The organism is Bradyrhizobium sp. HKCCYLRH3059, assembly GCF_051168035.1.
Classification (GTDB): domain Bacteria; phylum Pseudomonadota; class Alphaproteobacteria; order Rhizobiales; family Xanthobacteraceae; genus Bradyrhizobium.
On the sequence record NZ_JBNPUF010000004.1, the window covers coordinates 446,843 to 561,246 of the forward strand.

103 protein-coding genes, 1 tRNA gene and 1 pseudogene (2 of these 105 running past the window's edge) are annotated in these 114,404 nt (G+C 65.4%); 30 read left to right on the forward strand and 75 right to left on the reverse strand.

Annotation, left to right across the window (positions count from 1 at the left end):
- Both ACQR13_RS15985 and ACQR13_RS15990 read left to right on the forward strand, forming a co-directional pair.
- On the forward strand, positions 1–1,235 hold the 3' portion of the coding sequence (locus tag ACQR13_RS15985; protein ID WP_315749895.1) for a tyrosinase family protein. It extends 394 nt beyond the left edge of the window; 1,235 of the gene's 1,629 nt are visible here — the last part of the coding sequence; the start codon falls outside the window, past its left edge; its stop codon occupies positions 1,233–1,235.
- On the forward strand, positions 1,232–1,636 hold the full coding sequence (locus ACQR13_RS15990) for a hypothetical protein (protein ID WP_315749893.1): 405 nt from the start codon (positions 1,232–1,234) through the stop codon (positions 1,634–1,636). Before ACQR13_RS15985 ends, ACQR13_RS15990 begins: the two co-directional genes overlap by 4 nt.
- 30 nt (positions 1,637–1,666) lie before the next feature.
- On the opposite strand, the gene ACQR13_RS15995 is transcribed toward ACQR13_RS15990, so the two are convergent.
- Positions 1,667–2,647: an oxygenase MpaB family protein gene (locus ACQR13_RS15995; protein ID WP_315749891.1), complete on the reverse strand. Its 981-nt coding sequence runs from the start codon at positions 2,645–2,647 to the stop codon at positions 1,667–1,669.
- Positions 2,644–3,348, reverse strand: coding sequence for a glutathione S-transferase family protein (locus tag ACQR13_RS16000; RefSeq protein WP_315749889.1), 705 nt, complete (start codon positions 3,346–3,348; stop codon positions 2,644–2,646). The genes ACQR13_RS15995 and ACQR13_RS16000 overlap by 4 nt, the downstream gene beginning before the upstream one ends.
- Positions 3,349–3,427: 79 nt before the next feature.
- Between ACQR13_RS16000 and ACQR13_RS16005 the strand changes: the two genes are divergently transcribed.
- Positions 3,428–3,847, forward strand: coding sequence for a hypothetical protein (locus ACQR13_RS16005; protein WP_315749887.1), 420 nt, complete (start codon positions 3,428–3,430; stop codon positions 3,845–3,847).
- A 2-nt stretch (positions 3,848–3,849) separates the two neighbouring features.
- On the opposite strand, the gene ACQR13_RS16010 is transcribed toward ACQR13_RS16005, so the two are convergent.
- Both ACQR13_RS16010 and ACQR13_RS16015 read right to left on the reverse strand, forming a co-directional pair.
- On the reverse strand, positions 3,850–4,077 hold the full coding sequence (locus ACQR13_RS16010) for a hypothetical protein (protein WP_315712510.1): 228 nt from the start codon (positions 4,075–4,077) through the stop codon (positions 3,850–3,852).
- A gap of 79 nt (positions 4,078–4,156) precedes the next feature.
- On the reverse strand, positions 4,157–5,236 hold the full coding sequence (locus ACQR13_RS16015; protein WP_315749886.1) for an Acg family FMN-binding oxidoreductase: 1,080 nt from the start codon (positions 5,234–5,236) through the stop codon (positions 4,157–4,159).
- Between the two features lie 1,143 nt (positions 5,237–6,379).
- On the opposite strand from ACQR13_RS16015, the gene ACQR13_RS16020 reads away from it, so the two are divergent.
- Positions 6,380–6,454, forward strand: a tRNA-OTHER gene (locus ACQR13_RS16020).
- Positions 6,455–6,630: 176 nt separating this feature from the next.
- Positions 6,631–7,971, forward strand: a complete 1,341-nt coding sequence (locus ACQR13_RS16025) for a TROVE domain-containing protein (protein ID WP_315749884.1) — start codon at positions 6,631–6,633, stop codon at positions 7,969–7,971.
- 83 nt (positions 7,972–8,054) lie between these two features.
- Here the strand turns inward: ACQR13_RS16025 and ACQR13_RS16030 are convergent, their stop codons facing one another.
- A complete protein-coding gene (locus ACQR13_RS16030; RefSeq protein ID WP_316172350.1) occupies positions 8,055–9,035 on the reverse strand; it encodes a glycerophosphodiester phosphodiesterase family protein in 981 nt (326 codons plus the stop codon).
- Positions 9,036–9,230: 195 nt separating this feature from the next.
- Between ACQR13_RS16030 and ACQR13_RS16035 the strand changes: the two genes are divergently transcribed.
- The 5 genes from ACQR13_RS16035 (at position 9,231) to ACQR13_RS16055 (ending at position 14,271) form a co-directional block, all read left to right on the forward strand.
- A complete protein-coding gene (locus ACQR13_RS16035) occupies positions 9,231–10,610 on the forward strand; it encodes a 3' terminal RNA ribose 2'-O-methyltransferase Hen1 (RefSeq protein WP_316202120.1) in 1,380 nt (459 codons plus the stop codon).
- Positions 10,611–10,618: 8 nt separating this feature from the next.
- The gene (locus ACQR13_RS16040) at positions 10,619–13,180 is read left to right on the forward strand and encodes a polynucleotide kinase-phosphatase (RefSeq protein WP_316194101.1); all 2,562 of its coding nucleotides are present in this window, start codon (positions 10,619–10,621) and stop codon (positions 13,178–13,180) included.
- A 124-nt stretch (positions 13,181–13,304) separates the two neighbouring features.
- Positions 13,305–13,628, forward strand: coding sequence for a hypothetical protein (locus ACQR13_RS16045; RefSeq protein ID WP_434862974.1), 324 nt, complete (start codon positions 13,305–13,307; stop codon positions 13,626–13,628).
- A gap of 55 nt (positions 13,629–13,683) precedes the next feature.
- Positions 13,684–13,959: a hypothetical protein gene (locus ACQR13_RS16050; RefSeq protein WP_315749876.1), complete on the forward strand. Its 276-nt coding sequence runs from the start codon at positions 13,684–13,686 to the stop codon at positions 13,957–13,959.
- Between the two features lie 66 nt (positions 13,960–14,025).
- Complete coding sequence (locus tag ACQR13_RS16055) at positions 14,026–14,271, forward strand: cysteine rich repeat-containing protein (protein WP_315749875.1); 246 nt, start codon at positions 14,026–14,028, stop codon at positions 14,269–14,271.
- Between the two features lie 800 nt (positions 14,272–15,071).
- Here the strand turns inward: ACQR13_RS16055 and ACQR13_RS16060 are convergent.
- Positions 15,072–15,416 carry a Lin0512 family protein gene (locus ACQR13_RS16060; protein ID WP_434862975.1) on the reverse strand — a complete coding sequence of 115 codons (345 nt, stop codon included), beginning with the start codon at positions 15,414–15,416 and terminating at the stop codon, positions 15,072–15,074.
- A gap of 264 nt (positions 15,417–15,680) precedes the next feature.
- On the opposite strand from ACQR13_RS16060, the gene ACQR13_RS16065 reads away from it, so the two are divergent.
- Together ACQR13_RS16065 and eutC are read left to right on the forward strand one after the other, a co-directional pair.
- Positions 15,681–17,066 (forward strand): ethanolamine ammonia-lyase subunit EutB, encoded by a 1,386-nt coding sequence (locus tag ACQR13_RS16065; RefSeq protein WP_316184827.1) that lies wholly within the window; start codon positions 15,681–15,683, stop codon positions 17,064–17,066.
- The gene (eutC, locus tag ACQR13_RS16070) at positions 17,066–17,857 is read left to right on the forward strand and encodes an ethanolamine ammonia-lyase subunit EutC (RefSeq protein WP_434862976.1); all 792 of its coding nucleotides are present in this window, start codon (positions 17,066–17,068) and stop codon (positions 17,855–17,857) included. The genes ACQR13_RS16065 and eutC overlap by 1 nt, the downstream gene beginning before the upstream one ends.
- A 20-nt stretch (positions 17,858–17,877) precedes the next feature.
- On the opposite strand, the gene ACQR13_RS16075 is transcribed toward eutC, so the two are convergent.
- Genes ACQR13_RS16075 through ACQR13_RS16110 form a run of 8 tightly spaced genes read right to left on the reverse strand, consistent with a single transcriptional unit; the run spans position 17,878 to position 26,263 of the window.
- Positions 17,878–18,597 (reverse strand): ABC transporter ATP-binding protein, encoded by a 720-nt coding sequence (locus ACQR13_RS16075; protein WP_315712527.1) that lies wholly within the window; start codon positions 18,595–18,597, stop codon positions 17,878–17,880.
- A complete protein-coding gene (locus tag ACQR13_RS16080; RefSeq protein WP_315749871.1) occupies positions 18,590–19,345 on the reverse strand; it encodes an ABC transporter ATP-binding protein in 756 nt (251 codons plus the stop codon). The genes ACQR13_RS16075 and ACQR13_RS16080 overlap by 8 nt, the downstream gene beginning before the upstream one ends.
- Complete coding sequence (locus tag ACQR13_RS16085) at positions 19,342–20,343, reverse strand: branched-chain amino acid ABC transporter permease (protein ID WP_315749870.1); 1,002 nt, start codon at positions 20,341–20,343, stop codon at positions 19,342–19,344. Before ACQR13_RS16085 ends, ACQR13_RS16080 begins: the two co-directional genes overlap by 4 nt.
- Positions 20,343–21,215, reverse strand: a complete 873-nt coding sequence (locus ACQR13_RS16090; protein WP_315712531.1) for a branched-chain amino acid ABC transporter permease — start codon at positions 21,213–21,215, stop codon at positions 20,343–20,345. Before ACQR13_RS16090 ends, ACQR13_RS16085 begins: the two co-directional genes overlap by 1 nt.
- A 10-nt stretch (positions 21,216–21,225) precedes the next feature.
- A complete protein-coding gene (locus ACQR13_RS16095) occupies positions 21,226–22,476 on the reverse strand; it encodes an ABC transporter substrate-binding protein (RefSeq protein ID WP_315712532.1) in 1,251 nt (416 codons plus the stop codon).
- 24 nt (positions 22,477–22,500) lie between these two features.
- The gene (locus ACQR13_RS16100) at positions 22,501–24,876 is read right to left on the reverse strand and encodes a xanthine dehydrogenase family protein molybdopterin-binding subunit (RefSeq protein WP_315749868.1); all 2,376 of its coding nucleotides are present in this window, start codon (positions 24,874–24,876) and stop codon (positions 22,501–22,503) included.
- On the reverse strand, positions 24,873–25,406 hold the full coding sequence (locus ACQR13_RS16105) for a (2Fe-2S)-binding protein (RefSeq protein ID WP_315749867.1): 534 nt from the start codon (positions 25,404–25,406) through the stop codon (positions 24,873–24,875). The genes ACQR13_RS16100 and ACQR13_RS16105 overlap by 4 nt, the downstream gene beginning before the upstream one ends.
- Positions 25,403–26,263 carry an FAD binding domain-containing protein gene (locus ACQR13_RS16110; protein WP_316202201.1) on the reverse strand — a complete coding sequence of 287 codons (861 nt, stop codon included), beginning with the start codon at positions 26,261–26,263 and terminating at the stop codon, positions 25,403–25,405. Before ACQR13_RS16110 ends, ACQR13_RS16105 begins: the two co-directional genes overlap by 4 nt.
- A 264-nt stretch (positions 26,264–26,527) precedes the next feature.
- Between ACQR13_RS16110 and ACQR13_RS16115 the strand changes: the two genes are divergently transcribed.
- Entirely contained in the window at positions 26,528–27,166 is a 639-nt protein-coding gene (locus ACQR13_RS16115) for a TetR/AcrR family transcriptional regulator (RefSeq protein WP_316173880.1), read from the forward strand.
- Between the two features lie 22 nt (positions 27,167–27,188).
- Here the strand turns inward: ACQR13_RS16115 and ACQR13_RS16120 are convergent, their stop codons facing one another.
- The 5 genes from ACQR13_RS16120 to ACQR13_RS16140 form a co-directional block, all read right to left on the reverse strand.
- The gene (locus ACQR13_RS16120; RefSeq protein WP_315712536.1) at positions 27,189–27,395 is read right to left on the reverse strand and encodes a hypothetical protein; all 207 of its coding nucleotides are present in this window, start codon (positions 27,393–27,395) and stop codon (positions 27,189–27,191) included.
- 193 nt (positions 27,396–27,588) lie between these two features.
- On the reverse strand, positions 27,589–29,034 hold the full coding sequence (gene ccoG / locus ACQR13_RS16125) for a cytochrome c oxidase accessory protein CcoG (RefSeq protein ID WP_316173881.1): 1,446 nt from the start codon (positions 29,032–29,034) through the stop codon (positions 27,589–27,591).
- A gap of 37 nt (positions 29,035–29,071) precedes the next feature.
- Positions 29,072–29,275 carry a YgaP family membrane protein gene (locus tag ACQR13_RS16130; protein WP_409998615.1) on the reverse strand — a complete coding sequence of 68 codons (204 nt, stop codon included), beginning with the start codon at positions 29,273–29,275 and terminating at the stop codon, positions 29,072–29,074.
- A 61-nt stretch (positions 29,276–29,336) separates the two neighbouring features.
- The gene (gene trxC, locus ACQR13_RS16135) at positions 29,337–29,777 is read right to left on the reverse strand and encodes a thioredoxin TrxC (protein ID WP_315749863.1); all 441 of its coding nucleotides are present in this window, start codon (positions 29,775–29,777) and stop codon (positions 29,337–29,339) included.
- A complete protein-coding gene (locus ACQR13_RS16140) occupies positions 29,774–31,060 on the reverse strand; it encodes an NAD(P)/FAD-dependent oxidoreductase (RefSeq protein WP_315712541.1) in 1,287 nt (428 codons plus the stop codon). Before ACQR13_RS16140 ends, trxC begins: the two co-directional genes overlap by 4 nt.
- 120 nt (positions 31,061–31,180) lie before the next feature.
- Between ACQR13_RS16140 and ACQR13_RS16145 the strand changes: the two genes are divergently transcribed.
- From ACQR13_RS16145 to ACQR13_RS16160, 4 genes are all read left to right on the forward strand, one after another.
- Positions 31,181–31,480, forward strand: coding sequence for an ArsR/SmtB family transcription factor (locus ACQR13_RS16145; RefSeq protein WP_315712653.1), 300 nt, complete (start codon positions 31,181–31,183; stop codon positions 31,478–31,480).
- A gap of 126 nt (positions 31,481–31,606) precedes the next feature.
- Complete coding sequence (locus ACQR13_RS16150; RefSeq protein WP_315712542.1) at positions 31,607–32,596, forward strand: efflux RND transporter periplasmic adaptor subunit; 990 nt, start codon at positions 31,607–31,609, stop codon at positions 32,594–32,596.
- Entirely contained in the window at positions 32,593–35,814 is a 3,222-nt protein-coding gene (locus tag ACQR13_RS16155; protein ID WP_315712544.1) for an efflux RND transporter permease subunit, read from the forward strand. The genes ACQR13_RS16150 and ACQR13_RS16155 overlap by 4 nt, the downstream gene beginning before the upstream one ends.
- A gap of 8 nt (positions 35,815–35,822) precedes the next feature.
- The gene (locus ACQR13_RS16160; RefSeq protein ID WP_315712545.1) at positions 35,823–36,179 is read left to right on the forward strand and encodes a carboxymuconolactone decarboxylase family protein; all 357 of its coding nucleotides are present in this window, start codon (positions 35,823–35,825) and stop codon (positions 36,177–36,179) included.
- Positions 36,180–36,187: 8 nt separating this feature from the next.
- On the opposite strand, the gene ACQR13_RS16165 is transcribed toward ACQR13_RS16160, so the two are convergent.
- Genes ACQR13_RS16165 through ACQR13_RS16190 form a run of 6 tightly spaced genes read right to left on the reverse strand, consistent with a single transcriptional unit; the run spans position 36,188 to position 43,646 of the window.
- Entirely contained in the window at positions 36,188–37,402 is a 1,215-nt protein-coding gene (locus tag ACQR13_RS16165; protein ID WP_315712547.1) for a M20 family metallopeptidase, read from the reverse strand.
- A gap of 17 nt (positions 37,403–37,419) precedes the next feature.
- Positions 37,420–38,994, reverse strand: coding sequence for an ABC transporter ATP-binding protein (gene nikE, locus ACQR13_RS16170; protein ID WP_315712548.1), 1,575 nt, complete (start codon positions 38,992–38,994; stop codon positions 37,420–37,422).
- Complete coding sequence (locus ACQR13_RS16175) at positions 38,991–39,821, reverse strand: ABC transporter permease (protein WP_315712549.1); 831 nt, start codon at positions 39,819–39,821, stop codon at positions 38,991–38,993. The genes nikE and ACQR13_RS16175 overlap by 4 nt, the downstream gene beginning before the upstream one ends.
- Positions 39,814–40,761 carry an ABC transporter permease gene (locus tag ACQR13_RS16180; protein ID WP_316170371.1) on the reverse strand — a complete coding sequence of 316 codons (948 nt, stop codon included), beginning with the start codon at positions 40,759–40,761 and terminating at the stop codon, positions 39,814–39,816. The genes ACQR13_RS16175 and ACQR13_RS16180 overlap by 8 nt, the downstream gene beginning before the upstream one ends.
- A 15-nt stretch (positions 40,762–40,776) precedes the next feature.
- Complete coding sequence (locus ACQR13_RS16185; protein WP_316170370.1) at positions 40,777–42,327, reverse strand: ABC transporter substrate-binding protein; 1,551 nt, start codon at positions 42,325–42,327, stop codon at positions 40,777–40,779.
- Complete coding sequence (locus tag ACQR13_RS16190; RefSeq protein WP_316170369.1) at positions 42,327–43,646, reverse strand: M20 family metallopeptidase; 1,320 nt, start codon at positions 43,644–43,646, stop codon at positions 42,327–42,329. Before ACQR13_RS16190 ends, ACQR13_RS16185 begins: the two co-directional genes overlap by 1 nt.
- A 66-nt stretch (positions 43,647–43,712) precedes the next feature.
- Here ACQR13_RS16190 and ACQR13_RS16195 point away from each other — a divergent pair, with 66 nt between their 5' ends.
- A complete protein-coding gene (locus ACQR13_RS16195; protein ID WP_316170368.1) occupies positions 43,713–44,489 on the forward strand; it encodes a GntR family transcriptional regulator in 777 nt (258 codons plus the stop codon).
- Positions 44,490–44,501: 12 nt separating this feature from the next.
- Here ACQR13_RS16195 and dhaK read toward each other — a convergent pair whose 3' ends face one another.
- The 13 genes from dhaK to ACQR13_RS16260 form a co-directional block, all read right to left on the reverse strand.
- The gene (gene dhaK, locus ACQR13_RS16200) at positions 44,502–45,491 is read right to left on the reverse strand and encodes a dihydroxyacetone kinase subunit DhaK (protein WP_315749856.1); all 990 of its coding nucleotides are present in this window, start codon (positions 45,489–45,491) and stop codon (positions 44,502–44,504) included.
- A complete protein-coding gene (locus tag ACQR13_RS16205; RefSeq protein WP_315712557.1) occupies positions 45,488–45,940 on the reverse strand; it encodes a hypothetical protein in 453 nt (150 codons plus the stop codon). The genes dhaK and ACQR13_RS16205 overlap by 4 nt, the downstream gene beginning before the upstream one ends.
- The gene (gene ptsP, locus ACQR13_RS16210; protein ID WP_315749855.1) at positions 45,937–47,556 is read right to left on the reverse strand and encodes a phosphoenolpyruvate--protein phosphotransferase; all 1,620 of its coding nucleotides are present in this window, start codon (positions 47,554–47,556) and stop codon (positions 45,937–45,939) included. The genes ACQR13_RS16205 and ptsP overlap by 4 nt, the downstream gene beginning before the upstream one ends.
- Before the next feature lie 2 nt (positions 47,557–47,558).
- Positions 47,559–47,861 carry an HPr family phosphocarrier protein gene (locus ACQR13_RS16215; RefSeq protein ID WP_315749853.1) on the reverse strand — a complete coding sequence of 101 codons (303 nt, stop codon included), beginning with the start codon at positions 47,859–47,861 and terminating at the stop codon, positions 47,559–47,561.
- A 12-nt stretch (positions 47,862–47,873) separates the two neighbouring features.
- Positions 47,874–48,272: a dihydroxyacetone kinase phosphoryl donor subunit DhaM gene (dhaM, locus tag ACQR13_RS16220; protein WP_284416623.1), complete on the reverse strand. Its 399-nt coding sequence runs from the start codon at positions 48,270–48,272 to the stop codon at positions 47,874–47,876.
- Positions 48,269–48,880, reverse strand: coding sequence for a dihydroxyacetone kinase subunit DhaL (gene dhaL, locus ACQR13_RS16225; protein ID WP_434862977.1), 612 nt, complete (start codon positions 48,878–48,880; stop codon positions 48,269–48,271). The genes dhaM and dhaL overlap by 4 nt, the downstream gene beginning before the upstream one ends.
- 3 nt (positions 48,881–48,883) lie before the next feature.
- Positions 48,884–49,894, reverse strand: a complete 1,011-nt coding sequence (locus ACQR13_RS16230) for an ABC transporter ATP-binding protein (protein ID WP_315712562.1) — start codon at positions 49,892–49,894, stop codon at positions 48,884–48,886.
- Positions 49,887–50,999 (reverse strand): ABC transporter ATP-binding protein, encoded by a 1,113-nt coding sequence (locus ACQR13_RS16235; protein WP_434862978.1) that lies wholly within the window; start codon positions 50,997–50,999, stop codon positions 49,887–49,889. The genes ACQR13_RS16230 and ACQR13_RS16235 overlap by 8 nt, the downstream gene beginning before the upstream one ends.
- Before the next feature lie 4 nt (positions 51,000–51,003).
- Positions 51,004–51,222 carry a hypothetical protein gene (locus ACQR13_RS16240; protein ID WP_434840964.1) on the reverse strand — a complete coding sequence of 73 codons (219 nt, stop codon included), beginning with the start codon at positions 51,220–51,222 and terminating at the stop codon, positions 51,004–51,006.
- Positions 51,219–52,172 carry a carbohydrate ABC transporter permease gene (locus tag ACQR13_RS16245; protein WP_434862979.1) on the reverse strand — a complete coding sequence of 318 codons (954 nt, stop codon included), beginning with the start codon at positions 52,170–52,172 and terminating at the stop codon, positions 51,219–51,221. Before ACQR13_RS16245 ends, ACQR13_RS16240 begins: the two co-directional genes overlap by 4 nt.
- Complete coding sequence (locus tag ACQR13_RS16250) at positions 52,169–53,131, reverse strand: carbohydrate ABC transporter permease (RefSeq protein WP_315712570.1); 963 nt, start codon at positions 53,129–53,131, stop codon at positions 52,169–52,171. Before ACQR13_RS16250 ends, ACQR13_RS16245 begins: the two co-directional genes overlap by 4 nt.
- Positions 53,132–53,255: 124 nt before the next feature.
- Positions 53,256–54,587 (reverse strand): ABC transporter substrate-binding protein, encoded by a 1,332-nt coding sequence (locus ACQR13_RS16255; protein ID WP_315749849.1) that lies wholly within the window; start codon positions 54,585–54,587, stop codon positions 53,256–53,258.
- Between the two features lie 331 nt (positions 54,588–54,918).
- Positions 54,919–55,566 carry a 4'-phosphopantetheinyl transferase family protein gene (locus ACQR13_RS16260; protein WP_316164646.1) on the reverse strand — a complete coding sequence of 216 codons (648 nt, stop codon included), beginning with the start codon at positions 55,564–55,566 and terminating at the stop codon, positions 54,919–54,921.
- A 462-nt stretch (positions 55,567–56,028) separates the two neighbouring features.
- Between ACQR13_RS16260 and recQ the strand changes: the two genes are divergently transcribed.
- The gene (gene recQ / locus ACQR13_RS16265; RefSeq protein WP_434844393.1) at positions 56,029–57,834 is read left to right on the forward strand and encodes a DNA helicase RecQ; all 1,806 of its coding nucleotides are present in this window, start codon (positions 56,029–56,031) and stop codon (positions 57,832–57,834) included.
- 737 nt (positions 57,835–58,571) lie between these two features.
- On the opposite strand, the pseudogene ACQR13_RS16270 reads toward recQ, so the two are convergent.
- Positions 58,572–58,942, reverse strand: a pseudogene (locus ACQR13_RS16270) (hypothetical protein).
- A gap of 217 nt (positions 58,943–59,159) precedes the next feature.
- Positions 59,160–59,810, reverse strand: coding sequence for a hypothetical protein (locus ACQR13_RS16275; protein ID WP_315749844.1), 651 nt, complete (start codon positions 59,808–59,810; stop codon positions 59,160–59,162).
- A gap of 171 nt (positions 59,811–59,981) precedes the next feature.
- Here ACQR13_RS16275 and ACQR13_RS16280 point away from each other — a divergent pair, with 171 nt between their 5' ends.
- Both ACQR13_RS16280 and ACQR13_RS16285 read left to right on the forward strand, forming a co-directional pair.
- Positions 59,982–60,719, forward strand: a complete 738-nt coding sequence (locus ACQR13_RS16280) for a hypothetical protein (protein WP_315749842.1) — start codon at positions 59,982–59,984, stop codon at positions 60,717–60,719.
- A gap of 24 nt (positions 60,720–60,743) precedes the next feature.
- Positions 60,744–62,324, forward strand: coding sequence for an endonuclease/exonuclease/phosphatase family protein (locus ACQR13_RS16285; protein WP_315749839.1), 1,581 nt, complete (start codon positions 60,744–60,746; stop codon positions 62,322–62,324).
- 926 nt (positions 62,325–63,250) lie between these two features.
- On the opposite strand, the gene ACQR13_RS16290 is transcribed toward ACQR13_RS16285, so the two are convergent.
- The 6 genes from ACQR13_RS16290 to ACQR13_RS16315 all read right to left on the reverse strand — a co-directional run bounded on the left by ACQR13_RS16290 (position 63,251) and on the right by ACQR13_RS16315 (position 67,880).
- Positions 63,251–64,069 carry an HlyD family efflux transporter periplasmic adaptor subunit gene (locus ACQR13_RS16290; protein WP_315749838.1) on the reverse strand — a complete coding sequence of 273 codons (819 nt, stop codon included), beginning with the start codon at positions 64,067–64,069 and terminating at the stop codon, positions 63,251–63,253.
- A gap of 255 nt (positions 64,070–64,324) precedes the next feature.
- A complete protein-coding gene (locus tag ACQR13_RS16295) occupies positions 64,325–65,026 on the reverse strand; it encodes a VIT1/CCC1 transporter family protein (RefSeq protein WP_315749836.1) in 702 nt (233 codons plus the stop codon).
- Entirely contained in the window at positions 65,023–65,427 is a 405-nt protein-coding gene (locus ACQR13_RS16300; protein WP_315750037.1) for an OsmC family protein, read from the reverse strand. The genes ACQR13_RS16295 and ACQR13_RS16300 overlap by 4 nt, the downstream gene beginning before the upstream one ends.
- 141 nt (positions 65,428–65,568) lie before the next feature.
- Entirely contained in the window at positions 65,569–66,135 is a 567-nt protein-coding gene (locus ACQR13_RS16305) for a cytochrome b (protein ID WP_315718501.1), read from the reverse strand.
- An 81-nt stretch (positions 66,136–66,216) separates the two neighbouring features.
- Positions 66,217–67,125 (reverse strand): sigma-70 family RNA polymerase sigma factor, encoded by a 909-nt coding sequence (locus ACQR13_RS16310; protein ID WP_315749835.1) that lies wholly within the window; start codon positions 67,123–67,125, stop codon positions 66,217–66,219.
- Positions 67,122–67,880 carry an SDR family oxidoreductase gene (locus ACQR13_RS16315; RefSeq protein WP_315749833.1) on the reverse strand — a complete coding sequence of 253 codons (759 nt, stop codon included), beginning with the start codon at positions 67,878–67,880 and terminating at the stop codon, positions 67,122–67,124. The genes ACQR13_RS16310 and ACQR13_RS16315 overlap by 4 nt, the downstream gene beginning before the upstream one ends.
- A gap of 143 nt (positions 67,881–68,023) precedes the next feature.
- Here ACQR13_RS16315 and ACQR13_RS16320 point away from each other — a divergent pair, with 143 nt between their 5' ends.
- Positions 68,024–69,229: a M20/M25/M40 family metallo-hydrolase gene (locus ACQR13_RS16320; RefSeq protein WP_315749831.1), complete on the forward strand. Its 1,206-nt coding sequence runs from the start codon at positions 68,024–68,026 to the stop codon at positions 69,227–69,229.
- A gap of 578 nt (positions 69,230–69,807) precedes the next feature.
- Entirely contained in the window at positions 69,808–70,188 is a 381-nt protein-coding gene (locus ACQR13_RS16325; protein WP_315718505.1) for a hypothetical protein, read from the forward strand.
- 266 nt (positions 70,189–70,454) lie between these two features.
- Here the strand turns inward: ACQR13_RS16325 and ACQR13_RS16330 are convergent, their stop codons facing one another.
- The 11 genes from ACQR13_RS16330 to ACQR13_RS16380 form a co-directional block, all read right to left on the reverse strand.
- Positions 70,455–70,919 (reverse strand): RbsD/FucU family protein, encoded by a 465-nt coding sequence (locus ACQR13_RS16330; protein WP_316202124.1) that lies wholly within the window; start codon positions 70,917–70,919, stop codon positions 70,455–70,457.
- A gap of 106 nt (positions 70,920–71,025) precedes the next feature.
- Entirely contained in the window at positions 71,026–71,370 is a 345-nt protein-coding gene (locus ACQR13_RS16335) for a hypothetical protein (RefSeq protein WP_315718526.1), read from the reverse strand.
- A gap of 831 nt (positions 71,371–72,201) precedes the next feature.
- Positions 72,202–73,899 (reverse strand): FAD-dependent oxidoreductase, encoded by a 1,698-nt coding sequence (locus ACQR13_RS16340; protein WP_316170522.1) that lies wholly within the window; start codon positions 73,897–73,899, stop codon positions 72,202–72,204.
- A 2-nt stretch (positions 73,900–73,901) separates the two neighbouring features.
- Positions 73,902–74,612: an SDR family oxidoreductase gene (locus ACQR13_RS16345; protein WP_315827432.1), complete on the reverse strand. Its 711-nt coding sequence runs from the start codon at positions 74,610–74,612 to the stop codon at positions 73,902–73,904.
- Positions 74,609–75,598: an NAD-dependent epimerase/dehydratase family protein gene (locus ACQR13_RS16350; protein WP_316170359.1), complete on the reverse strand. Its 990-nt coding sequence runs from the start codon at positions 75,596–75,598 to the stop codon at positions 74,609–74,611. The genes ACQR13_RS16345 and ACQR13_RS16350 overlap by 4 nt, the downstream gene beginning before the upstream one ends.
- Before the next feature lie 10 nt (positions 75,599–75,608).
- Complete coding sequence (locus tag ACQR13_RS16355) at positions 75,609–76,031, reverse strand: cupin domain-containing protein (RefSeq protein WP_315718509.1); 423 nt, start codon at positions 76,029–76,031, stop codon at positions 75,609–75,611.
- A gap of 70 nt (positions 76,032–76,101) precedes the next feature.
- Positions 76,102–78,681 carry a branched-chain amino acid ABC transporter ATP-binding protein/permease gene (locus tag ACQR13_RS16360; RefSeq protein ID WP_316170358.1) on the reverse strand — a complete coding sequence of 860 codons (2,580 nt, stop codon included), beginning with the start codon at positions 78,679–78,681 and terminating at the stop codon, positions 76,102–76,104.
- Positions 78,678–79,547, reverse strand: a complete 870-nt coding sequence (locus ACQR13_RS16365; protein ID WP_315739227.1) for a branched-chain amino acid ABC transporter permease — start codon at positions 79,545–79,547, stop codon at positions 78,678–78,680. The genes ACQR13_RS16360 and ACQR13_RS16365 overlap by 4 nt, the downstream gene beginning before the upstream one ends.
- 46 nt (positions 79,548–79,593) lie before the next feature.
- Positions 79,594–80,832, reverse strand: coding sequence for an ABC transporter substrate-binding protein (locus tag ACQR13_RS16370; protein WP_316170357.1), 1,239 nt, complete (start codon positions 80,830–80,832; stop codon positions 79,594–79,596).
- 42 nt (positions 80,833–80,874) lie between these two features.
- Positions 80,875–82,665 (reverse strand): thiamine pyrophosphate-binding protein, encoded by a 1,791-nt coding sequence (locus ACQR13_RS16375; RefSeq protein ID WP_316202125.1) that lies wholly within the window; start codon positions 82,663–82,665, stop codon positions 80,875–80,877.
- Between the two features lie 30 nt (positions 82,666–82,695).
- The gene (locus ACQR13_RS16380; RefSeq protein WP_316202126.1) at positions 82,696–84,150 is read right to left on the reverse strand and encodes an aldehyde dehydrogenase family protein; all 1,455 of its coding nucleotides are present in this window, start codon (positions 84,148–84,150) and stop codon (positions 82,696–82,698) included.
- Positions 84,151–84,306: 156 nt separating this feature from the next.
- Here ACQR13_RS16380 and ACQR13_RS16385 point away from each other — a divergent pair, with 156 nt between their 5' ends.
- A complete protein-coding gene (locus ACQR13_RS16385) occupies positions 84,307–85,278 on the forward strand; it encodes a LysR substrate-binding domain-containing protein (RefSeq protein ID WP_315718515.1) in 972 nt (323 codons plus the stop codon).
- A 66-nt stretch (positions 85,279–85,344) separates the two neighbouring features.
- On the opposite strand, the gene ACQR13_RS16390 is transcribed toward ACQR13_RS16385, so the two are convergent.
- The 7 genes from ACQR13_RS16390 to ACQR13_RS16420 form a co-directional block, all read right to left on the reverse strand.
- Positions 85,345–85,725 carry a GlcG/HbpS family heme-binding protein gene (locus tag ACQR13_RS16390; protein ID WP_434862980.1) on the reverse strand — a complete coding sequence of 127 codons (381 nt, stop codon included), beginning with the start codon at positions 85,723–85,725 and terminating at the stop codon, positions 85,345–85,347.
- A 246-nt stretch (positions 85,726–85,971) separates the two neighbouring features.
- The gene (locus ACQR13_RS16395) at positions 85,972–87,270 is read right to left on the reverse strand and encodes an MFS transporter (protein WP_316202128.1); all 1,299 of its coding nucleotides are present in this window, start codon (positions 87,268–87,270) and stop codon (positions 85,972–85,974) included.
- Between the two features lie 265 nt (positions 87,271–87,535).
- The gene (locus ACQR13_RS16400; RefSeq protein WP_316202129.1) at positions 87,536–88,405 is read right to left on the reverse strand and encodes a transporter substrate-binding domain-containing protein; all 870 of its coding nucleotides are present in this window, start codon (positions 88,403–88,405) and stop codon (positions 87,536–87,538) included.
- 276 nt (positions 88,406–88,681) lie between these two features.
- Positions 88,682–90,133, reverse strand: coding sequence for an MmgE/PrpD family protein (locus ACQR13_RS16405; protein WP_316202130.1), 1,452 nt, complete (start codon positions 90,131–90,133; stop codon positions 88,682–88,684).
- Positions 90,134–90,135: 2 nt separating this feature from the next.
- On the reverse strand, positions 90,136–91,593 hold the full coding sequence (locus ACQR13_RS16410; RefSeq protein WP_434862981.1) for an MmgE/PrpD family protein: 1,458 nt from the start codon (positions 91,591–91,593) through the stop codon (positions 90,136–90,138).
- Positions 91,583–92,614, reverse strand: a complete 1,032-nt coding sequence (locus ACQR13_RS16415; RefSeq protein ID WP_315827424.1) for a PdxA family dehydrogenase — start codon at positions 92,612–92,614, stop codon at positions 91,583–91,585. The genes ACQR13_RS16410 and ACQR13_RS16415 overlap by 11 nt, the downstream gene beginning before the upstream one ends.
- 5 nt (positions 92,615–92,619) lie before the next feature.
- Positions 92,620–93,930 (reverse strand): cation:dicarboxylate symporter family transporter, encoded by a 1,311-nt coding sequence (locus ACQR13_RS16420; protein ID WP_434862982.1) that lies wholly within the window; start codon positions 93,928–93,930, stop codon positions 92,620–92,622.
- Positions 93,931–94,066: 136 nt separating this feature from the next.
- Between ACQR13_RS16420 and ACQR13_RS16425 the strand changes: the two genes are divergently transcribed.
- A complete protein-coding gene (locus tag ACQR13_RS16425) occupies positions 94,067–95,002 on the forward strand; it encodes a LysR family transcriptional regulator (protein WP_315749806.1) in 936 nt (311 codons plus the stop codon).
- A 272-nt stretch (positions 95,003–95,274) separates the two neighbouring features.
- Positions 95,275–96,810: a PLP-dependent aminotransferase family protein gene (locus ACQR13_RS16430; protein ID WP_434862983.1), complete on the forward strand. Its 1,536-nt coding sequence runs from the start codon at positions 95,275–95,277 to the stop codon at positions 96,808–96,810.
- A gap of 128 nt (positions 96,811–96,938) precedes the next feature.
- On the opposite strand, the gene ACQR13_RS16435 is transcribed toward ACQR13_RS16430, so the two are convergent.
- On the reverse strand, positions 96,939–97,583 hold the full coding sequence (locus ACQR13_RS16435; RefSeq protein WP_315827421.1) for an FMN-binding negative transcriptional regulator: 645 nt from the start codon (positions 97,581–97,583) through the stop codon (positions 96,939–96,941).
- A 70-nt stretch (positions 97,584–97,653) separates the two neighbouring features.
- Positions 97,654–97,872 carry a rubredoxin gene (locus ACQR13_RS16440; RefSeq protein WP_315827420.1) on the reverse strand — a complete coding sequence of 73 codons (219 nt, stop codon included), beginning with the start codon at positions 97,870–97,872 and terminating at the stop codon, positions 97,654–97,656.
- A 1,574-nt stretch (positions 97,873–99,446) separates the two neighbouring features.
- Between ACQR13_RS16440 and ACQR13_RS16445 the strand changes: the two genes are divergently transcribed.
- Positions 99,447–99,695 (forward strand): hypothetical protein, encoded by a 249-nt coding sequence (locus tag ACQR13_RS16445; protein ID WP_316158434.1) that lies wholly within the window; start codon positions 99,447–99,449, stop codon positions 99,693–99,695.
- Positions 99,696–99,704: 9 nt separating this feature from the next.
- A complete protein-coding gene (locus ACQR13_RS16450; protein ID WP_316158435.1) occupies positions 99,705–101,513 on the forward strand; it encodes an ATP-binding protein in 1,809 nt (602 codons plus the stop codon).
- Positions 101,514–101,970: 457 nt separating this feature from the next.
- Here the strand turns inward: ACQR13_RS16450 and ACQR13_RS16455 are convergent, their stop codons facing one another.
- The 8 genes from ACQR13_RS16455 to ACQR13_RS16490 form a co-directional block, all read right to left on the reverse strand.
- Positions 101,971–102,489 carry a hypothetical protein gene (locus tag ACQR13_RS16455; protein ID WP_434862984.1) on the reverse strand — a complete coding sequence of 173 codons (519 nt, stop codon included), beginning with the start codon at positions 102,487–102,489 and terminating at the stop codon, positions 101,971–101,973.
- An 8-nt stretch (positions 102,490–102,497) separates the two neighbouring features.
- Positions 102,498–103,535 carry a YaaC family protein gene (locus tag ACQR13_RS16460; RefSeq protein ID WP_434862985.1) on the reverse strand — a complete coding sequence of 346 codons (1,038 nt, stop codon included), beginning with the start codon at positions 103,533–103,535 and terminating at the stop codon, positions 102,498–102,500.
- A gap of 104 nt (positions 103,536–103,639) precedes the next feature.
- Complete coding sequence (guaA, locus tag ACQR13_RS16465; protein WP_434862986.1) at positions 103,640–105,244, reverse strand: glutamine-hydrolyzing GMP synthase; 1,605 nt, start codon at positions 105,242–105,244, stop codon at positions 103,640–103,642.
- A gap of 402 nt (positions 105,245–105,646) precedes the next feature.
- The gene (locus ACQR13_RS16470; RefSeq protein WP_434862987.1) at positions 105,647–106,948 is read right to left on the reverse strand and encodes an RsmB/NOP family class I SAM-dependent RNA methyltransferase; all 1,302 of its coding nucleotides are present in this window, start codon (positions 106,946–106,948) and stop codon (positions 105,647–105,649) included.
- A gap of 15 nt (positions 106,949–106,963) precedes the next feature.
- Positions 106,964–107,305 carry an MAPEG family protein gene (locus ACQR13_RS16475; protein WP_315827416.1) on the reverse strand — a complete coding sequence of 114 codons (342 nt, stop codon included), beginning with the start codon at positions 107,303–107,305 and terminating at the stop codon, positions 106,964–106,966.
- A gap of 136 nt (positions 107,306–107,441) precedes the next feature.
- Positions 107,442–108,464: an NADP-dependent oxidoreductase gene (locus ACQR13_RS16480; protein WP_434844407.1), complete on the reverse strand. Its 1,023-nt coding sequence runs from the start codon at positions 108,462–108,464 to the stop codon at positions 107,442–107,444.
- 152 nt (positions 108,465–108,616) lie between these two features.
- Positions 108,617–110,104 carry an IMP dehydrogenase gene (gene guaB, locus ACQR13_RS16485; protein WP_434844408.1) on the reverse strand — a complete coding sequence of 496 codons (1,488 nt, stop codon included), beginning with the start codon at positions 110,102–110,104 and terminating at the stop codon, positions 108,617–108,619.
- A 263-nt stretch (positions 110,105–110,367) separates the two neighbouring features.
- On the reverse strand, positions 110,368–110,616 hold the full coding sequence (locus tag ACQR13_RS16490; protein WP_315749790.1) for a hypothetical protein: 249 nt from the start codon (positions 110,614–110,616) through the stop codon (positions 110,368–110,370).
- A 136-nt stretch (positions 110,617–110,752) separates the two neighbouring features.
- Between ACQR13_RS16490 and ACQR13_RS16495 the strand changes: the two genes are divergently transcribed.
- Complete coding sequence (locus tag ACQR13_RS16495) at positions 110,753–112,240, forward strand: MDR family MFS transporter (RefSeq protein ID WP_316192689.1); 1,488 nt, start codon at positions 110,753–110,755, stop codon at positions 112,238–112,240.
- Between the two features lie 16 nt (positions 112,241–112,256).
- Here ACQR13_RS16495 and ACQR13_RS16500 read toward each other — a convergent pair whose 3' ends face one another.
- Positions 112,257–113,450 (reverse strand): sialate O-acetylesterase, encoded by a 1,194-nt coding sequence (locus ACQR13_RS16500; RefSeq protein WP_316202145.1) that lies wholly within the window; start codon positions 113,448–113,450, stop codon positions 112,257–112,259.
- Between the two features lie 113 nt (positions 113,451–113,563).
- On the opposite strand from ACQR13_RS16500, the gene ACQR13_RS16505 reads away from it, so the two are divergent.
- A protein-coding gene (locus ACQR13_RS16505; RefSeq protein WP_316192691.1) for an O-antigen ligase family protein crosses the window boundary here: on the forward strand, positions 113,564–114,404 show its 5' portion. Its footprint extends 584 nt past the window's final position; 841 of the gene's 1,425 nt are visible here — the first part of the coding sequence; the start codon lies at positions 113,564–113,566; the stop codon falls past the right edge of the window.

A 114,404-nucleotide genomic window follows, 5' to 3' on the forward strand; every position in this document is an offset into this window, starting at 1 on the left:
ACGCCGTACTGACACCGACCGACCGGGCGTATCAGCCGTTCACCGGGACTCTCGCGGTCTTCACCGCGTTCATCAAGCCGGCGCTGACGGATTACTGGAACAGCCTGTCGAAGGATCAGCGCGGCCAGCTCGAGATCCGCGGCTACAAGTCGATCGACGATCTCTGGAACGACGTCACCGGCTTCTCGCCGTCCGCCAATGCCGGCATCTCCGGCAATGAGGCCTTCGCGACCACCTGCGCCTCACGCTATCTGTCACGCGACAATCCGAAGCTCGACGCCAAGACCACCTACGACGTCTCGCCCTTCGTGATCATGGCGGGCCTGCTGCCGACCGACTTCTACAACCCCGACAACTATCTGAGCTTCACCAGCTCGAAGACCGCCTCGCACAACACCCAGCCGAATGGCGCGACCAAGTTCTCGACCCTGGAAGGCCTGCCGCACAACAAGGTCCACAACTACATCGGCGGCGTCGGCCCGCTCGATCCCGGCCCCTACGGCAACATGACCAACTTCCTGTCGCCGGTCGATCCGATCTTCTTCCTGCACCATTCGAACATGGACCGGCTCTGGGATGTCTGGACGCGCAAGCAGCAGCGGCTCAAGCTGCCCTATCTGCCGCGGGGCGCTGACCTGAAGACGTTCTCCGACGAGCCGTTCCTGTTCTATGCCGACGGCAAGGGCGGCTATGTCGGCCCCAGCAAGGCCGGCGACTACATCTCGACCGACCGCTTCGACTACGACTATGCGCCAGGCTTCGGCGAGGACATCGTCAATCCGCCCGCGGTCGCCGCGGCACCGCAGGCCAAGCCGCAGCAGGGCTCGGTCAAGGCCAATGTGGGCACGGTGAGGATCCCTGGCGATGCGCTCGAAGCGCATCTGGCGGCAGCGCGGCCGCAGCCGCTGATGGCGCAGATCACGCTGCCTCGCCCGAGCGGCTATTCGACCGTGCGCGAATTCGACGTCCTGGTCAACGCGCCCGCCAACGTCAGCAAGGTCACGGCTGACAGCCCCTATTATGCAGGCACCATCGCCTTTTTCGGATCGATGATGCCGGGCATGGCCATGACCACCGATGCGAGTTTCGCGGTGCCGCTGCCGACGAAGCAGGAGGCCTTCTCCGCCCTGCGGGCCGCACCCAACCAGCCGCTGAGCATCCGCGTCGTGCCCTCGGGCGGCGTCGGCACCGCGCCGACGCTGAAAGCGCTCTCGGTCGGACCGCTGCGCCGATGAACGGCAGGCGCGCCGCGCTGCGGACCTGCGCCGTGCTGCTCTGTGCCGTGCTGCGGCCGACCTCGTCCTTGGCCGCGGAGCCGTTCAGAGCCGTCGATCTGGTCGTGCCGCGGCCACTGGATGCGAGCGAGGCTCCCGTCGTCGAGATCAGCCTGGGCGCACTGGGGCGAGGCCAGGAGGTGACGGTGACGACGGCGTCCGGGATGCCGCTCGGGACCATCTCGCCATTCGGCCTTCGCACTGGCGCGGAGGCCGGCACCTACGCGCTTCCGGTGCCGAAGGAGGCGATCAAGAGTGGACGCCTGTCGATCCGTCTCAGCATCAGCCAACCCGGCGGCAGCCGCGCGCCGACGCCGCAGGAGGTTCGCGGCATCACGCTCAGGCTTGCTCCGCGGCCATGATCCGTCGTCTGCGCCGCAAGCGCGCCGGACTCAGACCGTCCCGCTCCGTGCACGTTCTCCGCGCTGCTCGAACGGGCTCGCCATGCTGGGCTGTCCGATCCAGACGCGGTTGAGCAGCCGCGTGAACGGCGGACACGTCGTCCCCTCGATACGCGCCATCGCCTCCTGATAGGGGCCGACGGTACGCAATCTCTCCGGCAGCATCGCATAGGCGCGCGGCAGAAACCGCCTGGTGCGCGCCGCGCTGCGGCGTTCGCGCTCGCCATAGGGCAGCGCGAACGCAAGCCGCAGCCGCTCCGGCAGCATCTCGGCCGTCAACGCCGTGAACCAGCGCGGCGGTCCGATAAGGGTCGCCTCGCCGGAGAAGATACGCTGCGCGATCTCGCGCGCCGCCGGGCCGACCGTGAGCGTCTCCGACGCCATCATCTCGGCCGTATAGGCCTTGAACGACGCCCAGTCCGGCGGCATGGCCTCGTGTGGAATTCCGAACAGGCCCGCGAACCGCGTCGCCTCGCGCCAATATTGCTCGCGCTCGGCATCGTCGAGCGGGCGGCACAGCAAGCCGTAGGACATCATCGCAGTCTCGACCAGCGTGGCATGGACCCAGCGCAGCGCGTCGACTTCATTGGCGCGATAGCGCGAGCCGGCCGTAAACGGTCCAACCGTCTCTGGCATCACGCCGTCGACCGCGGCGTGCCGCCGATACAGCCGCCGCGCCACAGCGACCGCCTGCGCGCGCGTGCCGAACACCATGGTGTAGACGATGCTGAAGGTGCGGTGGAAACGGCCGAGCGGATCGGCGAACACCTTGGACTGCTCGGCAATGCCCGCCGCCACCCAGGGATGGGCGAGCTGCAACAGCAGCGCGCGGCCGGCGCCGAGAAACAGCGCGGCCTCGCGATGCACGCGCCACATCACGCTGTCGGACGGCAGCACGGCATCGCCCGGCGTGGCCGGCGCGGACAGCACCTCGGCCAAGCACCGTTCGAAATCGGCATCGCTGACGATCACGGCCGCTGCGGGATCTCCAGCCCGCGCTGTACCGCCGGCCGCGCCAGCCCGCGTTCGAGCCAGGCCGGCACGTGCTTGAGCTCATCAAAGGCGACGATGTCGCGCGCGCCGTAGAACCCGATCAGGTTGCGCACCCAGCCAAGCGTCGCGATGTCGGCAATCGTGTAGTCGGCGTCCATGATCCACTGCCGGCCATCGAGCCGCGCCTCGAGCACGCCGAGCAGCCGCCTGCTCTCCGCGACATAGCGCTGCAACGGCCGCTTGTCCTCGTACTCGCGGCCGGCGAATTTGTGGAAGAAGCCGAGCTGCCCGAACATGGGACCGATGCCGCCCATCTGGAAATGCACCCACTGGATCGTCTGCCAGCGCCGCGCCGGATCGTTCGGCAGGAATTTTCCGGTCTTCTCGGCAAGGTACTGCAGGATCGCGCCGGATTCGAACAGGCCGAGCGGCTGGCCGCCGGGACCGTCGGGATCGATGATCGCGGGAATCTTGCCGTTCGGATTGAGCGAGAGGAATTCAGGGGTCTTCTGGTCGTCCTTGCCGAAATCGATCGTGTGCGGCTCGTAGGCCAGGCCGGTCTCCTCCAGCATGATCGAGACCTTCACGCCGTTCGGGGTCGGCAGTGAATAGAGCTGGATGCGGTCGGGATGCTGCGCCGGCCAGCGCGTGGTGATCGGAAAGCTGGAGAGATCGGACATCGTGGCTCTGGCTCGCTTTGTCGCTGAGGCCTCAATCTAAGCCCGTGAGCCGCCGCTGCAAGGTTCGATGCGGAACCGCATGCGGCCGACGGTCTTATGTTGCTGCATCGTGCAGAAAGCCAGCATGCCGAGCCCGACCTACCAGTTGATCATGCAGGCGATGATCACGCGCCAGCCGGTGCTGTGCCTGTATGGCGGCTTCGCCCGCGCGATCTGCCCGATCATCCTCGGCCACACCGTCGGCCGCGAGCGCGTGCTCGCGTTCCAGTTCGCGGGCGGCGCGAGCAGCGGCCTGCCGCCGGGCGGCCAATGGAAGTGCTTCGATGTCGCTGACATCAGCGAGGTCGAGCTGCGCCAGGGGCGCTGGCATTCCGGGGGCAGCCATCGCCAGCCGCAACACTGCGTCGCCGACGTCGACCTAGACGTCAATCCGGACAGCCCCTACGACCCGAAACGACCGATTACGCCGCAGCGCGGTGAGCTTCGGCGGAAGCGCTGACGCTATTGCGGCTCGCGCAGGCGCACGCGCAGCAGCGCCGGCAGTTTCGAGGTGGCATCATGCTGCGCGAGCTTCGCCGCGACCCTGCGCATCAGCGACGACGCGCCCTGCCTGGCAAACAGCTTCATGCCGCGATAGCTGAAATCCACCACCACCTCGTGATGGCGCATGCCCTTGCCGCCCTTGACCAGGCCAAGGTCGCGCACCAGGCAATAATGCCCGTCGCTCATGCGTGCCAATCGGGTGTTCTCGAACATGCAGCGAAGCAATGCACCGAGTCGCAAATCCGTCAAGATTGACAGGAACGACTCATGAACCGAGCACGTCTGCGACCGGCCGCCGCGGCGCGAACGGCAGCGTAGGACCATAGCCGAAACGCAACACGAGATCCGGCCGCCGTGTCGTTCCGATCACGCGCGCCAGTTCGGGACGCAGCGCAGCCACCTCTACCGGCTGGTTGATGAAGGCGAGCTTGAGGCCTAGGCGCGTCGCTTCGAGCGCAAAGCGCTGGCACGCCTGCCCGACCCTGATCCAGTGCGAGGGATCGGCGTTCTCGGCTGCGAACACGGCAAGACCGGCAGATGAGCCGATCTGGCGCGCATATTTGTCGTTCTCTGCCGCCGCATCGAAGAGGTGGTCGAACGCAATGCCGCCGAGCGCGGTCGGCAACGACGGATTGCCGCTCGCGGGTGCAAACAGGCCGTCACCCGTTGCCATCGCGCTGCGCGGATTGAAGCGCAGCCAGGACTTCAGCTCGCGCATGAACGCGACGTCGCGCATCTGGGCGTCGTTGCCGGCGACGACGAGGTCGCGGATGGCCGCAATCACAGTACGATCCGTAATGAGTATGAGATCGACGCCTCGCGTGGCTGCTGCCACCTGCAACGCCGCAAGATCGCCTGACGGCACGGCGCGTCCGTCGTAGTCGGCACGTGTCGACTGTCTGCGGACGATCGCAGGCAATAGCGGATCGTCATGCGGCTCGGCGTTCATAAAGCTGTAGCGCACCGTCTGCCCGTCGATGGCAACCTCGCCTCTTCGGCCGCTTGCAGCCGCCGCGATCGCGAGATTGGCGGCCGCGCAGCCCAGGCTGACGAACAGATGATGGTCGTCCGGATCGACCACCGGCGTGCGGCGTGACGGATCGGGCATGATCTCGATCGCATCCTGCGTCACGCGAAAGCGCCATGGCTGCGTGTTGTGACTGTTGGCTGCGAGTGTCGCGTAACGGATGACATCGGTGATCTCGGGCGACAGCGGTGCGCGCAACCGGGCGATATAGTCGTCATACGCGCGCATCGTGCCGGTCGCGGCGCGCCAGGTGCCGGCGCCGAGCGCGGCCACCGCAAGCGCGCTGCCGCCTCCTATCAGGACCTGCCGTCGGTTCATGACTCTGCGCCCGCAATTCTCGCCGCGACCTCGATATCCTCACGATAAGCATGTTCCGCATCGGCGCGTTGTTGCAGATCAAGGCCGCGGCAGCCGGCAAGAACATCGACTCCATGCTGTTGACAGCACCAACAAAGCGGCGTATGTCCCGCGGCCTCGCGAGCGACTGCGCCCGCGACAAACATGAGCGAGACGATGTCCTTCGGCTACGAACACTTCATCCGCACGTCCAACGGCGTCATGCCGGTGGATGGCGCACGCCATGCTCGGGGGAGCGATCTTGCTTGAGGCAAGATCAACAGTCCGCATCACACGGACCCTCCCGAGCCAGCCGCTCCGGAGGGTTTTTTGTTGCCCTCAGGCGAACCGGCTGCACGGCGAAACCAACGGAAGTCCCGGCCTTGGGCCGGAACGGGAGACCCGGATCCCGGGGCTCGCGCAGGTGATGCGCGCGGCCCGAGCGCGCGGGGCCTGTCGGAGGGAACGAGGCGGCAACGCCGGACACCGATGACAGAGCGAGCTTCGAGGAGCTCGCAACATGCGGCGCCGAAGAGCGCCGCAGACAAGCTATTTGAATTCCCGGCCGCTTGCGGCCGGGAGCTGCTGGTGGTGAAGGTGTCGGCTCCTTCGTACCATTGGTGATGCGGGTTCGAATCCCGCCTATGGCGTCACGTACCGTGGAGGCGGCCATGCGAGGGCCGTCGAGTCGCGGGTTGCGGTTGTTCTTCTTTCGGATGACCTGCGTTGGCGTCATTGATCGCCGAGACCGCATGTTCCCCAGCATGCCATCAACGCCACTCGGTGACCGCCGGGCGGCCAAGGCGGTGGTGAAGATGTCTGTTACTTCGTTGAAACCGAGCGCCCCATTGGGGCAGCGACAGCATCGCTTATTCCCCGCCGAACGTATCCACGAGCCGTGGTGAAGACGACTGTTACTTCGCCTTGCACGCCAGAGGTCGCGGGTTCGACTCCCGCCCGGTGTCCTGCCGGTAGCTCAGAGGTCAGAGCGCTGTCCGGTCTCTCAGCGACCGGGTCTCAGTCGTCGCCTGTTCCCGGCTCGTGATCCATCTCAACCGCTGACCCTCATCGAACAGGCGGTCACGTCGTTACGGCGCAGCTACCTGCTGCGCCGCCTTCTTCCACGCGCCGTGGTGAAGAGTGCTGATACTTCGATTGCGGATCGAGAGGTCGTGGGTTCGACTCCCATCCGGCGTTCCATGCGCCGGTAGCTCAGCGGCAGAGCACTATCCGCTCCATGCCAGTGGAGCGGAACTCAGCATTCGCCCGTTCCCGGCGCGTGGTCCCCTGCCGCGCATGGTCTCCGAGACGAGATCATGCGTGACGGCCGGTGCTCCGGCCATTCCATCCATCATCAACCCAGAGAGGAGGCCATCATGGTCAGGCTCAACAAGTTCCTGCGCGCCTTCACCCATGAGGGTGCGCCGTCCCGGCAGCTCGCGCCCGAGCAGGCGCTGCAGCGCACGCTGATGAGCTGCCTGCTGTGGGAGGACCAGTTCTACGAGGACGGGATCGCGATCGCCGAGCGCATCAAGGCGCTGGTGCCGCTGGTCGAGCCGCGCGAGGTGGCTCAGCTCGCGGTCCGTGCACGCGAGGAGATGAAGCTGCGGCATGCGCCGCTGCTCGTCGCCCGCGAGATGGCGCGGCTGCCCACGCACCGTGCGCTGGTCGCCGAGACGCTGTCGCGCATCATCCAGCGGCCGGACGAGATGACCGAGCTGCTGGCGATCTACTGGGCGGATTCTCTGGGTCCGCAGCAGCAGCGCAAGCGGCAGCCGGTCTCGGCGCAGGTCAAGAAGGGGCTGGCGAAGGCGTTCGCCAAGTTCGACGCCTATCAGCTCGCGAAGTATGACCGCGAGGGACCGGTGCGGCTTCGCGACGTGCTGTTCCTGGTGCACGCTCGGCCCAGGGACGCCGCGCAGGAGGCGGTGTGGAAGCAGCTCGCCGATGGCGGGCTGCCGTCGCCCGACACCTGGGAGGTCGCGCTTTCGGCCGGTGCGGACAAGCGCGCGAGCTTCGAGCGGCTGCTCTCAGAGAAGCGGCTCGGAGCGCTGGCGTTGCTGCGCAACCTGCGCCTGATGCAACAGGCCGGGGTGTCGCGGGCGATTATCGCGGCCGCGATCGAGACGATGCGGACGGACAGGATCCTGCCGTATCGGTTCATCACGGCGGCCCGGCACGCGCCGGACTTCGAGCCCGAGCTCGAGGCCGCGATGCTCCGGTCGATCAAGGGCTACGCGCGGCTTCCGGGCCGCACGCGGCTGCTGATCGACGTCTCCGGCTCGATGTTCGCATCGCTGTCGGCGAAGTCGGAGATGACGCGCGCGGACGCGGCGTGCGGGCTGGCGATCCTGGCCCGCGAGGTCTGCGACGAGGTGGAGATCTTCACGTTCAGCGACAAGGTCGTGAAGGTGCCGCCGCGGCGTGGCTTTGCGCTGCGCGACGCGATCCTCGGATCGCAGCCGCATTCCGGGACCTATCTCGGGCGTGCGGTGGGCGAGGTCGACCGCAAGGGAGACCGCCTGATCGTCTTCACCGACGAGCAGAGCCACGATGCGGTGCCGGCGCCCAAGGCGCGCGGGACCATGGTCAACGTGGCGTCGTACCAGCACGGGGTCGGCTACGGACCCTGGACGCGGGTCGACGGCTTCTCCGAGGCCGTGATCGCCTGGATCGCGGCGCATGAGGAGACTCTGCGCGGCGCGACCCTGCACTGACGACAACCGACCCGGACGCGTCACAGACGCGCCCGGGTCTTCCGTTTACCAGGCACATTCGGCGGCGAGTTGCGCTGCTTGCTTCAATGCGTCTGCTTCAGCAGCGGCGCCACGGTTTCGATCTCGTCGGTCATGACGCCGCCGGTAAAGTTCTTGGGCAACCTGGCGATGTCGTCCGGTGTGTCCAGCCCGGCCGAGAACGCCTCACCACTATAGGAGCCGAGGACGAAGACGCTGCTTTCGGCGCGCGTCATGCGCGCGAGGAATCGGTCCGGCCAGCCCCACAGCCACGGCGCGACATTGATCGGGACCAGCACCATCATGTTGTGGCACGCGGACGGCACCAGGCCGGTCCAGCCATAACCGAGATAACGGACCAGGCAGCTCTTCAGCATGCCGCGCGACATGACCTTGAGATCCGGCAGAGACGCCCTGAGCGTCGCGATCGGCGCGTCGCCGCCATAGACCATCAGTCGCGCCCGTCGCGCGCCAGGCAAGCGCGCCAGAGCATCCGCCAGCAGTCGGCCTTCCGCCGGATCATTGCTCTTGACGTTGATCAGGAAAGGCTTGTCCGGAAAGGCTGCGAGCACCTCGTCCAGCGACGGCATCAGGCCGACGCCCTTTCCGCGGAATGGAAACGTGCGCCCGCCATCGGCGGTGTAGCCATAACCGATGTCGAGCTGCCGCAACGCCGTCATCGCATGCTCGCGCGTGACGCCCTTGCCATCGGTGCGACAGTCGAGCGTCCAGTCATGGAACACCGCGAACTGGCCGTCGGTGGTTGGGTGCACGTCGAATTCCACGATATCGGCGCCGGCCAGAAAGCTGGCGCGCATCGAGGCGATGGTGTTCTCGAGATACTCATGCGTCGGCGGCAGCATCCGCGCCGCGGTGCAGGTTTCGCTCGTCAGGCCGGTGCGATCGAACTGCTGCGACACACCTCGATGAGCCAGGAGATGCAGCCGCCCAGCCTCCTTTGTCACCTGCAGATTGGCGTTGTTGAAAAACATGAAGCCGGCGCAGATCAGCACCAGCAGCCCGGCGATTTTCAGGACTCTGCTCATGCGATGTCAATTTCATGATGATTCGAGCCGAATTGCGTCCCTGCCCTCGTTCCCCGAAAGAGTTGTCCTGCGGAGATGGCGCACCTTTTGTCCAGCGCTCCCAGAGCCGATGCGAAAGCGAATGCGAGAAGGGCCACCGCCAAACTTTGGCTTCGAAGCACTGGATCGCTGTTTCTTCATCCGGTATCTGACCTCATGTTTCTGTCCATCGCCACCACCCATCAGCCTGCCACCGATCTCGGCTACCTGCTCAACAAGCATCCGGAGCGGCTGCACGAGCTCGAGCTCACCTATGGCAAGGCGCTGATCTTTTATCCCGAGGCCAGCGAGAGCCGCTGCGAGGCGGCGCTGGTGCTCGACGTCGACCCGATCGGCCTCGTCCGCGGCAAAGGCCAAAGCGACGGGCTGCTCGACCAATATGTCAACGACAGGCCCTATGCCGCGTCGTCGTTCCTGTCGGTCGCGCTGAACAAGGCGTTCCGGACCGCGATGAACGGCGTCAGCAGCGCGCGCCAGGAGCTCGCCGACAGCGCCATTGCACTCGAAGCGGTTGTGACACCCCTGCCCCTGCGCGGCGGCGAAGCCGTGCTGCGGCATTTGTTCGAGCCGCTCGGCTGGCAGGTCGATCTCACCGCGATCCCGGGACCGCAAGGCGATCCGTCGAGCCGCTACGTCCGGCTCACCTTGCGCGGCACCGCGCGGCTCAGCGCGCTCCTCAATCATCTCTACGTGCTGATTTCCGTCATGGACGACGCCAAGCATTATTGGGTCGGCGACGAGGAGATCGACAAGCTTCTCAAACGCGGCGAAGGCTGGCTCGACGCCCACCCCGCCAAGGAGCTGATCGTGCGCCGCTATCTGCGCCATCGCGGCGTGCTCGCGCGCGCGGCGCTGGCCCGGCTCGCGCCGGAGACGCAGGACGAGGCCATCGAGCCCGAGGCGCGCAGCGAGTCAGAAGAGACACTGGAGGCGCCGACCCGCCTCAACGACCTGCGCATGGCCGCCGTGGTCGAGGCGTTGCGGGCGAGCGGCGCCAAAATTGTCGCCGACCTCGGCTGCGGCGAAGGCAGGCTGCTGCAGCTCCTGGTCCGCGAGCGCTGGGTCGACAGGCTGATCGGGCTTGATCCCGCCGTCCGCGAGCTGGAGCGCGCGGCCAAGCGACTGAAGCTGGGCGCGCCCGGCGCACCGCCCGAGGGTCGCGTCATGCTGTTGCACGGTTCGCTCACCTATCGCGATGCGCGCTGGGCCGAGGCCGATGCGGCGGCACTGGTCGAGGTGATCGAGCACCTCGATCCCGACCGACTGCCGATGCTCGAGCGCGTGGTGTTCGGCGCAGCGCGGCCGCGCGCGGTGATCGTTACCACGCCGAACGCCGAATACAACGCACTGTTTCCGAGCCTGCCCGCCGGGCAGTTCCGCCACCGCGACCATCGCTTCGAATGGTCGCGCGCCGAGTTTGCGGACTGGGCGCAGCGGATCTGCGCAACCTTCAACTATCAGGCCGCCTTCTCCGGCATCGGTCATCACGACGAGAGCCATGGCGCGCCGACGCAGATGGCCATCTTCACCCGCTGAGCAATTCCATGAACATCGACATCCCCGATTTCGCGCTGATCGTGCTGATCGGCTCGACCGGCTCCGGCAAGTCGACCTTTGCTGCGAAGCATTTCCTGCCGACCGAGGTGATCTCCTCGGATCATTGCCGCGCGCTCGTCGCCGACGACGAGACCGACCAGGGCGTCTCCGCCGACGCGTTCGACATCGTCCGCGAGATCGCCGGCAAGCGGCTGAAGCACCGCCGGCTCGCGGTGATCGACGCCACCAATGTGCGCCCCGCCGACCGCAAGGGCTGGGTCGAGCTGGCGCGAAAATGGCATGCGCTGCCGGTCGCGATCGTGTTCGATCCCGGCATCGACGTCTGCATCGACAGAAACAAGTCGCGGCCTGAGCGCAGCTTCGGCGGCCCGGTCGTGCAGCGCATGGTCTCGGAGGTCCGCCGTGGCTTCGGTGGCCTGCAGCGCGAAGGCTTTCGTCAGGTGTGGAAGCTCGACAGCGTCGCGCGCATCGAGGCCGCCACCATCGCGCGGCAGCCGCTGTGGACCGACAAGCGGCACGACACCGGGCCGTTCGACATCATCGGTGACGTCCATGGCTGCGCTGATGAGTTGCAGGCGCTGCTGGCGAAGCTCGGCTATCAGGTCAGATGGCGCGATGACGACGGCCGGCGCGCCGTCAGCGTCACGCCGCCCGCAGGCCGCAAGCTCGTGTTCGTCGGCGATCTCGTCGACCGCGGCCCGCAATCGCCGGACGTGCTGCGCATCGTCATGGGCATGGTCTCGGCAGGCACTGCCTATGCCGTGCAGGGCAACCATGACCGCAAGTTCGGACGCTGGCTCGCCGGTCGCAAGGTCACGATCGCGCACGGCCTGCAGGCCACGATCGACCAGCTCACCGGCGCGGATCGAAGCTTCCGGGACAGCCTGCCCGGCTTCCTCGACGGCCTGCGCAGCCATGTCTGGCTCGATGGCGGCCGGCTCGCGGTGGCGCATGCCGGGCTGAAGGAGGAGATGATCGGCCGCGGCTCCGGCGCGGTGCGCGAGTTCGCGCTGTATGGCGAAACCACCGGCGAGATCGACGAGTTCGGCCTTCCCGTGCGCGCCGACTGGGCCGCGAACTATCGCGGACCGACCACCGTGGTCTACGGTCACACGCCCGTGCTCAATGCCGAATGGGTCAACAACACGCTGTGCATCGACACCGGTTGCGTGTTCGGCGGCCGGCTGACGGCGCTGCGCTGGCCGGAGCGTGAGCTCGTCGAGGTCGAGGCTGAGCGCGTCTGGTGCGAGCCGGTGCGTCCGCTCGCGCCTCGCGCCGGCAGCGCCTCCGCGCAGGCCGAGGCGGATCAGCTGCTCGATATCGATGACGTGAGCGGCCGCCGATGGATCGACACCAGGCTGCGCGGCCGCATGGTCGTGGCTGAGGAGAACGCGGCCGCTGCGCTGGAGGTGATGAGCCGTTTCGCGCTCGCGCCGCAATGGCTGGTCTATCTGCCACCGACCATGTCGCCATCGGAGACCAGCGCGCGCGACGGCTGGCTGGAGCGCCCCGAGGAGGCGTTCGCGCATTTCCGCGCCCGCGGCGTCGAGCAGGTGGTGTGCGAGGAGAAGCACATGGGCTCGCGCGCCGTCATCGCGCTGTGCAGGAGCGCCGATATCGCCGGGGCCCGCTTCGGCGTCGCGGGCGGCGAGAGCGGCGCGATCTGGACCCGCACCGGCCGCGCGTTCTTCGACGATCCCGCAATGAGCGAGGCGCTGCTGGCACGGCTGCGCGATGCTGTCGACAGCGCCGGCCTCTGGCAGGAGCTGCAATCCGGCTGGCTGCTGCTCGACGCCGAGATCATGCCGTGGTCGGCGAAGGCTGGCAGCCTGATCGAGAGTCAGTACGCGCCGGTCGCGGCGTCATCGGTTGCAGGGCTCGAAGCGGCGGCAGACGCGTTGGCGCGCGCCGCCGCGCGCGGTCTTGATGTCGCGGCACTCGGCGATCACCTCCGCGATCGGGTGACGCGGGCGCGGCGATATGGCGAGGCATGGGCACCCTATGTCTGGCCGGTCCGCGGCATCGACGATCTCAAGGTCGCGCCGTTTCACCTGCTCGCCAGCGAGGGCCAGGTCTGGTTCGATCAGGACCATGTCTGGCACATGACGCTCGCCGATCGGCTGGCCGCCGCGTCAGCATCCGTGGTCACCCGCACGCAGTGGCGCACCGTGGCTCTGGCTGACGAAACGGCCATCGCCAACGCCATCGCATGGTGGGAGCAACTCACGGCCGGCGGCGGCGAAGGCATGGTGGTGAAGCCCAAGAACTTCGTCGCGCGCGGACCGAAGGGTCTGATCCAGCCGGCGCTGAAAGTGCGCGGCCCAGAATATTTGCGCATCATCTACGGCCCGGAATATGATGCGCCGGAGCACATCGCCCGGCTGCGCCAGCGCAAGCTCGACGGCAAGCGCAACCTCGCTTTGCGCGAGTTCGCGCTCGGCCATGAGGCGCTGACCCGCTTCGTCGCCCGCGAGCCGCTGCGCCGCGTGCACGAATGCGTGTTCGCGGTGCTGGCGCTGGAGAGCGAGCCGATCGATCCGCGGCTGTGAGCCGCTCAAGAACCAACAAGGCCGATCTTCTGCGATGTACAAGCCGATCTTGCGTGATTGGATATGGTCCGACGGACGCGGACCAGAGCTGCGACGAGGGCACTTTTTTGGCCATGGATTGAACTTGATCGCCCTCGATTATCTGAACCCGGACTGGGCTGCCGAAGACGATATGCGACACTTGATTCTTCACAAGGCTCAAGTGCACCAAGTCACGCCAGAGGAAGTCCATGACTATTCCCGCGAAATAGTCAGTTGGGGGCCCGCGATCGATCAAGCCGCCGTGGTGGACCTGGGAAAGTCGGACTGGCTGCTGAGCTTCGCCCAGCGGCATCTGGCCCGCTGCCGACATTTTCGCATCATGTTCTATGACGAATATGTCGACGTCATCTGCGAGAGTATCACAGCCGCCCATGGTGCCTACGCTCCGGGTTGCGGCACCCAGTGACGGGCGCTCTCAAGCCAAAACGTGACTTTGAGCAACCGAGTTGCGGAAGGAAGCCATGGGGTCGTTCATCACCAACCTGCACATTCGTGACGTCGCACCTCACGCGGTCATCGAGGCGCTCAAGTCTCTCCGCGTCGTTCCGGCCTATGTGCGTGGCTCGCCCGCCGATGCCTGGACCAGCATTTTCCCCCAAGCCGCGTTTCAAGATGAAGCGGGCCTGCGCGATGACCTCACCCTGGTCCGCACTGTCCATGCCAGACAGCTTCGAGTTCCCCATCCAGCGACGCACCAGACCAGCCCCACGCGGCCATGGACTCCCCCTTCGGCTTGATCCTGCGCAACGAACGGACGCACGACACACGCCACCGTGCCTACACCGCTCCCCAAGGAGGCTTGAATGAGGACGTCCGTGCAACTCGCCATCGTCATCGCCGCCACCGTGGCCATGCCCGCTTTCGCTCAGGGAACCGGGCCGGTGGCAACGCAATGCGCCGCTGACATCCAGAGCTTCTGCTCCGGCAAGCAGCACGGCGCAGGCCAGGTTCGCGCCTGCCTCGAGAGCAACCGCGAGAAAGTCTCGGCGGATTGCCGCCAGGCCCTCGACACTACGGGACCCGGCCGAGGCAAAGGCCCAAGACGCTGAGTATGCGCATCGGCTGGCCTGGCCCCGTTCCGGGTGCAAGCCAGCCGGCAACTTTCACAGCGATCGGGCCAGGCCCGGGCAAGATTGTCTGCGCCGAGACGATGCGATCTTCGGCGCCAAACGCAGAAGGTCGGCACCCGCCTGATCCCATGGTGACAATGAATCAGTCCGCGGCCGTGGCCGCGACCTCAGGGCAGCGCACCGCCGGCGGGAAAAGGCGCGCGGCGAAACACTCGTTTCAACAGCCCCTGCAATGCGATCGCGGTTCGCACGCCTGGTCCACGAAAATTTCGCTTTTGTTTTTCCGAATTCTGTGAAATACTGCGCCCGTCCCGCCTCGCCATGAGGGGCGCTTCGCGATCGTCACGAACGTGGAGGCGGGATGCGATGGGCGCAGCTCTGCCGCAGCATGGCCTTGCCGTGCGGACGAACGGCAGGATGCGCCGGTGAAATCGTGTGGTCCTGGCCTCCCGATGCTGAGGTCAAGCCGGCTGAGATGATGATCGGCCGGCGACGGGGGCAACAAAGCCCGGTCCCCGAGGAGAGCACGTATAAGCCGGAAAACCGTTGCGCAGGGAAGGCCGGGATCGTCCGGCTGAGCCTGTGGTTCCTGCCCCGTGCACTTCTTCACGCACGGGGGCCGCGGGTATCAGCGGATACCCGGCCTTCCCTGCGCCCTCTGTTCAAAGAGGGACACCGTACGATCATCACCCGGGCGCGCAACGCGCCGCGGGATCGCGATGACATGCTGTTTGACATTCATATCAGAACGCCACGCGCATGACCCCTGCACGTGAGCGTCACTTGCCGTCGTCGAGATGGACCAGCACCGCCGCGTTGGCGATGATGATGGCGTCGCTGCCGGCCTCGGCCGCAATCTCCAGCCCGCCTTTGACCGCGGTCACGGTCACCGTGCCATAGGGCAGCTCCTTGGCCACTGCAGCGGTGTCGACAGCCTCCGGGTTCGGCACGCCGATGGTGACGTCCACGAACATGTCCTGCGGCGTCTTGCCGACCATGCGGAAGAAGCCGAGGCTGGAATGGCGGATCGCGTCCGACACCGCGCGCTTGGCCGCCTTGGTGGCGTCGCCGCCGTGGACGTCGACGCCCATGCCCATCTCGGTGATACAGCGGACGCGCGCCATGTCGTGTTTCCCTCGGTTGCTTGCCTCGTACGCCATGCGACCTTAGCCAACGGCGCGGCCGACGCAAGCCGGGTGGACATCAAGCGCCCCCGCCACAGAAAATGGTCATCTGATGCCGACATATATCGTGCAAGATGATGCGCTGGACGAACCCGAGAACAAGGTCTTCGAATGATGTTCCTCCCCGTCTTTCCCGTGATGGCGATCCATCGGCCGGATCCGGCAGGCATGGCTGACCACGAGGAACATTGAAGGAGAACGCCAATGGGTTTTTCACACACGCTGGGCGGCACGCGCTACCGGTTCGACGACCTCAGAACCTTGCTTGCGAAGGCAACGCCGTTGCGCTCGGGCGACGTGCTGGCGGGCCTCGCCGCGGAGGATGCCGCCGAAGGCGTGGCGGCACGGATGGCGCTCGCCGAGCTGCCGCTGCGCCATTTCCTCAACGAGGCCGTCATCCCCTACGAGACCGACGAGGTCACGCGGCTGATCGTCGACCAGCATGACGGCAAGGCGTTCGCTCCCGTCGCAAGCCTCACGGTCGGCGACTTCCGCGAATGGCTGCTGTCGGATGCGGCCGACGCAGATGCACTCAGCGGCGTGTCGCCAGGGCTGACGCCGGAGATGGTTGCTGCGGTCTGCAAGATCATGCGGCTGCAGGACCTGGTGACGGTCGCGGCGAAATGCGAGGTCGTGACGCGCTTCCGCTGCACCATCGGCCTGCCGGGCCGGATGTCGACACGGCTGCAGCCCAACCACCCGCTCGACGATCCCAAGGGCGTCGCGGCCTCGATCCTCGACGGGCTGATGTACGGCGTCGGCGACGCGACGATCGGCATCAACCCGGCGAGCGACGACGTCGAGACGATGGTGCGGCTGCTCGACTTGATCGAGACCTTGCGGCTTGCCTCGCATGCACCGATCCAGTCCTGCGTGCTGGCCCATGTCACGACGGCGCTGAAGGCGATCGAGCGCCGCGCGCCGGTCGATCTCGTGTTCCAGTCGCTGGCCGGCAGCGAGGAGGCCAATCGCGGCTTCGGCATCACGCTGTCGCTGCTCGACGAGGCGCTCGCCGCGGCCGAAGGCCTGCAGCGCTGCCCCGTCGGGGGCAACGTGATGTATTTCGAGACCGGACAGGGCAGCGAGCTCTCCTCCGGCGGCCATTGCGGCGTCGACCAGCAGACCTTGGAGGCACGCTGCTACGCGGTCGCGCGGCGCTATCGGCCGCTGCTCGTGAACACCGTGGTCGGATTCATCGGTCCGGAATATCTCTACGACGGAAAGCAGATCATACGCGCGGGCCTGGAGGATCATTTCTGCGGCAAGCTGCTGGGGCTGCCGATGGGCTGCGACGTCTGCTACACCAACCACGCCGAAGCCGACCAGGACGACATGGATGCGCTGCTGACCCTGCTTGGCGTCGCCGGCTGCACCTACATCATGGGTGTGCCGGGCGCTGACGACATCATGCTGAACTATCAAAGCACCTCGTTCCATGACGCGCTCTATGTGCGCAAGGTGCTCGGCAAGCGCGCGGCGCCGGAGTTCGAGACCTGGCTCGCGGCCACCGGCCTCAGCGATGCCAAAGGCGAGCTGCGCTTCGAGCCGGCGCGGCTGATGCCGGCGCTGCCGCTGCTGGAGGCCAAGTGATGGGCGGCTCCGACAAGAGCGACTCGCCGGCAACGTCGTCATCGGACGATTGGCGCTGGCTGTCACGCTATACCGAAGCGCGGATCGCGTTGGGACGCTGCGGTCCTGGCCTGCCGACATCGGCACATCTCGCCTTCCAGGCTGCCCACGCCGAAGCGCGCGATGCCGTGCTGAAGCCGTTCGACGCCGAGCGCTTTGCCGCCGAGGCGACCGCGCATGGCTGGCCGGCCCTTGCCGTGCACAGCCGCGCTGCCGATCGCGCGACCTATCTGCAGCGTCCCGATGCAGGGCGCCTGCTGTCGCCGGCGTCGGAAGCGCTGTTGTCCGAGCCGCGCGCGCCGGCAGACATCACGCTGGTGGTGGCTGATGGCCTGAGCAGCCGCGCGGTCCAGGTCAACGCCCTGCCCGTGCTCGACATGTTGATGCCGCGCCTGGCTGCAACCGGCCGACGGCTGTCGCCGGTGATCGTTGCTTCGCAGGGCCGCGTCGGGCTCGCCGATCATGTTGGCGAGCTGTTCGGCGCGTCGGCCTCGATCATCTTGATCGGCGAGCGCCCGGGCCTGAGCGCGGCCGATTCCCTTGGCCTCTATCTCACCTGGATGCCGCGCCGGGGCCGCGTCGATGCCGAACGCAACTGCATCTCCAACGTCCGCCAGGGCGGCCTCGCACCGGCGGATGCGGCGAGCCAGGCGGCCGAACTGATCCAGCGCATGTTCCTCCACCAGGCCGCCGGCGTCAGCCTCGCCCGGCTGCCGCAGCTGCCGGCGCCGGATGGAGATGGCGCGTCATGATGCCGGCGCAGTCCGAAACATCACACCGCGCAATAGCGGTCCTGGATATCCTTGTCGGCCAGCAGCGCCGCGGCGCTGCTCTCATGCACGACCTCGCCCTGGTCGATGATGACGGCGCGATCGGCGAGCCGCAGCGCCCATTCGACGTTCTGCTCGACCAACAGCAGCGTCTTGCCCTGGTCGCGCAATCGCCGGAACAGCACGCCCATCTCTTCGACGAGCACCGGCATGATGCCTTCGGACGGCTCGTCGAGCAGAACCATGCGCGGCCGCGCGATCAAGGCCCGCGCGATCGCCAGCATCTGCTGCTCGCCACCCGACAGCGTGACGCCCTCCTGATCCAGCCGCTCGTTCAATCGTGGAAAGGTCTCCGCAACCTCGGCGAACGCCGCGCGCTCCTCGATATCGGCGCTGGCGGCGACCAGCCCAAGCCGCAGGTTCTCGCGCACCGACAGGCCCGGCACGATGCGGCGCTCCTCCGGAACATAAGCGAGCCCGAGATGAAAGCGCTTGTGGGCCGCAAGCGGCAGCAGATCATGGCCGGCAAAGCGCACGCGCCCCGCGGCCCGGGGCATCAGCCCCATGACGGTGCGCAATGTCGTGGTCTTGCCGGCGCCGTTGCGGCCGACGAGCGCGACCACCTCGCCCTCGCTCACGCGCAGCGAGATGCCGTGCAGGACGTGGCTGGCGCCATACCAGGCCTGGAGGCCGTCGAGCTCGAGCAACGCGGTCTCAGCCATAGCCTTCACTCTGTCCCAGATAGACCCGGCGCACGTCGGGGTTGGATCGGATGTCCTCAGGACGACCGTCGGCGAGCAGCCGGCCGTGATGCAGCACCAGCACCCGCTGGCTCAGGCCGAGCACCATCTTCATCTTGTGCTCGACCAGCAGCACCGTGCGCTTCTCCGCCAGCCGCTCCAGCAGCGCCACCATCTCCTTGGTCTCTTCCGGCCCCATGCCCGCGGTCGGCTCATCGAGCAGCAGAAGCTCCGGTTCGGAGACCAGCGCAATGGCGATCTCCAGCGCGCGCTGCTGGCCGTGGGCGAGATACTTCGCGAGCTCGCCACACCTGCCGATCAGGCCGACCGCCATCAGGGCCGCATCGGCGCGTTCGCGGAGTTCGGCAAGATCGGCGCGCTTGCGCCAGATGTCGTAGCTTACCCGCATGGCCTGGGCGGCGACCCGGACATTCTCGTGCACCGACAAATCGGGAAAGATGTTGGTGATCTGGTACGAGCGCGAGATGCCCTGATGCACGAAGCGATGCTGTGGCAGGCCGTTCAGCTCGCGGCCCTTGAACCGCAGGGTGCCGCTGCTCGGCGACAGCGTGCCGGAGAGAATGTTGAAGAAGGTGCTCTTGCCTGCCCCGTTCGGGCCGATGATCGAGGTCAGCTCACCGGCCGCGAACGCGACTGAGATGCCTTCGAGCGCGACGAAGCCGCCGAAGCGACGGCCGATCCCGTCCGCGCGCAACAACTCGGTGCTCATCGGCGTTGCCTCGCGATCGGCAGCACATCGAGGAACGTGCCCCAGATGCCCTTGGGCAGGAACAGCACGAACACGACGAAGATGGCGCCGACCACGATCTGCCAGTGCGGCGTCCACAATGACACGACGTCCTCCAGAATCAGGAAGACCGCGGCCCCGACGAACGGCCCGAAGAAGCTGCGTGCGCCACCGAGCAGCACCATCATCACGATCATGCCGGAGGTCTGGTAGTGCAGGATGTCGAGCGGCACGATCGACAGATGCAGCGCCGACATGCAGCCGCCGACGGCGGAGATGGCACCCGACAGCATGAACACGATCAGCTTGCAGCGCTCGACGTCGTAGCCGCACGCCCGCGCGCGCTGCTCATTCTCCCTGATCGCCTCGATGACCGCGCCGAACGGCGAGTTGAGGATGCGCGACTGAACCCAGATCGCGATCGCCGCGAGCACCATCAGCACGTAATATTTGTTCACGGGATCGAGGAAGTTGATCTGCGCGCCGAACAGACCGATGTGGTCGACCGTGAAGCCGCGCAGCCCGTTCTCGCCGCCAGTGAAGGAGGAGGCCTGCAGCGCCACGTAGTAGACGAGTTGCGCCAGCGCGAGCGTGACCATGGAGAAATAGATGCCGCGGGTGCGCGTCGAGATCGTTCCGATCAATGCGGCGAGCGCCATGCTCGCCGCGATCGCCAGCGGCACTGCGGCAAACCACGGCAGGCCCCAGCGGCCGATGGCGATGCCGGTCAGATACGCGCCGGTGCCGAAGAAGGCGGCGTGGCCGAACGACAGCAGCCCGGTGTAGCCGAACAGGAGATTGTAGCCCATCACCACGACGCCGTAGATCAGGACGTTCACGGCGAGCGCCTTCGACGGCAGCAGCCAGGGCAGCAGCGCCAGTGCGAGCAGCGAGACCAGCACGCGGTGATCCGCGAGAAGCGCGAAGAGGCGCTGCGCCTGAGGAAGCGGCGGTGCTTCGCCGGTCGAATGCACCGTCATCACGCTCTCCCCTTGAGGCCGAACAGACCCTGTGGCCGGATCAGCAGGACCGCGGCCATGAGCGCGAACATCACGATCGTCGCCATCTCGGGCGCAAACAGCGCGACCATGCTGATGCAGATGCCGACCATCAGCCCCGCGACCACGGCGCCGACGATCGAGCCGAGGCCGCCGATCACGGTGACGACGAAGGCCTCCGCCAGCACCAGCGTTCCCATCTCGGGATTGACGCTGCGCATGGGTCCCGCCAGCACCCCGCCGAGCGCGGCAAGGCCGACGCCGAGGCCGAAGATCGCGAGCCACACCTTGCCGATGTCGACCCCGAGCACCCGCATGATCAGGGGATCACGGGCGCCGGCCCGCACGATCAGGCCGACCCGGGTCTTCTCCAGCATCAGCCAGAGCACCAGCAGCACGACGGCGACCAGCGCGATCACGAACAGACGATATTTGGGGAAGAAGCCGACGCCGAGATCGACGACGCCGATCAATTGGGACGGTGTCGGAAACGGAATACCGTCGCTGCCGAACACGATGCGCACCCCCTCGACCAAGATGTAGCTGAGACCGAAGGTGAGCAGCAATGGATCATCGATCGACCGGCCATACAGGCGCCGGACCAGGACGAGTTCGATCAGCATGCCGAACGCGCCGACCAGAATTGGGGCGAGCAGCAAGCCCCACCAGAAGCTGCCGGTCAGCGATGCCAGATACAGACCGGCATAGGCCCCGATCATGAACAGCGCCCCATGGGCGAAATTGACCACGCCGAGCATGCCGAACACGATGGTCAGGCCGAGCGCAGTGATGACCAGCACCGCCCCAAGGGCGATGCCGGAAAACAGCTGCATGATGATCAGCGAGAGGTCCATGCGATCAGGATCAGGTGGCGTGGCCGAGTTCGCCGCAGCTGCGCAGCATCTCGTCCGCCCCGGGATCGCTGGCCACGATCGCGAACAGGTCGTTCTCGCTCGCCATCGCCGACTTCTTCTTGGATTCCAGCACAAGCACCGATTGCACCGACTGGTGGTCGCATTTGCGGTAATGCTGCGGGCCCTTGGTCAGATCGTATTGCAGCCCCTCCAGCACCGCGATGACCTTATCGGTGTCGGTGCCACCGGCGGCCTGCATCGCCTGCAGCAGCGAGCCGACGCCGGAGTAGCCATAGGCGCCGTAGTCGGTCGGGATCGCGCCGCCATTGGCGGCCCGGAACGCCTTGTTGAACTCGGCCGCGGTCTTGTTCTGTGTCTCAAGACCCCAATAATAGTTGGCGCCGCCGACGACGCCCTCGAACACGTCGGGCCCGACGGCGAGGCGCTGATTGTGCAGGATCACCGGCACCACGATCTTCATCTGCTGCTTGATGCCGAAATCCACCGCCTGCTTGATCGCGTTGGCCTGGTCGCGGCCGAAATTGCTGATGCACAGCACGTCCGGCCGCAGCGACATCAGCCGCGGCATGAAGGTCGAATAGTCGGCTGCACCGAACGGATGCAGGATCTCGCCGACGCTCTCGGCACCGATCGCCGTCTGCGCCCGCTTGAAGCCGCGCAGCATCTCATGGCCATAGGCATAGTCGGCCACGAGATGGGCGACCTTCATGCCCTTCTTGATGGTCTGGCGGGCCACGGCCGCCGTGGTCATGTGCGGGTTCAGCGCCTCGTGGAAGGTGTATTTGCTGAAATCCTTGACCTCGTTGATGGTGTCGGACTGGCTGATCGACACGTAGATCACGCCGCGAGCGCGCGTCACCTCGTTGACGGCAAGCTGGACGGCGCTGGAGAGCGCGCCGACGATAGCGTGCACCTTGTCCTTCTCGATCAGCTCGAGCGTCCGCGTCGCCGCCTCGCCGGCGTTGAGCTTGTCGTCGCGCACAAGCAGCTCGACCTTGCGGCCGGCGACGCCGCCTTTGTCGTTGACCAGCTTGACGGCGAGTTCGGCGCACTTGACCTGGTCACGCGCCTCGGCGGCGAACGGACCGGTCAGCGGCGTCGGAAAGCCGATGCGGATGGTGTCATCGGCGGCACGCCCCAGGCGCGGCATCGCGAGCGTGGCGACACCTGCCGACATCCCCATCAGCGCCGTGCGGCGGGATATTCCTGCGCGTCGCAACTTCGTCTCGTAGACTTGCATGATGTCCTCCCTAACCTTGTTTTCTTAGTATCGATTGAGCGTCTTGAGCACGCGCGCTGGCGTGATCGGAATGGTGTTGATGGAGGCGCCGAAGGGCATCAGCGCATCATTGACCGCATTCAGCACACAGGCCGACGCGGCCGCGGTGCCGGCCTCGCCGCAGCCCTTTGCGCCGAGAATGGTGTCCGCCGTCGGCGTCTCGACGTGATCGATGGTAATGTCTGGCATCTCCATCGCCATCGGCACCAGATAGTCGGCCAGCGATCCGTTGAGCAATTGGCCGGTCTCACTGTAACGGCATTCCTCGAACAGCGCAGCGCCAAGACCCTGTACGACACCGCCGCGCAACTGCTCGTCGACCAGCATCGGATTGATGATGCGGCCGCAATCCTCGACGACATAGTGCTTCAGCAGCTTGATGAAGCCGGTTTCGACATCGACTTCAAGGTAGCTGCCCTGGATGCCATTAGTGAAGGCAAAGGGGTAGCCCTGCGGCGCGAAATGATGGCTGACCGTCAGTTGCGCCTGAGTGCCCGGTGGCAAGGTGTCGGACCGGAAATAGGCGATGCGCGCGATCTCAGCGACCGGCAGACGCGGCTGCCCCGTCGCGACACTGACGATCTGGCCATCGATGACGTCGAGCGCAGCAGGCTGCTCCTGCAGCACCAGCGCGGCGATCTCCAGAATGTTCGCCTTGAGCTTTCGCGCGGCCTGCAGCGCCGTCTCGCCGCCGATGCCTGCACCGCGGCAGGCCCAGGTCGCACCACCATGCGGCGTGACCTCGGTATCGCCGGTGATGATCTTGACACGCTCCTGGGCGAGACCAAGCTGGTCGGCGACGATCTGGCTGATGATCGCCTCGGTGCCCTGGCCCTGCTCGGTCACGGAGATCGCACAGCGCACCTCGCCCGACGGCGTCAGGCTGACGGTCGCGCCATCCTGCGAGGAAATGCGCGCGCCGCCGACGCCGTAGAACGCAGGGCTCGGGTTGGTGATCTCGACGAAGGTCGCAATGCCGATGCCGCGATAGATGCCGCGCCGACGCAGCTCGGCCTGCTCGGCGCGGAGCGCGTCATAGTCCATGATCCCGCGCAGCCGCCGCAGGCAGACTTCGTGCGACAGCGCCTCGAACCTGTAGCCGGTCGGCGATGCCGTCGGATAGGCGCTGTCGACAATCACGTTCCTGGCGCGCATCGCGAATGGATCGAGCCCGACGCGGGCAGCAGCGAGATCCACCATGCGCTCGGTGACCGCGCAGGCGATGGGATGTCCAACCGCGCGATACTGGCTGGTCTGCACCTTGTTCTGGAACACGACCTCGAGCGCGGCGCGGTAGGATTTGAAATCATACGGCGCACCGATCAGGCGGATGACCTGATTGCCTTCGACGACGCTGGTGCGCGGATAGGTCGAGAACGCGCCGATCGCCGTGGCATCGTGGACGTCCATGGCAAGGATCTTGCCGTCGGCGTCGACGGCCATGCGCGCGCGGACGTGGTGATCGCGGGCATGAATATCCGACACGAAGGACTCGATGCGATCGGCGACGTATTTGACCGGGCGCCCGAGCAGGATCGACAGCCCGACAACCGCCATGTCCTCGTGGTAGACATGCAGCTTCATGCCGAACGACCCGCCGATATCGGGCGCGATCACGCGCACGCTGGCTTCCGGGATGCCGTAGTGGCGAGCGTACAGATCCTGGAACTGGTAGGGCGTCTGCGTGGCGTGGTGCACCGTCAGCGCGCCGCTCTCGGAATCATAGTCCGCGACGATGGCCCGCGGCTCGAGCGTGACCGGGGTATGACGGCCGAAGCTGAATTCTTCCTCGATCACATGCGCGGCCGACGCGAAGGCCTCATCGACGCGGCCGCTGTCGAGCTGCGTGCGGAAACAGATGTTGGACGCCGCAACCGGATTGACCAGCGGCATCCCCGGCCGACGCGCGGCGTCGAGATCGACCACCGCCGGCAGCTCCTCGTAGTCGACCGAGATCAGCTCCAGCGCATCCTCCGCGATCGCCCTGCTCTCGGCGACCACGGCAATCACGGCCTGCCCAGCCCAGACGACGCGATCCAATGGCAACGGCAGCTGCGGCTCGGACATCATGCCCTTGAAATGATCGAGCGTCCCGGTCCACGGTGTGCAGATCTTCGCCAGATCGGCGCCGGTCGCAACCAGATGCACGCCCGCAAGCGCCCGCGCCGCATCGACCTCGATGCCGGTGATCCGTGCATGAGCATACGGGGTGCGCAGGAAGGCGGCATACAGCATGCGCGGCAGGCGAATGTCGGTCACATAGCGCCCGCGTCCGGCGAGCAGCCGCTTCGCATTCGGTCGCGGCACGGAGCGGCCGATATAGGAATTCGGGCGGTCCAGCGACGTCAGCGGCGGGCTCATGGCGACGAGCCCTCCGCGCCCTGCGATGCCGTTGCTGCCCGTGCCGCGGCGACCGCGGCGATGGCGTCGACGATCGCTTCATATCCGGTGCAGCGGCAGAAATTGCCCGAGAGCGCGTCGCGAATGGTCTCGCGACTCGGCCGTGCCACGTGGGTCAGCAGCTCATGAGCGGTGATCAGCATGCCCGGCGTGCAGAACCCGCATTGCAGCGCATTGCGCCGATGAAACTCGGCTTGCAGGTCGGCGATCACGCCGCTCTCCGAGAGCCCCTCGATCGTATCGATCCGCGCGCCATCGGCCTGCACGGCGAACATCAGGCAGCCATGCACGGCAGCGCCGTCGAGCTGAACCAGGCAGGCGCCGCAGGCCCCCATCTCGCAACCGGCATGCGTGCCGGTCAGCTCGAGCTGCTGGCGAAGACAATCCACCAGCGTGTCGCGAGGCGCGACGTCACACGCCACCTTGCGGCCGTTGACGATGAGGCGAATGCGGACCTGCTCCTCGGTCTCGATGTTGACCGGCGGGCTCATGCGGCTTCTCCGATCCGTCCCAGCAGCCGGCCGAGCAGAACGCGCGCCAGATGCAGACGCATCGCCGCCGGAACATCGTCGCTGTCAGCGGGCGAGAGATCGGCGTCGAGCGCAGCCTGCGCCGCCGCAATCCGTGCAGCATCGATCCGGTTGCCGGTGAGCGCTGTCTCCGCGTGCCTCGCACGGGTCGGGACGTTGCCGACCGAAAAGAATGCAATGCGGATGCGCTCGATCAGATCGCCCTGGCAGGTCGCGAGCAGGCCGCAACCGACCAGTGCATAGTCGCCGCGCCGGCGGGCCAGCTCATCGAACGCAACGCGCTGGCCGGCTCTGAAGAGAGGAACATGAACCGCGACGAGGATCTCGCCGGGCGCGATCGCCGTCTCGAAAAGATCGGTGAAGAAGTCATCGGCTTTGACGCGGCGCCGGCCGGACGCGCCGGCAATCTCAATCTCGGCGTCGAGCGCCAGCACCATCGCCGGAAACTCGGAGGCTGGGTCGGCCAGCGCGACACTGCCGCCAAAGGTCCCGCGATTGCGGATGGCAGGATGCGCAACGAACGGGGCTGCGGCGCGCAACAGCGGCGCAAACTCAGCGATCAGCGGATCGGTCAGCATCTCGCAGTGCCGGGTCAAGGCGCCGATCCGCAACCATTCGCCGTCCCGCGTGATGCCGCGCAGCTCTGCAATGTGGTTGATATCGATCAGAATTCGCGGGGCCTGAAGACGCAACGCCAGCGCCGGAACCAGGCTCTGACCACCAGCAATGAAGCGCACATCGTCGCCCGCGCCCGCATGAGCTTCGAGCGCCTCGCCGATCGTGTGTGCACGAAAATAGCTGAAAGCCCTCGCTTTCATCCGTTTCCTCACCGCCAGGGCTCGCCAGCCCGGATTCCCAAATTTGTGACCATCTGGTCTCAAAAGAGTTGCACGCAGCGGCACCGCGGTCAACCAGAAACGAACGATTGGTCACAAATCAGCTTTCGGCTATCAAGCAGACTGTCGCCGCAATCGATAGAGACCATGGCTAGGACCCCGAAGACAGCGAGCGCTGAGACAACAGGCCGAGTTGACGGACGCCCGCGCAGGTCCGAGAACCGTCCTCAGGCGAGGCGCCGCAACATGCGCGCAGCCGACCGCGAGCGCGTGATCGTGGATGAAGCAATCCGCTTTTTCGCCGAGCGCGGCTTCGAAGGCCAGACGCGGGAACTCGCCAAGCGCATGGGCATCGCGCATTCGGTGATCTACCGGCACTTCCCCAGCAAGGAAGCCCTGATCGAGCGCGTGTATCAGGAGGTCTATCTCAGCCGCTGGTCGCAGGACTGGGGCCCGCTGATCCGCGATCGCAGCCATCCGCTCAAGGCGCGACTGACCGGCTTCTATCTCGACTACGTGGCACGCGTGTTCGAATACAACTGGGTGCGGATCTTCGTGTTCTCCGGCATGAAGTCGTTCGGCATCACCGGCCGCTATCTCGACCTCGTCCGGCACGAGATCATCGAGCCTGCCGCGATCGAGCTGCGGCATGAACTGCAGCTGCCAGACGCCGCCACCTGCCCTCTCGGCAGCCGCGAGACGGAGATGTTCTGGGGACTGCACGGACGCATCTTCTATCTCGCGATCCGAAAGTTCATCTACGAGACACCGGTTCCATCAGATCTCGAGCAAACCGTGCGTGATGCGATCGACCTCTTCATGGACGGCGCCAGGCTGGCGCTCCCTCGGCTCCTGCGCGACGATCAGGCCGGACCGGCACGATGATCCGGCCCGTCGTCGATGACCGTCACGCCGTCCGGCCGCGCCCGCCCTTGATCTTCGCGGCGACGAGATAGGATAGCGGCATGGCGACGACGAATCCGACCAGCGCCGCCAACGGCAGGTCTTTCATCGGACTCGCGACCAGCCCCTGCACCGTCAACAATGCCGTCACCGCGCTGCCTGCAAGCACGGTGCCCAGCATGACCCAGATGAGAATTGCGACCTTGAACATCTGTCTTTCTCCGTCAGTAGGAAAGCTTCCGATCCCTTGACGCGAGAATGCTCTGCCTGCGGCTTCCGAGCGGCATTGATTTGGAACAACCGGACTCAGCAATCGAGGGAGGAGCGACCTGCTCCTCCCTCGATCAGTCCGTATAAGCCAACGGCCTATCGCTGGCGCCTCGCAATCGGCGAACGACGATGGTCTATCGTGTCGCCGGAACGAAGTGGTCGCGCTTGCTGACCGACGTCCCGGTCGCCGGATCCGTGATCTTGATCTCGATGTCGACCGGCGCGGAAGGCAGGTCGGCCCCCTTGGCCTCAATCGACATGCGGATCTCGCGGGTCTGATCCTGGCCGACGTCGATCACCATACGACCGTCCTGCTCGCGCGTCTCGCCGGCCACCGTCACCTTGGCGTTCGGAAGCCCCACGACGTCCAGCACGAAGTCGCGCGGCCCGCGCTTGTTGAGCAGACGGACCGTGTAGTCGTTGCGGACGCCGCCATCCGACAACTGCACGAACAGCGGGTTACGTTCATGCAGCACGTTGATGCCCATCGTGCCGCGCGTCACCAGCGAGTACAGCATGATCCCGCCGACGATCGCGATGAAGGTCGCATAGATGATCGTGCGCGGTCGGATGATCCGGTAGATCTCGGGCTTGCCTTCCTTGCGGCGCTGGACGTTGATGTCGGTGTCGTAACCGATGAGGCCCGTCGGACGGCCGATCTGGGTCATCACGCTGTCGCAGGCATCGATGCACAGGCTGCACTGGATGCAGCCGAGCTGGATGCCGTGGCGGATGTCGACGCCGGTCGGGCAGACGTTGACGCATTGATGGCAGTCGATGCAATCCCCGGCGGGTGCGCCCTGCAGCCGTGCGGCTTCCGCCTTCTTGACCGACATGCGCGGCTCGCCGCGGTCGCCCTTGTAGGTGACGTTGAGCGCCCACTCGTCGGTCAGCGCCGCCTGGATGCGCGGCCACGGGCACATGTAGATGCAGACCTGCTCGCGAGCGTGGCCGGCGAACACATAGGTCGTCGCCGTCAGGATGCCGATCCAGAGATAGGCGGTGAACGGCGCCTGGAAGGTGGCGAGGTCCTTCACCAGGGTCGGCGCATCGTCGAAATACAGCACCCAGGCGCCACCGGTCCACCAGCCGATCATGATCCAGAGGAAATGCTTCAGCGCGGCCTGGCGGATGTGGGTGAAGGTCCAGCCGCGCTTGTCGCTGAGCATGCGCTCACGGCGGTCGCCCTCGGCCCAGCGCTCGACGGCGTAGAACAGGTCGGTCCACACCGTCTGCGGACAGAGATAGCCGCACCACAGCCGGCCGGCGACCGCGTTCATCAGGAACAGGGCGACCGCCGCGATGATGAGCAGCCCGGTGAAGTAGTAGACCTCCTGCGGCCACAGCTCGATGAAGAAGAAGTAGAACCGGCGATGCGGGAAATCGACCAGCACCGCCTGGTTCGGCATGCCGGGTCCGCGATCCCAGCGGACGAAGGGCAGCAGGTAGTAGATGCCGAGCGTGATGCACAGGATCGTCCACTTGATGCGCCGGAAGCGGCCGTGCACGGCCGCCGGATAGACCTTGTCGCGCGCCTTGTAGAGCGGCCCGACGATATAGGTTTCGTCCGAGTCAGCCATGATATCCCCGCTTCATCTTGCCGTCCTTCCGACCGATTCAGGAGAACGCGTTGCCGCTTTTGAGCCCCAGCTTCTTGAAGACGATCGCCGCCGGGCAGAAGCCCGTGAACGAGGCCTGGATCATGTTCACGCCCGCAAAGCCCGCCAGCAAGAACCAGTAGGGACTGACGTACCAGCCCAGCGTCAGGCTGAGCAGGACGACGACGCCCGCGAAGGTGAGAACTGCTTTGTCGACGTTCATGACATACTCCTTCATGGTTGCATTTGAGCGTAATCAAGCAAGTGCCGGCCCGGCCGTACGGCTACTGCCGCAGGCCGGACAGTGTCCAGGCGACGATTCGTTGCGAGTCCATCGCACCCGAGATTCGCGCCAGCTCCCGCCCCTGCTGCAGCAGCAGCATGGTCGGAATTCCGGAGATGCCGAACCGCGCCGACACCTCCGGCGCCTCGTCCGAGTTCAGCTTCAGAAGCTGCACACGCGGCTCCAGCTCTTGCGCAGCGCGCGCGAACATCGGCGCCATCGCACGGCACGGGCCGCACCACGGCGCCCAGACGTCGACGAGCAGCGGCAGACTGCTGTGCGCGACATGGCGTTCGAACGCGGCCTGGTCGACCTCGATCGGATGGCCGCTGAACAGCGGCGTATGACACTTGCCGCATTTCCCCTGCGTCGGCGCGCGGTCCGCGGGCAGACGGTTGATCTGCCCGCAATGGCCGCACACGATCTGCAAACCGTTGCTCATGTGCCGGTCCTGACTTCCTTGATCTTGGCGATGTTGAGCCGGTCGAGCAGGAACTTTTCGTAGAACGGCTCGGGCGTCCCGCGCCTCATCTTGCGCAGGAAGTACTTCTCGAAGGCGACCTTGGCGTAGTGCACCCACTCTCCCTTCGACGACCAGTTGACGTTGCGCGGCGGGATCTGCGGCTGGGCCAGGAAGGCGACGCCGGAATCACCGAAATCGGCAAGACAGATCGCGTTCCAGGTCGGCTCGGCCTTTGGCTCCTGGCCGCGCAGCAGCGCCCCGATGTTCAAGGCCGTCGCCGTCACCATCGATTCGATCATGAAGCCGGTCTTGGGCACGCCGACCGGCACCGGCGTCGGCCCGATCGGCGGAATCGCAACGCAGACGCCGATGGCAAACACGTTGGGGAAGGTCGGATTACGCTGATGCTTGTCCACGACGACGAAGCCGCGGGGATTGGTGAGCTTGTCGATGCCGCGGACGGCTCCCACGCCGCGAAAGGCGGGCAGCATCATCGAATAGGCAAACGGTAGCTCGTGCGTCTTGCGGACGGTGCCGTCGTCGGCGACCTCCTCCACGAACATGCGGCCATCCTCGACCTTGGTGACGCGCGCGCTGGTGATCCACTTGATGTGCTTTTCGCGCATCTCGCTTTCCAGCAGACCCTTGGTGTCGCCGACGCCGTCGAGGCCGAGATGGCCGATATAGGGCTCGGAGGTCACGAAGGTCATCGGCACCTGATCGCGCATCTTGCGCCGGCGCAGCTCGGTTTCCAGGATGAACAGGAATTCGTAAGCGGGGCCGAAGCATGAGGCGCCCTGTACCGCACCGACGATCACGGGCCCGGGTTTCTCGGCGAGCCTGTCAAAGGCCGCCTTGGCATGAGCGGCGTGGTCGACGTGGCACACGGATTGCGTATGCCCATCGGGTCCAAGCCCCGGGATTTCGTCGAAGGCGAGTTCGGGACCGGTGGCGACGACGAGATAATCGTATGCCACCATGCCGCCGTCCGTCAGCTCGACCTGGTTCTCGGCCGGATGCACGCGCTTGGCGCCCTGCGTCAGCAGCCGGATGCCCTTGCGCTGCATGACGTCGACCAGATCGATCTCGATCTCGTCGCGCTTGCGCCAGCCCACGGCCACCCAGGGGTTGGATGGCACGAAATGATAGGAGGAGCCCTGCGAGACGACGGTCACGCGATCCTCCTTCCTCAGTTGCGGCAACATTTCATAAGCCATCAGCGAGCCGCTCAGCCCCGCCCCGATCACCACGATTTCCGCCATTGGGATCCTCCATCCGCACTTGATTCATTCTTGCTTCATGTCACCGCGGCGCCGCCGCCGGCCTTGACTATATATTCGAATATCTGTATATACGCAACTATGAAAATTAACGCTGACATCATGGAAGCGGCGGCGGACCAGGCCAGCGACCTGCTGAAGGCGCTGTCGAACCGCCATCGCCTCCTGATCATCTGCCAGCTGGTCGACGACGAGCGGTCGGTCGGAGAACTCGCCGAGTTTCTCGGCCTGCGCGATTCGACCGTGTCGCAGCACCTGGCGCTCCTGCGCAAGGACGGCTTGGTCACCGCCAGGCGCGAGGGGCAGACGATCTACTATTCGATCACAAGCGATCCGGCCCGCGAGGTCCTCAAGACGCTCTATCAGGTGTACTGCGGGCCGAGACCGTCACTGAGACTATGAGGATGCCGGACCGGCATCTTGACCGATATCAAACGGGAACTCCCATCCAGGTGAGATGTCTGCAGCCGGCTGCGGACGGCTCGCCCGAACCCCACAAATCGAATCAAACCAGACAGGAATAGGCTGATGCGCAGATTATCGGTCCTGAGCTTGATCGCCGCGATGGCGTGGCAGGCAGCGCCGGCCCTTGCGGAGACGCTGACGGTGGCGCCGCGGCAGGTCGCCGACGAGAAGGCGGTGTTCGCGACGGTGGAGAGCATCAGCGTGGTCCCTGCCCGCGGCCGCATCGGCGGCACCATCGTGCAGCTTTCGGTGCGCGAAGGCGACCCGGTCAGGCGCGGCCAGCCCATCGCCTTGATCGGCGACGACAAACTGGCCCTGCAGATCAAATCGCTCGACGCCCAGATCGAGGCGCTGCAGGCGCAAGCGAACCAGGCGCAGATCGACTTCACCCGCACCGAGGGCCTCGTCGAGCGCGGCACCCTGCCCCGCATCAAGCTCGACGAGACGCGCACGGCGCTGAACGTCGCCGAGAACGGGCTGCGGGCCAAGACCGCCGAGCGTGCCGTGGTCAACCAGCAGATGACTGAGGGCCAGGTGCTGGCTCCCGATGACGGCCGCGTGTTGAAGAAGCTGGTTGCCGTCGGATCTGTGGTTCTGCCCGGCGATCCCGTGGTCACGGTGGCGCAGCAGAACTTCAAGCTGCGACTGCGGGTGCCTGAGCGCCACGCTCTCTTTCTCAAGGCCGGCGACAAGGTCCGGGTCGACGGTGCCGAGTTCGGCGACAGCGCCGACAAATGGGGGGTGATCGACCTGGTCTATCCGCAGATCGAGGAAGGCCGTGTCGTGGCCGACGCGATCGTCTCCGGTCTCGGCCAGTATTTCGTCGGCGACCGGCTCCGGGTCTGGATCTCCGGCGGCCAACGCGATGCCTACGTGATCCCGCAGCGCTACGTCACAACACGGTTCGGCATCGATTATGTCCAGTTGCAGCAAGGGACGCAGAAGGTGAGCGTTCCGGTGCAGCGCGGCCGCGCTCTGCCGAGCGCCGATCTCCCCGATGGACTCGAAATCCTGTCCGGCCTGCGCGCCGGCGACCAGTTGGTGCAGCCGTGAAACTCGGACTCTCAGGCAAGCTTACCCAGGCGACCATCGCCTCGCCGCTGACGCCGCTGTTCCTGCTCGCGGCGCTCGTGGTCGGCCTCATCGCCGTCGTCGTGATCCCGCGCGAGGAAGAGCCGCAGATCAGCGTGCCGATGGTCGACATCCGCGTCAGCGCCGACGGCCTGCGTGCGCCCGACGGCGTCGAGCTCGTGACCAAGCCGCTGGAGACCATCGTCAAGGCGATCGATGGCGTCGAACACGTCTACAGCCAGACCGAGGACGACCGTGTCATGGTCACCGCGCGGTTCCTGGTGGGGACCAAGTTCGAGGACGCGATCCTGCGCGTCCACGAGAAGCTACGCGCCAACCTCGACCGCATCCCCGTCGGCATTCCCGAGCCGCTGATCGTCGGCCGCGGCATCAACGACGTCGCCGTCACCGTGCTGACGCTGTCGCCGAAGCCGGAAGCCGCCGGGCGCTGGTCCGACAAGGACCTCTACGAGCTCGCCGACAAGCTGCGTGCGGAGCTGACCAAGGTCGACAATATCGGCCTGACCTATATCTCCGGCGGCGGCGCCCAGCAGATCCGGGTCGAGCCCGATCCGGAAAAGCTGTCGCTGTTCGGCGTGACTCTGCAGCAGCTCGTCGCCAAGGTGAAGGACGCGAACCGCTCGTTCCTGGCCGGAGACGTTCGCGACGGCGGTATCGTGCGCAACGTCGCCGCGGGCCAGACGCTCACGGGCATCCCGGACATCGGCCTGCTGCTGATCTCGACGCGCGACGGCCGTCCCGTCTATGTGCGCGACGTCGCCACCGTCGTCATCGGCCCCAACCTCGCAGAGCATCGCGTCTGGGATGACGCCCGCACCGACAAGGGCGACTGGCACCGGGTGCCGGCGGTGAGCCTCGCGCTCGCCAAGCGCGCCGGCGCCAATGCCGTGGTGGTGTCTCACGACATCGCGCAGCGCCTCGAAGGGCTGAAGGCCAGTCTCATTCCGAGCGACGTCGCAGTCACGGTGACGCGCGACTACGGCGAGACCGCCAACGAGAAGGCCAACGAGCTGCTGTTCCATCTCGGCCTCGCCACGATCTCGATCGTCGTGCTGATTGCGGTCGCCATTGGCTGGCGCGAAGCCCTCGTCACCTTCGTGGTGATTCCGACCACGATCCTGCTGACGATGTTCGCCGCCAATCTGATGGGCTACACGATCAACCGGGTCAGCCTGTTTGCCCTGATCTTCTCGATCGGCATCCTGGTCGACGACGCCATCGTCGTGGTCGAGAATATCGCGCGCCATTGGGGCATGCATGACGGCCGGCCGCGCCTGCAGGCCACCATCGAGGCGGTCGCCGAAGTCGGCAACCCCACCGTTGTCGCGACCTTGACCGTGGTCGCCGCCCTGCTGCCGATGCTGTTCGTGTCGGGACTGATGGGCCCCTACATGGCGCCGATCCCGGCCAACGCCTCGGCGGCGATGCTGTTCTCGTTTTTCGTCGCCATGGTGGTGGCGCCGTGGCTGATGCTGCGGCTGGCGCCGAGGTCCACCAGCGCCTCGGCGGACTCTCATGACGCGCATGGCGAAGGCCGTCTCGGACGCATCTACCGCAGCGTCGCGCGCCCGATCGTCGCCAGCAAGCGCTCCGCCTGGATCTTCCTGCTCGGCGTCGGCATCGCCACCTTGCTGTCGATGACGCTGTTCGCCACCAAGTCCGTCACCGTCAAGCTGCTGCCGTTCGACAACAAGTCGGAGATCGCGGTGATGGTCGATCTGCCCGAAGGCGCGAGCCTGGAGGATACCGAGCGCACGCTGTTCGCGGCCGCCGACATTGCGCATGGGCTGCCGGAGATCACGACCGTGCAGAGCTATGCCGGCACGGCGGCCCCGTTCAACTTCAACGGTCTCGTGAGGCACTACTATCTGCGGGAGCGGCCCGAGCTCGGCGAGCTCCAGGTCAATCTCGCCGCGCGCGGCGACCGCAAGCGCGCGAGCCACGACATCGCGCTCGAGCTGCGCCAGCGGCTGAAGAGCATCCCTGTGCCGGCCGGCACCAGCATCAAGGTGGTCGAAGTGCCGCCCGGGCCTCCGGTGCTCGCCACCCTGCTGGCGGAGATCTACGGTCCGGACGCGGCGACCCGGCGCGCCGTCACCACCGAACTCAAGAAGGTCTTCGCCGACGTTCCCTTCATCGTCGACATCGACGATTCCATCGGTCAGCGACGGCCGCGTCTGCGACTGTCGATCGACCAGGACAGTCTCGAGTTCTTCGGTGTCGAGCAGCGCGACGTCTACGACACGATCCAGACGCTGTTCGGCGGCGTCTCGGTCGGCTACTCGCATCGCGGCGAAGACCGCAATCCGATCGAGATCGCCGTGCGTCTGCCGAAGCACGACAAGAGCTGGAGTCAGGCCCTGGCCTCGACGCCGGTGCCCGCCAACACGGTGCCCGGCAGCAAGACCGTCGTCGAACTCGGCCAGGTCGTGAAGGCCACCATGGAAGAGGGGTCGCCGACGATCTTCCGCCGCGACGGCCGCTTTGCCGACATGGTGATGGCAGAACTCGCCGGCCGCTTCGAGGCCCCGCTCTACGGCATGCTCGCGGTCGCCGACCGGATCGACGCCCATGACTGGGGCAAGCTGCCGAAGCCCGTGATCGGCTTCCACGGCCAGCCCAAGGACGAGTCCCGTCCGACGCTGCTGTGGGATGGCGAATGGGAGATCACCTACGTGACCTTCCGCGACATGGGCGCCGCATTCGGCGCGGCCATCCTCGGCATCTACGTTCTGGTCGTGGCGCAGTTCAAGAGCTTCCGGCTGCCGCTGGTGATCCTGACGCCGATCCCGCTGACCCTGATCGGCATCCTGCTCGGCCACTGGTTGCTGGGCGCGCCGTTCACGGCGACGTCGATGATCGGCTTCATTGCGCTGGCCGGCATCATCGTCCGCAACTCGATCCTGCTGGTCGACTTCATCCGGCACAGTGGCGGCGAGGGCAAGACCCTGCGCGACGTCGTGTTGGAGGCCGGCGCCGTGCGCTTCAAGCCGATCCTGCTGACGGCGCTCGCGGCGATGATCGGTGCTGCGACGATCCTGCTCGATCCGATCTTCCAGGGGCTGGCGATCTCGCTGCTGTTCGGCCTGGCCTCCTCCACCCTGCTCACCGTACTCGTGATCCCCGCGATCTACATCGCACTGCGCGAGCCCGGCAAACCCACCACGAAGATGTCGTAGGAGCTATCATGACCAAACTGTACAGCGAGATCTGCAAGGACATCTCGGGTAACCTGAAGACGCTGCGCAAGGACATTCCGGACGTCATGCAGGGCTTCTCGGCACTGGCGAGGGCCGCCGCCGCTGATGGCGCGCTCGACAAGAAGACCAAGGAGCTGATCGCGCTGGCGATCGGGGTTGCCGTTCGGTGCGACGGCTGCATCGGCTTTCACGCGGAGGCGCTCGTCCGTCTCGGTGCAAGCCGGCAGGAGGTCGAGGAGACGCTCGGCATGGCGATCTACATGGGCGGCGGACCGTCGTTGATGTATGCCGCCGATGCGATTGCGGCGTTCGAGCAATTCCAGCAACAGGCAGCCGCCGCCTGAGCGCGGGTTCAGCCGCAGATATCGAGAATGGCCAGCATGTAGATGCGGATCATGTCGAGATAGTCGGGAATGTCGACGCGCTCGTCCGGCATCGTGTTGTAGCGGCCGCCCGGCCCGCAGACGATGCCCTCCATGCCGCCATACGTATAGAGATGGCCGGCATCGGTGCCATAGAAGCAGCTCGGCGCCACCGGGCCTGTCGGCTGGGCGGCGCCGCGCACGACGCGATAGGCATTGTTGACGGCACGGACGATCGGGCTGTCCGGCGCGACCTCGAACGGCGGCATGGTCGGCACGCCGGCGCGGTCCTCCGACATCAGATGGGCCTTCAGGCCGGGAAAACGCCCCTCCAGCGCATCGAGCTCGCGCCGCATGTCCGCGAGCGCGCCCTGCTCGGTCTGCCCAGGAGCGTAACGACCGGAGCCCTTGATGCGGACGAAATCCGCGACCTGCGGCGTCCGCCATTCGTGCAACTCACGACCGAGCGCGCCGTGCACGACGCCGACATGAACGCGGTTGATGGCCTCATGTGCCGGCGAACGCGCGCCGGAGAACCGCATCGCATTGAGGCGCGGAATGAGATCGCAGGCGGCGGTGATGGCGTCCACCGCCTCCTCGCGCTTCGACAGATGCCGCGTGTTGCCGACGAGCTCGATGATGAACATGAATGCCGCGGCATGCATCGTCATCGCCTTGAGGTCGGTCGGCTCGGAATTGATGAAATAGTCCGCGCGCAGCCCCTGCTCCAGCAACGAATAGGTGCCGACTCCGCCTTGCAGCTCGCCGACCACATAGGTCAGAACGACATCACCCCTCAGCCTGACGCCGGCCTCGATTAGCGTCTTGACCGCGCAGAAATAGGCGGCGTCGCCGGCCTTCATGTTTGACACGCCGATTCCGTAGACGAAGTCGTCGTCCACCTTCCCCGCCCAGGGATCGAGGGTCCAGCCCTCGGTCACCGGATTTGTATCGACATGGCCGTTGAAGAGCAGGCTCTTGCCGCCGCCGGTGCCGTGCCAGCGGCCGACCGCGTTGACACGGCCCTCGGCCCCGAACGGGGCGACCGCGGCATCCAAGCCGATCGCGCTCATCTGTTCAGCCATGAAGGTCGCGAGCTGCTTCTCGCCCTCGGTCTTCGAATAGCTCTTGTGCTGAACCATGCGCGACAGCAGCGCGAGCGAAGCTGGAATGTCGATGCGGGCGAGCAGGTCGTTGCGATCCATGGGGGCAATCCTTGCGGTCAGCCAACGGGCGCTGGCGAGGCCGCCATCAGCTCGCGGGTGTAAGGGTGAACGTCGTCTGCGCCGAAGGCATCGACGGCACGGCTGTCGACCAGCCGGCCGTGGCGCATCACGACGATGCGGTGCGCGATCTGCCTGATCAGGTTGAGATCGTGGGTGATGAAGAGATAGGCCGCCCCCGTCTCGGCGCGCAAAGCCAGCAGCAGCTCGATGATCTGGGCCTGGACCGAGACGTCGAGCGGCGCCGTGATCTCGTCGCAGATCACCAGGCGCGGTCGCGCCGCAAAAGCACGCGCGATCGCGACGCGCTGCTTCTCGCCACCCGAGAGCTGGTGCGGCCAGCGCATGGCATACGACGCCGGCAGCCGGACCTGTTCGAGCAGGCGCGGCACGGCGGCGACGTCGCCGCCATAGAGCTTCAAGGGGCGCGACAGGATCTCACCGATCCGATGGCGCGGATTGAGCGAGGAATCCGGGTGCTGGAACACGATCTGGACATCGCGCCGATAGGCACGGTTCATGTCACCGGCCCTGCGCAACGTTCGGCCGTCGAAGCTGATCGTGCCGTCGAAGCGGGCAAGCCCGGTGAGGGCGCGAGCGACGGATGACTTTCCCGAGCCGGATTCACCGACGAGGCCGACGATTTCGCCGGCACGGACGCGGACATCGACGGCCCTGGTCGCCGGTGGCGGAGCCGCACGGAACAGCCCGCCCCTGCCGTAATGGACTTCGATGTCGCGTGCGTCCAGCACCAGGGCCGCGCCCGGCTGATCGTTCACGAGCCGCCGCTCCGGACGCGGCACGGCGGCGATGAGAGCCTTGGTGTAGGCGTGCTGCGGCGTCCTGAAGATATCAGACGCGGGCGCCTGCTCGACGATGCGGCCGTGCCGGATCACCGCGACACGATCGGCGACCCGGGTCATCATCGCGAGATCGTGCGAGATGTAGAGCGCAGCGACGCCCGTCTCCGCACGCAACCGCGCAAACAGCTCGATGATGCGGGCACCGGTGATGACGTCGAGCGCCGTCGTAGGCTCATCGAACAGGATGACATCGGGCCGGCACCCGAAGGCCGTCGCGATGACTACCCGCTGCTTCTCGCCGCCGGAGATCTCGTGCGGATAGCGCCGCAGCACCGCCACGGGGTCGCTCAGCTCGACATGGCCGAGCAATTCGATCGCGAGGTTCCTGGCGGCCCGCGCATTCAGATCGCGATGACGCATCAGCGCCTCGGTGATCTGGCGGCCGATGGTCAATGTCGGATTGAGCGCGGTCGACGGATCCTGGAACACCATGCCGATGCGGCGGCCACGGACCGCGGTCAGTCGCTTCAGGCTGAGGGACCGCAGGTCGAGGTCACCCAGACACAGGGAGCCCGAGACCTCGCGGGCATTGGCCGGCAGATGCCGCATCAACGCCCAAGCCAGCGAGCTCTTACCGGAGCCGGATTCGCCGACGAGGCCGAGCACCTCGCCGGGCGCGATCTCGAGCGACACGTCACGCAGCACCTCCACAGCGCCCGCCGGGGTGACGTAATCCAGTCCGTAACCAGTGATGGCGAGCGCCGGCTTCATCGATCGTCCCGCGGATTCAGCGCGTCGCGCAGGGCATCGCCGACGAGATTGAAGGCGATCGCCGACAGCGCGATCGCGGCCGAGGGCGCGATCAGGATCCATGGCGCCCGGTGCATGTATTGGCGCGCATCGGCCACCATCAGGCCCCATTCCGATGCCGGCGGCTGTGCACCCAGGCCGAGGAAGCTGAGCGTCGCGAACAGCATCACCGCAAATGACACCCGGATGGTGGCCTCGATGATGATCGGGCCCATCACGTTCGGAAGCATCTCGCGGAAAATGATCTGCGATGCCGCTTCGCCGCGCGCGATGGCGGCCTTGACGTAGTCCTGACTGCGCACAGCAAGCGCCACGGAGCGCGTGACCCGTGCCATGCCCGGCGCGAACGCAAAGGCAATCGCGATCACCGCGTTGACAGCCCCATTTCCGAGCGTGCTGACCAGCAGCAGCGCCATGAGGAGACCGGGAATGGCCATCACAGCATCGTTGGTGCGCATGATGAATTCGTCGGCCTTGCCACCGAGATAGGCCGATGCGACGCCGATCACGGCGCCCATCGCGCTGCCGGCGAGCGTCGCCGCGAGCGCCATCGGAACGGTGGCGCGCGCGCCGGACAGCAGCCGGCTCAGCACGTCGCGGCCGAACTGATCGGCGCCCAGCCAGTTCTGCCATCCCGGCGGGCGGAAACGGCCGAGAAAATCCATCTTCTCCGGCCCATAGGGCGCGAGCCACGGGCCGAGGATGCAGACGATGGCGAGGGCAACGAGCAGCATCACGCTGATCGCCCCCTGCGGCTTGCGGATCATCCTGCCGAGCAGCTCAGTCATAGCTGATCCGCCTGTCGAGCAGCGCGTAGACGACATCCGCCAGCGTGTTGGTGATCGCATAGGTGACCGCCATGATCATCGCGCCGGCCTGGATCGACGGCAGATCGCGGGTGGTGATGGCGATCATCAATGCCCGGCCGATGCCGGGAATGGCGAAAATCTCCTCGATGACGATGATGCCGCCCAGGAGATAGCCGACGTCGAGCGCGACGATGGTGATGACCGGCAGCAGCGCGTTGCGCATCACGTGCCGCACCAGCACCGTCCGCTCGGGCAGGCCTTTCAGCCGCGCCGCGCGGACGTAGTCGGACTGCAGCACGTCCAGCGTCTCCGAACGCATCATGCGCATCACATGCGCGACGAGAATGACCGAGACGGTCAGGACCGGAAGGATCAGATGGCGCAGCGCCGGCCCGGCATCCTCCAGCGGCGACACGTAGCCGGTCGCCGGCAGCCATGGCAGAATGTCGGTCAGCAGCAGCGCGAGCACGGTTGCGGTGACGAACTCCGGCAGGGAGACCCCGAGATAGGCGACCACGCTGGTGGCCGTATCCGCCGGCCGCCCCTTGCGGAGCGCCGCGAAGATTCCGAGCGGGACCGCGATCAGGAGGGTGACGACGAGTGCGCCCGCTGCCAGCAGCAGCGAGCGCGACAGCGCCGTCAGCATCTCCGGCGCAACCGGCAGGCCGGTGCGCATGGAGACACCGAAATTGCCGATGGCCGCGTGCGCGACCCAATGCGAGAATTGCAGCCAGACCGGGTCGTCGAGCCCGAGCCGGCTGCGAATTGCGGCCAGCGCCTCCGGCGAAGCGTTCTCGCCAAGCAGCGTCTGCGCGGCATCAGCCGGCAGCGCCTGTGTGATGGCAAACACCAGCACACTGACGACGACGACCGTATAGACCATCAGGAGCAGCCGCCGCAGCAGCCAGGCGAATGACACCGCTCGGATCCCGTCTCAGCTGCGCCTGGGCGCGCCTGCGCCGAGCGAGACGAGATCGAGCCGGAACACCGATCCGCGCGGATGCAGCTGGTATCCTTCCACATAGGCGCGCTGCGCCGCCAGGATGTCGAAGAAGACCGGAATGACCGACGGCACCTCCTCGCTCATCATCGTCTGGGCCCGCGCATAGAGCGCGGCGCGATTGGCATCGTCGGTCTCGCTACGCGCCGCATTGACGATCTCGTCGAAGCGCGCATTGTTCCAGCGTGTCTCGTTCCAGGCGGCATCCGAGGTGTAGAGCAGCTTGAAGATCGCGTCGGCGGTCGATTGCATGTTGTAGAATCCGACGTAGAAATTGCCCTTCTTCCAGACCTGGTCGAGATAGGTCGCGTGCGGCATCGTCTGAACGTTGATGCGGAAGCCGGCCGGTGCCGCCATCTCACGGATCGCAACGCCAAGCTGCGTGCGCGTGTCCGGTTTGTCGGATGCCACCATCGTCAGGTCGATGCCGGAGGGATAGCCGGCATCGGCGAGCAATTGCCTGGCTTTCGCGATGTCGGGCTTCTTCAGCTTGCTGTCCTGATAGAACCGGTAGGCGGGGCTCAGCGGCGTGTCGTTGCCGGGCGTGCCGTAGCCGCCGGCCACGAAGCCGGCCATGGCCTCGCGATCGATGGTCAGCGCCAGCGCCTGGCGCACGCGAACGTCGTTGAACGGCTTCTGATCGCAGCCCATGTTGACGTTCAGAAACTGCCCCGAGGGGACCCGCACCGCCTTGACGCCGCTGGCCTTGCCGAGCCGCTCATATTCGCCGGGCGTGGTCGACAACATGAGATCGATGTCGCCCGAAATCAGAGCCGATGCTTCGGCGGTGCGGTCGGGATAGACGAGAATCTCGACGCGATCGAGCAAAGGCCGCGCCGGATCGTAATACGCCGGGTTGCGCTCGACGACGATCTTGCGGTCCGGCTCATAGGACACGAGCTTGAACGGCCCTGAACCATTCGCCTTTGTGGCGAGGCTGGCGAGATCGGCAGCAACGACTTTCGCAGGCACGATGCGCGCATTGTTGTAGGCGAGCGCGACCGGAAAATCGGCAAAGGCAACCGACAACGTGAACCGCACGGTCGACGCATCGACGGCAGCGACATCCTTGATCGGGCCGACATTGGTGCGCGCCGGTGATGCGGTCTTCGGATCGAGGATCGCCTTGAAGGTCGCGACGACATCCTCCGCCGTCAGCGGCGAGCCGTCGTGGAAACTGAGATTGGGCCGCAGCCTGAACGTCCACTCGGTGAGCCCCGCGCCGGCCTGCCACGACAAGGCGAGGTCCGGCTCGACCGACATGTCCGGCTTCAACCGGGTCAAGTTGGAATAGAGCAGCTCGGTGATGAGGTATTCCGGATTGACACGCGCGAGCAGCGGATGAATGACCGCCGCGCCCTGGTCGACCGAGATCCGCAACACGCCGCCGTGCTTCGGCACCTCGGCAGAGAGAGAGACTTGCGGCAGAGCACCAAGCACGAGCGCGGAGCCGGCAAGGAAATGACGACGGGTCACGGACGGCATCAGGCGAAGTCCTTTTCAGGCGTGATGGCTTCGGGACAGAGTTCGGGACGGAACTCGGCTGCAAGATAGGCGAGCACCGATTTCGCCAATGCGACGATGTCGGCGAGCGTCGTGGATTCGCCCGGCGCATGAATGCGGCTATCGGGCCTGCCGAGGCCCGTGAGCAGCACCTCCTGCACGCCCGTGGCCTGCTGCACCCAGCCGAAATCGGAGCAGCCGGCCGCCCCCCAGCGAGCGAAGTCTTCCGCGGCATAGCCGAAGCCGGCCGACAGCGCCTGCTGCCAGCGCGACCAATGCGGCCCGCCGGGATCGGATGTCGGCATCAGATGGCCGGTGAGGATGATCTCGACGTCGAGGGTGCCGGCCGCCTGCCGGACGGCCGTTTCGATCTCGCGGCGTGCAGCGGCGAAGTCCTCCTCGGGCGTGTATCGGCGGCACAGGAGAATCTCGACCAGCGAGGGGATCTGTCCGCCGCATTGGCCGCCATGAATGGCTGAGATGTCGAGGCTCGCGGCGAGCGGTCCAGCCGCCTGCGGCGGTGGCGGCAACGCCGACGTCCGCTGCGCGATGACCGGCTCGAGGGCCGCGAGCGCATTGAGGATCGGCAGCGCCGCCTCGATCGCGTTGGCGCCGGCGCGGCGCTGCTCGCCGGCATGCGCTGCCTTGCCGTGAACCCGCACCGTGAGCGTGAACAGGCCGAAGCAGCCGGCCCAGATCCGCGGCATGGCACTGCCGTTGAAATTCAGAATATGCCCTTCGAGACGGCCCTGCTCGGCAAGGTAACGCACGCCGGGATAAAGCCCTGCCTCCTCGTCCGTGCACAGCAGCAACATCGGATCATAGGCCAGCGGCAATCCAGTCTGCTGCGCGCCGCGGAGTGCGAGCAGCGCCGCCGCAATCGATCCCTTCATGTCGGCCGCGCCGAGTCCGATCAGACGGTCACCGTCGCGGCTCAGCTGCAGCGGATCGGTGGCCCAGCCGGGCGCCGCCGGTACCGTGTCCACATGGAAATAGAGCCCGAGCACCGGTCTGCCGGCGCGGCGCCGTGCGATCAGATTCGTCCGCGATCCGCGCGCCCCCGGTGCGCGCCATAGGTCCTCCGGAACGATCACGCGCTCGCTATCCAGTGCCAGCGGGGCAGCGAGCTGCTCCATCACGTCGGCAAATGCATCGTAGCCGGCCCCCGGAGGAAAGCTGGTGTCGACCGCCACCATCTTCCGCAGGTCCTCGACCGCCGTCTCGGCCATGGCGTCGATCGCGGCAAAAGCGCTGGCCAGGCTGCGCGCGCCCCGGTCCGCTGGAATGCCCTCAGAAATCATTTGCCGCCAGCTCTATCCTATATTCTATATAGAAATAGAATTCACGACGCGGCGTTTGTCAATTCCATGAAAAAGGCAGCTGTGGCCAGCAAAGCGGCAGACGGGGTGGGGGCGGGTCCGGGCGCGCTGCCGGTGCCGCTCTACGAGCATGTCAAGCGCCAGATCGCCGAGGCGATCCTGATCGGCGACATGCCGCCCGGCACAGTGCTGCCCGGCGAGGTCGCGCTCGCCAATCAATATGGCGTCGCCGTCGGCACCATCCGCCGCGCGCTGGCCGATCTCACCGCGGGCGGCATGCTGATGCGCCGGCGCAAGACCGGCACGGTGGTGACGGGCCGCGCGTCGCAGCATGGGCTCAGCTTCTTCTTCCAGTACTTCCGCCTGCTCGCCGCGGACGGCAGCCTGCTGCACTCGGAGGCCGAGGTGCTGTCGGTGACGACACGCGCCGCCGAGTCACGCGAAGCCGCGCTGTTCGCGATGGCCGAGGGCGGGCCGCTGCTGCATCTTCATCGCATCCGCCGCGTCGCTGGCGCGCCGGTGCTGCATTCGCGGATCTCGATGGTCGCGAGCCGCGTGGCGGGATTTCCGGCCGAGCCGAAGAAGGTCCCTGCCCTGATCTACCGGCATCTGCTCGAGGCCTATGGCATCCGGATCGCCGCGGTGCGCGAGAAGGTGACGGCGGAGGTCGCCACCAAGGAGGACCGCAAGCTGCTCGGCCTGCCCGCTCCGAGCGCCGTGCTGGTGATCGACGAGGAGGCCTACGACCAGACCGGCGCGCTGGCGATCCTCAGCCAGCACCGCGCCACGACGGCGCAACACTACTACTCGAACGAGATCCGCTGAGCACGTATCGCTTCAGCAGCCCCAGCGCAGCGCCGCGGTGTGCACCGGCGCGTCCCACAGTCCCAGCGATGCATCATCGAGCGCGGTCACGGTGAGCGAGCAGCCGGCCATGTCGAGCGAGGTGACGTAGGAGCCGACCAGCCCGCGCGCGATGGCGAGCCCGCGCCCTTCCAGGATGCGCCGCGCCGCATTGGCCATCACGTACAACTCCATCGCTGGCGTAGCCCCGAAGCCGTTGACCAGCAGCAGGCACGGAGTCCCGGGCTTCGCTGCAAGATCGGCCAGGATCGCGCCCATCATCTCCTCGGCGATGGCGTCCGCGGACGCCAGCTTGACCCGGCGCCTGCCGGGCTCGCCATGGATGCCGACCCCCATCTCCATCTCGTCCTCGCCGAGCGTGAAGGTCGGCTTGCCCGCGGCCGGCACCGTGCATGAGGTCAGCGCCACGCCCATCGAGCGGGTGCGCCTGTTGACGTCGTCACCAAGCGCCTTCAGCGCGTCGAGATCGCGGCCCTGCTCGGCCGCAGCACCCAGCATCTTCTCCACGATCAGCGTGCCGGCAACGCCGCGGCGGCCGGTCGAATAGGTCGAGGTCTCGACCGCGACGTCGTCGTCGGTAATGACGGTCGCGACCTTGCCCTCCATCATCTCCGCGGCCATCGCGAAATTCATCACGTCGCCTTCGTAGTTCTTGACGATGAACAGCGCGCCCGCGCCGGTGTCCACGGCCTGCGCGGCCGCGAGCATCTGGTCAGGCGTCGGCGAGGTGAAAACCTGGCCCGGACAGGCGGCATCGAGCATGCCCGGCCCGACGAAGCCGGCGTGGAGCGGCTCATGGCCGGAGCCGCCGCCGGAGATCAGCGCGACCTTGCCCGGTTTGAGGCTCTTGCGGCGAACGAACTTGTTGTCCTCGCCCAGCGTGACGATGTCGCCATGCACGGCGGCAAAACCCTGCAGGCTCTCGGTCAGCACGTCGGAAACGGCGTTGATCAGCTTCTTCATGGCTTCCCTCCCGGTTCGGCGTCGTCGTTGTTTTCGTTGGCTGAGATCAGCGCGGTGATGCCGCGCGCGACGCCGGTGATGATGCGGTCGGCATGGGCGTTGAGCGCGGGGTCGCCGAAGTCCGGCAGCTCGACCACGAGGCGCCGCATCGGCCGCTGCGCCTCGACCTCGTCCAGCCGGCCCGGATGGGCGGCGCGGTAGGCGGTCAGAAAAGCCTGCTGCTCATGCGGCGAGAAGTGACAGATGTGGAAGATGGTCTCGAGATGCTGCAGCGGGATCGGCGTCGCATAGGCCGGATTGACGATCTGCGAGATGAAGCTGCGATTCTTGCCGATCGCCTCCGCCAGCCGCTGCCGTGTACCGGAGGGACGGCTGTCGATCACCGCGCGCAGGATCGCCTTGTATTCGGCGAGCGGACTCGCGGCCCCCGATGCATCCTGGTCACTCATGCGCCCTCTTCCGCGGTCTTTTCCGTGCCCTTGGCGAGGTCAAGCTCGCGGATCGCCGCCTTCACCAGCGGCAGCAGGCCCGGCGCGACCGACAGCGCGCGCACACCGAGCTCAAGCAGCGCCGGCATGGCTCTGACATCACCGGCGGCGTCGCCGCAGATCGAGACTTCCACGCCCCGCGCGCGACCAGCGCGCACCACATGGGCAATCATCGCCAGCACCCCGGGATGCAGCACGTCAGCATAGTCGGCGACCTCGGCGCCGTCACGCGAAGCAGCGGTCGCGTATTGGGTCAGGTCATTGGTGCCGATCGAGAAGAAGTCCGCAGCGAAGTCATGCGCTGCCAACGCAGCAGCCGGCACCTCGACCATCATTCCGAAGGCCGGCGCGGCGAACGCGACGTTGCCGGCGGCCAAGTCGGCGAGCACGGCGCGGAGATGGCGACGCGCCACGTCCAGCTCCGCTGCATTGGTCACCATCGGCAGCATCACCTTGAGCGGTCCGAGCGCAGCGGCGCGAGCCAGCGCGCGCAGTTGAACGCGGAAGATCTCGGGGTGACGCAAGGACAGACGGAGGCCACGAAGGCCGAGAAACGGGTTGCTCTCGCCATCGATCGTGTAGCCCGGAATCGGCTTGTCGCCGCCGGCATCGAGCGTGCGGATCGTGACCGGCCGGCCTTCGGCCCAGCGCACGAGCTCGGCATAGGCGTGATATTGTGCCTCCTCGTCGTGAAGCAGGTTGCCGGTGAGAAACTCGGTGCGTGCCAGGCCGATGCCGTCGCAGGCTGCGGCCGGAAGCAGCGTCATGTCGGCAGGGCCGGAGATGTTGACGAGCACCGAGACGCGGGTGCCGTCGCGCGTCAGTGCCGGTTCGTGCTGGCGCGCGATCGCGTCCGCCTTGCGGCGCGAGGCGGTCGCATCCTCCGCCCGGGCGGCAGCGATACGCTGCGCACTGGGATCGGCAATGACGACACCGCGACCGCCATCGACCAGCAAATCCCCTGTCAGCTTGTCCCAATCGTGACCGAGCCCGACCACCATCGGCACGCCGCGGCTGCGCGCCAACATCGCGACATGGCTGGTCGGGCTGCCCTCGCCGAGCGCGATGCCCCCTCCATTCGTCCACTCGATGGCGAGGAAAGCCGATGGCGCCAGATCACGCGCAACGACGATCGCCCCCTTCGGCAACTTGCCGTTCTGCTGCAAGCCGAACAAGTGTCGCAGCACGCGATCCCGGATGTCGGCGAGGTCGCCGGCGCGGGCGCGGAAATATTCGTCCTCAGCGGACTCATACCCCGCCATCTCCTCCGCCATCGCCGCACGCCAAGCCGCATCCGCAGCGACGCCGCCCTCGATCTGGACGTAAGCCGCCTCGGTCAGCGCATCGTCTTCGAGCAGCGCGAGCTGAAAGCCGATCAGCTCGGCCGCGTCTCCCTCGAGCCTGTCGATCAGCTCGGCCACGGCCTCGCGCGCATGCGCGACCGCTACGGCGAGCGCTTCATGCTCCTCGGCGATCGCCCCTTTCGTCCGGCTGGCGCCCTCCAGCGCATGCAGGATCGCCGCGGGCCCGATGGCCATCCCGTCCGACGCCGCCCGCCCGAAGATACGCCGCTCCATCGTCACTCCTCGTCGAACTTGCGGTTCACCAGATCGACCAGCGCGGCGATGGCGGCCTCGGCATCGGTTCCATTGGCGCGCAGGAACAGCGTCTCGCCCTTGGCGGCCTTGACGCGCATGATCTTCACCGGGCTCTTGGCGTCGGTCCAGGGCCCGTCGGCCGCGATCGCGACTTCGATGCTCGACGCAAAGCGCTTGGCGAGCTGGGTCAGCTTGACCGAGGGCCGCGCATGCAGCCCGACCTCGTTGGTCAGCAGCGCGTGCGCCTTCGCTTCCTGCATGCCGATCTCTCCACCGTCAGCCATTGTCGTTCCCGCTCATCCGCCCATCAGCTCTTCGGCGGTCGCGCGCACCGCATCGAGCGGCGAGCCGCCGGAAGCTTCCGTCGCCGCCATCACGGCGCCCTCGACCAGCGGCGCGTTGCAGATCACGATGCGCTCGCGCCGCTCCTCCGGCATCATCTCCACCGCCATCTCGCTGTTGGTCTCGGCGCCGCCGAGATCGACCAGGATCGCAACGCCCGACTCCGACCATGCCTTGTCGATCGCGCCCATGATGGCGCCGACATCGGTGCCGAGCCCGCCATCGGCATTGCCGCCGACCGCCGCGAGCGGCACGCTGTCGCCGACCATCTGCCGGACCATGTCGGCCGCGCCTTCCGCCACCTTGGCGGAATGCGACACGATGACGATGCCGACATTCTTCTGCTCACTCATGCCCAGGCCTCATTGAATACGCCGCAGATCGCCTGCACCAGCAGGCTGGACGAGCGCGCGCCGGGATCCATGTGCCCGATCGAGCGCTCGCCGAGAAACGAAGCACGGCCGCGGATCGCCAGCATCGGCACCGTCGCGTCGGCGGCCTCGGCGGCGATTGCGGGCAGCCGGGAACTGAGATCGTCGCCACCGGCCGCAAAAGCGACCTGCACAGGGATCAAGACGTCGAGCATGGTCTTCTGCCCTGCTTCCGACTTGCCACGCGCTTTGACGTCCGCGATGGCGCGACCGAGCGCCGCCGCCGCTTCGGCGGCAGAGGGCTCTGATGGCAGCGCCTTGCCAAGTCCCATCGCCAGCGTGCCATAGAGCGGACCGGACGCACCGCCGACCTTCATGACCAGCGCCATGCCGACCGCCTTCAGCGCCTCGGGAAGAGGCTTGGCGGAGATATTGTCCACTTCGGCGAGCACGGCCTCGAAGCCACGCTTCATGTTGAGGCCGTGATCGCCGTCGCCGATCGCCGAGTCGAGCGCGGTCAGTTCCTCGGCATGGGCGATGATGACATCGGCCATCGCCACGATCACCTTGCGCTTGAACGCCTGGTCCATTGTCTATCTCACCCGCTGGCCCGCCCGGTCGAACAGCAGCGGCCGGGTGAACTCGATAGCGACGGAGTCGCCGACTTTCAATTCCGTATCCGGCTCCACCAGGCTGACGATGGTCTGGTCCTGCAGCGTGATATGCAGATGATTCTGATCGCCGAGATGCTCGATCCATTTCACCCGTGCGTCGGCACGGCTCTCGGCGCGCCGGACCGTCATGTGCTCGGTGCGCGCGCCGATCGTCGCGACGTCGCCCGGCACCGCAAGATCCGGAAACAGCCCGCGCGGCAGCAGATTGATGCCGGGACTGCCGAGCCGGGTCGCCACATAGGTATTGGCCGGATCCTCATAGACCTCCCGCGGGCTGCCGACCTGCACCAGCCGGCCCTGCTCGATCACGCCGATACGGTTGGCGAGCGTCATCGCCTCGATCTGGTCGTGGGTGACGTAGAGCATGGTGGCGCCGAGATCCTGCTGGATACGCTTGAGCTCGATGCGCAGCTCGGAACGCAGCTTGGCGTCGAGCGAGGACAGCGGCTCGTCGAGCAACGCGATCGCAGGTCTGCGCACCAGCGCGCGGCCGATCGCCACGCGCTGCATCTGGCCGCCGGAGAGCTGAGTAGCGCGGTTGCCGAGCTTGTCCTCGATCCGGAGCATCGCCGCGACGTCACCGACGATGCGCCTGATCTCAGCCTCCGCAATCTTGCGCACCGGCGAGCGCAGTGGGAAAGCCAGATTGTCGTACACCGACAGATGCGGATAGAGAGAATATTGCTGGAACACGAACGTGACGTCACGCGCGGCCGGCGTCGCCTTCGTCTGGTCGACACCGCCGATGGTGACGCTGCCGCGATCCGGCATCTCGAGGCCGGCCACGAGCCGCAATGTCGTGGTCTTGCCGGCACCGGTCGGCCCGAGCAGCACGACGAGCTCGCCGTCGCGGATGGTCAGCGACAAATCCCGTACCGCCGGCTTGGAACCGAACGACTTGCTGACGGCGTTGAGCCGCGTCTCAGCCATGATGGCGCCCTCCTCTCACCGGCTGCTCATACAGCGCGGTGCGGACCGCGCGGCCCGTGGCGGCGTCGAACAGCGACAGCCGGTCCGCGCGGAAGCTGAGCCCGACCGGCTCCGCACGCTGCACCCGGACCGCCGCGGGCGCGCGCGCCTTGACGATGCCATGAGACGTCGTGACGGTGATGATCTGGGTGGTGCCGAGATATTCGGTGCCGAACACCTCGCCGCGCAGCCCGCCTTCGGCGCTGAGCGCCACCTGCTCCGGCCGCACGCCGAGGATCAGCTCATCGCTCCCGGCATCCTCGCGCAGCTCGGGCACGCCGATCTCGGCGCCGTCGATCCGCACGCAGTTCGCGCCGGCGCCAAGCCTGCCCGCGAAGCGGATGAAGTTCATCGCCGGCGAGCCGATGAAGTCTGCGACGAACATGGTGGCGGGACGGTCATAGATCTCCTGGGGCGTTCCGAGCTGCTCCACGACGCCGCGATTCATCACCGCGATCGTGTCGGCCATCGACATCGCCTCGAGCTGGTCGTGAGTCACGAACACGGTGGTGGCCTTGAGCCGGTCGTGCAGGGCGCGCAGCTCGCCGCACATGATGTGACGGAACTCCGCATCGAGCGCGCCGAGCGGCTCATCCATCAAGAACGCTTTCGGCTCGCGGACGATGGCGCGGCCGAGCGCGACGCGCTGGCGATCGCCGCTCGACAACCCGCTCACCGGACGGTCGATCAGATGGTCGATGCGCAGGATGCGCGCGGCTTCCTCGACCCGCCGCCGGATCTCCCCCTTGGGCACCCCCATCGAGACCAGGGGAAAAGCGATGTTCCGGCGCACGTTCATGTGCGGGTAGAGCGCGAACAGCTGGAACACCATGGCGATGTCGCGCTCGCGTGCGCGGCGGAAGGTGACGTCCTCGCCGCCGAGCCTGATCGTCCCCGAGGTCGGCAGCTCCAGGCCTGCAATCATGCGCAGCGTCGTGGTCTTGCCGCAGCCGGACGGACCGAGCAGGCAGAAGAACTCGCCGTCGGCGATCGTAAAGCTTGTGCCGCGCACGGCGGCAAAGCCGCCGAACTCCTTGAACAGATTCTCGATCCGGATCTCGGCCATGGCGTCAGTCCGGAAACTTGGAGACGATGGTGAACATCACGACGCCGGCGAGCGTGGTGATGAAGGAATAGGTGTAGAGCACCAGTGCGAACGGCTGCAGCAGCATCAGCACGCCAGCCGCAATGAGGATCGTCGCCAGCGTCTCCATCGGGCCGCGCCGCAGCGCCCGTGGCCAGCGCGAGTGCGCCGAATCGGCCGGCTGATCTTGTGCCATCTCGCTCATTTGCGCACCGCTCCGAAGGTGATGCCGCGCAACAGATGTTTTCTCAGCAGCACCGTGAACACGACGATCGGGATCAGGAACAGCGTGGTGCCCGCCGCGACCGCCGGCCAGTCCTGGCCGCCCTCGCCGATGATGATCGGGATGAAGGGCGGCGCGGTCTGCGCCGTGCCCGAGGTCAGAAGCACCGCGAAGGCATATTCGTTCCAGGCGAAGATCAGGCAGAAGATCGCGGTGGCGACGATGCCGGTGGTGGCCTGCGGCAACACGACCTTGAAGAAGGCTTGCAGGCGGGTGTAGCCGTCGACCATCGCCGCCTCCTCGTATTCGCGCGGGATCTCGTCCATGAATCCCTTGAGCAGCCAGACCGCGAGCGAGATGTTGACGGACGTATAGAGCAGGATCATGCCGAGCCGCGTGTCGGACAGGCCGAGCTCGCGATACATCAGGTAGATCGGGATCGCGACCGCGATCGGCGGCATCATCCGGGTCGACAGGATGAAGAACAGCAGATCATCCTTCAACGGCACCTTGAAGCGCGAGAACGCGTAGGCCGCCAGCGTGCCGAGCACGACCGACAGCGCCGTCGAGCCGAACGCGATCACCAGCGAATTCACGTAGCGTGGGATGTAGTTCGATGGACCCGCGACCACCATGTTGCGGCCGCGCGAGATGCGGTCGCACAGACTGGCAGCCGGCGGCAGCTTGGCCATGTACTCCGGCGCCTGCCGGGTCCGGGTCGTGAACAGGTTGCAATAGCCCTCCAGGCTCGGCTCGGCGACGAGCTTCGGCGGATAGGCGATCGCGTCCGACGGCGACTTGAAGCCGGTCATGAAGATCCACAGCAGCGGCACCAGAGTGATCAGCGCATAGGCGATCACCACGGTTGCCGCGATCCGCTTGGTCAGCGGCGACGGATCGACGACGGAATGGGCGGCTGCGAGACCGGTCATCGGCTTTTCACCCGGTTGAGCGCCTTGACGTAGATGTTGGCGAGGCCGAACACGGTGACGAACAGGATGATGGCGAAAGCCGAGGAATAGCCGGTCCGCCACTTCTCGAAGGCTTCGCGCTTCAGGGTGATCGAGGCGACCTCGGTCGTCGAGCCTGGACCGCCGCCGGTCAGGAGGTTGACCATGTCGAACATCTTGAAGTTCTCGATGCCGCGGAACAGCACCGCCAGCATGATGAACGGCAGCGCCATCGGCAAAGTGATCGACCAGAACTGCCGCCACGGCGAGGCGCGATCGACCTCGGCCGCCTCATAGATGTAGTCGGGAATCGAGCGGAGACCTGCAAGGCAGATCAGCATCACGTAAGGCGTCCACATCCAGGTGTCGACGATGACGATCGCCCAGGGCGCGAGCGGCACTTGCGCCAGCATCTGGAAAGACGATGCGGGCGCGCCCGTCGCGGCGGAGATGACGTAGTTGAAGAGCCCGATCTGCGGCTGGTAGAGGAACGTCCAGAAGTTGCCGACCACAGCCGGCGACAGCATCATCGGCAGCAGGATCAAGGTGGTCCACAGGCCGTGGCCGCGGAACTTCTTGTCGATCAGCCAGGCTAGCGTAAAGCCCAGCAGGGTCTGGATCAGGATGGTCCAGAACACGAAGCGCGCGGTCACCGTCATCGCCGCCCAGACGTCCGGATCGGTCAGGATCGACTGGTAGTTGGCGAGTCCGATATCGAGCACGGTGGCGTTCGGACGGTTCGCGCGATAATTGGTAAAGGACAGCCGGATGGTCCAGATCAACGGGAAAATGTTGATCGCGAGCAGCAGCAGCATGGTCGGCATGATGAATAGCCAGGCGATGGCGCGCTCGGACAGGCCGCGCACGCGCCCCGCCACGGCGGGCGGCGTCACCAGGGCGGCGCGGTCGACGAGGCTGCTCAGTCCGGTTTGGTCGGTCATGCGAGGGGCTGCTTCACTGGCGGCTTCGGGCTGGCGGTGAGACTGGCTGGTCCGCCCGGCAAGCCGAAGCTCGCCGGAGGGATTGTCGTGGCGGATCTCGCTTGCGCGAGAGGTGCCGCCTCCATCACAGCTTGCCGTCCTCCTTGAACACCTTGGTCCAGTCGGCGATCAGCCCGTCGAGCGCGCCTTTCGCCGTACCCTGGTCGGCGACGACATAGTCGTGGACGCGCTTCTGCATCGCGAGCAGAAGCTGGGCGTAGGACGGCTCGGCCCAGAAGTCGACCACCTGGTCCATCGCCACCAGGAAGTCGGCGGCGAACGGCGCGGTGTTCTTGAAGTTGGGATCGTTGAGCACGCCCTTGTGGCAGCTGTAGCCGCCGAGCGCCCACCACTTCTTCTGGGTGTCGAGCGCGGCGAACCACTTGATATATTCGAGCGCTTCGGCGCGGTTAGGCGAATATGCCACCACCGAGATGCCCTGCCCGCCGAGCTGCGAGCCCTTCTCCTTCTGCGCGGGGTTGACGAAGAAGCCGATCTTGTCGCCGCCGACATTGGGATCCTTGTAAAGGCCCGGGAAGAAGGCGAACCAGTTCATCTGCAGCGCGACCTGGCCGGACTTGAAGGCATCGAGTCCTTCCTGCATGTAGCCGTTGGAATAGCCGGGCGGCGTGCAGCATTTGTACAGCGCCTTGTAGAACTCGAGGCCCTTCACCGCATCATCCGAGTTGACGAAGCCCTGCATGTCATACGGCTTCTTCGGGTTCTGATACTTGAAGCCGAACGGATAGAGCGCGTTGGTGACGCCCATGGTGATGCCTTCCGAGCCACGCTCGGTGAAGATGGCCGCGCCATAAACGGTCTTGCCGTCGATCACCCGCTTCTGGAAGAACTCGGCAATGTCCTTCAGCTCTTCCTGCGTCTTCGGCACCTCGAGCTCGCGGCCGAACTTCTTCTTGAATTCCTCGCGAATCTCCGGCCGCGCGAACCAGTCCTTGCGATAGGTCCAGCCGTTGGCGTCGCCCATCGCCGGCAGCGCCCAGTAGTTCGGCGAGCCCTTCGGCCATTCGGCGTAGCCGGCGACGGTGGCCGGCATGAAATCGGAGATCTTGATGCCTTCCTTGTCGAAGAACTCGTTGAGCTTGACGTATTGGCCATTCTCGGCCGCGCCGCCGATCCATTGGGAATCGCCGATCATCAGGTCGCACAGCTTGCCCTTGGAATTGAGCTCGTTGAGCATGCGGTCGGCGAAGTTCGGCCACGGCACGAACTCGAACTTCATGTTGACGCCGGTCTTGGCGGTGAAGTCCTTGGACAGCTCGACCAGCGCATTGGCCGGATCCCAGGCGGCCCAGCACAAGGTAATCGTCTTTCCTTCGGCGCGTGCCGGCGCGGACGCGCCGAGCACGGTCGCGGCGGCGACCGTCGCCGCCAGTGCAAATGTCTGCAGCAACTTCATCTGGCACTCCCTCCCTGTTGGCGCCGTCCCCGCTTCGCGTGGGTGACGGCGATGCATGGCCCGCGGCGAGCGGCGCCGTCACAACGACAGCGCGAGCCGCAAGCGTTTCCCCTGGCCCTCGGATCATCCGTCCGAGTTAAGTATTTTGTTTAGTAGATTGCGAACGACTAAACATGTCAAGCGCGTTTTCGCGACGTTTGCAGCGCATCATGTTTAGCGACTGCGGTAAGCTGCTCGTCGTCCGGAGGTTTGCCGGGATGGCGATGGCGCGGCTCACCGGCGCAGCTGCCAGGACGCAGGCTCGGCCCAACTCCAGGCTGCATCCGCGTGGTCAGCCCTTCGCCAACGTCACGCCGCAACTGACCCGGCCGTCAGCGATGAGGAAACGTCCGGCAAGGCGAGCAACGGCGGCCGGCCAGTCCTCTCTCATGACACGCGCCTCGAACGTGCCCGCCGCCCATGCGATCGCGAGCTCGACATCCTGGAAATCCAGGAAGCCGCGCGTGAGCGGATACTGGCATTTGTAGTAGGCTTCCTTGGCGCTGAAGATCACGATCGGCAGCATCGGCTGCAACGCGTCGGGCTGGCCGCGAAGCCATTGCCGTTCGGCCGGCGTGAGCACAAGATCGCGCATCGACGGATCGAGCTCGCGCAGGTCCTCGACATCCAGTCCAAGGGACGGGACATCCCTGCTTCGGGCCACGGCCACGGCGCAATGATCGGCACAATGGGAGATGCTTCCCGCATAGCCCGACGGCCACACCGGCGCGCGATCCGGCGTCGGGACGAGCGCGACCGGCGAAGCTCCCAGCGACGCCAGCGCCCTGCGCGCCAGGATCCGGGCGGTCGCGAACTCGGCGCGCCGCTTGGCGACCGCGGCCTGGATATGCGCGCGCTCTTCGGGAAACAGCTCATCCTCCGCCAGCGAGAGGCTGGACGCCGCCACCACGACCGGACCGTCAAACAGATTTGCAAGCACTCACATCACCAACTCTGCACGCGCGTCTCTTTGCGGACCGGCCTCGACCGGCCGCCACCGTATACGAAACGGCGACGTCGAAGCGAATTCCAACGATTCAACATGTCTCGCGATCTCGCGGCGCCACGCCCCCGAGCTTTGCATGGCGAGCGCACGCTGCCGCTCGGCGAGCTGCACCACCGACCACTGCGGATCGGCATCGACCAGCACTTGCGCCCGGCGAGGTGCCAATGCACCCGGCTCCCCCCGGGAGCCCATGGTTGGATCAGGATCAGAACATACTGCGATGCAAGTCGATTCTGCCATAACTCGCCGGCTTGTCCAACGCGCCCCGGCCGCTGTCCCCCGGTCCATGCTTTTCGGCCCCGCTGACATGCGCGTTGGCGGCCAGCTTTTGCTTGACGGCAGCGGGCTGCAACGGGACTTATCCAGTCCCTCTGTCTGCCGAAGAAGTGCGTTCCCATGGCCGCCGATCCGCTCTCGATCCTCAAGACCGTGTTCGGTTACGACAGTTTCCGCGGCCGGCAGCGTGACATCGTCGAGCACGTGATCGCCGGCCACAATGCCTTCGTGCTGATGCCGACCGGCGGCGGCAAGTCGCTGTGCTACCAGATCCCGGCGCTGGCGCGTCCCGGCCTCGGGCTGATCATCTCGCCGCTGATCGCGCTGATGGAGGACCAGGTCGCCGCGCTCCGGCAGGCCGGCGTGAAGGCCGCGGCGCTGAACTCGCGGCTCTGGGGCGCCGAGAAGGACCTGCTGTGGCAGGACATCGAACGCGGCGAGCTCGATCTCCTCTACATGGCACCCGAGACGCTGCTCAAGGCGGAGAACCTCGAGCGGCTCAAGACCGCACGGTTGTCGCTGATCGCGATCGACGAGGCGCATTGCGTCTCGCAATGGGGCCATGATTTCCGTCCCGAATACCGCGCCCTCGACTGCCTCGCCGGGCTGTTCCCGACCATCCCGCGCATCGCACTCACCGCCACGGCCGATGCGCCGACGCGGGCCGAGATCGTCGAGCATCTTTCGATCGGCGACGGCAACAGCTTCATCGCCGGCTTCGACCGGCCGAACATCCGCTATGGCGCAGCGGAGAAAACCAGCACGATGCAGCAGATGCTGGCCTTCCTGAAATCGCGCGAGGGCGAGAGCGGCATCGTCTATTGCCTGTCCAAGCGCAAGACCGAGGAAGTCGCCGCCTCGCTCAGCGATCATGGCTTCCCGGCGCTGCCCTATCATGCCGGCATGGAGATGAAGGCGCGGGAGAAGAACCAGCGCCGCTTCCAGCTCGAGCAGGGCCTGATCATGGTCGCCACGATCGCCTTCGGCATGGGCATCGACAAGCCCGACGTGCGGTTCGTTGTTCATGCCGATCTGCCCTCCAGCATCGAGGCCTACTACCAAGAGACCGGCCGCGCCGGGCGCGACGGCCTGCCCTCCGAGACTCTGATGCTGTACGGGGCGGAGGACATCGCGCTGCGCCGCCGCTTCATCGACGAGTCCGACGCGCCCGATGCGCGCAAGCGCACCGAGCGCCGCAAGCTCGATGCGCTGCTCGGCTTCGCCGAGACCTGCCAGTGCCGCCGCCAGGTGCTGCTGCGCTATTTCGGCGACGATTGCGCGCCGTGCGGCAATTGCGACATCTGTCTTGACCCGCCGGAGACCTTCGACGGCACCATCGCCGCGCAGAAGCTGCTGTCCTGCATCCACCGCACCGGCGAGCGCTTCGGCCAGGCCCACGTCGTCGCGGTGTTGCTCGGCGAGACCGACGAGCGCATCGAACGGCTCGGCCACGACAAGCTCTCGACCTTCGGCATCGGCAAGGAGCACGACCGCAACGCCTGGCGCTCGATCGTCCGCCAGCTCGTCGCGCATGGTCTGATCAGCGTCGACGTCGCCGGCCATGGCGGCCTGTCGATCTCGCCCGAGGGCCGCCAGTTCCTGCGCGACAAGCCGCAGCTCAGCCTGCGCGTGCTGAAGAAGCCGCGGCGCGACCGCAAATCCCGGGAGCGGCAGACCACGGCGGCATTTCCCGACCTCGACCGCGACCTGTTCGAGAAGCTGCGCGTACGCCGGATGGAGCTCGCCAAGGCGCAGAACGTCCCGCCCTATGTCATCTTCCACGACAAGACGCTGGCCGAAATGGCGGCCCGCCATCCGCGCTCCGTCGCGGAGCTTGCGAGCATCCCCGGTGCCGGCACGGTCAAGCTCGCGCGCTACGGCGAGGCCTTCGTGGCGGTGATCAATGCGCATGATGCGGGCGCCTGAGCCGGCCATCGTCCAGCAGCACCGCGGCTCCTTCGCTCGACGATCAGACGGCACACATGGCTCACACATGGCCTCGCGATCCCGCCGCTGATGACGCCCGGGTTATGCAACTGAAGTCCCCTTCTCCTCGAAGAAGAGGCGCAGGGAAGACCGGGTATCAGCTGATACCCGCGGTCCGCGTGCAGCAAAAAGCACGCGGCAGAACCACAGGTTCAGCCCAATATCCGGCCTTCCCTGCGCGACGGTTTGACGACTTATAGGCGCTCTCCCCGGGGATCGGCTGTCTTGCCCCCGTCGCCGGCGGATCATCATCACCGCCGGTTTGGCATCAGCACCGCGATGCCAGGACCACACCACTTCGCCGTCGCATCGCTCCGTTCGTCGGCGCGGGCTTTGACACCCGGCTGCGGAGCAACGCGCCCGTCGCCTCCCCGGCTCGACGCTCGTGACGATCGCGAAACGTCCCTCTTCAGCGAGCCGGGATAACAGGAAATGTGGATGTGATTTGCCCGACGGTGCAAGTGATGAGTTTGCGACAAACTGGCACGACGGGCAGTTGGCGCATACGCGCCATGCAGAGATTGCCCGTCGTGCAGCTCGGGATGGCGCGAGTTCGTCGGGTCACAGCAGCCGGTCCCATCGACGCCTTCAAACGTCTTCAGTGATTGGAATGCACCGTCACAGTGATGAGCTTGGCTCCGGCACCGAGCTGCCGGGTCGGCAAAGCACGAGCCATTCTACTTCTCCGCGTGCCCGGCGGCACTGGTCCGACCGCATGGAAGTTCGGGCGGGGCCGGAAGATCGATGCTGCCAATCAGGTCCGAGCGCAACGTTTCAGCGGCGGCCGTCGCCGCCATGGTCTGTCGCAAGGTGCTGACGTTCGATCCGAGCGAAACGATGCCGCCGAGCACCGCGGCAATCGTCCCGAGGACGACGACCGCATTGGACCCCAGCAGGCCCAGCACCGCCCCGAGCAGCAACGCGGCGCAGCCGGATATCACGATCTTCGAGGCCATGATGATCTTTCGACACCGCTCGGCCGCGTCGGCCAGCTGTTCGATCCGCGCCTCGATGAGGGAGATTGATCGCTCGGGTCGTCCTCATCCATCAGACCAACTGTTCTCCACGGTGTTGCTTTGGGCTAATTCCGTCCCCGCCCACCAACGTACGGCCATTGGTTGGACAATCCAAGAGATGGTTTGCGGCCGTGAGGCATCGACCTTGATGAAGCTCGCGATCATCTGAGATATTACAGGCCTTGGATCACACCAACGCATGGCATCTGGCTTTGTTACGGCGCGACCAAGCCGAGGAGCCTCTCGAAACTAGGCCGGCACGGGAACCCCGGCTTTCTTCTCCAGCGCGGCCACCCGGTCGCGAAGGCTGCGGATCTCCGCGACCAGGTCAAGGACGTCCGGCGCGGGTTGATGCCCCATCATCCCGACATGGCTCGTTGTCACACGAATGGTCGACGAGCTGATCTCCATGCTGGTGCGGGAGCTCGCAACTGATAGACCCGGTTGCAATGCGGGCGGTGCGGGGACTGCGATCGTAACGCCACCCGCGACAATTCCGTCTGGAGCGGTAACGGTTTTCTCGAACCGCGCGGCGCCTTTAACGGTCACGTCTTCGAGTTTCGCCGCACCGTGAATCGAAACGCCCCCGGCGTAATGCTTGCCATCGTTGAGAACAAGTTCGTCAGCCTGGGAGTGAGAGAGCGCCGCGCGCGCCGCCGGAGGCACTTTCGGGCTCTGGAGCTGCACGGTCTCGACGTTGCATGCCATTATCGCTCGCCCCAACCAAGCCGGGGCTAGCAAGAGACGTCCCGCGTGGGCCGCCGCGCCGTCAAACTCGATTCTGAGCATGCCGGGATAGCCCTGCGCGTCGACGGGAACCCTGACATTGCCGCTCTGCAGCACAGTCGTTGATCCTTCCAGGATGACCGACGTGTCGGTGAGTTTGATGTCGCTCGTCATGTTCGCCGCCTCCCGCTGAAGATGTAACTTAAAATATCGTCAACTCGGCCGCCGCAGTTTGATTCACGTCAACGCTCCATCGGCTGGCGCCTGCGACCGTTAACTACGAAGTAGGATGTTCTGGCGCGCGCCAGGCCGCGCTCAGAACATGGGAACTGGCGGGGTCTTGAAATGCCCAATGATCTGCACACCGTCCTGAGCGGCATTCACGGATTGAAGGTCGACGCAGTCGAGAGGTCGGTTCCGGCCTGCGCGGACCATGCCTTCGCCTGGGCAGGCAAGCTGCTCCCCACGCCCCACGTTCGAGCCCGCGCCGATTTCAGCTCGGCTCATCAGCGGGCTTGGCTCGAGGCCATGAGCAATCTAAGTGCATGGAAGACGCGGCAGATCGATCTGAACCTGCCGGCATCGGGGAAGCTGCTGATTGTCGGATGGTACTTCCCGGAGCTCGCTAGCCTGCTCGGCACTGCGGACAAAAAGCATGTGATCGTTCTGGTATCGAATGATGCTCCCTGGCTCTCCGAGTTGAAGGACGCAGGCACCACACTGAACTTCCGGGCCGCAGGCGGTGCGGAGGCGCTCGCCGCGTACATGCGCGAAGGCCGCAACGTGTTCGCGATGATGGACAATATTCATCCGGGCACCGAGTTCATCCGCAGCCCATTCTTCGGGCGCCCCGCCAAGACTCCGGCCGCCATTCTGAGGCTTGCGATCCGCAACGGCTACACGCTGGCGCTGATAGCGCCCAGGGACAGCCGCGTGGAAGTGGTGGCGACGCTGCCCACCGCCGGCAAGCAGCCGGAGGATCTCGCTGCCTGGGTGAACCAGAAGATCGAACAGGAAGTCAGACGGGCGCCGGAACGCTGGCTGTCGTGGCCGACGCTCGCCTACCGCTTCCAGGCAAGCTGATTCACCAGTCAGGAGGACGCGCGCATGCCCACCACGTCGTTCAATCAGCTCGCGCAGCAGGCCGACGCACTTTACCCGCCGCAGTCGATGCACAGCCTGTTGTCCAGGCTGCGCTACCCCGGAGCGGCACCGGGAACGACCCTGCCGACGGCTTCGTTCGCCGAGGCGGCTTGGCGCCTGTCGGGCCCCTCCACGACACGAATTTCATTCCTCCACTACAACATCTGGTGCCTGCGCGCGAAGATCGGATTGAAGGAGATCGTCGCCGCTGCCGGAGGGGTGGGCCACTTCGCGGCTTGTCTTGGGGTCTCATCGGCTGAGTTCATCGGCAAGGCACTGGAGATGATCGGGGCCGACATCGGAGATGTCTGCGACCGCATCTTCCCGCCGATCGTGGAAGTCTGCGGCGTTTCCGCCAACCCGCTGAACGATGCCTGCAAGCTGGTGGGCAACAGCCTCTCGCTCGGCGGATACATCATCGAAAATCTCAGTTCCGACCTCGACTGGCTGATAAGCCTCTTCTCGATCCCCGAGGAGGTCGTATTCGAGGTGCTGATGCAGTTGGTCGCGCCGGTGCTTGGCGTGTTCGAAGTGAGTGTCATGGAGAAGCCGGTCATCCCCGAGCGCGCCGGCGAAATCGGCCGGAGGGTGTTCGCCTACGACCTCGTATCGCTGGTCGAGGCTTGGGACCAGGATACGCGGGATACGATCCTGGCACATGGCACCGCGCAGCATGTCGACGGACCGACCGGCTCCCTCGCCTACAAGCAACTGCAGAGCGGGATCCTCGTCCTCAGCCCGACGCGGACGATCGAGAATGGCGGCGGGCATGTCTATGCCGCGGACGGCGTGTCGCGAGTGATGCCCGGCGGATGCGAGATGGGCTACATGTTCGATTCTGACAAATGGGCGAACAAAGGGGTGCAACTCACGCGTATCCCGGTCGGCTTCGGTGCGATCGAGCTCTATTCGACGCATGTTTATGCCGGCGATGGCGGCCTTCTGCCGCCCGGCCCAACTGACGCGGAGAAGATCGACGTCAGGCGCAGGCAGATTGATGAGTTGATTGCCTTCATCAAGGCGACGCACCTTCCATCCAACGTGGCCATTGTCGCAGGAGATTTCAACATCGGTGCTGATACCGACGAATACCACAACCTGGTCGCGGCGATGGAGCAGGCCGGCTTCTATGACCTGTGGAGCGTCCCGTACGATACGATGAAAAGCGACGGTTTGACCGACCGTCACGGCGAGGGCGACGAGCCGATCTACAACGACTTCAATACCAACTGTAAGGTCTATCGCGCCAGCGAGGCATATCGGCAAGCCTACGATCCGGCCGTTGCCACGCCGACGATGTCAGATGATGTCGATTATTACTGCGACGACATGCAGCCAGACGACGCGAATCCCACCGGATCGAGGATCGACTACCTGTTCATGGAACGTGCGACTGCATTTCACGGCTTCAATCTCGACGTCTCACGTGTGCGCCGGCGTGCTTTCAAGTCACGCATTCGCTGGGTCGTCACCCCCGGCCCGCAGGACTACCTTTCGAACCACATCGGACTGGAGGCGACTTTGTTCGCCAGCTCAAGGCACTAGAGCTCCGGGCGTTCAAGAAGCGCGGCAGAGGCTCGGAGTCACAGAATGGGTCACTCATCGTCGACAATGCCGACTTGGCCGTCTGCGCAGCGCTTGTCGGCGGGGATGCCAAGTTGAGGCGTCTTGGCACTCGACCTGGTAAACGGTAGGCGATTAGCATCACCAACCTCTCGCCGACCGCTGAGCATAAGGGTTCGGCCAGCTTCATGTTCATGCGCGCCGGCAGACCGCCGACCTCGTGGTGCGACTTGATCGTCACCGACAGGCCGCCGGTGAAGAAGACGCTCTCGATCACGTCGAGATAGGGCCGCAGATCACCTTGCGACTGCCCACTTTGTGCGGGACATCGCACGACCGCGTGTTGTACGTTTCAAACAGCAGGCAAGGCTGAGCCATCTCGCGGCGGCATCCGCCCGAGTTGTCATCTTGAGTGAACCTCTTCCTCCGAAGAAGAGACGCAGGGAGGACCGGGTATCAGCTGATACCCGCGGTCCGCGTGCAGCAAAAAGCACGCGGCAGAACCACAGGTTCAGCCCAATATCCGGCCTTCCCTGCGCGACGGTTTGACGACTTATAGGCGCTCTCCCCGGGGATCGGCTGTCTTGCCCCCGTCGCCGGCGGATCATCATCACCGCCGGCTTGGCATCAGCACCGCGATGCCTGGACCACACCACTTCGCCGTCGCATCGCTCCGTTCGTCGGCGCGGGCTGTGACACCCGGCTGCGGAGCAACGCGCCCATCGCATCTTCCGGCTCGACGCTCGTGACGATCGCGAAACGTCCCTCTTCAGCGAGCCGGGATAACAGGAAATGTGGAGGTGATTTGCCCGACGGTGCAAGTGATGAGTCCGCGACAAACTGGCACGACGGGCAGTTCAGGCATGAGAGGCATGCACGGATTGCCCGTCGCGCAGGGATGGCCGTGGTCAGATGCGCCGCTGCACCGACGCGGGCTGGAGATCCTGCTCGCAGTGGCAGGTCCTCTGCGCCCTCTCCCGCAGGATCTGCGAGACCATCCGCTCCGTCCCGGTCAGGCCGGTCAGGATCGTCGCGCCGACAGCCATGCCCGATCGCAATCCGGCGGGCATGGCCGCCTTCAGCAGGCTGATCTTCAGCGCGATCCGCGCTTCGCCGGTTGGCGAGCCGGACGCCGCGCCGATCCACTCAGCATCCGCGACATGTCCATAGAGCCGGACGGGCAGGCCCGGCACGTCGATCGTGACCGCCTGTCCGATCGCGACATAGGTGATCTCGGAAACCGCGAGAGCTGCGATGACGTGGGGCTCGCCTGGCGTGACCACCGCCATCAACGACCGATCTGTCGTCACGGCGTCGCCGACATGGAGACCGCTTGCAGCCACGACGCCGGCGACGGGAGCGATGACGTCGTTCAGCGCGACCGTCGAAGCGCGCTCGTCCCGGTGCTCGATCCGCGCGAGAACCTGTCCCGCAGCGATCTCCTGATTGTCGGTCACGAGCAGGTCCCTGACCAGGCCGGACACCGCCGACCTGACCGGGATCTCGTTCATACTGACATAGGCGTCATCGGTGTGAACCAGATATTGGCCCACGGTCACATACTCGACCATCCACGGCACCGCGACCAGCATTCCGAACATCAGGCTGAGCGCGGCGAGCAACCACAGCGCACGTCCTGCGGACGCCCCGGCGCGCGGCTCCGCTGGGGGACGCTCCTGATGCAGAATGACCGGCCGGGATCCACCCGGCGCTTGCTGTCCGTCCACCACTCGCTCCTCACGACCACGGCATGGGGCGCGTTGCCGCCTCGGCGGCATCCTGTTGACGTCAGGGTCGCACCCATCGAATGCCCGTGACGCGAGATGTGGCGGCTCGCGGGCCGGTTGATAATGGCGCCTGGACCGAATTGGGTCTTCAATTTCTCGAAATAATGCCCGTGTCGACGACACCGCGACACCGCCGCAGCCTCGACACGAGACGGGGGTAACGCCGTTGACCGTCGCGCAAGCTTTGCCAGCGCTTCAAACAACGGCCCCAAACAGCCTTCCGATGCCTGCGGTGAGACCCAGGGCGAAGGCCCCCCAGAACGTCACGCGAAAGGTGGCGCGCGGAATGTTGGCCCCGCCTGCCTTTGCGCCGATCGCTCCCAGCACCGCGAGAAAGGCGAGAGAAGCCGCGGAGACGATCGGGACCAGCAAATTGGCGGGCGACACGACGACCATCAGCAAGGGCATGGCGCCCCCCACCGAAAACATCATGGCCGAGGTCAGGGCAGCCTGGATCGGCCGCGCTGCGGTGATCTCCGAGATTCCCAATTCGTCGCGGGCATGAGCCGTCAGTGCGTCTTTCGCCATCAACTGCTCGGCCACCTGCCGCGCAAGGGATTGATCCAGACCTCGCTTGACGTAGATTTCGGCAAGCTCGTCGCGTTCGAATGCGGGGTTGTCGCTCAGCTCCTTGCGTTCCCGGGCCAGGTCGGCCTGCTCCGTATCCGACTGCGAGCTGACGGAGACATATTCACCGGCGGCCATCGACATCGCTCCGGCGACCAATCCCGCCACGCCTGCGATCAGGACGTCGTTTCGTGTCGCTGCTGCCGCAGCAACACCGACGATCAGGCTCGCAGTCGAAATGATGCCGTCATTGGCTCCCAGAACGGCCGCTCTGAGCCATCCGATCCGCGCCACCAGATGGCTTTCGGGGTGGACGTGAAGGCGGCTCATGTCTTTCTCCTGATCACGCCTTGCAACTTCGTGGCGGCCGCCACGGTGTTGGAAATCGTTCCATACTTCCTGACATTCTGATGAAGCAGCTCGAGCCGGCGGTCGTCTTCGTCGGTGTCGACGATCAGCTCGTAATCGATCGACGCCATCATCGGCGGGCTGTCCTGACGGAAGCCGATCAGTCGCACCTCGACGCCACGAATATGGAACTTGAGCATCGGCGTCACGCGTTCGATTCCCTTGATCATGCAGGCGGCAACCGCGGCGAGAAGAAGCTCGGCCGGGTTGAACGCATCCCGCCGTCCCTGGACATCGGTGTCGAGCACCACGGTCGCATCCTTGCAGTCAGCCACGCTTTCATGCGCATCGATCCGTCGGGCGTTGACGCGATACTCTAGCATTGGGGGAGTCTCCGGGCCGCGTGTCCTTGGGGTTGGCAATCCGAACCATGAGCGGAGTGATCGATCGGATCGCGACCGTCCGGTTACGGCGGCGGAAGCGACCGGCGCAATCCATGGTTTCCGACAGGCGTGTCGCCTTCCCTAGTCGTCCGAGTGAGGCAGCATGCGAAGCAGCGTCCGATCCCGGAAGATCCAGTGATGGATCAGCGCGGCGGCCGCATGCATTGCGGCCACGATGACGAGGGCGTGGGCGAGAATTTCATGCACTTCCTTGACGTTGTGAGCAAACGCGCGGTCCTTGGGCCAGGGCGACGCGATCTCGGCAATGCCAAACAGCGGCAAGGAATCACCGCGCGCAAACTGCAACACGATGCCAACGACGGGCACGGCAAAGAGCAGCGCATAGAGAACGTAGTGCGCGAAACGCGCGGCCGGATCCTGCCACTTTCCCATCCATGTGGCGAATTCGGTCGCTTCGGGCGGCGGAGAAGGATCGGCCAGCCGCCAAGCCAGGCGCACCGCCAGAAGCATGAGGATCGCGATCCCAGCCGTGACATGGACGAGCAGGCCGGACTCGCGCGGCGCGCCCTTGGGCAGCACGTCACCGAAGACCCCAAGCGCCCAGGCGACGGCCACGAGAACGACCGTCAGCCAATGCAGCGTCTGCGGAATCGCCCCGTAGTCCCTCGTCGAGTTGAAGAGCTGCATCTCAGACCTCTTTGATCAAAAGATGCTCCTGGCGCGACCGTCCCTCGTTGATGTGGATCAAGCCCTTGCCGGTCTGGGTGCTCAGGACGGCGGGGCGAGTGCCAGCTCTGCATCGGCGATGACATAGCGGACGTAGCGGTAGTCGCGGATGAAGCTGATCTTGCCGTCGCGCCAGCTCAGCCACATGACGTAGCTGGGCCGCGGATCGCCCTGGCGTTCGAACACGGCGATCACTTCCCGGCCCTCGAGCCAGGCCGGCGCCAGCCAGACGCCGTCCATCCCGGCGTAAATGCTGAAGAACATCCCGACATCGGCCGGGCCGACACGGACGGGATGAGTGGACTGGTGCAGTTTGACGTCGTGTGCCAGCAGCGCGCGCAGGCCGTCCCAATCACGCCGGTTGAACAGGCTCACATAGCGTGTCGCCGCATCGGAGGCGGGTCTCGCCGCCGGCCGCGCCTCGGCCACAGCGTTGATCTCGGAGAGCCGCGCCCGGGCGCGGGCGAGATGCGCCTTCACCGAGTCCACCGTCAGGTCGAGCAGCGCCGCGATGTCGGCGAGCGACTCATCGAGCACATCCTTCAGAACGAGGACACTCCGCTGAGGGATCGGAAGCTCCGTGAAGCGCGACACCGCGGTCCGGATCGCCTCGTCGCGCATCATCGCCTCCACGGCATCCGGCACGGTGTCGTCGGCGACACCGTCAGCCGCCTCCATCGGTTCGGCGGCCCGGATCGCACGGCTGCGCAGCAGGTCCAGCGCCCGGTTATGCGCGACCCGGAACAGCCAGGCGCGCAGCATCACGACGTCGCGCATCTCGTCCACCGCGACGAGCGCTTTTGTCAGGGTGTCCTGCACGACGTCCTCGCCGTCGATCACAGAGCCCATCAGGCGCGCGCAATAACGATGCAGCTCGGGCCGCAGCTGCTCTGCGAGGGCCACGAGCTCGGCGCTGCGCGCGCCGCGCGAAGCATGTCCGCCGTCGCTCAAGCTGCCGCTCCTTCCATCACCGTCACGCCGGAATCTCCGTTGAGACCGAACACGACGCCGTCGACGAACCGCGGGTCCTCCAGCACTGCGACCACACGATCGCCGAACGCCCGTGGCGGCATCGGCGCGCCGAAGCGGGCAACGAACGCTTCCGGCGCAATGCCCATGGACCCGGCATAAGCACCCGCGGCCGTATCCCCCACTCCCGTGCCGAGGATCATCATACGCGGCACGATCGCCTGGAAGCGGATGCCGAGCCTGTCGTCCTGCGACACGCCGTTGGCGTATTTCGCCATGAACCAGAGCATGCGCTTGGCGCCGCCGTAGCCGCCTGACATCTGCGAACCGCCCACCGCCGCGCCGCTCGATCCGACCAGGACGCGGCTTCCTGGTTTCAGGGGGAGCTTGAGCGCCGCCTGGATCCAGTACAAGCCCGCCTTGACGTCCGTTTCCCAGGCAACCGAGAAATCCCTCCAGGTCAGCCGATCCAGCCGGTCCATGTGCGGCGTTGTGCCGGCGTTCAAGATCAGGATGTCGGGGCTGATATCGCCGACGATGCGATGCGCAGCGGCCTCGTCGGTGACGTCGGCCGCGATCGTGGCCACACCCAGGCGCGCAGCAATCGCGTTCAGCGCCTCGGTTCCGCGCGCGACGACGGTCACCTTGGCGCCGCGATCGACGAGGGCCTCCACGACTCCCAAGCCAAGGCCGCGGCTTCCGCCGGTCACGACGATCGTCTTGTCTTTCAGGCTCATGATGATGCTCCAATGTCCAGATGACATGAAAACGATCGAGGCATCGGAAAAGAGTCAGGCGGCGAAACCAATGCGAGCCCCCTTGCGCAACCGGCCGCCCGGCTGGATGCTCCGGGCACATCGTTCATCACGGGAATCGCTTCATGTCCGTCGACACCACCGCCGCCACCGATCGTCTGATGCGTTTTCTCGCCGTCCAGGGCGTGACCGGACAGGAAAAGGCGATCGGGCGCGAGATCATGGCGGCGCTGAAGCAGGCCGGCGTGCCGGCCAAGGCGATGCGGCTCGACGATGCCAATACGCGCATTCCGCTGCCGACCGAGACCGGCAACCTGATCGTCGAGCTGCCTGGCCGCGGCAGCCAGCACAATCAGCCGCGGATCATGTTCATGACCCACATGGACACGGTGCCACTGTGCGCCGGCGCGCAGCCGAAGATCTCCGGTCGCAAGATCGTCAACCAGGCCAGGACCGCGCTCGGCGGCGACAATCGCTGCGGCTGCGGCATTCTCGTCACGCTCGCGGCCGAGCTAATCCGGCAGAAGCTCGATCATCCGCCGATCACGCTGCTGTTCTGCGTGCGCGAGGAGAGCGGGCTCTATGGCGCGCGGCACGTCAACACCGACGACCTCGGCGCGCCCGAGATGGCGTTCAACTTCGACGGCAGCTCGGCCTCCGCCGTCACGATCGGCGCTGTCGGCGCCGACCGCTGGGAGGTCGAGATCTTCGGCCGCGCCTCGCATGCCGGCGTCGCGCCTGAGCGCGGCATCAGCGCCACCATGATCCTGGCGCTCGCGCTCGCCGAGGTGAAAGCCGGCGGCTGGTTCGGCAAGGTGGTGAAGGGCAAGGGCAAGGACGCGAGGCTTGGCACCAGCAATGTCGGTCCGGTCACCGGCGGCGAAGGCCGCCCCGCGGGCGACGCCACCAACGTCGTCACCGACTACGTCCACGTCCGCGGCGAATGCCGCAGCCACGATGCCAAATTCATCCGCGAGATCACCAAGGCCTACAAGGCGGCTTTCGAGAAGGCGGCCAAGCAGGTCACCAACAGCGAAGGCAAGTCCGGCCGCGTCAAGTTCAAGGCCGAGACCGACTATCATCCGTTCCGGATGAAGGAGACCCTTCCCGTCGTCAAGCGCGCCATGGCTGCCGTTTCCGACATCGGCGCCGCGCCGACCCTGCGCGCCGGCAATGGCGGCCTCGACGCCAACTGGATGGTCCGCCACGGCATCCCCACCGTGACCTTCGGCACCGGCCAGAACGAGCCGCACACGATTGACGAATGGATCAACCTGGACGAATACGATCGGGCGTGTGCGCTGGCGGTCAGGCTGGCGACGATGGGGTGAGACGACGCCATCCGGACACGCACTTGGATGGCTGCAATCTCCTTGCTCCCGCGCAACGTCGTGATGACGGGCTCGCCAGCAAACGCGCATGTTCCGAACAGGTCGAACAGCGAGGCCATGACGTCGCGCTCCCGCGGCGGATGTCACCCAGGCAGAGATTGCCCGTCGTGCAGCTCGGGATGGCGCGAGCTCGTCGGGTCACGGCGGCCAGTCTCATCGACGCCCTTCAAACGTCTTCAGTGATTGGAATGCACCGTCACAGTGATGAGTTGGCTCCGGCACCGGGCTGCCGGGTCGGCAAAGCACGAGCCATTCCTCCTCTGCGTGCCCAGCGGCCCCTGTCCGATCGCATGGAAGTTCGGGCGGGGCCGGAACTCCAAAGCGGGACGGCGGTTCTAGTGCGATGGACCTGCCATTCGCGTTGGACCGTCGCCAACTCCTCGGCGAGGTCAGGTCCAGAACCGCAATCGATCATCCGTTTGCCGGCATTGTACGGCTCTGACGTTCGTCACAGTTCTCGGCAGAGCCGGACACCGGAGACATCAGCCAATCACGGCGCACTTCACTGGAGGCCTGACATGTCGACCAAACTAGCTCTGCTCGGCCGCACGGCCGCAATTGCTTCATTGACTGCACTCGCGATCGGCGCCTTCACCCCGACCAGTGCCGACGCGCGAAATGGGCGCTGGCACGGCGGCGGCGGCGGCGCTGCGATCGGCGCGGCGCTTGCGGCGGGTGCCATCGGCACCGGTCTTGCGATCGCCGCAAGCCGCGACGCCTACGATTATTACGATGGCCCGGTCTATGACGGCCCGGCCTATTACGCGGCTCCGTCCTACTACGGCGTGAACCCCCACGCCTATGGCTATTACCGCAAGGGCGAATACCCCTATCAGGTCTATGGCGGCGACAGCCCGAACGCGGTCTGCGCGCAGGGCACGACCTGGAATTGCCGCTGAGACCGCGTCCAATTGAAACCTCCACGCGGCATCGGGCGAGGTCTCGCGGCGCTCGCCCGGCGCTGGACTCGATTCTCTGCCGTCGGGATCAGTCCCGTAACATGCCATGAGCGCAGCGACATGCGGGACCGATCTCTCGCCGGGTCGCTTCCCCGAAGCCCATTTGAGCCGCGGCGGGCGCTACGCGTCGAACGCGAGGCGGATGACCGATCGCGATACCCTTGCCGGCATGCGCACCGCTGCCCAAATGCGCGCGCCAGCCGGCATCATGATCCCGATGCGACATCCGGCGGGATGACTCCCTTGCTGAAGATGAAGCAGCCGTAGAACCGGCGCTCGCCGGTGGCGATCACGCAATAGGCTGATCTGGCCATCTCATAGAATGCGAAGCGCTCGACGCCGACCAGCGGCCACGACCTGCCCTCGGCGCGGTCGATCACCGCCTGCACCTCCTGCTGCACCGGCGTCACCTCCGCAGGACTGCCCACGACCTCCATCCGCACGGCGGCATCGTCGATGAAGCTGTCGAGCGGCAGCACCGACAGCACGGCCTGGACCGCGCGCGCCGCGCTGACATTATCGATGCGCAGCAGCCCGCCGAACACTGTCTGCCGCGCGATCGCATCCGCCGGAAAATTGGTGTCGCAGATCACGAGACGGTCGCCATGCCCCATCGCGCGGAGCGCATGGAGCACGTCGGCATTGAGCAGTGGATCGATCCCCTTGAGCATGTGGTCTCCCTGTCATTTTCATCGAACGGACCAGGTCGCCGGGCCATCGGCCAAGGGCAACTGCTGCCAACACCTGGAGCGCGTCACGCCATCATCCCATCGCGAACTACACGCTCCCTCGCCTTTCGCCGACCAGGCGAAGATCGATGCTGCCGATCAGGTCCGAGCGCAGCCTTTCAGCGGCGGCCATCGCCGCCATTGTCTGTCGCAACGTGCTGACATTCGATCCGAGCGACACGATGCCGCCGAGCAGCGCCGCAATGGCGCCGAGGAGCGCGACCGCATCGGATCCGAGCAGGCCCAGCACCGCGCCGAGCAGCAATGCGGCGCCGCCCGCTATCGCGATTTTCGAGGCCAGGATGATCTTTCGGCACCGCTCCGCCATCTCGGCAAGCTCGTCGATCCGCGCCTCGATCCGGGATATCTCTCCGCTCGGGTCGTCCTCATCCATCACGCGAGCTGCCCTCCGCGCCATCAGCGCCTCATCCTGAAACGACCCGGTCCCCGATCATGCCACCTGTCACGTGGCGCGCGAGCGTACGACGCCGCCATCCCACCGGCAACCATCCACGGCCTGACTTCACCGCGCACAACAGGTCCCGACGCACGCGGACGCTCCTCCAGGGCCGCGGCCGCAGGCCCGGAACAAAGCCGGCAACTCCGGATTGTCGTACCCGGAATTTCCACACGGCGGATGGGCGGCTCATGCCGAGCGCCCGTTCGGCAACCATCGGCTGCTATTGCCTACACGGCAATGAGCAACTTCTGACCTTGGTGCCAGCAGCTCATGAATGAGAGCTGAGCGGAAACGACAATTCAACTACGAAAGCAGCGCGTCGGCCAGGCGATATCAGGAAAAGGCCGCAGAGGCGCGTGATGCTCAAGGCGCCTCGTTACGGGGACGCGCAACCATATCATCTCGAGTTGCCCAAACACGAGCACCGTCCGCTACTCGCGGCGGCCCGAGCCGTTCGTCAATTGCAAACTTCCCAAGTTGATCCCGTGTTGCACGCGATATAGTAGCGAGCCGGCGGGGATCCGAAGCGGCGCGACTCCACTAGCGAGCCATTTGCGTGCGTCGGCCGGGCGGCGGGTGGGGAAGGCCACCCCACCCTGGACAACGACAACAGTTCTCCTAACCACTGCCGCGTCCCCACTTCAGGCAACAACCCGTGGCCGACTTTCACAAGCCGCGAAGTGTGACCAAGTCGTTCTCATGCCTCCAGGCTCCGAGAGGTCACATCGAGCCATGCCTGGAGCGAGCTCACGAGCATGAGAGCCCTCAAACGTTCGCGCCGGCGACGTTCCTGCCCGCGAGCCAGCCGAAGACCAGCGCCGGACCCAACGTGATGCCGGGCCCGGGATAGGCCCCTTCCATGATCGAGGCCATGTCGTTGCCGCAGGCGAACAGGCCAGGAATGGGTGAGCCATCCGCGCGCAACACCCGCCCGCGCGCATCGGTGACGAGGCCCGCGGACATGCCGAGATCGGCCGGATAGACCGGGACGGCATGGAAAGGCGGCTCCAGGATCGGCGCGACGCAGGGATTGGGATGCCGATCGGCGTCGCCGAGCGCACGCTGATAGATGTCGCCGCCGCGGCCGAAGGCGGGATCTTCGCCGCGCACCGCACCGGCGTTGAACTGGTTGACGGTCGCAGTCAGCGCCTGCGCGGGGACGCCGATCGTCTCCGCGAGCGCGTCCAGGCTGTCGGCACGCTTGAGATAGCCCGCGGCGACGTCGTCAGCGACACTGCGCGTGAACGGCTTGATCTTGCCGAGGCCGTATCTCCACAGGAAGCGGCGATCGCAGATCAGCCAGGCGGGAATGGCCGCAGCGTGATCGAGCTGCGCGCGCACGAACTCGTGGTAGGACACCGCCTCGTTGACGAAGCGGCGGCCGGTGCCATCGACCGCGATCAGGCCGGGTTTGGCGCGGTCGGTGACCGTGTGCGGGAAGACGCCGCTTCTGCCGTCGGCCCGTGTGAAGGTCGAAGCCGGCACCCAGAACGCGCCCGCTTTCGTCGGTGCCGACAGGCACGCGCCCAGGGCCATGGCCAGCCGCGCACCGCGTGGTGCAGCGCCGGGGTCAACGGTGACCGACAGCAGGCCGGCGCCCTGCGGCACATAGCAGCGGCGCAGCTCGGCATCATGCGACAGCCCGCCGGTCGCGAGCACCACGCCGCGCCTTGCGGTGATCCAGGAGCGGCCGGAGCGATCGACAATTTCGAGCCTCGAGACCCTGCCCTGCGCGTCGGCCTCAAGCTGCTGGGCGGAGGTGCCGGTGCGTATCACGACGCCACGATCGAGTGCCGAGCGCAGCAGCCGCGCCGCCAGCGCGTTGCCGAGATAAAGCGTCGTGCCGCGCCGCGCCGTGAGCCGTTGCAGGCCATAGCGCGCGATCAACCTGGCCGCATGCAGAGCCGAGCGCAACGATCGGCCGGCACGGCGCAGATGCGGGATATCCTGGCGGCTGATCATCATGCCGCCGAACAGCATGAACTCCGGCAGCGGATCGCGCAGCAGCGCAAAGGCGTCGCCGAGGCCGCGCGCATCGAATGGCAGCGGCTCCAGCACCCTGCCTCCCGCGGTGGCACCTGGCAGGTCGGGATAATAATCCGGATAGGTCGGCACCGGCTGCAGCCGCAGCGCAGTGCGGGCCTCGAGATCGCGCAAAGCTTCGTCGCCGAATGCAAGGAACGTCTCGAGCCGCGTGCGGTCCTGCCCCGGCACGGTCCGGGCCAAATACGTGCGCGCCGCCTCCAGCGTATCCGCCCGCCCCTCCGCGGCCGCCTTGTGATTGGCAGGAATCCAGACCATGCCGCCGGAGATGGCGGTGGTGCCGCCGATAAATTCGGCCTGCTCCAGCAGCAGCACCGAGCAGCCGTCAGCAGCCGCGATCGTCGCCGCCGTCATGCCGCCCGCGCCGGCTCCGACGACCACGACATCGAACGTCTCGCCGGCGTGCGCCGCCGCCGTCATGCTCACACCATGCCGCCATTGGGCTGCACGATCTGTCCCTGGATCCAGGAGGCCTCGCCGGAGGCCAGGAAGCGCACCACCTCCGCAATCTCGCCCGGCTTGCCGATGCGATTGAACGGGCTCAACGCCGCCATGCGCTGCTTGGCCTCCTCGGTCTTGCCGGCATTGAAAAGTTCGGTGTCGACGGGACCGGGCGCCACCGCATTGACGCGAACACCGCGCGCCGAGAGCTCCTTCGCCATCGACCGCACCAGGCTTTCGACCGCTGCCTTGGTCGCCGCATAGGGCCCGGTGCCCGGCACCGCGTGGCGGACCAGCGACGTCGTGATCGCGACGATGGCGCCGCCGTCGCGCACGCGCCGCGCTGCCTCCGCCAGCACGTTGAAGGCACCTACGACGTTGACCTCCATCAGCAGCCGGAAGTCCTCCGGCCTGAAGCTCGCCAGCGGACCTGCCGGCACGTTGATGCCGGCGTTGGCAATGACGGCCTGCGGCGCACCACCGAAGTCGGCGGCAACTTGCGCGAAGACCTGCACGACCGACGCGGCATCGCGGATGTCGACCTTATATTGCCTGCCGGGCCCTCCGTCCGACGGGCTGGTGGCGTAGGTCGAGGCCACCTGCCAGCCGGCGACGGCAAACGCCTGCGCGCAAGCGGCGCCGATGCCGCGGGAGCCGCCGAAGATGAGAACGATCGGAGAAGAGGTGGTCATTTTCGATTCCCTGATGCAGATGGTGTCTTCGCCATCGCGGCCCGCGTCGCTTCGATCGTCGCCTCGATGCCTTTTTGCAGATCGTAGCGCGGCTGGTAGCCGAGCTCCGCCTTGGCGCGGCCGATGTCGAGCGCGCCCTTGACGGCGCTCAGCACGCGGCCGCCATGATGATAGGGACCGGTGTCGCCGACCGTGATCCTCGCACCGGGAATGGCGCGATTGACGGCGTCGGCCGTGTCGCGCAGCGTCGGAGCCACTCCGGTCGCGACATTGTAGGCGTCGAAGCTGTGATGCGGCTTGTCGAGCGCGAGCAGCACGCCGGCCACGGTATCGTCGATATAGACCTGATCGACCGCGAGATTGCCGCCGTCCTCTTGATGAAATGGCTCGCCGCGCAACGCGGCCTCGATGAAGGTGCGCGGCATGCGCAGGCGCGGCAGATGCGGTCCGTAGACCCAGCAGGTCCGCACATTGATGCATTCGAGGCCGTGATCGCGCGAATAGACGCGGCCATAGTGCTCGGCTGCGAGCTTGGTCACGCCGTAGACGCTGGCCGGCTTCTGTGGGTGCTCCTCGTCGATCACGGCGGATTGGAAGTCGCCATAGGTCTCCTCGGTCGAGATCTGCACGACGCGCCTGACGCCGGAGAGCCGCATCGCCTCGAACAGGTTGATCGCGCCCTCGACATTGACCCGCAGCGCCTTCAGCGGGATATCCGCGGCCTGAACCACGCCGACCACCGCGGCGGCGTGGATGACGGCGTCGGGACGAAATGTCTGGAACGCCCGCAACACCTCATGCCATTCGCCGAGATCGATCGTCGCGGTGACGAGCAGCTGTTGTTGCGAGGCGAGTGCGGCCATGGCCGGCGAGACCATCAGGTCGATGGCGACGACGCGATCGCCGCGGGCGAGCAGCGCCTGCACGATCGCCGAGCCGAGCCAGCCGCAGGCGCCCGTGACCAGAATGGTCTTGCTCGTGGTCATGCCCGGCCCCTCACCGCGGCGCCGGCTCCTCATCGGTCGGCGGGCTGGTGATCACGAGGAACAGCAGCGGGTCGTTGCCGGTGCAGTGGAATTCGTGCACCACGCCCGGCGGAATGTAGGTGACGTCATTGGCACGGACCAACCGGCGCTCGCCGTCGAGGATCAGGATGCCCTCGCCCGACAGCACGTGATAGATCTGCTCCTGCACCTTGTGGGAATGGCTCTCGACATGCGCGCCGGGCTCGTAGGAGGAGATGCGATGGTCGAAGAAGCGGCTGCCGGTGGTGTCCGGCGTCACGATCGCCTTCGACAGCGCCTGGTTATAGTGGCCCGGATACTGGGTCCAGAAAATCTCGGCGAGATTGCGCGTCACCGCCTTCTTCTCTGTCGCCGCATTCGCGTAGGCGTTCGGTCCGGGAACGACGATGGTCATGTCTCATCTCCTCAGGAAGGTTCAGATTGGGCCGGCCAGCCGGTGCCGATGGTCACGAACTCGCAGCTGCTCATGACCGGTTTGCCGCGCGTTGCACTGCATCAGCGGTCTGAGTGATGCCAAGCAAACGCCCTTGCAGCTCGTGATCGGCCGCGAGCGCGGCAGCATCGCCGACATGGGCCACGCGCCCATTCACCAGCACATAGGCGCGGTCCGCCATCGCCAGCACGCTCTCGGCATGATGCTCCACGATGACGAGGCTCGCGCGCGACCTCAATTTGGACACGGCGTCGCGGACCTCCTGCACCACGGCGGGCGCCAGGCCCTCGAACGGCTCGTCGAGCAGAATCAACCGGCTCGGCACCATCAACGCGCGCGCGATCGCCACCATCTGCCGCTCGCCGCCGGAGAGATTTTCGGCACGCGCCTTGTGCAGGATGCGCAGCTTCGGGAACAGATCGAACACGTCGTCGAGCGACGCGCCGCCGGCGCGGCTCGCGAGCTTGAGATTCTCCTGCACGGTCAGATTCGGAAACAGCCGGCGTCCTTCCGGTACCAGCGAGATGCCAAGACGGTTGATCTCGTCCGGCCGTAACCGGTTGAGCTGCCTGCCGTCGAACGTGATGCGACCGCCGCTCGCCGGCACCGTGCCTGTGATGGCCCGCAGCGCGGTGGTCTTGCCGACGCCGTTGCGCCCTAGCAGCGCCACCACTTCGCCAGGCCGCACGGCCAGGTCGAGCCCGTCGAGCACGGTGCCACCGCCGTAGCCGGCGCGCACGCCCTCGAGCCTGAGCAGCGGCTCGGCGGCGGCGCTGCCGGGAAGCGGCGTCACATTGGTCGCCCGCGACGGAGCCGCCGCGATCTGGCCATGGGCGGTGCCGAGATAGGCCGTGACGACTTCGGGATGGGCAGCCACTTCCACCGGCTTGCCGTCGGCGATCAGCCGGCCCTGATGCAACACCGTGATGCGGTCGGACATGGCCAGCACACGGTCGATGTCATGCTCGATCAACAGCACGGCGTGGGACTTCGCCAGCCGCATGATCAGCTCGCCTACGATCTTGCGGTCCGACTCCGCCAGACCAGCCAGCGGCTCGTCGAGCAGCAGGAGCTTGGCATCGATCGCGAGCGACACCGCGATCTCGAGCAGCCGCTTCTCACCATGCGCCAGCGCGGAGCAAAGCTCGGCGGCGCGATCGGCGAGGCCTACGGCATCGAGCAGCGACCACACCTTCGCGTTTGCAGCCGCATCGTCATAGGCATCGCGCCAAAGACCTGTCCATTGCCGGTTGGCAGCTTGGACCGCGATACGCACGTTCTCGAATGCGGTGAGGCTGGGAAACACGCTCAGGATCTGGAACGAGCGGGCGATGCCGAGCCGCGCGCGCTTGTACGGTGACAGCTGATCGATCGGCATGCCCTCGAACAGGATGGTGCCAGCGTTGGCCCGCAGCACACCGGTCAGCAGATTGAACAACGTGGTCTTGCCGGCGCCGTTGGGACCGATCAGGCTGTGCAGTCCGGTCCGGCTCATCTCGAACGACACGTCGTTCTGGGTCACGATCGAGCCGAAATGCTTGGAGAGGTTGCGGATTGCGAGAATCGGCACCTGTGAGGCCGTCGCCGCAGCCTGACGTGCACGATCCGGCGCATAGGGAATGATGTCGCGCGGCCGCGGTGGAATGACATTGCGCGTCAGGGTCCAGCGGCTGCGGCCGGCGATACGCTGGAAGATGCCGTGAATGCCCTCATCTGACAGCAGCGCGAAGGCGATGATGATGGGGGCGAAGACCAGCCACCAATTCTCCGTGATGGCGCTGAGCCGGTCCTCCAAGACGATGAAGACGATGGCGCCCCACAACGGCCCCAGGAAATGATGCACGCCGCCCAGCGCCGCCATCATCACCGGATCACCGGCATGCTCCCAGTTCAGATTGTTGGCGTAGACGCCCTGCAGCAGCAGCGCCATCAATCCGCCCGCGGCGCCGATGCCGCCGCCGGCAATGACGAGCGCAATCAGCTTGGTGCGGTAGGTGTCGAAACCCAGGCTTGCGACCCGCTGCTCATTGTCGCGCAACGCCTGCATCAGTCGGCCGAACGGCGCATGCGCCAGCCGCCACAGCATCCACAATGATCCGATCACCACGACGAGCGTGAAGCCGTGGAAGGCAAGCGCGGAGCGAAACAGCGGACGCGCGACGTTCTGCAGGCCGTTCTCGCCTCCGGTCACCGAGGTCCATTTGAACGCAATCTCGAACGCGATCTGGGAGCACGCCAGCGTCAGCAGCGAGAAGTAGAGTCCGCGCCGGCGAAGGATGATGGCGCCGACGATCAGCGCCAGCAGCAGCGAAAATGCCACCGCGATCGCCAGACCGGTGATTTCGTTGGCGGCCGGCATGAAGCCCAGGCCGATTGCCAGCGCATAGCTCGCGCAGCCGAAGAAGAAGGAGGCGCCGAACGGCACCAGGCCGAGATAGCCGATCAGGAAGTTCACCTCCGCGCCGTAGAGCGTGTAGATCGCGATCTGGGTCACGCGATGGATCGGCATGCCCACAGCGAGCGCGATGCCGGAGGCGAGCGCCAGTATCGCGGCCGCCACGAGCACCGGGTGACTTGCGAGCCGCTGCAGCACGGACTTGGCCGTCGTCATTCGAAACGCTCCCAGCGCTCGCCGAATAGCCCGCGCGGCCGCAGCAGCATGATCGCGAACATCAAGGCATACATCGATGCGGCAGCCGCCTCTGGCCAGAACTGAATGGTCAGCGAGGTGACGATCCCTACCGCGAGTCCGGCGACCACTGCGCCCCGAAAGGAGCCGAGGCCGCCGATGGCCACGATCACGAACGCTGGCATCACCGCATTGGCAGCCATGGACGGCGACACCGTCCACAACGGCGCGGCCAGCACGCCAGCGATCGCCGCCAGCATGCAGCCGAGCCCGAACACTGCGGTGAGCACCCGCGGCAGATTGATGCCGAGCAATTCCACCATCTCCGGGTCCCGGCTGCCGGCACGCAGGATCCGGCCATAGGGTGTGAACGCCAGGAAGCCCCATAGGCCGAGCAAGGTCGCGGTGGTCGCGCCCAGCACGGCCACGCGATATTTGGTGATCAGGAGAGGACCAACTTCGACGATCCCTGCGAAGGCCGGCGGCGGATTGAACGGCTTGCCGTCGGCGCCCCAGGCGTAGCGGATCACCGCTTCGATCAGCAGCGCCAGCGCGAAGGTCACGATCAGGCTGAGCAACGGCTCCTTGCCGTAGAGGCGGCGGATGATCGTCACCTCCACAGCCATGCCGATCAGCCCGACCACTGGCGGCGCCAGGATCACGGCGCTCCAGCCGAACAGCTGGAACAGCTGCCAGGCCACGTAGGCCCCCAGCGCGAAGAAGGCGCCATGCGCGAAGTTGATGACGCCGAGCAGGCCGAAGGTGATCGACAGACCTACGGCGATCAGCACGTAGATGAAGCCGAGCACGAGTCCATTGGCCGCCTGGGAGACGAGAGTGTCGAGCATCGTTCGAGCCTGTCAGTACGCTGCAGGAACAAGGGTCGCCGCCGCCTCAGAGCGAGGGCATGCTGCAGCCGATATCCTCCTTGGTACCGAACGCCTTCGCCGTCTCCTCGGCGGTCGCCGAAGTGTTCTTCAGCACGTCGAAATAGTCGAACTTGTCGGTGATCTGCTTCTTGATCTGGACGATGACGGCCGGGCGCACCAGCTGGTGATCCCAGTCGCGGAAGAAGAACGGAAACTCGCCTTCGGTGTTCTTCCACTGCTCGAGATGCGCCACGAGCTGAGCGGCCTCGGTCGACTTCGCCGCCTCGATCGATTCCAACAGCGCCCGCATGCCGATCCAGCCCGACCACGTCTTGTCCGATGGCGGCTGATTGTACTTCTTCTTGAAATCCTCGATCAGCTTCTGTTCGGCGGCGGTATTCTTCGGATTGTTGTAGTACCACGGCTTGATGTAGATGCCGGTCGAGGCCTGCGGCCCGACGTCCCAGAAGTCGGTGTCCGTGACGGCGACCGCCGCATAGGGGATCTTGTCCTTCATCCCCATCTCGTTCCACTGCTTCAGGAAGTTGGAGAAGTCGCCGCCCACCAGGCCGCCGACGATCACGTCCGGCTTGGCCTGGCGGATCTTGAGGATGTAGGAGCTGTAGTCCGCGGTGTTGATCGGCACCTCGTCGACCCCGACCTCGGTGGCGCCGACCTGCTTCAGCATCGCGCGCGAGGCGCGCAGGATGTCCTGGCCGAAGGCGTAGGACGCCGTGATGAAATAGACCTTCTTGCCGATGCTGGAGACGTAGGGCATCAGGCCGGCCATTTGAACCGGCACGGTCGCCTGGGTGCGGAACGTGTACTTGCTGCAGCTCTTGCCGGTGATCTCGCTGGCCGCGGCGCCGGTCAGGATCAGCGGCACCTTCTCGCGATTGGCAACGCTCATCATGGCGAGCGCCGAGGACGAGTAGTTGCCGCCGACCACGGCGACCACCTTGCTCTCGTCGACAAGCCGCTGCATGTTCTGCTGCGACACCTGGGGATTGGGCTCGTCGAGCCAGACCAGCTCGATCGGGCGGCCCAGCACCTTGCCGCCGGCCTGCTCGACCGCAAGCGCGCTGCCGCGTTGCAGGTACTCACCGATCGAGGCGCCCGGCCCCTGCTTGGCATAGATCATGCCGATGCGGACGGGCCCATCGGACTGGGCTCGCGCGGGACCGCCGACGCCGAGCACGGATGCGGCAGCCACGCCGGCCGACGCGCGCATGAAAGATCGCCGGTTCAGATCACGCTTCAACATGGTGCTCCTCCCTCTCAACGTTGTTATCTTTGTTTTGTATCGTCAGTCGCGTTTGTAAGGCTTGCCGAACACCGGCTCCTTGAATGGGATCGGCGGCAGCTCCCAGGTGCCCGTCGACGGCGGGCGCACCTCGGCGTCGACATGCAGATCGATCACGCAGGGGCGGCGGTTCTTGATCGCGGTCTCGACTGCGCCGCGCAGGTCGGCGCTGCGGGTCACCGTCACGCCGTCGGCGCCGCAGGCGCGCGCCCAGGCCGCGAAGTCGGGGTTGTAGCGATCTCCGCCGGGCCCCTGATTGCCGCGATAGAACGCGGTGCCGAGCTCGCGGCCCTCGAACAGGCCATACTGCAGATCGCGGATCGCGCTCCAGGCGAAGTTGTTCCAGACGATCCAGATGCACGGCAGGTCATATTCGACGGCCGTGGCGACGACGTAGGGTGCCATCATGAAGCCGCCGTCGCCGACGACGGCGACGCAGGGACGGTCGGGCGCGGCCAGCTGCGCGCCGAGCACGCCGCAGACGCCGAACCCCATCGACGAAAAGCCCCAGCTGTTCAGCATGCTCTGCGGCCGCTTCGGCTGCCAGAACTGCATGAACCAGTTGTGATGCACGCCGGAATCGAGCGACAGGATGACGTCGTCCGGCAGCACGTCCTGCAGGGCTCCGACGACATATTCCGGCCGGATCGGCGTAGTGTCGGCGCTGAAGTGCGGCCGCACGAACGCCTCCCACTCCGCCTTCCAGGTCGCGATCTCGTCGCGCCACGCCGCGAAATTTTCGCGGCGGATCGCGGGGCGATGCTCCAGTGCCGCGAGCAGTTGCCCGGCGAAGGTCTTGGCGTCGGCGATGATGCCGAGCGTCGGCGGATAGTTGCGGCCGAGCTCCGCCGGATCGATGTCGACCTGCAACAGCTTCGTCGACGGAAAATTCCACGAGTAGCCCTGGTGCCAGCTCGAGGACGAGCGATCGTCGAAACGCGTTCCGATGCAGAGCACGAGATCGGCGTGACGGCCGGCCTGGTTGGCCGGATAGGCGCCGTTGCGGCCGATGAAGCCGAGCGTCAGTGGATCATCCGCCGGCACGCAGCCCATGCCATTGGGCGAGGTGATGACTGGAATGCCGTAGCGGCTCTGCAGCGCGCTGATCTCGGGACCGGCCTCCGAGAGCGTCGTGCCCTGCCCGATGAAGAACACCGGCCGCCTGGCGGCTTCGATCAGATCGAGCGCCCTGGTGACGTCGGCCTCGCTCGCACTCGGCCGGTGACTGCCGTGAACATGCGACAGCGCCGGCAGCTCGACGTCGGCCTCCTCCTGGAAAACATTGTACGGGATATCGAGATTGACCGGGCCGGGACGTCCCGTGACCATGGTGTCGAAGGCTTGGCGCAGCGCCAGCGGCAGCATGTCGACGCGGCTCGGCTGGAACGAGCGTTTCACCACCGGGCGCAGCACCTGGGCGAAATCGGCCTGGTTGTGCGCGTACAATTCCTGGAACGGCGCGCGATTGGCCTGCGACGTCGGAACATTGGCGGTGATCGCAAGGAAGCTCGAGGAGTCCGACAACGCAGTTGCGAGCGACATCACCATGTTGGCCGAGCCCGGCCCGGTCGAGGTCAGGGTCGCGACCGGACTGTGTTTGACGCGGAAATAGGCGTCGGCCATGTGGCCGGCGCATTGCTCGTGGCGGGGCGAGACCAGCTTGACGCGGTCACGCACCTGGTAGAGCGCATCAAGAATGCCGACATTGCCGTGTCCGCAGATGCCGATTACGAAGGGCACCTTCTGCTTGACGAGATATTCGGCGATGACTTCGCCGCCCTTCATCTTGGTCATGGTCAGATCCTTGTCAGGTGACGGTTCGCGTCATGCGAGGATCGTCACGATACGCTCTTCGCTCATTTCGCGGATCGCGTAATGCGGCCCTTCGCGGCCGAACCCGGAATCCTTGGAGCCGCCATACGGCATAAGGTCCACGCGGGAGCTCGGAGTCTCGTTGATGTGAACGCCACCGACTTGCAATTGCCGCGCGGCCTGCAGAGCCTCGTCCAGGCGTTTTGTGAAGATGCCCGTGGCAAGTCCATAAGGTGTGTCGTTGACGCGCGCGATCGCCTCGTCCAGCACATCGAAGGGCGCGACGCACATCACAGGCCCGAACACTTCCTGGCAGCCGAGCGGGGTCGCCTTGTCGACATTCGTGAGCAGCGTGGGAGGAACCACGGCGCCCACCCGCGCGCCGCCGACCAGACGCCGCGCGCCGCTCTGCTCGGCCAGCGCGATCCAGGACTCGATGCGCTGGGCGGCGGCCTCGCTGACGACCGGCCCAACAACGGTGTCGTCCTCGCCGGGGTCTCCGTAGGGCAGCCCGGCAACGAGCTCTGAAAGTCTCTGCTCCACCTGCCCGATCAGCGAACGCTGCACCAGCAGCACCTGGATCGATGTGCAGACCTGGCCGGCCTTGCGGAAGCCCGCGTTGACGACCTTCGGCAACGCAATATCGAGATCGGCGTCCTCGCAGATCACGCAGTGCGAGATCGAGCCGAGCTCCATCTGCGTGCGGCGCAGTCCCGCCTTGCCCTGGATGATGCGGCCGACGTCCGTGCTGCCGGTGAACGCGAAGAATTTCACTGCCGCCTCGGCCATCAACCAGTCGGCGACCTCACCATCGCCATGCAGCACCGACATCAGCCCCGATGGCAGACCTGCCGCGATCAGGCACTCCGCCATGATGCAGGACGTCATCGGCGTATGCAGCGACGGTTTCAGCACCACGGCGTTACCAGCCGCCAGTGCAGGCGCAACCTTGTGCGCCACCGTATTGAGCGGAGCATTGAACGGCGTAATCGCGGCCACGACGCCGAGCGGCACGCGGATGGTGAAGCCGATGCGGCCCTTCTGGCCTGCGGCCCCTTCCATCGGCACCATCTCGCCGGCCAGCCGCCGCGCCTCTTCGGCGGAGAGCCGAAACGTCGTCGCACAACGCTGGACTTCGCCCATTGCATCGCGGCGTGGAAAGCCCGCCTCCTGGCGCAGCACCTCCACCAGCTCCGACGCACGCGTCTCAAGCTCGACCGCAGCGCGATCGAGGATGAGGCCGCGATCATAGGGCGTCAGTACATTGGCTTCGAACGCCCGCTCCGCGGCGACAATGCAGCTGCGGACCTGCTCGCGCGACGGCAGATGCGCGGACATGGCGGGCCGCAGGCGATATTTGTCGAGCACGGCGACGGTGTGCGGACCATTCACCCATTCCCCGGCGATCAAGAGGCGGCACGATGGCAGACCGGCCGACGCCTGTCCCTGAACCGCAGCGTCCGCCATCGTCTGGTTCCTCCCAAAGGGTCTTCACACCTGTTACCCTCGTCCTTAGAGAGAAATTGACATTAGCAAAAATACTGTTTTGGATTAGTTGCCATAAGCTGAGCATATAGCCCGGCGGCAAGGTCTCGTTCTTCCCAGGCAGTGCGGTTCCCGCTCATGGATTTGCGTCAGTTGCGCTATTTCGCCCAGATCGTCGAGAGCGGCAGCCTGTCGAAGGCGTCGCGCTGCCTGTTCGTTGCGCAGCCCGCACTGAGCCAGCAGATCGCAAAGCTCGAGGAGGAAGTGGGCAGGCCCTTGCTGCAGCGCTCCTCGCGCGGCGTGATCCCGACCGAGAACGGCCTTGCGCTCTACCATCACGCCCGGTTCATGCTGCGGCAGCTCGACCATGCGCTGTCGATCGCCCGCCAGGATTCGGCAGAGGTCAGCGGCATGGTATCGGTCGGCTTGCCCGCGACGACCGTGCTCGCGATCGGGCTGCCGCTCACCAAGTGCATCCGCGCCAAATATCCCGGCATCCTGCTCAACGTCGTCGAGGGAATGAGCGGCCACATCGCCCACATGATGCGGCTTGGCCAGCTCGACCTGGCCATCCTGTTCAACAACGACGTGTCATCCAAGCTCGACGCGATTCCGCTGCTCGACGAGGAATTGTTCGTGCTTCTCCCTGCCGACAGCCCGCTGGTGCCGCGCCACCGTTGCAGCATCACAGTTGCAGAAGTTGCAGAGCTGCCCCTGATCCTGCCGACGGGAACTCATGGCCTGCGCCGGCGTGTAGCTGCGGAGTTCGAGCGGCGCAACATCACGCCGAATGTGGTCGCCGAGATCGACTCGCTCTCGCTGGTGATGAGCTGCGTCGGTGAGGGCATCGGGGTCACCATCAAGCCGATGTCGGCGCTGCAGGCAGGAGGACGAAGCAGCGAGGACTGGCGCGCCCTGCCGATCTCGGACGCCCGGATCACGCGACGCAACTATGTCTATTCGATCAAGCCGGACCTGCTGGCGCCTGCAGCCCTCGCCGTCGCCAAGGAGCTCCAGGATACCGCGCGAACGCTCGTCACATCCGGACAATGGCGCGGCGTCAGCTTGGTCGACGACTCCATGTCTTCCGCCATCCCGCCGGCGGCCTAGCGCACGCGCCGACCGTCTGACCGGCGGTCGCGACTGCATCACGCCCCGCCTCCGGCCCGGTCTCGTCTACTTCAGCGCCGCTTGCCCGGCCAGGGATACGACGTTGTCCTGGGCGCCCGACCCACCACTCACACCGACGGCACCGATGATCTTGCCATCCACGACCAGCAGATTGCCGCCTCGCGATGCGATCATGTCATCGAGCGTGGCGAGATAGGCGAAATACGCACCTTTGCCCAGCAACGTCTCGAACACCAGCGTGGGGCGTCGATAACGTACCGCCGTGCGCGCCTTGTGCTGAGACAGGCCGATCGACGCATATTGGCAATTGTCCTGCTTTTCGAAATAGACCAGATCGCCGCTCGGATTGACCACGGCGATGCAGAATGCGTTCCAGTTGCGCTTCGTCGTCTCGGCAACGGCCGCAGCAGCCACCTTCTTGGCCATCTCCAGGCTGATCGGCTCGCCATAAGGAGGCGGCGTCAGTGCATCCGCGACCGCGTCGTTGGGATTGTCGGTGTTCGATGTCTGGGCGAGGCTGTTCGATAAGTGCAGAGCTGCGACGCATGCGACGACGCTCAAAATGGTCCGATAGTGCATGTCTTCCTCCCGACCCTGTTGCCTTCTCCGTGCTCTCGTCGGCCAGCGTGGGCGCCTTGTTTCGCTCGACGAGGCGTGTCGTTCTCAGCCTCCTCATTCCGACGGCCGCGCTTGGAGGTTGCCGAGATCTCCCGGCTGCCCTGCTTGCGTCTCCAACGGAATCATGCGCTGCAGGTCAGCGCCGCTCGTCTCGGGCAAAGCCATCGCGGCGATGAAAGCGAGTCCATAGGCGGCGAGCGCGCAAAGGCCCATCGACAAGCCAAGAGGATGCGACGCAGCAAGCACGCCCACGGTCGCAGGCACGACCGAGCCGAACCCGCGCCCGCCACCAAGGCAGAAGCCCTGCCCGCTCGCACGAATCTCGGTCGGGAACAATTCGGCAAAGGTCGGCAACATTCCCGATGCCAGCCCACCTTGGAACGCGCCCAGAAAGAAGCTGAGCAGGATCGTCGTGTTGGCGCCGATCGGAGCTAGTAGATAGATGCTCGCGTTCGCGGCCTGGCATAGCAGGAAGATCATGAATGCGGGACGCCGGCCCGTGCGATCCGAAAGCCAGCCATAGAGCAACGGTCCGACCAACGAACCCAGGATGTTCATGGCAAGATAGCCTGCACTGCTCCCCACGGTCAGGTTGAGGACGGTGCGCAGATAGGTCGGCAGCCACGTGATCATCACATAGGCGCCGCCGAAAATGCCGGTGGCCATCGTGACCGCCGCCACGGTACGCCGCACATGGGCCCTGGTGAAGATCGTCCAGGCGGGCAGTCCGGCTGTCTCGTCCGCGCGGCTTTGACGATAAAGCCCGGACTCCGGCACAAGGCGGCGGATGAAGAACACGAGAAAGGCCGGCGCGATGCCGACCGCAAAGAACACGCGCCAGCCGAGCTCTTCAGGAAACAGCGATGAAATGACGGGGAGCAGCGCGACGGAAATCGCATAACCCACCGCGTAGCTGCTCTGCACCGACGCGGCCACCCGGCCGCGAAGCGCGGGCCTGACGACCTCGCTGATCAGGACGCCACCCACGGCCGCCTCACCGCCGTAGCCGAGGCCCTGGAGAAAACGCACGATCAGCAAGTAGTTGAAGCCGGTCGCGAAAGCCGATGCGAGCGTGAACAGGGCAACCCAGAGGATCGTCAGTTGCAGGACCTTGATGCGGCCGATGCGATCGGCAAGGATCCCTCCGCCCCAGCCACCGATGGCTGCACCGACGAGGGCTGCGGTCGCGAGATAGCCGGCTTCAGGACGCGTCAGTCCGATTGTTGCAATCAGCGCCGGGATGACCAGCGCATAGATCGTCGAATCGAGCGAATCGAGACCAAAGCCCGCGAAGCAAGCCCAATACGTCCGGCGTTCGACCTCGTCGAGTTCGGAATACCAGCCCAGTTTCATGATCGTTCACTTTCAGGCCAGGACTCGAACCAGATGCGCTTCTTCGTTGGCCGGGAGAACAAGCGCGAGTGCAGTACAATCGGGTGGCCGCATGGACCATGCAGGCGCACTTTCCGAGCGTGCCTGCCGGTCGTGTCCATCATGATTGCCGACAGCTTCATCGCCCGCCGATTGGAGATAGACGGAATTCCAGCACAGCCAAAATACGATTTGGCGTTGGCGCTCATAAGCCAAAGATATGGCTTGGCCGGAGTTCACCACGGCATCACGGGGCGACCTTGGCGGTGACAAATCCACTTTGATCGAGCACTCGGCGCACCGTGCCATTCGCCTTGGCATCTGCAAGAAATCGGGCCGCCCACTCCCGCGCCGTCACTTTGCCCTTCGGGACGACCACGACGACGCCCGTTGATTGGATGACCTCTTTCAAGACCCGGCTGCCCGACAGGCGCCGCGACAGCTCCTCCAAGGCTTCCATGCCCATGGCGAGGGCGTCGAGCCGACCCTGGCCGATCAGCTCAGCGGCCTCTTCAGGCTTGATGAATTTCGTCACGCTGGCACTTTTCATGCTCGCCTCGACCGTTCTGGACGTCGAGGTGCCTTCGATGCAGCCGACCCGGATTCCCGGACGGTCGATATCGGCGACGGCCGTGATGTCCGAGTTCGCGCGAATGAGATACCCGCTCATGTAGGCGACATAGGCAGGTCCTTGATCGACGAACTGCTCCCGCTTGCGATCCGCCGGCATGAAGGACAGATCCCACGCCCCTTTGCTGCCGGCGGCCGCGATTTCGTCCGAGCTCTGATATTCGACGAGCTCAAGCGGCACATTGAGCTTGCCCGCGGCCGCCTTGGCCAGTTCGACTGTCACGCCGACAGGCTTGCCTGTCGCCGGATCGCGTGTCGTCCAGAACGCGGAGGCGGCCGGCCCGACCGCAACAGCGACGCGCAGCACGCCGGTCGGAGCGATCTCGCGCGCATCCTGCGCAGCTGCTCCCGCCATCATGGCCGAGAGGCCCAAGCAAAGACTTGCGATGGCAAAGCAAAGCGATGCGAGCAGACCGGTCGATTTCATGCGTGGTCTGGCGCGATCCGACATCGGTACCGCCGTGCTGATAAAATGCCGGTCTTTCATAGCGTCGGATTCCACGATGATGGGATCAGCCGATAGCCGGCGCCGTCTTTCTCGACGTGTCCGACCGACGGGAACGCGAAGTCGAATCCGATCACGGTCGCCTTCTCCGCCGCTGCATCCGCCTCTGCTTCATGTCTCGTCCCTCCCGCTTCGTCTTCTTTTTTCGTCAATCCGCAGAATGCACCGGAGAGGACCGAGCCGGCGCTGCTCGCCTCGCCGCCAAGGGAACGGATCAGACGATGACGTTCCCTCGCCTCTCATCGCCATGACAGCCGATCACGCAGCGAATAGTGCGCGCAACTGGCCGATGTCGTCGATTTCTTCGAGCCGCCCGACCATGTCGATCAGCCTCTCCGTCTTTTCACTCCCCAGCACGGGCGCCATGAGATCCGTGGCTTTGGCGTTGACGGCCTCCGTGCCCAGCGGATTCTCCTTGGTGCCCGGCGGGTGTCTGGTGAAATGATCGACCTTGCGGCCATCGACCAGAGTCACCTCGACGATCGCACCGCGTGGCGCGGCCGGATCCATCAGACTCTTGTCGCCTACAAGCGTCACCTTCCCACGCTGCTTGAGGATCATCGGGTCGCGCATCAGCGCGACATCATGGCTGTCGGCGAATGAGACGGCCCCCTTGACCAAGGCGAGTGCGACGAGATGCCGACAGTTCACGTCGGGCATGGCGCTGTCGCCGACGATGCCCATCGCGTCGGTCGGAAGCTTGACCAGGATGCTGCGGACGTTGTCTGGAGTGAGCCCTTGCTGTCGGCGCAGCGTGAGCAGCGCATCCAGCGGCGACTGGATCGGATAGCCGACCGAAAAGGTCTTGATGGCCGTCTCCGTGACGTAGAAGCGGCTGCCGAGATCCCTGACCATCTCCTCCGGCTTCGGATCGCTCGACAGCGCGATGAACAAATTGTGGGTCCCATCGAGCACGTCATCGACGCCGGTGAGCCCGGCCATCACCATGTCGACGGCCATCACGCCGTTGCGCGCGCCCATGCCGGCGAAATCGAACGCCTTCTCGATGTGGTCCTTGTCCTTCACCCAACTCCACAGCCCCGAGACCTGCTGTGCCGAGTACGAGATGGCGTGACGCATGCCACGCTCGTCCAGTCGCGCCAGCGAGGCCGCCGCGCCGAGCGCACCGAATGTCGACGACGTGCCCTCGGCACTGCGATGCGAGCCACGCACCAGGTCCGGTCCGAGCGCCATCAGAAGCCGGCAGGTCAGGTCATAGCCGAGCACAACGGCGCGGATCACGTCGCGCCCATTGCGATGCTCCCGTTCAGCCATAGCGAGCGCGGCAGGGATGACCGCGCACCCCGGATGCGCCTTGGTGACCGGTTCGAAATCGTCGGTCTCGTCGGCGTGAGCGCACATGGCGTTGGCCATCGCCGCATTGACGGCCGTCGTCCGGACGTCGGAGCCGACGACGGACGCCTGCGGCGCGCCGCCGAGGCTGCGCACGTATCTCAGCGCCATCTCGCCCGGATGCATCCGAGCGCCGGACACCATGGCGCCGAGCGTGTCGAGAATGCGGTGCTTGCATGCGAGCACCACCTGCTCCGGCAGTTCCTGGTCACGCGCCGCAACCATGTAGCGCGCCAGGCGCTCGGTCACGCCCGGGCCGGCGGCCTGGGAGAAACGGATCGGCATCGCCGAGATTGCAGCAAACGCCCCCGCCGATTGCAGCAGACGGCGGCGCGACGACGTGGCGCTCCTCGCCATCGTCAGGCCGACGCCGACATCTTCGCGATGTCGGCAGCATTCGACACACTCTCGACATTCCAGCAGGCGTCCATGATCCGCCGGATCGACGCCGCCGGAACGATGCCGTCGGCGAGGTCCACGAACTTCGCCTCGAGCTGCTGGTCGGTCATCGGCACTTCCACGCTGCCGACGGCGTGCTCGATGCGGCGGCTGAGCTTCCGCCCATCCTTCAGCACGATCGTCATCTCGACCTGCTCCGGCTTGATCTCGGGCGTGATGACCGGAATGACCTTGCCACGCAGCGACAGCACCGTCGGATCGGTTACCGCGCGATCGCTGAACTGCTTCTCTCCGCCCGCGCCTTCCACGATCGCCACGGCCACCGCATGAAAGATGCTGAACTTGCCCTCGAGCCCCTGCTGCGGCGTCTTCTTGCCGGTCAGCTCGAGCACGAGCGGATTGACCTTGAGATCGACGTGATCGATCTGGTCGCCCGTCAGCCTGTTCTCGTTGCGCAGCTGAATCGCGGCATCGATCGCCGGATGCAGCACGATGCCGCAGGCGAACGGCTTATAGGTGTTGAGCGCGGCTTCGTAACGCTTGCCGAGATCGCCGACGATCTCGCCATAGTCCTGCTTCGTGCTGATCGTGTTGGCCCAGCCGCGCTTCGCCTCGATCATCCCGTCCGACGACGTGAAGTTCTTCGACGCCAGAAGGCCGGCAAATATGCCGTTTGACGCCGCACGGCCGGGGTTGAAGCTCTTGTTCATGGACCCGAACGATTCGCGCAGGCCGACCGGCTGCGACGCGGCGAGGCCCAGCGCCCAGGTCATCTGCTGCTCGTTGAGCTTCAACAGTTTGCCGGCAGCCGCAGCCGCACCGAACACCCCGGCAGTCCCGGTGATGTGCCAGCCGACATCGTAGTGGTTCGGATAGACGGCGTTGCCGATCCTGCACTCGGTCTCGACACCGAGGACGAGCGCATTCAAGAACTCCTTTCCGGAGACCGGCTGCATTTCCGAGAGCGCAATGATCGCCGAAACCACCGGGCCGGCCGGATGGATGATCGTCTTCAGATGGGTGTCGTCGAAATCGAAGATGTGGCTGGACACGCCGTTGATGAAGGCGGCGTTCATGATGTCGAACCGCTCGCGCCGGCCGAACAGCGACGCCTGCTGCGGGCCGGAGAACGGCGCCAACGCCGCGACCGCGATATCGACCGTTTCGTGTCGCGACCCGCCGATCGCGACGCCGACCCAGTTCAGCAGCGTCCTCACGCCTTCCTTGCGGACCTTGACCGGCAGAACATCATATCCCGCCGAGACGATGTACCGCGCAAGCGTACGCGTGACCTCCTTGGGCGGCGCCGCGGCGGGCGCCGCCGGTGCCTGAGCCTGTGCAAATGCCGTAGTCGCGCCGACCGCGGACAAGGGAAGAGCGGCGGCGGCCTGAAGCAGGGTCCTGCGATCAGTGTGCATGTGACATCTCCCGGGCTTTGAACGAGGCCAATTGCGCGGCGAGCCGGACCGCGCTTTCGAGCGCGCCGGTGTCTGCGACGCCCTTGCCGACGATGTCGAACGCCGTGCCGTGCGAGGGCGTGGTGAAGACGGTCTCGAGGCCGGCCGTGACGGTCACTCCGCGATTGAAGCCGCGCAGCTTCGTCGCGATCTGCCCCTGGTCATGATACATCGCGACGACGCTGTCGAACTCGCCGGCAAAGGCGCGAATGTAAACCGTATCCGCCGGATACGGACCGCTGCAGACAATGCCCTGTTTCGCAATCGCCTCCACCGTCGGCTTGATCATCTCGATCTCGTCGCGACCGAACAAGCCGCCCTCGCCGGCATGCGGATTCAGTGCGGCCACGGCGATCCGCGGCGCGGCGACTCCGGATCTCCGCATCATCCTGTCGACGAGGACCACCGCATCGGTGATCCGCGGCGGGCTGATGTCGTTCAGCGCCTCGCGCAAGGACTGGTGCCCGGTGACGCGCGACATCCATTGTCCATCCAACACGTTCATTTCAGAAAAATACGTACGGTGCCCGAGCAGGTCCGCGAACATCTTGTGCTCGTCCGGGTACCTCCAGCCGCCGTCGAACATCGCCCGCTTGTTCAAGGGCGCGAAGGTGATGGCATCGATCGCGCCGTCCTTGGCGAGATCGATCGCCCGCGACAGCGTCTCTCCGGTGAGCCGCCCGGACTCGGCGCTGGCCTTTCCGATCGGGTGCCTCGACGGGTCGGTGTTGCCGAGATCGATCAGCTGGATCTTGCCGGAAACCCAGGAGGCCTCGCTGGGTGAGCCGATCCGCTCGATATCGAAGCTCACGCCGGCATGCGCCATTCCCATCTCCAGCACGCGGGCATCGCCCACCACGACGAGGCGCGCCGCATCGGCCAGGCGGTGATCGGAGAGGATTCGCGCCGTCTGCTCAGGACCGATACCGGTGCAATCACCGGGAACCAGCGCCACGATCGGCAAGTCTTCACTGAGAACCATGGATCCTACTTTGCTGCTTTCATCTGGACGACCCGCCCCCAATCGTCGCGGTCGAATTCACCATCCCATTTCGCCACCACGATCGCGGCCACTGCGTTGCCGATGGTGTTGGTGATGGCGCGCGCCAGCGACATGAAGCGGTCGGTTCCGAGCAATAGCGCGAGGCCTTCGACAGGCAGCCCGGCCGCAACGACAGTCGCCGCCAACGCGGCGAACGCTCCGCCCGTGACACCGGCTGCGCCCTTGCTGGTGAACAGCATCACGACAAACAGGCTCAACTGCTGCGCCGTGCTCAGCTCGATGCCGTAGACCTGCGCCACGAAGATCGTGGTCAGCGGCAATGTCAGCGCCACGCCGTCGAGATTGAAGGAATAGCCGGACGGAATGACGAGACCGGTCACGGCGCGTCCCACCCCCGCCCTTGGCAGCTTCTCCATCATTCCGGGAATCGCCGTCTCCGACGACGACGTTCCGAGCACGACGAGAAGCTCGGGGCGCAACAGCCGGAGCAGGTCCATCAGCCGGATGCCGACCAGACGGCAGATCATTCCCAGGACGACGAAGATGAAGAACGCCATCATCGCCCAGGCCGTCCCGACCAAGAGCGCGAGGGCGTACAATGTGGCGGCGCCGAATTTGCCGACCGTGAACGCCATGGCGCCGAAGGCCCCGATCGGTGCCAGCATGACGACGACATGGACCACGCTGAACACGAGCTCGGTCAACCGCTCCATGCCCGAGCGCAACGGCAGCGCCTTCTCGCCGAGCATCAGGAGGCCAATGCCGCACAGCAGCGCGAGCACGAGAACCTGAAGCACGTCGCCGCTGGCAAAGGCGCCGAAGAAGCTTTCGGGGATCATGTGCTGGATATAGGCCGACAACGGGCCGACATGGGTCTGCGCATAGCGGGCCACGGCTTCGGCCTGTTGCGGGGTGGCGTGCGCCACACCCGCGCCGGGCTGGACCCATCGCACCACGATGAAGCTGAACAGCAGGCAGAGCGTCGTGACGATTTCGAAATACAGGAAGGCCTTGAGTCCGATGCGCCCGACCGCCTTCATGTCGCCGACCTGCGCGATGCCGGTCACCACGACCAGGAACACCAGCGGCGCAATCGTGACCTTGATGAGCGAGATGAAGCCGTCGGCGAGCGGCTTGAATTCGAGTGCTGCAGCCGGAAACAGCGCGCCGACGAGTGCGCCGAGCACGGCGCCCGCCACGATCAGGACATAGGGCTCCCGCCAAAGCGAGCCGGCACGGGGCGCAGCAGCCTGCGTCGGGAGCGCCTCGGACAAAGGAGTCGTTGTGATCGTCAATTCCGTGTCCTCCCGCCTCGTGCTCTTCGGCGCTGCAAACAGCGTCTCCGCGGCCCTTATCTTTGGCCTGACATTGGACCAGCCGGTGCCGCGGTGCTAATGCCGTATTGGAATAATTCAATAACGAGCTGGCATCATGGACCTGAGCTGGATCGAGGATTTCCTCGCTATTGCCGAGGACGGCGGCTTCTCCCGCGCAGCGCTGCGCCGGCACGTGACGCAGCCGGCCTTGAGCCGGCGGATCAAGTCGCTGGAAGCGTGGCTTGGAGCGCCTCTGTTCGAGCGCAGCACCCATGTCGTGAAGCTGACGCCGGCGGGGGAGAGTTTTCGCCCGGTGGCGGAGGACGTCATTCGCAGGCTGTCAAACGGCCGCGAGGAGGCCCTGGAAGCGGCGCGCCTCAAGGCCGAGACCGTTCAATTCGTCGCCACCCACGCACTGTCGCAGACGTTCTTTCCGGACTGGATCCGCCGGGTCGACCGCGCGCGATCCGGATCCGCCGTTCAGCTCGTGGCGTCGAACTTCGCCGGGTGTGAGAAGCTCCTGCTCGAGGCCCATGCGCATTTCATGCTGGCGCATTACCATCCGTCGCTCGCCAGCCGTCTAAATAACGATCGCTTTCAGCGCATCGATCTCGCCGACGACGTCCTGGTCCCGATCAGCGCGACCGGTTACAAGGCCGTCACGCGCAGCGGTCGCCGCCGACAATCGATGCCGCGGTTTGCGCTGCCTGGCTCTGCGGACAAACCGCTGCCCTATCTTGCCTATCATCCGGGTTCAGGCGTGGGCCGCATCGTGACCGCCTTCCTCGCGACGAAGCAGCCGAGCGCCATGCTGCTCCCCAGCTTCTCAGCACCGGTGATGCTGCTCATCAACATGGCCCGAGAAGGCCGCGGGATCACCTGGGCTCCACGCAGCCTGGTCGAGCTCGATCTCCAGAGCGGCCGATTGGTGAGAGCCGGCCCCAAGGACTGGGACATCAAGATCAGCATATGCCTCATCCGCGCGCGGGCGCGGATGATCCATGCCGCTGAGAGTCTTTGGAGCACGGCAAGGAAGCTGGCAGCGACTTAGCCAATTGGCGAAGATGGCGGCATAGCCAGCGTTGCTGGTCAGCCCACGCAGGGCTTCGGCGTCGCGCTCCATCTCCGCATGTCCAGCGCCTCTTCGACCCGCTACCAGCGGCAGGTTCCGGTATGCGAATTCGTAGCCCGATACCCTGATCGGGTTCTTTCTCAGTTCAAACCTTCGCAAACCCTCGCAATTGGAGCGAATCCGACACCGGCGTCTGGAACTGATCTATTGTTTGGTCCAAGATTCGGGAGAACAGTTGGACCAGAGAACCGATGGCACGACGCCGAACCATCATCGCAATTCCCTCGCTGGGCTCGCTCGACCGGACTGCCGGCCGCGTTGGATACCAACTGACTCAAGCGCTTCGCGAGGCGATATCGAAGGGGATCCTGAAGCCTGGCGAGCGACTGCCATCCACTCGCGCCCTTGCCAATTCATTGCAGCTCGCGAGAGGAACCGTCATCGAGGCGTTTCATCAGCTCCATGCAGAAGGCTACCTCGAGGCCCGGGCCAGAGGCAGCACGATCGTCGCGAACGTCAATGCCGACACCGATTTGATGACCCGCGCTCCGGCGTTGATCGAACGCGCAGACCCCAGTCCTCTGTTGCCGGAGAAAGTCGCCCGTCTGGCTGAGGTCGCGCGGTCTCTCCGGCCTCAAGACCCGGTGCCGTTTGCGATCGCTCATCCCGCGGGTGCAGTTGCCCCCGGCGACCAATGGCGACGGCTTGGCAATCGTGTCCGGGCTCTGCGGGCAGCCGCCCCGTCGGGCTACATTGATCCGAAAGGAGTACCCGATTTGCGGATCGCAATTGCCGACTATGCACGGAAGGCTCGGGGCGTGAAATGCGAGCCCGATCAGGTCATCGTTACGGCGGGCACGCAACAGGGGCTTTTCATATCGGCGACCGTTCTTCTCTCTGACGGCGATGCCGTGTGGGCCGAAGACCCGGCCTACCCCGGCATCATCGCCGTGCTCGAAAACTTCAATGTCCGGACTTTCCGGATTCCCGTGGATGATCAGGGCATCGACGTCCAAGACGGTCTCGTCCAGTGCCCGAACGCCCGGGTCGCTTTCGTCACACCTTCGCATCAGTATCCGTTGGGCATGCCCATGAGCATGGCGAGACGCACCGCGTTGCTGTCGTGGGCGCGGCAGAACAATGCCTGGATTGTCGAAGACGACTACGACAGCGAACTTCGCTACGCCGGACATCCATTTCCATCGTTGCAGGGACTTGATCCCGCGCGCGTCGTGTACCTTGGGACGATGAGTAAGGTCCTGTTCTCCTCGATGAGGATCGGATATGCGATCGTTCCCCCTCCCCTGGTCGACGCGTTCGCTGGCGCGCGCGCCCTCATCGATCGCCATTCGCCGGCGGTCGACCAGCACGTCCTCGCGCAGTACATGCGCGAAGGCCATTTCGAAGCCCACATCCGGCGCATTCGCGGCGCTTACGCAGAACGACGCGCCGCCCTGATCTCCGCCCTTGTCAAGGACCTACCGTCCTGGGCAACGCTGCAGCCGAGCGATCAGGGCATGCACCTGTTACTTTGGCTTCCGCCCGGCCTCGACGACGTCACGCTTGCGGAGCAGGCGCACAAAGCGGGGCTGGTGGTGCGACCGATCTCGCCCATGTACCATGCGACCCCGCCTCGTGGCGGACTCATGCTCGGGTTCGGCGGCTTTTCGATTGCGGAGCTACAGTCCGCCGTCGTCCGCCTCAGAGGCGTCCTCGATGCATTCATCGCAGCCAAGGGGACGGCTCGCCCATCCAAGCCCGCGCCGCTGAAGGCGGTCAGATCGTGAGACAGTCGCTCATGCTCACACCGGCGCGCCGGACGTCTCCTCGCCCCGCATGGGGACGCTGACAAATACTGACAAATACGACGGCTGGATCGCTCGCGCGTTGCTCTTATCGCCTGATTGCCGCGTCTCTACTCCTGGCTTGCCTTGACGGCTGCGGCCGCCAGCATGGCGCCTCCGATGACATGCTCGCCTCGTTCTTTCAAGGCCTCGCCTGCGGAGCGTATGTCCCGCACCTCCTTGTTCTGGCTCAGCTTGGATTTTCCGACCAGGTTCGTGATTGCGATCTCCAGCCCGACGATCGCCTTGAGCATCGTGTCGATATAGTCCTTCGGACCGTCAGTCATCTTCCAAGGGACCGGTTGAGACGCTTCATGCTTCCGTGTCAAACGGGCGACATTGCCGCGCACGTAACGTTCGTCGTCGTGAATGGTCACGCGCCCGTACGCATGCGCGACGAGATAGTTCCAGCTCGGCACCTGCTTGTGGAAATCCTGCTTGCTCGGGTACCATTGAGGGGAGATATAAGCGTCAGACGCGCGGAACACCACGAGCACCTCAGCGCCAGCGTCCAGATCCCGCCACACCGGGTTCGCGCGCGCCACGTGGCAGTGCAACGTTCCCCACTGCCCCTGCGCTCTGTTCAGCTCGAACGGAATATGATTGGCGTCCAAGCCGCCCCTGCCGTGCGTGATCAAAATGCCAAGCGGATTCTTTTCGATCAGATCGCAGAGCATCTCAGGACGGGCTTCGTCGAAGTGCGAGGGAATGTACATTGCAACTCCTTCGGCAGGAAGAGAATGCCACGTCACCGTTGACGGTCACGCGGCCATTGTGAGGATTTGTTCAGACCTCGACCATCGCGAAGTCGCTCTTGCCTGCACCACAGTCGGGGCAGATCCAGTCTTCGGACACGTCCTGCCAACGCGTGCCGGGTGGAATGCCGTCGTCGGGCCATCCGTCGCGTTCATTGTAGACGAGTCCGCAGAGCACGCATGTCCAACTCTTGTAGACGGGCGCCTCAGCGGTCGCTTCGGAGTTCGGGTGAGCGCTGTCCCTGCTCATGATGGCTTGCCCTTGTGTCAGGAGGCGGTTCACGAGCGATTTAGGCCAGGCCTGCCCCATTCAACAGTGCCAGTTCTTGGCATTATCACTGGACCAGAATTGTCCTTGATGGGACGGCTCGCCAGCTCCGTGCGGGCCGGCCGGTCCAACACGGCAGCTACCGGCCTCCACGAGCGCCAGGTAAAGTCCTCCAGGCTGCGGTGCCACGCGATCAGGAACTGATCACAGCCCTCTAGATTGTACCCGCCCGGGCGGCAGACTCGATGCTTCGCCCGAAGATGGGCTGCTCGTCGCCATTGTCGATTTGCCGAGCGGGAGCTTTCCTGCATGATCCCCTCGCCGGACCGCTCTCGGTGGAGTGCTCAAACGTCGCCCCGACGGCCGGCCCGAACTCAACTGATCGACAATCCCGCAACGCCCGCAAATGCAGACAAGATCAGTGGCGCGACCGCGCCCTGGCGACGCTGCGGCGCAGTGCTTTGACGCCGCTGGATAGACCGCAGATCACCCTGCGACTGTCGACCTGATCAGGACATGGCACGGGTGCGTTGTATACGTTTCAAACAGCGGGTATGGCTGAGCCGTCTCGCGGCGGACTACGCCCGAGTTGTGTCCTGAGTGAACCTCTTCGTCCGAAGAAGAGGCGCAGGGAAGACCGGGTATCGGCTGACACCCGCGGTCCGCGTGCAGCAAAAAGCACGCGGCAGAACCACAGGTTCAGCCCAATATCCGGCCTTCCCTGCGCGACGGTTTGACGGCTTATAGGCGCTCTCCCCGGGGATCGGCTGTCTTGCCCCCGTCGCCCGCGGATCATCATCACCGCCGGCTTGGCATCAGCACCGCGATGCCAGGACCACACCATTTCGCCGTCGCCTCGCTCCGTTCGTCGGCACGGGCTGTGACACCCGGCTGCAGAGCAACGCGCCCGTCGCCTCTCCGGCTCGACGCTTCATGACGATCGCGAAACGTCCCTCTTCAGCGAGCCGGGATGCGCGGAAATGTGAGGGTGATTTGCCCGACGTGGCAAGGGATGAATGCGCGACAAACTGGCACGACGGGCAGTTGGCGCATGCGCGGCGTGCGGGGATTGCCCGTCGGGCAGATGACACACGACTTCAGAAATCGACGGTTCGTGTCAGAGACGGATTGCGCAGGGGCACATCATCCGCTGCAAGCGGGGCGAACATCAACAGCCGTCTGTAGCCGGCACATGGCACAACGTTGGAGCCATCTGCGCTGCGTTACGACCAAACCTACTCAATCGGCACAGCTGAGTAGCCAAAGAGTTTGGTGCACTGTCCCGCAATCCCGAGGTTATACGGGGCTAACGCTCTCCCATGGGCCGCAAGACATACAAACGAGATTCGGCAGAATCTGCTATCAATAAGCTACTGATAAACAACAGCTATTTGTATATGCCCCAGCCGCTCACTTGCTGGGTCACCACACGGCTTTCGTCCAGCCTGGTCGCATATTTCGAGAATATTCACGGAATAAATGTCGTTGCCTGTTGACTTACGGCCCAAGAAACCTATTTTTTTTGGTAGTTTCTGCGAATATTTGGAGAAGATGTCATGGATGCTGCTGTGGAGCGTGGCGGTCCGACCAGCAAGCGGGAGAAGTTCCGGGAATTGGCCCAGGCACGCACAAACAAGGCCATCGAAGCCATTCTGCGGATCGGGAATTTGTCCAACCGACAGATCTATGATTTTGAGGAAGCTGAGGTGCGCAAAGTCATCCGTGCTTTGAAAGACGCCGTCGCAAGCGTGGAGGCCCGATTTGAATCTCCGCGCGGCAAGACCGGCGGCGGCTTCAAGCTCTGAGAGGATGACATGACCACGAGCGCTGTTGCCGCACTGCAAGTTGTCGACGAAGATTTTCTCATCGCCAGCCTCATCGAGCGCTGTCCCAAATCGATGATGATTCGCGAACTGATGATGAACGCGCTCGAAGCTGCGCAACATGCGCCAGTGGGAAGTCGCGTAGTAGAGATCAGCGCCATGCCTATGGATGGTGTCGACAAGCTGGTGATTTGGAATACAGGCCCGGGTATGGATGACCTTGAGTTGCTTAAGATTTGCAACATTGCGTCGTCTCTCGGCAAAGAAAAAAGTCTGACCGGAAATTTCGGTATGGGCGCAAAAGTCGCGTCGCTGCCGTCCAATCAGCGCGGAATGCGTTACCGTTCATGCAAGAACGGCCGCGTGCATGAAGTGATTCTTTGCAAACGCGACGGTGTATATGGGCGCCTGCGGCGCTACGACTCTGAGACAGATACATACGTTGAAGTCGTGGATGTCACCGACATCGCGGAGCAGAATGGCCGCACACTAAGCGTCGACTGGACTGAAGTAATGCTGCTTGGCAACGATCCCGAGCAAGATACCGTGCGGGACCCATATAACGGCGATCCAGAACAGGACGCGCAATGGTTGGCAACGTACTTGTATCATCGCTTTTATGGGCTTCCGGAGGGCGTCAGGGTTACCCTACTAAAGGGCACGAATAAGCTGGACGGAAACCGCCAGTTTGAACCGATTCCAGCGCGGTTAAGACACTTTGAGCGACATGAAACGGTTTCGCTCCCCGATGGTATGAAGATTCACTATCTGTATGACGCACAATATAACGGCACCGGCCATAACAAATCGATTAGTGGCGCAATAGCGTCAGCGGTTAGCACCTGCGGGGTTGTTTACAAGAACGAATTGTACGACTTGTCGAAAGGACGGCAGTGGACGTTTGAAGCTCCAGTGTTTGGGGTCCCCTTTGGGGCGAAATACATCTCGATTCACATTGAGCTACCTAACAACTTCCCGGTGGTCCCTGAAGCGTATCGCCAATTTCTGCAGTACACGGGTGGGGAGCAGCTCCGACTTCAGTCGAAAGACTTCGAAGAACTAGTGCGTGAGAACAGGCCAGAGTGGCTCATTGAGCTAATCCATTCATTTGCACCCGATAGCCGGACCAGTGACGAAATACGGGACGAGTTGCAGCGGTTGCTGAATCAACTACGCGTCCGTCGTGTTAGCCCCAAAGCAGCTGCGCAAGGTGAAACAGGCGTTACCCCAGGTGCCGGTCCCGCAAGCGAACGCGGGCAGGACGCGACAGGTGGGGGCCGTGCGACAGAATCGGTGTCTACGCCACGGTCCAAGCCGACCGATCTATCGGTCATGCCCGCCGGAGCAAAGCGGGCCGAGATGTTTAAGAACCTAGAACGCGCCCCGGAGATTATCCCCCTACTGACGGATGAGGATATCGACGAAAAAGGTCTGAAGGGGCGCGCGGCACGCTACGTCATGGAAGCCGGACAGTTGTTCGTTAACATGAAATATCCGGCGATCAATGAAATGCGTCTCCAGTTGGAAGCTGAATACGCTGGAGCTAACGACCCAGAACTGATGCGTTCTCTGGCGCAACAACACGCTCAAGACTCGATGGTTCTCCGTGTCGGGCGTACCGTGGTCTATGCTTTGGCAAAGCAACTCAATAAGGAATGGGATCAGAAGGCGCTTGAAGCCGCTTCATCTCCAGAAAGTCTCAGCATGGCGGCAGACAATTTTGCCGATGCGATGCAAAACATCCGCCGCGCCATCGGAAAAGCGCTGCGCGTTTCACGGGTGGAGGTCGATGCGGCATAGACGCCAAGGCGAAACGGCAAACAGGCGGAGGCGCACATACGGGCTGCTCAGAGCTGCCTTCAAAAGAAGAACTCGGCCAGCTATGTGATATTGCTGGGAAGCGGAGAACCACACGATTACGCCGTCGCATCGCTCTGTTCGTCGGCGCGGCTGTCACATCCGGCTGCAGAGCAACACGCCCATCGCTTCCCAAGTGATGAGTTTGCGACAAACTGGCACGACGGGCAGCTGGTCAGTTGGACGACGAACGTTCGTCCGTGAACGCCCCGCTTCTTTCCTCATCGTCACGGCCATCCACGTCGTCTCTATCACGAAGAAGGATGCGGATACCCCGCTATTCGTCGCTGGCCTCACGCTGAACGTGTCAGGGAGGGCCATCTGGACAGCGGGCGAAGCTCATCAGTTTTGTGCATTCTCACCGCAGAGAAATTAAGGCGCGCCCACCCCATAAACCTCGTTACTTTTGCGCGAAAAGGCGAACCGCCTTGACAACCTCAACGACAGCCTCGGCGAACACGCGGTAGGGCACAATCTTACGGATTGCTGGCACGCCAAGCGCCATAAGCGAAACAATCCCTTTGCCGATCTGGAGATCATGCTCGCTATGGTCGGGGTTCTCATAATGAGCACGATCAACCCGGTTAATTCCGAGGTCGCCGATCAGCATGACCACTGGAATGCCTGCAGCATCCGCAATCTGGAGTTCAATGCCAAGCCCTGTGGAGGGGAAGCTTGCTTCGGCAACGACCAAATCCGCCTCCTCCACCATTCGCCTGTCCCAAGCATAACAGAGTGCAGCGCGATCGCCCTCGGGTTTGGATGCGAGTTGTGGATCGCTATTAACCAAAGCGTATTGAACCAAGTCAATACCTTCAGTAGCGCGAAGTTGAGACGCCATTTCGTGAATGTAGCCGACATAGTCCGGAAAAATATCTCGGGGAACGTGGGTCAGACCGCACGCAATGTAGACATTCATTTTTTGTCTCAGACCGGAGTTCTGACGTTAGGAATCATGATTTGATGTCCTGTCATTTCGCAAGCAATCTCATCGAGAAATTGTGGAGCTGCCATCGCCACAAACTCGCTCAGCAACCAGTTCTTTTGACCGTCAAGGAAAGAGCGCAGTTCTGATGGCTTGTATCGACAGATTTCGCTGAGGCGATGCATCGCGGAAAGAGTCAATGTAAGCGGGCTACGACGGATCTCATAAGAACCTGAAGTCTTCAGATACCAAAGAGTATGTGAGCCATTTATGTAATGAAAAACCCGTCTAAGCTCAGAGTTTAACCTTTGCAAAGATTCCAACTCCGCATCAGTCGGCCGGCTCGCGGTGGCCCATTGGATCGAACTGACCGACTGAACACTCGGACTTCCATCCATTGCGGGCTCCACTTCCGTCGGCAGACTTGTCTTATAGGAATTCCAGTCTACACCTTCGACGATCTCAGCTAAAAGTCTGACATTCCCCGATATAGAATCTCGACAGAAAGCGAGATTTTTCAGAGGAAGAAACCTCTCTTTTCTCTTTGGGTAGCTGAGACAATAGGTCCGATGAATATATATAAGATTATACAGAACGTCTTCGAGGCTATGGTTGCGTCGCGTCTCCGGTTCATTGAAATAGCCGGCTAACGCAGGGACGATGCCATTTGGCCTAATCCCAATCCCTTCATTACTGAGAACGACTTTGCTGTTGGGCCCTCGCATTCGGTGTGGGCCGACACCATGACGTGGATCGAAAGTTATACCCTTGGCCGACAGCAAAGCTTTCGCCGCATTCATGAAGCAATAGTAAAGAACGAGCGGCGCCGATTCGATCGGAAGGCCCTGTGCAGCTCGATGAAAGTCTCTTGACTGCCGCCAATAGTGAAGGGCCTCTTCCTTGCGTTCACGGCGCAGCCAAAGGTCAACGTAGTTGAACGGATCCAGCGTCAGGACCGTCTTCATACTAAAATTAGAATTGTTCACCGCCTTAGTCAGGCCGAGCGCTTTCGTACCGATCCCAATATGCTCGATTGACAAATAGGGGGCCCCTTTAGCGGATGCTACATGAACTCCACGGTTGCGCCGTCAGGATATCATCTATCATGGCAAACAGCGCAACCTTTCTTATCATTGCAGGGGCCCTACTCCCACTCAATCGTCCCCGGCGGCTTGCTGGTCACGTCATACACCACCCTATTCACGCCCTTCACCTCGTTGATGATGCGCGTCGCCGTGTTGCCGAGGAACTTCATGTCGAACGGATAGAAATCCGCGGTCATGCCGTCTGTCGAGGTGACGGCGCGCAGGCCGACGACGTAGTCGTAGGTGCGGCCGTCGCCCATGACGCCGACGGTCTTGACGGGGAGCAGCACCGCAAAAGCCTGCCAGATGGTGTCGTAGAGCTGCGCTTTACGGATCTCGTCGATGTAGATGGCGTCGGCCTTGCGCAGGATGTCGAGCTTGTCTGTCGTGATCTCGCCGGGGCAGCGGATGGCGAGACCCGGGCCCGGAAACGGGTGGCGGCCGACGAAGACGTCGGGCAGACCGAGCTCGCGGCCGAGCACGCGGACCTCGTCCTTGAACAATTCGCGCAAGGGCTCGACCAGCTTCATGTTCATGCGCGCCGGCAGGCCGCCGACATTGTGGTGCGACTTGATCGTCACCGAGGGGCCGCCGGTGAAGGAGACGCTCTCGATCACATCGGGATAGAGCGTGCCCTGCGCCAGGAAATCGGCGCCGCCGATCTTCTTCGCTTCGGCCTCGAACACGTCGATGAAGAGTCGTCCGATGGTCTTGCGCTTCTGCTCCGGATCGGTGACGCCGGCGAGCTCGCCGAGGAAGAGCTTTGAGGCGTCCACATGCACCAGCGGGATGTTGTAGTGGTGCCGGAACAGGTCGACGACGGTCTCGGCCTCGTTGAGCCTGAGCAGGCCGTGATCGACGAACACGCAGGTGAGCTGGTCGCCGATCGCCTCGTGGATCAGCACCGCGGCGACGGCGGAATCGACGCCGCCGGAGAGGCCGCAGATCACCTTGCCCTTGCCGACCTGCGCGCGGATCTTCTTGATCTCCTCGGCGCGGAAGGCGTGCATGGTCCAGTCGCCGCCGAGGCCGGCGATGTTGCGGACGAAGTTGCGGATCAGCCTGGCGCCATCGGGCGTGTGCACCACCTCGGGGTGGAACATCAGGCCGTAATACTTGCGCGCCTCATCCTGGATCACGGCGAACGGCGCGTTAGGCGAGACGCCGGCCACCGAGAAGCCCGGCGGCATCTGCGTGATGCGGTCGCCATGGCTCATCCACACCTGGTGCTGCTCGCCCGGCTGCCAGACGCCGTCGAACAGGCGGCTCGATGTCTTGACCTCGACGTCGGCGCGGCCGAACTCGCGGTGGTGGCCGCCCTCGACGGTGCCGCCGAGCTGGGCGGCCATCGTCATCTGGCCGTAGCAGATGCCCATCACGGGGACGCCGCTATCGAAGATCAGCTGCGGGGCGCGCGGGGAGCCGGCCTCGTGGACGGATTCGGGGCCGCCGGAGAGGATCACGGCTTTGGGCTGCATCTGCCGGAAGGCGGCCTCCGCCTTCTGGAACGGCACGATCTCGCAATACACGCCGTCCTCGCGCACCCGGCGCGCGATCAGCTGCGTGACCTGGCTGCCGAAATCGACGATCAGGATCTTGTCGTGGAGCGCGGCCACGGAGGTGTCGGCGGCGGCGCTGGCGGGGGTGTTGGGCTGGGCTGTCATGGCAAGCAATTACGCCGAGAGCACGAGTCCCGCAACCCTTCGCCGGGGTTGACGCCCTTTCCTCCCCGTCATTCCGGGGCGCGCGGAGCGCGAGCCCGGAATCCATAACCGCGACCGGGAGTATGGATTCCGGGCCTGCGCCAAGGGGCGCGTCCCGGAATGACAGCGTGCTTGTGGCAACGCCGTCATGCCCCGCGAAGGCGGGGTATCCAGTACGCCGCGGCGTCTCGGTCGGCCACGACCGGCGGGTGGATTACTGGGTCCCCCGCTTTCGCAGAGGACGACGGTGGAGGATGCCGCGGCTGCCTCCTCCGTCATTGCGAGCGTAGCGAAGCAATCCAGAGTCTCGCGCGCAACCCTGGATTGCTTCGCTACGCTCGCAATGACGGCGGTGGGTGGAGTTTAGGCCTGCTTCTTCAATACCGACACGAAGAACCCGTCCGTCCCCGTCCGGCGCGGGGTCATCAGCCAGCCCTCCTCCGACTTCAGCGCGGCCTCGGCGAAGGCCTCGGCCTTGTCCCAGAGGACGGTGGCGGTCTGGTCTGGGGGCTGGATGGCGAACTCCGGGTGGCGATCCACGAAGGCGCGGACCTGGTCGCCGTTTTCCGGCTGCAGCACCGAGCAGGTGATGTAGGCGATGCGGCCGCCGGGCTTGACCAGGGCGGCGGCGCGGTCGAGCACCTCGGCCTGGTCCTTCAGGCGGATCTCCAGCGCGCCGGGGCGCATGCGCCATTTGGCGTCGGGGTTGCGGCGCCAGGTGCCGGTGCCCGTGCAGGGGGCGTCGATGACGACGAGGTCGGCGGAGGCCCTGATGTCGGCGAGCGGGTCGGCGTCACCCTTCGGGCTGCGCACATCGGCGTTGTGGACGCCGGCGCGCGACAGCCGCTCGTGGATGGGCGCGAGCTGGCGCTTGTCGTGGTCGGTGGCGATCAGCCGGCCCTTGCCGCCCATCATCGCCGCCAGGGCCAGCGTCTTGCCGCCGGCGCCGGCGCAGAGGTCGATGACCTGCTCGCCGGGCTTGGCGGCGGTGAACAAGGCCGCGAGCTGCGAGCCCTCGTCCTGGACCTCGATCGCGCCCTTGATGAAATCCTCCTCGGCATGGATTCCGGGATTGCGCGCGTCGGCGCCGAGCGTGATGCGCAGGCCGAGCGGCGACCACGGCGTCGGCACCGCGCCGAGATGCTTCAGCGAGGCCTGCACCTTGTCGCGCTTGGCCTTGAGCGTGTTGACGCGCAGGTCGAGCGGCGCGCGGCTGGCCATTGCCATGGCCTCGGCGACGCGGTCGTCGCCGAACACCGCAGTGAGATACGGGTCGAGCCAGTCGGGATAGTCGCCGGCGACCGGCGGCGGCGCGCCCTCGGTCGTGCGCGAGGCCAGCGCCCTCTCCTCCTGCGCCGACAGCGGCGGCGGCGCGAATCGGCTGCCGTCGCACATCGCCGCGATGGTCGGCACGTCCAGCCCGCGCTCGAGCTTGAGCATGCCGAGCACCCGCGCCCGCGCCGTGTCGTCCTCCATGACATAGGCGCTGGAGGCACGGCGGCGGAGCACGTCCCAGACCAGGCCCGCGATGGCGGCGCGGTCGCCGGAGCCGGCGAAGCGGTGGCTGGTGCCCCAGTCCTTCAAGGCCTTGGCCGCCGGCGCCCTCTGGGCCTCGATGGTCTCGATGATGTCGATGGCGGCGGACAGCCGGGCGGCGGGGGTCATTCAGGAGGTCCAGTTCTAGATCAGGAGAAGGATCTTGAGGGCGAAATACAGCCACATCGCCAGCAGCACCAGCGCCGAGGCGGTCCAGGCGAGGCCGCGCTGGCGGCTGTCCTTGGCGCCGCTGACGAGGCCGGCATTGACGAAGCGGGTCACGACGAACACCCAGGACAGCAGCACGATGACCAGATCGGCATGCCGCAGCGGCAGCGCAATCGCGATCAGCGCGTAGAACAGCGTCGGCAGGCCGAATTCGTCGGCGACGTCAGCGGTTTGTGCCCGTGTCCTGTTCCAGAACAGCAGCGCGAAGGTGAGCCCGACCTGCACGAAGACGGGCAGCAGCACCATGGTCAGCGACATGGAAATCCCCTTGGAAAGTCGAAGGCCCGGCATGATGCCGGGCCCTCGTGGATGAACCGGTTCCCTCAGGACTCCCGATAAGCGCCCGTGGTTCCCGCTTTTTTCCAGACAGGCTTAAGAATTACATCAGGTGTGCTCAGGCCTTGTCGGGTCCGACCCGCACCAGCTGCTTGCCGAAATTGGCGCCCTTGAGCAGGCCCATGAACGCGGACGGCGCGTTCTCCAGGCCCTCGGTGACGTACTCCTTGTACTTGACCTTGCCGTCGCGGACCCAGGCCGACATGTCCTTGAGGAAGTCGCCATGGCGGGAGGCGAAATCGCTGACGATGAAGCCGCGGATGGTCAGCCGCTTGGTCAGCACATTGCGCATCAGCGCGCCGGCCCATTTCGGCGCCACCGACTGGGTGTCGTTGTAATGCGCGATCAGGCCGCAGACCGGCATGCGGGCGAAGGCGTTGAACAGCGGGAACACCGCCTCGAACACCGGGCCGCCGACATTCTCGAAATAGACGTCGATGCCCTTGGGACAGGCTTCCTTGAGCTTCGCGGCGAGATCGGGATCGCGGTGGTCGAGGCAGTCGTCGAAGCCGAACTCGGACTTCACGTAGTCGCATTTGTCCTTGCCGCCGGCGATGCCGATGGCGCGGGCGCCCTTGATCTTCGCGATCTGCCCGACCGCCGAGCCGACCGCGCCGGAGGCCGCGGCGACCACCACCGTCTCGCCGGCCTTGGGCTGGCCGATGTCGAGCAGGCCGGTATAGGCGGTCATGCCGGGCATGCCGAGCACGCCCACCGCGGTCGAGATCGGCGCCAGCGCCGGATCGACCTTGGCGAGGCCCTTGCCGTCGGAGATCGCGTGCGTCTGCCAGCCGGCGCGCGCCAGCACGATATCGCCGGCCTTGAAGCCGGGATTGTTGGAGGCCACGACTTCGCAGACGGTCCCCGCTTCCATGACGCCGCCGACCGGCACCGGCTGGGCATAGGACGGCCCGTCGCTCATGCGCCCGCGCATGTACGGATCGAGCGACAGCCAGATCGTGCGCAGCAGCACCTCGCCCGCGCCCGGCGTCGGGACGGCGTAGTCCTCGAGACGGAAATCAGTGGGCTTGGGCTCGCCGACGGGACGGGCGGCGAGAACGATGCGCTTGGCTTGGGACATGGTGTTTCCTCTTTTGTTGGTTGTGACGTTCGATGCTAGCCCCACGGGCACCGTCATTGCGAGGAGCGAAGCGACGAAGCAATCCAGGGCTTCACGCGCCGCCCTGGATTGCTTCGCTTCGCTCGCAATGACGGAAAGAGCGGGCGTGCGGCTTACGCCCCGCCCGGATAGTTCGGGCTTTCGCGGGTGATCGTCACGTCGTGGACGTGGCTCTCGCGCAGTCCGGCGCCGGTGATGCGGACGAACTCGGCCTTGCCGTGGAATTCGCCGAGATCCTTGGCGCCGACATAGCCCATGGCGGCACGGAGGCCGCCGGCGAGCTGGTGCATGACGTTGCCGACCGGGCCCTTGTACGGCACCTGGCCCTCGATGCCCTCGGGCACGAGCTTCAAGGTATCCTTGATGTCCTGCTGGAAGTAGCGGTCGGCCGAGCCGCGCGCCATCGCGCCGACCGAGCCCATGCCGCGATAGGCCTTGTAGGAGCGGCCCTGCCACAGGAACACTTCGCCGGGGGTCTCGTCGGTGCCGGCGAGCAGCGAGCCGACCATGGCGACGTCGGCGCCGGCGGCGAGCGCCTTGGCAAGGTCGCCGGAGAACTTGATGCCGCCGTCGGCGATGACCGGCACGTCGGCCTTCTTGGCGGCCTCGACCGCGTCCATGATCGCGGTGAGCTGCGGCACGCCGACGCCGGCGACGATGCGCGTGGTGCAGATCGAGCCCGGGCCGATGCCGACCTTGACCGCGTCAGCGCCGGCATCGATCAGCGCCTGCGCGCCGTCGCGGGTGGCGATGTTGCCGGCGATCACCTGCACCGCGTTGGAGATGCGCTTGATGCGGTTGACCGCCTCGAGCACGCGCGAGGAATGACCATGCGCGGTGTCGACCACGACGAGGTCGACACCGGCCTCGATCAGCTTCTCGGTGCGCTCGAAGCCACCCTCGCCCACGGTGGTTGCGGCGGCGACGCGGAGCCGGCCCTGGCCGTCCTTGCAGGCCAAGGGATGCGCGACCGCCTTCTCCATGTCCTTCACGGTGATCAGGCCGACGCAGCGATACTGGTCGTCGACGACGAGCAGCTTCTCGATGCGGTGCTTGTGCAGGATCTTCTTGGCCTCGTCCTGGCCGACGCCCTCGCGCACGGTGACGAGGTTCTCATGCGTCATCAGCTCGGAGATCTTCTGCCGCGGATCGGTGGCGAAGCGCACGTCGCGATTGGTGAGGATGCCGACCAGCTTGCCGGGGATGCCCTTGCCGCCGCCGGTGACCACCGGGATGCCGGAGAAGCCGTAGTCCTTCATCAGCGCCAGCGCGTCGGCGAGCGTGGCGTCGGGCGCGATGGTCAGCGGATTGACCACCATGCCCGACTCGAACTTCTTGACCTGGCGCACCTGGGCGGCCTGGCCCTCGGGATCGAAATTGCGGTGGATGACGCCGATACCGCCGGCCTGCGCCATGGCGATCGCCATGCGCGCCTCGGTGACGGTATCCATGGCGGAGGCCATGATCGGAATGTTGAGCGGGATCTCGCGCGTCACGCGCGAGCGGATGTCGACCTCGGAGGGCAGCACATCGGAGAGGCCCGGCTTCAAGAGCACGTCGTCGAAGGTGAAGGCTTCGCGAAGTGTCTGGACGGTCGCCATCGTCAACTCCTTGTCTGCGGCCAAAACGGCCGCGATGCGGGTACGGATGAGCGACGCCGCCGTCGAGACCATGCCTCGCCGTCGAATCGGTGCCCATCGGTGGGGTTGACGCGGGTCGATAGCATGGGCCTGTGACGAATCAAAGGGCCGATCCGCTGTCCTCCCGCGATTGCGAAGAACGGCCCAGACCGGCCCTGATCGGGTCCGAAACGCGCAACAAAAGGTCGCGAAGACCCCGATTCCGGAGCAGAAGTTCCGCGCCTCTAGCGCCATGCGCCCGGCGGTGGCCCGTAGCGGCGGATGGCCTCGACCACCTCGCGGTGCCGCCGGTCCTCCCGCCGCATGTGCACGGCGATCAAAGCGTGCGCCGAGGGCACCAGCAGCAGCACGTGAAAGAACAGGCCGAGGACCAGACACACCAGACACAGCAGCAGGTTGAAGATCGCCGCGAACGGCTGCCCGTTGAGCAGCAGACCCAGCGGCGGCACCAAAGCGGCGAGCAGGTAGATCATCGGCACATCTCCAACAAAACGGGACGCGGCAGCGTCACGCTGCATCTAGGGGGCCATGCCAGCAGCGCAATGGCCTCGTTCGCCGCAGGGTGTTAAAGCCCCGGCGCCCGCCCTCCTCTCCCGCTGCCGACCTCCGATGAACAAGCAACGCGTCATTCCGCTGATCGTCGCCACCGCCCTGTTCATGGAGAACATGGACTCCACGGTCATCGCGACCTCGCTGCCGGCGATCGCCAGGGACATCGGCACCAGCCCGCTGACGCTCAAGCTCGCCATCACCTCCTATCTGCTGTCGCTGGCGGTGTTCATCCCGGCGAGCGGCTGGACCGCCGACCGCTTCGGCGCGCGGCGGGTGTTCTCGAGCGCGGTCGCCGTGTTCATGATCGGCTCGATCGGCTGCGCGCTCGCCAACTCCGTCGAGAACTTCGTGTTCGCGCGCATCCTGCAGGGCATGGGCGGGGCGATGATGACGCCGGTCGGGCGTCTCGTTCTCTTGCGTTCCGTCGACAAGAGCGCCCTGGTCGGCGCGATGGCCTGGGTCACCATCCCCGCGCTGATCGGTCCGGTGATCGGACCGCCGGTCGGCGGCTTCATCACCACCTATTTCTCCTGGCACTGGATCTTCCTGATCAACATCCCGATCGGCGTCGTCGGCATCATCATGGCGCTGCGCTTCATCGATCCGATCAAGAGCGACAATCCCGAGCCGTTCGATCTCTATGGCATGGTGCTGGCCGGCATCGGCCTCGCCGGCCTCGCCTTCGGCCTCTCGGTCGCCGGTCTCAACCTGCTGCCGTGGCCGGTGGTCGCGAGTCTCGTTGCGATCGGCGCGATCTCGATGACGCTCTACGTCCGCCACTCCTGGCGCACCAACTCACCGGTGCTCGACTTCTCGCTGCTGCGGCTGCCGACCCTGCGTGCCTCGATCGTCGGCGGCTTCATGTTTCGCCTGGGCATCGGCGCCCTGCCCTTCCTGCTGCCGCTGCTGATGCAGCTCGGCTTCGGGCTGTCGCCGTTCCAGTCCGGCCTCGTCACCTTCGGCTCCTCCGCCGGCGCAATGGGCATGAAGGCACTGGCCGCGCGCCTCATCCGCGCCTTCGGCTTCCGCCATCTGATGACCGTCAATGCCGTCGTCAGTTCGGTCTTCCTCGCCGCCTGCGCGCTGTTCACGCCGGCGACCCCGCTGCTGCTGATCCTGATCATTCTCGTGGTCGGCGGCTTCTTCCGCTCGCTGCAGTTCACCGCGATCAACACCGTCGCCTATGCCGAGGTCGAGACCGCCCAGATGAGCCGCGCCACGACGCTCACCAGCGTCAACCAGCAGCTCGCGATCTCCGCCGGCGTCGCGGTCGGCGCGTTCTCGGTGGAGACCACGATGTGGATGCACGGCGCGAGCCAGCTCACCGCGGCGTCCTTCGCGCCCGCCTTCATTGTCGTCGCGATCACGTCGGCGCTGTCGTCGATCCTGTTCTGGCAGATGCCTGATGACGCCGGCAGCGAGATCTCAGGCCGCAAGGTGGCCGCGATCGCGAGCCGCAAGGGCGCCGAGAAGGGCGCGGAGAAGGCCGCCAGGAAATCGGCGAGCGAGACCACGCATGATGCGCGGGATCAGAAGCTCGGCTGATCGTCCCGCTTCCGGCTCAAGGACGCCTCGCCCCGGACTTCCAGTAGTCGGCCAGGCGATCGGCCCACATCCGCGCGTGCAGCTCGGTGCCGGCATGGCTCATGTGGCAGCCATCGTGGCGCAGCTTGAGCCCGATCTGGTCGGTATCCGGGCCAGGATAAACGCCGAGTGCCGGGTTCGGCACGGCGGCCTGGGCTGAACGGATGATCTCGTCGGGAACACTGCCGCAGAGCGTCGCCGTGGCGACGAAGATCGGCGCCGTCAGGTCGGCCGCCCGCAGGCCGGCAACGATCTCAAGATAATTGCGCAAGTAGGACAGTCGTCCCGCTTCCTTCATTTTCGCAGTGACGTGCAGGGACGCGCCGTCCTCCGCACCATTGGTGGAGAACGCGAAGGCGTTGTACTCGCCCTGATGCCAGAGCACCGCGCTCGGTTCGAGACCTACGTCGCGCAGGCCGGCGACGGTTGCGAGCAGCACCTCGAAATACTTGCCGCCGCGGGCGCGCCACTCCTCGAGATAAGTCCCGCCGATCGCAACGGGTGCGATCACGACCGTCTTCGCCAGCCCGCGATCGATCAATTCGTCGCCCAACCGGGTGGCGACGTTCTCGCCCTCGCCCGGCGTTCCCAGCAATGGATTGCGCGCCACGTAGCAGCGGCCGTCGAAGCGGTCGAAATTGTAGAACCGGTTGTGAGGCTGATAGAGCCGGCCACTCTGATCGGGCGCGCCGGTGTTGGAGATGTTCGACTGGCCCGCGGTCAGAAGCACCACCAGCCCCTCGCGCGGAATCGCGTCGCAGGCAATCGACGTGGCCCTGGCACGCACAGCCTCGTTGTCCGGCAGGAGGCAGCGCGAGGCGTTGCCGCCCGCGATGAAATCCGCGTCAGAACCGTACAGTGCACGGGCCAGGTTGCGTCCCTGCAGCAGGCTCTGCACCTCCGGGTCGCCGCTCGCGCCATCGATACGACGGTCGATGTCGGCAAAGGCGGCGCGCCGCGTGCGCACCTGCTCCAGCAGTGCCAGGAACCCAGGGGCGGTCGAGATGGGTCCGACGGCGCAGGGAACGCAATTGCCGTCGCGCGATTTGGCCGAGGTGGTCGGCTGGCAGACGTCGCGGGCCGGCAGCACCTCCGCAGCTCCTGCCGTCGCGGTCAACGAGACGGCCAACCACGCTGCGACAAGCGTGGCCACGATTGCGCGTCGCATCATGCTCGGATCACTTCTTTCGTCGCCTCGGCTGACGGCCGCCTCAGGCGCCGGGCATCTGCCTCCCAGCCTCGAACATGCCTGAGGAGACCGGATTTCCATTATAGTCCGACTTCATGAAAGAGAGCCGAATCGATCCGCAGCCGCTCGCGGCGATGGCGATGAACTGTTGGCCGTCCGCGCTTCTCCTGGCAGCGACGGCGCTTGCCGCCCCGGCACTCGGCGGCATCGTCAGACCAGCCTTCATCCTCGGCTGCGCGGTGGCCGGCTGGTTCGCGTGGCGTCGCAGCCCCGCGGCCCACGTGCAGTCGGCGATCCTGATGTTCGCCTTTGCTCCTTTCGTGCGCCGCCTGGTCGACATCTCCGCAGGATTCGATTCGTCCGGCGTCATGCTGAGCGGCCCGCTGCTGTTCATCATCGCGCCAGTTCCGAGTCTGGTGCTTTCGCCCTCGGACAAGGACAGGCCGGGCAATCCCTGGCTCGTGGCGCCCTTCATCGTCCTCGCCTGCATCGTCTATGGCGGCGCGCTGTCGATCTTCCAGAACGACTGGTTCAACGCCGCCAACGGCGGAATGAAATGGGCCGCGCCCGTACTCTATGCGATCGCCCTGCAGCAGCGGGCGCGATCCGACGGCGCCCTGCTCGATGCAATCACGCGCGTATTCCTGCTGGTGCTGCCCGTCACCGGCCTTTACGGCATCTGGCAATATGTCGATCCGCAAGGCTGGGATCGGTTCTGGATGGTGAATGCCAGCATCACCTCGGCCGGCTATCCGCTGCCCTACATGGTGCGCGTGTTCAGCACGATGAACGGCCCGGCCAGCTACGCGACCTTCACGGCCACCGGCCTGCTGCTGGTGGGCTTCCTGCGCCCGGGATGGCTGGCAATGGCGGCGATGGCGCCCGCGGCGCTCGGCCTGTTGCTGTCGCTCTACCGCACCAGCTGGATCACGCTTG

Coding starts and splice junctions, on each gene's coding strand:
- ACQR13_RS16395 (WP_316202128.1), bottom strand. CDS start 87,270: ATGAAACTGGGCTGGTATTCCGAACTCGACGAGGTCGAACGCCGGACG.
- ccoG (WP_316173881.1), bottom strand. CDS start 29,034: ATGGCTGACTCGGACGAAACCTATATCGTCGGGCCGCTCTACAAGGCG.
- ACQR13_RS16300 (WP_315750037.1), bottom strand. CDS start 65,427: ATGCTAGAGTATCGCGTCAACGCCCGACGGATCGATGCGCATGAAAGC.
- ACQR13_RS16325 (WP_315718505.1), top strand. CDS start 69,808: ATGTCGACCAAACTAGCTCTGCTCGGCCGCACGGCCGCAATTGCTTCA.
- ACQR13_RS16305 (WP_315718501.1), bottom strand. CDS start 66,135: ATGCAGCTCTTCAACTCGACGAGGGACTACGGGGCGATTCCGCAGACG.
- guaA (WP_434862986.1), bottom strand. CDS start 105,244: ATGACAGCCCAGCCCAACACCCCCGCCAGCGCCGCCGCCGACACCTCC.
- ACQR13_RS16190 (WP_316170369.1), bottom strand. CDS start 43,646: ATGATTTCTGAGGGCATTCCAGCGGACCGGGGCGCGCGCAGCCTGGCC.
- ACQR13_RS16120 (WP_315712536.1), bottom strand. CDS start 27,395: ATGTTCAAGGTCGCAATTCTCATCTGGGTCATGCTGGGCACCGTGCTT.
- ACQR13_RS16440 (WP_315827420.1), bottom strand. CDS start 97,872: ATGAGCAGGGACAGCGCTCACCCGAACTCCGAAGCGACCGCTGAGGCG.
- ACQR13_RS16340 (WP_316170522.1), bottom strand. CDS start 73,899: ATGACGGCGGCGGCGCACGCCGGCGAGACGTTCGATGTCGTGGTCGTC.
- ACQR13_RS16470 (WP_434862987.1), bottom strand. CDS start 106,948: ATGACCCCCGCCGCCCGGCTGTCCGCCGCCATCGACATCATCGAGACC.
- ACQR13_RS16445 (WP_316158434.1), top strand. CDS start 99,447: ATGGATGCTGCTGTGGAGCGTGGCGGTCCGACCAGCAAGCGGGAGAAG.
- ACQR13_RS16360 (WP_316170358.1), bottom strand. CDS start 78,681: ATGACGACGGCCAAGTCCGTGCTGCAGCGGCTCGCAAGTCACCCGGTG.
- ACQR13_RS16475 (WP_315827416.1), bottom strand. CDS start 107,305: ATGTCGCTGACCATGGTGCTGCTGCCCGTCTTCGTGCAGGTCGGGCTC.
- ACQR13_RS16410 (WP_434862981.1), bottom strand. CDS start 91,593: ATGCACACTGATCGCAGGACCCTGCTTCAGGCCGCCGCCGCTCTTCCC.
- ACQR13_RS16030 (WP_316172350.1), bottom strand. CDS start 9,035: ATGAGCAGAGTCCTGAAAATCGCCGGGCTGCTGGTGCTGATCTGCGCC.
- ACQR13_RS16255 (WP_315749849.1), bottom strand. CDS start 54,587: ATGAAGTTGCTGCAGACATTTGCACTGGCGGCGACGGTCGCCGCCGCG.
- ACQR13_RS16380 (WP_316202126.1), bottom strand. CDS start 84,150: ATGGCGGACGCTGCGGTTCAGGGACAGGCGTCGGCCGGTCTGCCATCG.
- ACQR13_RS16355 (WP_315718509.1), bottom strand. CDS start 76,031: ATGACCATCGTCGTTCCCGGACCGAACGCCTACGCGAATGCGGCGACA.
- ACQR13_RS16060 (WP_434862975.1), bottom strand. CDS start 15,416: ATGGCGCGCGTCCGCTGTATCACCGAGATGGGCATGGGCGTCGACGTC.
- ACQR13_RS16080 (WP_315749871.1), bottom strand. CDS start 19,345: ATGAGCACCGAGTTGTTGCGCGCGGACGGGATCGGCCGTCGCTTCGGC.
- ACQR13_RS16250 (WP_315712570.1), bottom strand. CDS start 53,131: ATGACCGACCAAACCGGACTGAGCAGCCTCGTCGACCGCGCCGCCCTG.
- ACQR13_RS16005 (WP_315749887.1), top strand. CDS start 3,428: ATGCGGCCGACGGTCTTATGTTGCTGCATCGTGCAGAAAGCCAGCATG.
- ACQR13_RS16040 (WP_316194101.1), top strand. CDS start 10,619: ATGAACATCGACATCCCCGATTTCGCGCTGATCGTGCTGATCGGCTCG.
- ACQR13_RS16400 (WP_316202129.1), bottom strand. CDS start 88,405: ATGAAAGACCGGCATTTTATCAGCACGGCGGTACCGATGTCGGATCGC.
- ACQR13_RS16390 (WP_434862980.1), bottom strand. CDS start 85,725: ATGGCCAAGAAGGTGGCTGCTGCGGCCGTTGCCGAGACGACGAAGCGC.
- ACQR13_RS16365 (WP_315739227.1), bottom strand. CDS start 79,547: ATGCTCGACACTCTCGTCTCCCAGGCGGCCAATGGACTCGTGCTCGGC.
- ACQR13_RS16375 (WP_316202125.1), bottom strand. CDS start 82,665: ATGACCAAGATGAAGGGCGGCGAAGTCATCGCCGAATATCTCGTCAAG.
- ACQR13_RS16075 (WP_315712527.1), bottom strand. CDS start 18,597: ATGGCTGAGACCGCGTTGCTCGAGCTCGACGGCCTCCAGGCCTGGTAT.
- ACQR13_RS16235 (WP_434862978.1), bottom strand. CDS start 50,999: ATGGCCGAGATCCGGATCGAGAATCTGTTCAAGGAGTTCGGCGGCTTT.
- ACQR13_RS16245 (WP_434862979.1), bottom strand. CDS start 52,172: ATGACCGGTCTCGCAGCCGCCCATTCCGTCGTCGATCCGTCGCCGCTG.
- eutC (WP_434862976.1), top strand. CDS start 17,066: ATGGGCGGCTCCGACAAGAGCGACTCGCCGGCAACGTCGTCATCGGAC.
- ACQR13_RS16385 (WP_315718515.1), top strand. CDS start 84,307: ATGGATTTGCGTCAGTTGCGCTATTTCGCCCAGATCGTCGAGAGCGGC.
- ACQR13_RS16280 (WP_315749842.1), top strand. CDS start 59,982: ATGCCCAATGATCTGCACACCGTCCTGAGCGGCATTCACGGATTGAAG.
- ACQR13_RS16215 (WP_315749853.1), bottom strand. CDS start 47,861: ATGGCTGACGGTGGAGAGATCGGCATGCAGGAAGCGAAGGCGCACGCG.
- ACQR13_RS16240 (WP_434840964.1), bottom strand. CDS start 51,222: ATGAGCGAGATGGCACAAGATCAGCCGGCCGATTCGGCGCACTCGCGC.
- ACQR13_RS15990 (WP_315749893.1), top strand. CDS start 1,232: ATGAACGGCAGGCGCGCCGCGCTGCGGACCTGCGCCGTGCTGCTCTGT.
- ACQR13_RS16320 (WP_315749831.1), top strand. CDS start 68,024: ATGTCCGTCGACACCACCGCCGCCACCGATCGTCTGATGCGTTTTCTC.
- ACQR13_RS16415 (WP_315827424.1), bottom strand. CDS start 92,614: ATGGTTCTCAGTGAAGACTTGCCGATCGTGGCGCTGGTTCCCGGTGAT.
- ACQR13_RS16160 (WP_315712545.1), top strand. CDS start 35,823: ATGACCAAACTGTACAGCGAGATCTGCAAGGACATCTCGGGTAACCTG.
- ACQR13_RS16145 (WP_315712653.1), top strand. CDS start 31,181: ATGGAAGCGGCGGCGGACCAGGCCAGCGACCTGCTGAAGGCGCTGTCG.
- guaB (WP_434844408.1), bottom strand. CDS start 110,104: ATGGCGACCGTCCAGACACTTCGCGAAGCCTTCACCTTCGACGACGTG.
- ACQR13_RS16480 (WP_434844407.1), bottom strand. CDS start 108,464: ATGTCCCAAGCCAAGCGCATCGTTCTCGCCGCCCGTCCCGTCGGCGAG.
- ACQR13_RS16185 (WP_316170370.1), bottom strand. CDS start 42,327: ATGCCGTCCGTGACCCGTCGTCATTTCCTTGCCGGCTCCGCGCTCGTG.
- ACQR13_RS16035 (WP_316202120.1), top strand. CDS start 9,231: ATGTTTCTGTCCATCGCCACCACCCATCAGCCTGCCACCGATCTCGGC.
- ACQR13_RS16500 (WP_316202145.1), bottom strand. CDS start 113,450: ATGATGCGACGCGCAATCGTGGCCACGCTTGTCGCAGCGTGGTTGGCC.
- ACQR13_RS16095 (WP_315712532.1), bottom strand. CDS start 22,476: ATGCAAGTCTACGAGACGAAGTTGCGACGCGCAGGAATATCCCGCCGC.
- ACQR13_RS16425 (WP_315749806.1), top strand. CDS start 94,067: ATGGACCTGAGCTGGATCGAGGATTTCCTCGCTATTGCCGAGGACGGC.
- dhaK (WP_315749856.1), bottom strand. CDS start 45,491: ATGAAGAAGCTGATCAACGCCGTTTCCGACGTGCTGACCGAGAGCCTG.
- ACQR13_RS16085 (WP_315749870.1), bottom strand. CDS start 20,343: ATGACGGTGCATTCGACCGGCGAAGCACCGCCGCTTCCTCAGGCGCAG.
- ACQR13_RS16010 (WP_315712510.1), bottom strand. CDS start 4,077: ATGAGCGACGGGCATTATTGCCTGGTGCGCGACCTTGGCCTGGTCAAG.
- ACQR13_RS16015 (WP_315749886.1), bottom strand. CDS start 5,236: ATGAACCGACGGCAGGTCCTGATAGGAGGCGGCAGCGCGCTTGCGGTG.
- ACQR13_RS16345 (WP_315827432.1), bottom strand. CDS start 74,612: ATGACCACCTCTTCTCCGATCGTTCTCATCTTCGGCGGCTCCCGCGGC.
- ACQR13_RS16000 (WP_315749889.1), bottom strand. CDS start 3,348: ATGTCCGATCTCTCCAGCTTTCCGATCACCACGCGCTGGCCGGCGCAG.
- ACQR13_RS16055 (WP_315749875.1), top strand. CDS start 14,026: ATGAGGACGTCCGTGCAACTCGCCATCGTCATCGCCGCCACCGTGGCC.
- ACQR13_RS16275 (WP_315749844.1), bottom strand. CDS start 59,810: ATGACGAGCGACATCAAACTCACCGACACGTCGGTCATCCTGGAAGGA.
- ACQR13_RS16115 (WP_316173880.1), top strand. CDS start 26,528: ATGCGCGCAGCCGACCGCGAGCGCGTGATCGTGGATGAAGCAATCCGC.
- ACQR13_RS16230 (WP_315712562.1), bottom strand. CDS start 49,894: ATGGCTGAGACGCGGCTCAACGCCGTCAGCAAGTCGTTCGGTTCCAAG.
- ACQR13_RS16100 (WP_315749868.1), bottom strand. CDS start 24,876: ATGAGCCCGCCGCTGACGTCGCTGGACCGCCCGAATTCCTATATCGGC.
- ACQR13_RS16405 (WP_316202130.1), bottom strand. CDS start 90,133: ATGGCGAGGAGCGCCACGTCGTCGCGCCGCCGTCTGCTGCAATCGGCG.
- ACQR13_RS16455 (WP_434862984.1), bottom strand. CDS start 102,489: ATGAATGTCTACATTGCGTGCGGTCTGACCCACGTTCCCCGAGATATT.
- ACQR13_RS16050 (WP_315749876.1), top strand. CDS start 13,684: ATGGGGTCGTTCATCACCAACCTGCACATTCGTGACGTCGCACCTCAC.
- ACQR13_RS16430 (WP_434862983.1), top strand. CDS start 95,275: ATGGCACGACGCCGAACCATCATCGCAATTCCCTCGCTGGGCTCGCTC.
- ACQR13_RS16315 (WP_315749833.1), bottom strand. CDS start 67,880: ATGAGCCTGAAAGACAAGACGATCGTCGTGACCGGCGGAAGCCGCGGC.
- ptsP (WP_315749855.1), bottom strand. CDS start 47,556: ATGGAGCGGCGTATCTTCGGGCGGGCGGCGTCGGACGGGATGGCCATC.
- ACQR13_RS16175 (WP_315712549.1), bottom strand. CDS start 39,821: ATGACTGAGCTGCTCGGCAGGATGATCCGCAAGCCGCAGGGGGCGATC.
- ACQR13_RS16130 (WP_409998615.1), bottom strand. CDS start 29,275: ATGAACGTCGACAAAGCAGTTCTCACCTTCGCGGGCGTCGTCGTCCTG.
- ACQR13_RS16150 (WP_315712542.1), top strand. CDS start 31,607: ATGCGCAGATTATCGGTCCTGAGCTTGATCGCCGCGATGGCGTGGCAG.
- ACQR13_RS16195 (WP_316170368.1), top strand. CDS start 43,713: ATGAAAAAGGCAGCTGTGGCCAGCAAAGCGGCAGACGGGGTGGGGGCG.
- dhaM (WP_284416623.1), bottom strand. CDS start 48,272: ATGAGTGAGCAGAAGAATGTCGGCATCGTCATCGTGTCGCATTCCGCC.
- ACQR13_RS16165 (WP_315712547.1), bottom strand. CDS start 37,402: ATGGATCGCAACGACCTGCTCGCCCGCATCGACATTCCAGCTTCGCTC.
- ACQR13_RS16450 (WP_316158435.1), top strand. CDS start 99,705: ATGACCACGAGCGCTGTTGCCGCACTGCAAGTTGTCGACGAAGATTTT.
- ACQR13_RS16110 (WP_316202201.1), bottom strand. CDS start 26,263: ATGAAAGCGAGGGCTTTCAGCTATTTTCGTGCACACACGATCGGCGAG.
- ACQR13_RS16495 (WP_316192689.1), top strand. CDS start 110,753: ATGAACAAGCAACGCGTCATTCCGCTGATCGTCGCCACCGCCCTGTTC.
- ACQR13_RS16330 (WP_316202124.1), bottom strand. CDS start 70,919: ATGCTCAAGGGGATCGATCCACTGCTCAATGCCGACGTGCTCCATGCG.
- nikE (WP_315712548.1), bottom strand. CDS start 38,994: ATGAAGCCGGCGCTCGCCATCACTGGTTACGGACTGGATTACGTCACC.
- ACQR13_RS16105 (WP_315749867.1), bottom strand. CDS start 25,406: ATGAGCCCGCCGGTCAACATCGAGACCGAGGAGCAGGTCCGCATTCGC.
- ACQR13_RS16285 (WP_315749839.1), top strand. CDS start 60,744: ATGCCCACCACGTCGTTCAATCAGCTCGCGCAGCAGGCCGACGCACTT.
- ACQR13_RS16435 (WP_315827421.1), bottom strand. CDS start 97,583: ATGTACATTCCCTCGCACTTCGACGAAGCCCGTCCTGAGATGCTCTGC.
- ACQR13_RS16140 (WP_315712541.1), bottom strand. CDS start 31,060: ATGGCGGAAATCGTGGTGATCGGGGCGGGGCTGAGCGGCTCGCTGATG.
- ACQR13_RS16350 (WP_316170359.1), bottom strand. CDS start 75,598: ATGACCACGAGCAAGACCATTCTGGTCACGGGCGCCTGCGGCTGGCTC.
- dhaL (WP_434862977.1), bottom strand. CDS start 48,880: ATGGACCAGGCGTTCAAGCGCAAGGTGATCGTGGCGATGGCCGATGTC.
- ACQR13_RS16335 (WP_315718526.1), bottom strand. CDS start 71,370: ATGGATGAGGACGACCCGAGCGGAGAGATATCCCGGATCGAGGCGCGG.
- trxC (WP_315749863.1), bottom strand. CDS start 29,777: ATGAGCAACGGTTTGCAGATCGTGTGCGGCCATTGCGGGCAGATCAAC.
- ACQR13_RS16205 (WP_315712557.1), bottom strand. CDS start 45,940: ATGAGTGACCAGGATGCATCGGGGGCCGCGAGTCCGCTCGCCGAATAC.
- ACQR13_RS16370 (WP_316170357.1), bottom strand. CDS start 80,832: ATGTTGAAGCGTGATCTGAACCGGCGATCTTTCATGCGCGCGTCGGCC.
- recQ (WP_434844393.1), top strand. CDS start 56,029: ATGGCCGCCGATCCGCTCTCGATCCTCAAGACCGTGTTCGGTTACGAC.
- ACQR13_RS16025 (WP_315749884.1), top strand. CDS start 6,631: ATGGTCAGGCTCAACAAGTTCCTGCGCGCCTTCACCCATGAGGGTGCG.
- ACQR13_RS16295 (WP_315749836.1), bottom strand. CDS start 65,026: ATGAGCCGCCTTCACGTCCACCCCGAAAGCCATCTGGTGGCGCGGATC.
- ACQR13_RS16065 (WP_316184827.1), top strand. CDS start 15,681: ATGGGTTTTTCACACACGCTGGGCGGCACGCGCTACCGGTTCGACGAC.
- ACQR13_RS16090 (WP_315712531.1), bottom strand. CDS start 21,215: ATGGACCTCTCGCTGATCATCATGCAGCTGTTTTCCGGCATCGCCCTT.
- ACQR13_RS16490 (WP_315749790.1), bottom strand. CDS start 110,616: ATGATCTACCTGCTCGCCGCTTTGGTGCCGCCGCTGGGTCTGCTGCTC.